The 96,681-nt window shown below is 73.2% G+C and carries 75 protein-coding genes, 3 tRNA genes and 1 pseudogene; 46 read left to right on the top strand and 33 right to left on the bottom strand.

The window, feature by feature from the left end; all coding sequences use genetic code 11:
• Positions 1 to 129 precede the first annotated feature (129 nt).
• The 3 genes from ACIQ8B_RS12280 to ACIQ8B_RS12270 form a co-directional block, all read right to left on the bottom strand.
• Complete coding sequence (locus ACIQ8B_RS12280) at positions 130 to 1,104, bottom strand: alpha/beta fold hydrolase (protein WP_290009707.1); 975 nt, start codon at positions 1,102 to 1,104, stop codon at positions 130 to 132.
• Between the two features lie 388 nt (positions 1,105 to 1,492).
• Complete coding sequence (locus ACIQ8B_RS12275; RefSeq protein WP_403546625.1) at positions 1,493 to 2,281, bottom strand: hypothetical protein; 789 nt, start codon at positions 2,279 to 2,281, stop codon at positions 1,493 to 1,495.
• Positions 2,282 to 2,500: 219 nt separating this feature from the next.
• Positions 2,501 to 2,573, bottom strand: a tRNA-Arg gene (locus tag ACIQ8B_RS12270).
• Positions 2,574 to 2,894: 321 nt separating this feature from the next.
• Here ACIQ8B_RS12270 and ACIQ8B_RS12265 point away from each other — a divergent pair.
• From ACIQ8B_RS12265 to ACIQ8B_RS12235, 7 genes are all read left to right on the top strand, one after another.
• On the top strand, positions 2,895 to 4,505 hold the full coding sequence (locus ACIQ8B_RS12265; protein WP_403546624.1) for a dynamin family protein: 1,611 nt from the start codon (positions 2,895 to 2,897) through the stop codon (positions 4,503 to 4,505).
• Positions 4,506 to 4,508: 3 nt separating this feature from the next.
• Positions 4,509 to 6,329: a YfjP family GTPase gene (locus tag ACIQ8B_RS12260; protein WP_403546623.1), complete on the top strand. Its 1,821-nt coding sequence runs from the start codon at positions 4,509 to 4,511 to the stop codon at positions 6,327 to 6,329.
• A gap of 291 nt (positions 6,330 to 6,620) precedes the next feature.
• Positions 6,621 to 7,127, top strand: a complete 507-nt coding sequence (locus ACIQ8B_RS12255) for a single-stranded DNA-binding protein (RefSeq protein WP_403546622.1) — start codon at positions 6,621 to 6,623, stop codon at positions 7,125 to 7,127.
• A 279-nt stretch (positions 7,128 to 7,406) separates the two neighbouring features.
• A complete protein-coding gene (locus ACIQ8B_RS12250) occupies positions 7,407 to 8,828 on the top strand; it encodes a Cys-Gln thioester bond-forming surface protein (RefSeq protein WP_403546621.1) in 1,422 nt (473 codons plus the stop codon).
• Between the two features lie 261 nt (positions 8,829 to 9,089).
• The gene (gene ettA / locus ACIQ8B_RS12245) at positions 9,090 to 10,754 is read left to right on the top strand and encodes an energy-dependent translational throttle protein EttA (RefSeq protein WP_106414181.1); all 1,665 of its coding nucleotides are present in this window, start codon (positions 9,090 to 9,092) and stop codon (positions 10,752 to 10,754) included.
• Between the two features lie 4 nt (positions 10,755 to 10,758).
• A complete protein-coding gene (locus ACIQ8B_RS12240) occupies positions 10,759 to 11,184 on the top strand; it encodes a thioesterase family protein (protein WP_106414182.1) in 426 nt (141 codons plus the stop codon).
• Positions 11,181 to 11,846 (top strand): hypothetical protein, encoded by a 666-nt coding sequence (locus ACIQ8B_RS12235; RefSeq protein WP_403546620.1) that lies wholly within the window; start codon positions 11,181 to 11,183, stop codon positions 11,844 to 11,846. The genes ACIQ8B_RS12240 and ACIQ8B_RS12235 overlap by 4 nt, the downstream gene beginning before the upstream one ends.
• Positions 11,847 to 11,927: 81 nt before the next feature.
• On the opposite strand, the gene ACIQ8B_RS12230 is transcribed toward ACIQ8B_RS12235, so the two are convergent.
• Positions 11,928 to 12,341 carry a globin gene (locus ACIQ8B_RS12230; RefSeq protein WP_403546776.1) on the bottom strand — a complete coding sequence of 138 codons (414 nt, stop codon included), beginning with the start codon at positions 12,339 to 12,341 and terminating at the stop codon, positions 11,928 to 11,930.
• 65 nt (positions 12,342 to 12,406) lie between these two features.
• Here ACIQ8B_RS12230 and ACIQ8B_RS12225 point away from each other — a divergent pair, with 65 nt between their 5' ends.
• Positions 12,407 to 13,405: a methyltransferase domain-containing protein gene (locus tag ACIQ8B_RS12225; RefSeq protein ID WP_290009694.1), complete on the top strand. Its 999-nt coding sequence runs from the start codon at positions 12,407 to 12,409 to the stop codon at positions 13,403 to 13,405.
• On the opposite strand, the gene ACIQ8B_RS12220 is transcribed toward ACIQ8B_RS12225, so the two are convergent.
• The 11 genes from ACIQ8B_RS12220 to ACIQ8B_RS12170 form a co-directional block, all read right to left on the bottom strand.
• Positions 13,386 to 14,900, bottom strand: coding sequence for an FHA domain-containing protein (locus tag ACIQ8B_RS12220; protein WP_403546619.1), 1,515 nt, complete (start codon positions 14,898 to 14,900; stop codon positions 13,386 to 13,388). The two genes, ACIQ8B_RS12225 and ACIQ8B_RS12220, sit on opposite strands and share 20 nt — an antisense overlap.
• Positions 14,901 to 14,983: 83 nt before the next feature.
• On the bottom strand, positions 14,984 to 16,366 hold the full coding sequence (locus tag ACIQ8B_RS12215; RefSeq protein WP_403546618.1) for a VWA domain-containing protein: 1,383 nt from the start codon (positions 16,364 to 16,366) through the stop codon (positions 14,984 to 14,986).
• 162 nt (positions 16,367 to 16,528) lie between these two features.
• Complete coding sequence (locus tag ACIQ8B_RS12210; protein WP_403546617.1) at positions 16,529 to 18,235, bottom strand: protein phosphatase 2C domain-containing protein; 1,707 nt, start codon at positions 18,233 to 18,235, stop codon at positions 16,529 to 16,531.
• A gap of 3 nt (positions 18,236 to 18,238) precedes the next feature.
• Positions 18,239 to 20,890, bottom strand: coding sequence for a tetratricopeptide repeat protein (locus ACIQ8B_RS12205; RefSeq protein ID WP_403546616.1), 2,652 nt, complete (start codon positions 20,888 to 20,890; stop codon positions 18,239 to 18,241).
• A gap of 25 nt (positions 20,891 to 20,915) precedes the next feature.
• The gene (locus ACIQ8B_RS12200; RefSeq protein ID WP_403546615.1) at positions 20,916 to 22,250 is read right to left on the bottom strand and encodes a hypothetical protein; all 1,335 of its coding nucleotides are present in this window, start codon (positions 22,248 to 22,250) and stop codon (positions 20,916 to 20,918) included.
• 96 nt (positions 22,251 to 22,346) lie between these two features.
• The gene (locus ACIQ8B_RS12195; protein WP_403546614.1) at positions 22,347 to 23,402 is read right to left on the bottom strand and encodes a glutamate ABC transporter substrate-binding protein; all 1,056 of its coding nucleotides are present in this window, start codon (positions 23,400 to 23,402) and stop codon (positions 22,347 to 22,349) included.
• 38 nt (positions 23,403 to 23,440) lie between these two features.
• On the bottom strand, positions 23,441 to 24,886 hold the full coding sequence (locus ACIQ8B_RS12190) for a hypothetical protein (protein WP_403546613.1): 1,446 nt from the start codon (positions 24,884 to 24,886) through the stop codon (positions 23,441 to 23,443).
• Positions 24,887 to 25,117: 231 nt separating this feature from the next.
• On the bottom strand, positions 25,118 to 26,086 hold the full coding sequence (locus tag ACIQ8B_RS12185) for an N-acetylglucosamine kinase (RefSeq protein WP_403546612.1): 969 nt from the start codon (positions 26,084 to 26,086) through the stop codon (positions 25,118 to 25,120).
• A complete protein-coding gene (locus ACIQ8B_RS12180; protein ID WP_403546611.1) occupies positions 26,077 to 27,333 on the bottom strand; it encodes a 6-phospho-beta-glucosidase in 1,257 nt (418 codons plus the stop codon). The genes ACIQ8B_RS12185 and ACIQ8B_RS12180 overlap by 10 nt, the downstream gene beginning before the upstream one ends.
• A 49-nt stretch (positions 27,334 to 27,382) precedes the next feature.
• The gene (locus ACIQ8B_RS12175; protein WP_403546610.1) at positions 27,383 to 28,597 is read right to left on the bottom strand and encodes an ROK family protein; all 1,215 of its coding nucleotides are present in this window, start codon (positions 28,595 to 28,597) and stop codon (positions 27,383 to 27,385) included.
• 223 nt (positions 28,598 to 28,820) lie between these two features.
• Positions 28,821 to 29,906 carry a mechanosensitive ion channel family protein gene (locus tag ACIQ8B_RS12170; protein ID WP_403546609.1) on the bottom strand — a complete coding sequence of 362 codons (1,086 nt, stop codon included), beginning with the start codon at positions 29,904 to 29,906 and terminating at the stop codon, positions 28,821 to 28,823.
• A gap of 314 nt (positions 29,907 to 30,220) precedes the next feature.
• On the opposite strand from ACIQ8B_RS12170, the gene ACIQ8B_RS12165 reads away from it, so the two are divergent.
• Complete coding sequence (locus ACIQ8B_RS12165) at positions 30,221 to 30,757, top strand: HNH endonuclease (RefSeq protein WP_106414194.1); 537 nt, start codon at positions 30,221 to 30,223, stop codon at positions 30,755 to 30,757.
• A 181-nt stretch (positions 30,758 to 30,938) separates the two neighbouring features.
• On the opposite strand, the gene ACIQ8B_RS12160 is transcribed toward ACIQ8B_RS12165, so the two are convergent.
• A complete protein-coding gene (locus tag ACIQ8B_RS12160) occupies positions 30,939 to 33,815 on the bottom strand; it encodes a beta-N-acetylglucosaminidase domain-containing protein (RefSeq protein WP_403546608.1) in 2,877 nt (958 codons plus the stop codon).
• Between the two features lie 265 nt (positions 33,816 to 34,080).
• Here ACIQ8B_RS12160 and ACIQ8B_RS12155 point away from each other — a divergent pair, with 265 nt between their 5' ends.
• The 3 genes from ACIQ8B_RS12155 to ACIQ8B_RS12145 all read left to right on the top strand — a co-directional run bounded on the left by ACIQ8B_RS12155 (position 34,081) and on the right by ACIQ8B_RS12145 (position 36,831).
• Positions 34,081 to 34,356 carry a hypothetical protein gene (locus tag ACIQ8B_RS12155; RefSeq protein ID WP_290009673.1) on the top strand — a complete coding sequence of 92 codons (276 nt, stop codon included), beginning with the start codon at positions 34,081 to 34,083 and terminating at the stop codon, positions 34,354 to 34,356.
• 1 nt (position 34,357) lies between these two features.
• Positions 34,358 to 36,487, top strand: a complete 2,130-nt coding sequence (gene malQ / locus ACIQ8B_RS12150; protein WP_403546607.1) for a 4-alpha-glucanotransferase — start codon at positions 34,358 to 34,360, stop codon at positions 36,485 to 36,487.
• 68 nt (positions 36,488 to 36,555) lie between these two features.
• Complete coding sequence (locus tag ACIQ8B_RS12145; protein WP_106414198.1) at positions 36,556 to 36,831, top strand: hypothetical protein; 276 nt, start codon at positions 36,556 to 36,558, stop codon at positions 36,829 to 36,831.
• Between the two features lie 168 nt (positions 36,832 to 36,999).
• On the opposite strand, the gene ACIQ8B_RS12140 is transcribed toward ACIQ8B_RS12145, so the two are convergent.
• The 3 genes from ACIQ8B_RS12140 to ACIQ8B_RS12130 are packed head-to-tail and all read right to left on the bottom strand — an operon-like array spanning position 37,000 to position 39,807.
• Positions 37,000 to 37,692 carry a response regulator gene (locus ACIQ8B_RS12140; protein ID WP_391663845.1) on the bottom strand — a complete coding sequence of 231 codons (693 nt, stop codon included), beginning with the start codon at positions 37,690 to 37,692 and terminating at the stop codon, positions 37,000 to 37,002.
• Positions 37,693 to 37,696: 4 nt separating this feature from the next.
• Entirely contained in the window at positions 37,697 to 38,917 is a 1,221-nt protein-coding gene (locus ACIQ8B_RS12135; RefSeq protein ID WP_403546606.1) for a sensor histidine kinase, read from the bottom strand.
• A 26-nt stretch (positions 38,918 to 38,943) separates the two neighbouring features.
• Positions 38,944 to 39,807, bottom strand: a complete 864-nt coding sequence (locus ACIQ8B_RS12130; RefSeq protein WP_403546605.1) for a lysostaphin resistance A-like protein — start codon at positions 39,805 to 39,807, stop codon at positions 38,944 to 38,946.
• A 422-nt stretch (positions 39,808 to 40,229) separates the two neighbouring features.
• Between ACIQ8B_RS12130 and ACIQ8B_RS12125 the strand changes: the two genes are divergently transcribed.
• The gene (locus ACIQ8B_RS12125; RefSeq protein WP_157951285.1) at positions 40,230 to 40,565 is read left to right on the top strand and encodes a beta/gamma crystallin domain-containing protein; all 336 of its coding nucleotides are present in this window, start codon (positions 40,230 to 40,232) and stop codon (positions 40,563 to 40,565) included.
• A gap of 119 nt (positions 40,566 to 40,684) precedes the next feature.
• Here the strand turns inward: ACIQ8B_RS12125 and ACIQ8B_RS12120 are convergent, their stop codons facing one another.
• The gene (locus tag ACIQ8B_RS12120) at positions 40,685 to 40,822 is read right to left on the bottom strand and encodes a hypothetical protein (RefSeq protein ID WP_403546604.1); all 138 of its coding nucleotides are present in this window, start codon (positions 40,820 to 40,822) and stop codon (positions 40,685 to 40,687) included.
• A gap of 297 nt (positions 40,823 to 41,119) precedes the next feature.
• Between ACIQ8B_RS12120 and ACIQ8B_RS12115 the strand changes: the two genes are divergently transcribed.
• Positions 41,120 to 41,227: a DUF397 domain-containing protein gene (locus ACIQ8B_RS12115; RefSeq protein ID WP_391663844.1), complete on the top strand. Its 108-nt coding sequence runs from the start codon at positions 41,120 to 41,122 to the stop codon at positions 41,225 to 41,227.
• A 43-nt stretch (positions 41,228 to 41,270) separates the two neighbouring features.
• On the opposite strand, the gene ACIQ8B_RS12110 is transcribed toward ACIQ8B_RS12115, so the two are convergent.
• Positions 41,271 to 42,164: an NADP-dependent oxidoreductase gene (locus tag ACIQ8B_RS12110; RefSeq protein ID WP_403546603.1), complete on the bottom strand. Its 894-nt coding sequence runs from the start codon at positions 42,162 to 42,164 to the stop codon at positions 41,271 to 41,273.
• A 71-nt stretch (positions 42,165 to 42,235) separates the two neighbouring features.
• On the opposite strand from ACIQ8B_RS12110, the gene ACIQ8B_RS12105 reads away from it, so the two are divergent.
• Complete coding sequence (locus tag ACIQ8B_RS12105; protein ID WP_106414207.1) at positions 42,236 to 42,841, top strand: TetR/AcrR family transcriptional regulator; 606 nt, start codon at positions 42,236 to 42,238, stop codon at positions 42,839 to 42,841.
• Positions 42,842 to 42,889: 48 nt separating this feature from the next.
• On the opposite strand, the gene pepN (ACIQ8B_RS12100) is transcribed toward ACIQ8B_RS12105, so the two are convergent.
• Entirely contained in the window at positions 42,890 to 45,505 is a 2,616-nt protein-coding gene (gene pepN / locus ACIQ8B_RS12100) for an aminopeptidase N (protein WP_403546602.1), read from the bottom strand.
• A 174-nt stretch (positions 45,506 to 45,679) separates the two neighbouring features.
• On the opposite strand from pepN (ACIQ8B_RS12100), the gene ACIQ8B_RS12095 reads away from it, so the two are divergent.
• Positions 45,680 to 46,162, top strand: coding sequence for a DUF1203 domain-containing protein (locus tag ACIQ8B_RS12095; protein ID WP_403546601.1), 483 nt, complete (start codon positions 45,680 to 45,682; stop codon positions 46,160 to 46,162).
• 81 nt (positions 46,163 to 46,243) lie between these two features.
• On the opposite strand, the gene ACIQ8B_RS12090 is transcribed toward ACIQ8B_RS12095, so the two are convergent.
• Positions 46,244 to 47,260, bottom strand: a complete 1,017-nt coding sequence (locus tag ACIQ8B_RS12090) for an aspartate-semialdehyde dehydrogenase (protein WP_403546600.1) — start codon at positions 47,258 to 47,260, stop codon at positions 46,244 to 46,246.
• Between the two features lie 334 nt (positions 47,261 to 47,594).
• Between ACIQ8B_RS12090 and ACIQ8B_RS12085 the strand changes: the two genes are divergently transcribed.
• Both ACIQ8B_RS12085 and ACIQ8B_RS12080 read left to right on the top strand, forming a co-directional pair.
• Positions 47,595 to 48,128: an RNA polymerase sigma factor gene (locus ACIQ8B_RS12085; RefSeq protein ID WP_403546599.1), complete on the top strand. Its 534-nt coding sequence runs from the start codon at positions 47,595 to 47,597 to the stop codon at positions 48,126 to 48,128.
• A 1-nt stretch (position 48,129) separates the two neighbouring features.
• On the top strand, positions 48,130 to 48,951 hold the full coding sequence (locus ACIQ8B_RS12080; protein ID WP_403546598.1) for a hypothetical protein: 822 nt from the start codon (positions 48,130 to 48,132) through the stop codon (positions 48,949 to 48,951).
• 72 nt (positions 48,952 to 49,023) lie between these two features.
• On the opposite strand, the gene ACIQ8B_RS12075 is transcribed toward ACIQ8B_RS12080, so the two are convergent.
• A complete protein-coding gene (locus ACIQ8B_RS12075; protein WP_403546597.1) occupies positions 49,024 to 52,338 on the bottom strand; it encodes a S8 family serine peptidase in 3,315 nt (1,104 codons plus the stop codon).
• Positions 52,339 to 52,651: 313 nt separating this feature from the next.
• On the opposite strand from ACIQ8B_RS12075, the gene ACIQ8B_RS12070 reads away from it, so the two are divergent.
• Both ACIQ8B_RS12070 and ACIQ8B_RS12065 read left to right on the top strand, forming a co-directional pair.
• Positions 52,652 to 53,092, top strand: a complete 441-nt coding sequence (locus ACIQ8B_RS12070; protein ID WP_403546775.1) for an NUDIX hydrolase — start codon at positions 52,652 to 52,654, stop codon at positions 53,090 to 53,092.
• A gap of 121 nt (positions 53,093 to 53,213) precedes the next feature.
• Positions 53,214 to 54,371, top strand: coding sequence for a serine hydrolase domain-containing protein (locus ACIQ8B_RS12065; RefSeq protein ID WP_403546596.1), 1,158 nt, complete (start codon positions 53,214 to 53,216; stop codon positions 54,369 to 54,371).
• A 77-nt stretch (positions 54,372 to 54,448) separates the two neighbouring features.
• Here the strand turns inward: ACIQ8B_RS12065 and ACIQ8B_RS12060 are convergent, their stop codons facing one another.
• Together ACIQ8B_RS12060 and pepN (ACIQ8B_RS12055) are read right to left on the bottom strand one after the other, a co-directional pair.
• On the bottom strand, positions 54,449 to 55,501 hold the full coding sequence (locus ACIQ8B_RS12060; RefSeq protein WP_290009641.1) for a hypothetical protein: 1,053 nt from the start codon (positions 55,499 to 55,501) through the stop codon (positions 54,449 to 54,451).
• A gap of 265 nt (positions 55,502 to 55,766) precedes the next feature.
• Positions 55,767 to 58,343, bottom strand: coding sequence for an aminopeptidase N (gene pepN, locus ACIQ8B_RS12055; RefSeq protein ID WP_403546595.1), 2,577 nt, complete (start codon positions 58,341 to 58,343; stop codon positions 55,767 to 55,769).
• Positions 58,344 to 58,480: 137 nt separating this feature from the next.
• On the opposite strand from pepN (ACIQ8B_RS12055), the gene ACIQ8B_RS12050 reads away from it, so the two are divergent.
• A complete protein-coding gene (locus ACIQ8B_RS12050; protein ID WP_403546594.1) occupies positions 58,481 to 59,137 on the top strand; it encodes a DsbA family protein in 657 nt (218 codons plus the stop codon).
• A 234-nt stretch (positions 59,138 to 59,371) separates the two neighbouring features.
• Here the strand turns inward: ACIQ8B_RS12050 and ACIQ8B_RS12045 are convergent, their stop codons facing one another.
• A complete protein-coding gene (locus ACIQ8B_RS12045) occupies positions 59,372 to 60,751 on the bottom strand; it encodes an amino acid permease (protein WP_403546593.1) in 1,380 nt (459 codons plus the stop codon).
• A gap of 458 nt (positions 60,752 to 61,209) precedes the next feature.
• Between ACIQ8B_RS12045 and ACIQ8B_RS12040 the strand changes: the two genes are divergently transcribed.
• From ACIQ8B_RS12040 to ACIQ8B_RS12030, 3 genes are all read left to right on the top strand, one after another.
• Complete coding sequence (locus ACIQ8B_RS12040; RefSeq protein WP_290009633.1) at positions 61,210 to 61,794, top strand: biotin transporter BioY; 585 nt, start codon at positions 61,210 to 61,212, stop codon at positions 61,792 to 61,794.
• A gap of 195 nt (positions 61,795 to 61,989) precedes the next feature.
• The gene (locus tag ACIQ8B_RS12035; RefSeq protein WP_290009631.1) at positions 61,990 to 62,475 is read left to right on the top strand and encodes a ribose-5-phosphate isomerase; all 486 of its coding nucleotides are present in this window, start codon (positions 61,990 to 61,992) and stop codon (positions 62,473 to 62,475) included.
• A gap of 37 nt (positions 62,476 to 62,512) precedes the next feature.
• Positions 62,513 to 63,334: an Fpg/Nei family DNA glycosylase gene (locus ACIQ8B_RS12030; protein WP_403546592.1), complete on the top strand. Its 822-nt coding sequence runs from the start codon at positions 62,513 to 62,515 to the stop codon at positions 63,332 to 63,334.
• A gap of 11 nt (positions 63,335 to 63,345) precedes the next feature.
• On the opposite strand, the gene ACIQ8B_RS12025 is transcribed toward ACIQ8B_RS12030, so the two are convergent.
• Positions 63,346 to 64,596, bottom strand: coding sequence for a GNAT family N-acetyltransferase (locus ACIQ8B_RS12025; protein ID WP_403546591.1), 1,251 nt, complete (start codon positions 64,594 to 64,596; stop codon positions 63,346 to 63,348).
• A gap of 164 nt (positions 64,597 to 64,760) precedes the next feature.
• On the opposite strand from ACIQ8B_RS12025, the gene ACIQ8B_RS12020 reads away from it, so the two are divergent.
• Together ACIQ8B_RS12020 and ACIQ8B_RS12015 are read left to right on the top strand one after the other, a co-directional pair.
• Positions 64,761 to 65,939: a PP2C family protein-serine/threonine phosphatase gene (locus tag ACIQ8B_RS12020; protein ID WP_403546590.1), complete on the top strand. Its 1,179-nt coding sequence runs from the start codon at positions 64,761 to 64,763 to the stop codon at positions 65,937 to 65,939.
• A gap of 41 nt (positions 65,940 to 65,980) precedes the next feature.
• Positions 65,981 to 66,415 (top strand): HD domain-containing protein, encoded by a 435-nt coding sequence (locus ACIQ8B_RS12015; RefSeq protein WP_403546774.1) that lies wholly within the window; start codon positions 65,981 to 65,983, stop codon positions 66,413 to 66,415.
• Here ACIQ8B_RS12015 and ACIQ8B_RS12010 read toward each other — a convergent pair.
• Positions 66,412 to 67,569, bottom strand: coding sequence for an acyltransferase family protein (locus ACIQ8B_RS12010; RefSeq protein ID WP_403546589.1), 1,158 nt, complete (start codon positions 67,567 to 67,569; stop codon positions 66,412 to 66,414). The genes ACIQ8B_RS12015 and ACIQ8B_RS12010 overlap by 4 nt on opposite strands.
• Positions 67,570 to 68,215: 646 nt before the next feature.
• Between ACIQ8B_RS12010 and ACIQ8B_RS12005 the strand changes: the two genes are divergently transcribed.
• Positions 68,216 to 68,410 carry a hypothetical protein gene (locus ACIQ8B_RS12005; protein WP_290009621.1) on the top strand — a complete coding sequence of 65 codons (195 nt, stop codon included), beginning with the start codon at positions 68,216 to 68,218 and terminating at the stop codon, positions 68,408 to 68,410.
• Between the two features lie 657 nt (positions 68,411 to 69,067).
• Here ACIQ8B_RS12005 and ACIQ8B_RS12000 read toward each other — a convergent pair.
• Positions 69,068 to 69,138, bottom strand: a tRNA-Gly gene (locus ACIQ8B_RS12000).
• Positions 69,139 to 69,302: 164 nt separating this feature from the next.
• On the opposite strand from ACIQ8B_RS12000, the gene ACIQ8B_RS11995 reads away from it, so the two are divergent.
• The 5 genes from ACIQ8B_RS11995 to clpX all read left to right on the top strand — a co-directional run bounded on the left by ACIQ8B_RS11995 (position 69,303) and on the right by clpX (position 74,189).
• A tRNA-Pro gene (locus ACIQ8B_RS11995) sits at positions 69,303 to 69,379 on the top strand.
• A 166-nt stretch (positions 69,380 to 69,545) separates the two neighbouring features.
• On the top strand, positions 69,546 to 70,952 hold the full coding sequence (gene tig / locus ACIQ8B_RS11990) for a trigger factor (protein WP_403546588.1): 1,407 nt from the start codon (positions 69,546 to 69,548) through the stop codon (positions 70,950 to 70,952).
• 345 nt (positions 70,953 to 71,297) lie between these two features.
• Positions 71,298 to 71,903 (top strand): ATP-dependent Clp protease proteolytic subunit, encoded by a 606-nt coding sequence (locus ACIQ8B_RS11985; protein WP_030858107.1) that lies wholly within the window; start codon positions 71,298 to 71,300, stop codon positions 71,901 to 71,903.
• A 111-nt stretch (positions 71,904 to 72,014) separates the two neighbouring features.
• Complete coding sequence (locus ACIQ8B_RS11980) at positions 72,015 to 72,719, top strand: ATP-dependent Clp protease proteolytic subunit (RefSeq protein ID WP_106414228.1); 705 nt, start codon at positions 72,015 to 72,017, stop codon at positions 72,717 to 72,719.
• 183 nt (positions 72,720 to 72,902) lie between these two features.
• Positions 72,903 to 74,189, top strand: a complete 1,287-nt coding sequence (clpX, locus tag ACIQ8B_RS11975) for an ATP-dependent Clp protease ATP-binding subunit ClpX (protein ID WP_019527658.1) — start codon at positions 72,903 to 72,905, stop codon at positions 74,187 to 74,189.
• 87 nt (positions 74,190 to 74,276) lie between these two features.
• Here the strand turns inward: clpX and ACIQ8B_RS11970 are convergent, their stop codons facing one another.
• Both ACIQ8B_RS11970 and ACIQ8B_RS11965 read right to left on the bottom strand, forming a co-directional pair.
• Positions 74,277 to 75,230 carry a hypothetical protein gene (locus tag ACIQ8B_RS11970; RefSeq protein ID WP_403546587.1) on the bottom strand — a complete coding sequence of 318 codons (954 nt, stop codon included), beginning with the start codon at positions 75,228 to 75,230 and terminating at the stop codon, positions 74,277 to 74,279.
• 37 nt (positions 75,231 to 75,267) lie between these two features.
• Positions 75,268 to 76,233 carry a hypothetical protein gene (locus ACIQ8B_RS11965; protein WP_403546586.1) on the bottom strand — a complete coding sequence of 322 codons (966 nt, stop codon included), beginning with the start codon at positions 76,231 to 76,233 and terminating at the stop codon, positions 75,268 to 75,270.
• 136 nt (positions 76,234 to 76,369) lie between these two features.
• Here ACIQ8B_RS11965 and ACIQ8B_RS11960 point away from each other — a divergent pair, with 136 nt between their 5' ends.
• The 12 genes from ACIQ8B_RS11960 (at position 76,370) to ACIQ8B_RS11905 (ending at position 93,239) form a co-directional block, all read left to right on the top strand.
• Complete coding sequence (locus ACIQ8B_RS11960; RefSeq protein WP_403546585.1) at positions 76,370 to 78,994, top strand: valine--tRNA ligase; 2,625 nt, start codon at positions 76,370 to 76,372, stop codon at positions 78,992 to 78,994.
• 165 nt (positions 78,995 to 79,159) lie between these two features.
• Positions 79,160 to 80,200 (top strand): acyltransferase, encoded by a 1,041-nt coding sequence (locus ACIQ8B_RS11955; RefSeq protein ID WP_290009610.1) that lies wholly within the window; start codon positions 79,160 to 79,162, stop codon positions 80,198 to 80,200.
• Positions 80,201 to 80,254: 54 nt separating this feature from the next.
• On the top strand, positions 80,255 to 81,775 hold the full coding sequence (locus tag ACIQ8B_RS11950; protein WP_106414233.1) for a folylpolyglutamate synthase/dihydrofolate synthase family protein: 1,521 nt from the start codon (positions 80,255 to 80,257) through the stop codon (positions 81,773 to 81,775).
• A 6-nt stretch (positions 81,776 to 81,781) separates the two neighbouring features.
• Positions 81,782 to 82,132 (top strand): DUF4233 domain-containing protein, encoded by a 351-nt coding sequence (locus ACIQ8B_RS11945; protein WP_106414234.1) that lies wholly within the window; start codon positions 81,782 to 81,784, stop codon positions 82,130 to 82,132.
• Positions 82,133 to 82,196: 64 nt separating this feature from the next.
• A complete protein-coding gene (ndk, locus tag ACIQ8B_RS11940) occupies positions 82,197 to 82,610 on the top strand; it encodes a nucleoside-diphosphate kinase (protein ID WP_106414235.1) in 414 nt (137 codons plus the stop codon).
• Between the two features lie 433 nt (positions 82,611 to 83,043).
• Positions 83,044 to 84,063 (top strand): rod shape-determining protein, encoded by a 1,020-nt coding sequence (locus ACIQ8B_RS11935; RefSeq protein WP_290009711.1) that lies wholly within the window; start codon positions 83,044 to 83,046, stop codon positions 84,061 to 84,063.
• 161 nt (positions 84,064 to 84,224) lie between these two features.
• Complete coding sequence (gene mreC, locus ACIQ8B_RS11930) at positions 84,225 to 85,166, top strand: rod shape-determining protein MreC (protein ID WP_290009602.1); 942 nt, start codon at positions 84,225 to 84,227, stop codon at positions 85,164 to 85,166.
• A gap of 13 nt (positions 85,167 to 85,179) precedes the next feature.
• On the top strand, positions 85,180 to 85,848 hold the full coding sequence (mreD, locus tag ACIQ8B_RS11925; protein ID WP_106414237.1) for a rod shape-determining protein MreD: 669 nt from the start codon (positions 85,180 to 85,182) through the stop codon (positions 85,846 to 85,848).
• A 114-nt stretch (positions 85,849 to 85,962) separates the two neighbouring features.
• Positions 85,963 to 88,296, top strand: coding sequence for a penicillin-binding protein 2 (gene mrdA / locus ACIQ8B_RS11920; protein WP_403546584.1), 2,334 nt, complete (start codon positions 85,963 to 85,965; stop codon positions 88,294 to 88,296).
• Entirely contained in the window at positions 88,293 to 89,495 is a 1,203-nt protein-coding gene (rodA, locus tag ACIQ8B_RS11915) for a rod shape-determining protein RodA (RefSeq protein WP_290009597.1), read from the top strand. The genes mrdA and rodA overlap by 4 nt, the downstream gene beginning before the upstream one ends.
• A 105-nt stretch (positions 89,496 to 89,600) precedes the next feature.
• Positions 89,601 to 91,172: a CHAD domain-containing protein gene (locus ACIQ8B_RS11910; protein WP_403546583.1), complete on the top strand. Its 1,572-nt coding sequence runs from the start codon at positions 89,601 to 89,603 to the stop codon at positions 91,170 to 91,172.
• 102 nt (positions 91,173 to 91,274) lie between these two features.
• A complete protein-coding gene (locus tag ACIQ8B_RS11905; protein WP_106414242.1) occupies positions 91,275 to 93,239 on the top strand; it encodes a TIGR03960 family B12-binding radical SAM protein in 1,965 nt (654 codons plus the stop codon).
• Between the two features lie 102 nt (positions 93,240 to 93,341).
• Here ACIQ8B_RS11905 and ACIQ8B_RS11900 read toward each other — a convergent pair whose 3' ends face one another.
• Entirely contained in the window at positions 93,342 to 94,127 is a 786-nt protein-coding gene (locus tag ACIQ8B_RS11900; RefSeq protein ID WP_290009593.1) for a DUF2637 domain-containing protein, read from the bottom strand.
• 720 nt (positions 94,128 to 94,847) lie between these two features.
• Here ACIQ8B_RS11900 and ACIQ8B_RS11895 point away from each other — a divergent pair.
• Positions 94,848 to 95,636 (top strand): TIGR03936 family radical SAM-associated protein, encoded by a 789-nt coding sequence (locus ACIQ8B_RS11895; RefSeq protein ID WP_290009591.1) that lies wholly within the window; start codon positions 94,848 to 94,850, stop codon positions 95,634 to 95,636.
• Between the two features lie 262 nt (positions 95,637 to 95,898).
• A pseudogene (locus ACIQ8B_RS11890) lies at positions 95,899 to 96,681 on the top strand (ribonuclease E/G); the annotation flags it as partial.

The raw sequence follows: 96,681 nt of genomic DNA, 5'->3' as shown, positions 1-96,681 counted from the left end.
CGGTCCGCCCCGCGGGGGTTACCCGCGCCCCTTGCTGATGAGTGCCGGGCTCAGTTGACGCCGGGCGCCGGGGCTGCGCGACGCGGCCGCAACCCCTTGTCGGGTTGCGGCCCTTCCGCATGACCGGCGTCAGACCGGGGCGGGTCTGGATCCGGCGCACGGGGTCTCGACGGGTGTGCAGTACGGCAGGCCGCCGATGGGCCGGTCGGTGCAGAACCGGGCGATCAGATCGGCGGATTCCTGCCTCCGCTCGACCGTGACGAGGTGGTCCGCCTCCTTCACGGTCGTGAACAGCGCCCCCGGCATCGTCGCGGCGAGTTCCCGCCCCATCTCCGGGGTGCACAGGGTGTCGTACTCCCCGGTGAACACCAGGGCCGGCACACGCGGCACCGGCAGTGGTCGGTAGGGGCCGTGCGTCATCAGCCTGATGTTGTGCTCGACTGCCTTGCGGATGTCGTCCGGCGTCTGGTTCGTGAACTGGTGCTGGAGCAGCCGGGCCACAGCCGCATGCCTGCGGACCTTGCCGGCATCCGGGTTCGACATGAACAGCCGTACCAGCCCGTCGGCGGCCTGCGCGATGTCGCCCCGTTCGAGAGCCTGCGACAGCCGCGGCACGGCCTCGCGGTAGAGCTCGGGCAACCGGATGGCTGCGGCCGCGAAGATGATGCGCCGGACCGACTCCGGGTGACGCTGCGCGAAGCGCAGCCCCACGACCTCACCGAAGCAGCCGCCGAACAGGTTCACCTCGGGCACGCCGATCTCGGTGAGCATGTGCTGAACCGCGTCACCGAGGAAGTCGATGTCGTAGCGGGCGGGAAGGAAGTCCGAACTGCCGTACCCGGGAAGGTCCACCGTGATCAGCGTGCACAGCGGTGCCAGCCACTTCTCGTGGCCCTGCCAGGAGTACCGGTTCTGCGAGGACCCTCCGAGCAGCAGCAACGGGGCGGTCCGCGGGGCGTTCTGGCGGACGATCCGGCAGGTGTACGCGAAACCCCGGAACTCCAGCTCTCGCTCCTCCGCCTGTCCCGGTGGCGAGGCCGGGGGGAAGGGCTCGGAGCGCCCTGTCCGGGGCGGGTCCTGGGCGGCGATGACGGCAGTGCGCATGAGCGGCTCCGGGAAAGGCGGAACGGTGACGAACCATTCCATCCTTACCAGTGAACTTACCATTCGGGCGTAACCACCCAATGGTGGGCGATCCCGAATAAGTTGCTACGGTGGCGCGGTGGTTCACCGCCGGGGGCCGGCAGGAATGAGGCCGCGTGGGGGAGCGCACGCGCTCACGCGCGCCCTGACGCGAGCGCGATGCCCGGCAGGGGCTGTGGGTGTTGACACCGCTCCGCCGCCGCCCGTCCGTCGCCTGCGCGCCCTTTCGCCACCTGTCTCCCTCGCGGCGCAACGTGCCCCGTGCCGTGCGAATGGCCCGAGGGGGAGCCGTGTCCGACGGCTCCCCCTCCCGCGGAGGGCGCCGGTCCCCAGTCAGGAGTCGGTACGCCTAGCGGACGGCCACGTAGTCCCCGGCCGACGCCTTCGCGCCGGAGGTGGTGTTGCCGTGGTAGACCCAGCGCCAGGTGCCGGAGCGGGTGGCCTTCAGCGTGGTCCTGAGGGTTCCGGTGCTGTTCGACTTCACCTTCCGCACCGTGGTGTAGGCCTTGGCGCCCGCCGCCTTGAACTGCAGGCTCACGGTGCGGCCCGCGTACCCCCGGTACTTGTGCGTGTCCCAGTCGGCCCGGGTGACCTTCCCGGTCACGGTGAGCGTCCCGCCCTTCCGGACCGGCTCCGGGGAGGCGTTGACGGTGACGCGGGTGGCCCGCTTGACCTGGAGCGGCACCTTCACGTCGTCGATGTCGTGCTTGTCACCGGCGAGCCAGACGCGGCCGGCGGTCTTCCACGCGCCCGCGTCCTCGTTGCCGAAGTCGTAATGGCGCGGGTCGATGTACAGCCACTCCTCGTAGTCGCAGATGCCCTTCGCCCGGTTCACCACCCTGCAGTCGGAGCTGTCGATCGCGTGCCACAGCTGGTCGCCGGACTCGAGCCCGCCGCGGTAGGGGAACACGGCCGCCCCCGGGTCGTGCCTGAGCCTGGTCGTCATCCGGAAGGTCGCGTGCACCACGACCTCCTCCTTGACCCCGATCACGATCGGCTTCCCGCCGTTCACCTTCACCCTGCTGAAGGAGACCCCTCCCTCCGCGGCCCCCGCCGGCACCGCGGAGACCGCCGTGAACGCGAACGCGGCCCCACCGGCCACCAACGCGCTCCACACGGTCCTTCTCGTCGTCCTCACGTGTCCCTCCCCTTCACCTGCGGCCCGCTCGTCATCAGCGGCTGACTAGGGGACGGGCGAGCCCGGCGGGTGGTTGCGGACGCCGCGGCAACGATTCGATCACTCCGGGGCAGGTCGCCGGGGCCGTACGGCCGGTGCGGAAAGGCGCTTGCTCTCCCGCCGTATGCGCCGGGCCACAAAAGGAAGCGACCAGCGTTTCCGCTGGTCAGGAGTGGTGAGCGCCCCCGGCAGGACTCGAACCTGCGGCCAAGCGCTTAGAAGGCGCCTGCTCTATCCACTGAGCTACGGGGGCCGGTGTGTGGCCTGTCGTCGTGGTGCCCTGGTGGGGGCCTGTCCGTGACGCTGCCGGGGACAAGGATAGGGCTCCCGCATCCTCGTCCCTGTCGCCTCGCCTCCGTGGCTCGATGTGGAGGTTCGGTGAAGCGGTCCTGATAATCGCAGGCAGGTGCGAATCGTGCACTCGTTTTGGCCTCTGACGCATCGGGTGTTGTGCACTCGTTATGCCTCGGCCGTGCCCGCGTCGCAGACATCCCTTCCATCCGGTTGTGTCCTGTCGGCGCGCAGACGTGGCCATATGCTTCAGAATTACCCTGAAATTGGGCATTCTTCGCATGTGGTGACCTTGGACGTACGGCCTCAGCTGCTCGACGCACTCTCCGCCCTGCGCGACCGTGTCGCCGCCGCACGCTTCCCGCTGCCTCTCGCGGGGGCCGCCCGCGCGCGTGCCGACCGCGACGAACTGCTCGCCCAGCTGGACGACTACCTGGTGCCGCGGCTGAGGGACCCCGGGGCGCCCCTGCTGGCCGTCGTCGGGGGTTCCACCGGAGCCGGGAAGTCCACGCTGGTGAACTCGCTCGTGGGGCGGCGCGTCAGCGAGGCGGGGGTGCTGCGGCCGACGACACGGACGCCGGTGCTCGTCTGCCATCCGGAGGATCACCACTGGTTCAGCGGTATGCGGGTGCTGCCCGACCTCACCCGTGTCTGGGTGCCGCACCACCAGGACCCGGCCGACGACCTGCTGCTGCCCGGCGAGGACCCCGCGCGCGTGCTGCGCGTCGAGACCGCCGACACCCTGCCGCCCGGCCTCGCCCTCCTCGACGCGCCCGACATCGACTCCCTGGTCTCCGACAACCGGGTCCTCGCCGCCGAACTGATCAACGCCGCCGACATCTGGATCATGGTCACCACCGCCGCCCGCTACGCCGACGCCATCCCCTGGCACATGCTGCGCACCGCCAAGGAGTACGACGTCAGCCTGGTCACGGTGCTGGACCGGGTGCCGCACCAGGTGGTCTCCGAGGTGTCCCGGCAGTACGGCGCACTCCTCACCAAGGCCGGGCTCGGCGACGTACCCCGCTTCACCGTGCCCGAGCTGCCCGAGTCCGCCTGGGGCGGCGGGCTGCTGCCCGGCACCGCCGTGGCCGGGCTGCGCACCTGGCTCGTCCACCAGACGCTCGACCCGGCCGCCCGGCAGCACGTGATGGCCCGTACCGCGTACGGCGTCCTCGACTCCCTCAACTTCCGGCTGCCGGAGCTGGCCGGCGCCGCCGCCGCCCAGTACGCCGCCGCGCTGCGCCTCACCTCCACCGTGGAGACCGCGTACGACAGCGAGCACGCGCGGGTGCGGGGGCGGCTGCAGGCCGGGGCCGTGCTCGCCGGGGACGCGCTCAAGCGGTGGCGCGCCTTCCCCCTCGACTGCACCCCGGGCGAGCTGCTCGACACGCTCGTGGAGAGCCTCAGCGCGCTCCTGCTGTGCGCCGTCGCCGCCGCCGACGAACGCGTCGACGAGGCCTGGCGGCGCGAGCCCGCAGCCGGCGCCCCCGAGCTGGCCGCCCCCGACAGCGCCCCGGAGAGCGTCGAGCACCGCATCGGCCTCGCCGTGCGGCGCTGGCGGCGCGAACTGGAGGAACTCGCCGAGGAGGAGGTGCGCGAGCTGGAGCGCGCCGTCGCGCCCGAACCCGAGACGGTCGCCGCCCTCGTCGCCACGGTCCTGCTGGGCGGCCGCCGCGCCCGGACCGCCGGGGAGACGCTCGCCGAGCGGATCGGCGCCCACGGCGCGCTGCGCCTGCGTGACCGCGGGGGGCGGCTCCTCGTCGCCCACGTCGACCGGATCATGCACGCCGAACGGGAACGCCGGCTCGCCCCGATCGACACGCTCGAGGTGCACGCGGAGCCCCAGCCGGAACTCATCGCCGCGTTGTCCGTACTGCAGAAGGAGAGGTGACCGGTGACCGCCGTCACTGACCAGGACCACACCGAGCACCCCAAGCCCCCCAAGCGCAGCGAGCGTTCGGAGGGCTCCGAGCGCTCCGAGCACTCCGGGCGTGGTGACACCCCCGGCGCCTGGGACGACGGACTGATCGCGCGCCGGGTGAACGGCAGCGCGGCGAAGGAGCAGCCCTCCGTGGCGGAACCCCGCGCCTCCGCACCGCAGAAGGTGCCCCCCCTGTCGTACGACCCGCGGCTCGCCTCGCGGCTGGACGCGCTGCGCGAGCTGGTCGGGCTCTCCCGCGCCCGCCTCGACAACCGCACCCTGTCCGAGGCGGGACGCGTGCTCGACGAGGCCGCCGCGCGGCGCCGGCTCTCCGGCCGGCACACCGTCGTCGCCATCGCGGGCGCGACCGGCAGCGGCAAGTCGCAGCTGTTCAACACGCTGGCCGGGGTGCCGATCTCCGAGACCGGCGTACGGCGGCCCACCACCGCCGCCCCCATCGCGTGCAGCTGGAGCGACGGCGCGGCGAGCCTCATCGAGCGCCTCGGTATCCCGCCCCGGCTGCGCCGCCGTCCCCTGCAGGCCATGACGGACGCCGACGAGCGGTTGCGCGGACTCATCCTCGTCGACCTGCCCGACCACGACTCGGCGGCGGTGGAGCACCGCGAGCAGGTGGACCGCATGCTGGGGCTGGTCGACGCGGTGATCTGGGTCGTCGACCCGGAGAAGTACGCCGACGCCATGCTGCACGAGCGCTATCTGCGCCCCATGGCGGCCCACGCGGAGGTCATGTTCGTCGTCCTCAACCAGATCGACCGGCTGCCCGGCGACGCCGCCGAACAGGTCCTGGACGACCTGCGGCGGCTCCTCGACGAGGACGGCATCGTGCTGGGGGAGTACGGCGAACCCGGTACGACCGTGCTCGCCCTGTCGGCGCTCACCGGGGACGGGGTGGGCGACCTGCGCGAGGCGCTCGCCCGGTTCGTGGCCGAGCGCGGGGCCCCCGCCCGCCGGATCTCCGCCGACGTCGACATCGCCGCCGCCCGCCTGTGGCCCGTGTACGCCACGCGCCGGCGCACCGGGCTGAGCGAGGAGGCCAGGGAGGAGTTCTCCGACCGGCTGGCGAACGCCGTGGGCGCCACGGCGGCGGGCGAGGCGGCCGAACGCGCCTGGCTGCGCAACGCCAACCGCGCCTGCGGCACCCCCTGGCTGCGGCTGTGGCGCTGGTGCCGGGCGCGGCGCGAGCCGACCACCGGCCGGGTCCCGCTGGGCGGCCAGCCCGACGAGGAGGTCACCGCACGGCAGCGGGTGGAGCAGGCGGTGCGCACGGTCGCCGACCGGGCCTCCGCCGGGCTGCCCGCGCCGTGGGCCCAGGCGGTGCGCGAGGCGGCGGTGCGCGGGTCGCAGGGGCTGCCGGAGGCGCTCGACGAACTGGCCGTACGGGCGGGACTGCCGCCGGGGCGGCCGCCGCGGCCGGGGTGGTGGCCGGTGGCCGTGCTCGCCCAGGCGGCCATGACGATCGTGCAGTTCGTGGGCGGGCTGTGGCTGCTCGGGCAGATCATCGGCGTCATGGCGCCGAACCTGGGCGTGCCGGTGCTGCTGATGGTCATCGGGATCGTGGGCGGACCGTTCATCGAGTGGAGCTGCCGGATGGCCGCCCGGGGGCCGGCGCGGAGGTACGGGCTGGAGGCGGAGAGGCGGCTGCGGGAGGCGGCGGCGGGCTGCGGGAGGGCCCGGGTGCTGGACCCGGTGGCGGCGGAGCTGCTGCGGTACCGGGAGGTGCGGGAGCAGTACGGGCGTGTGGTGGGGGTGGGAGCGGGCGGCGGAGGGCGCTGAGGCGCGCTTCGGTTCCGGCTGTGGAGCGGCACGTCCGGCTGCGGACCCGCACGTCCGGCTGTGGGCCGGCGAGCCACTCGTTCGGGTGGCGGAGTTTTCCCCAGGGCGGGGGTGGTCCACAGCGCTCGGCGGGGCCCGGCCCGGCGGCGGCAGTCTGACGGCGCGGTGACCACGGATCGCGAGGCGGTCCGCGGCCACCGCGCCAGACGGCAGCCGTACGGGACGGGCCCGTACGCGTGTCCCGGCGCCGGTGCGAGAGCCGGCGGGGGCCGGACCAGGGAGGGAAACGCGATGAACGAGACGGTGGTGTGCGTGGTGGGCAACGTGGCGACGCGGCCGGTGTACCGGGAGACGGTCTCCGGGCCGTCGGCGAGGTTCAGGATCGCGGTCACCGCGCGCTACTGGGACCGGGAGAAGAGCGCCTGGGCCGACGGACACACCAACTTCTTCACGGTGTGGGCCAGCCGGCAGCTCGCCGCCAACGCCGCGGCGTCCCTGTCGGTGGGCGAACCGGTGGTCGTGCAGGGCCGGCTGAAGGTGCGTACGGAGACACGGGAGGGGCAGCCCGACTGGATGTCGGCGGACATCGACGCGGTGTCCATCGGGCACGACCTCGCCCGCGGAACCACCGCCTTCCGCCGCGCGCCCCGCCCGGAGACCACCCCCGCACCGGACCGCCCTGAGCCCGCCTGGGAGACGGACCCGGCGTCGTCACCACCGGCCGACGGGACGACCGGAGCCGATGCGGAGAGCGGCGACGCGCCACAACTACGGCCGCAGGCCGTCGTGATGACGTGAGCTCAGGGGTGGCGGTCTCCGGTACGGCGGCTGTCCGAACCGGGGCTTATCGGCGGGTGCGCACCGAACCGTCCCGCGTGGATTTGTCGACAAGTTCTCTTCGACGTCGCTCCGGCGATAACGATTCCGATTCGGATCATCGCTCCGGCGCGATCACCGGCAAGCGCTGTCCGACGGCTCCTTAGGATGCCGGGCATGGCTCCGGGGGTCCCCGGAGCCGGAGATTCTGCTGGTGGGACCGCCCCCCACGTCAACGGGTCCTGCTCGGAAGGGAATTCGGTGTCTGTTTCGTTCTCCGCGCGGCGTCTGCGCGGACGTGGGTCGGCCCGCCTCGCAGCGGGGACGCTGGTGACGGGACTCGTCGCCACCACCGTGCTCGCCGGTGCGGGGACGGCCACCGCAGGTGACACCGGGACGATGCCGCAGCACAACGGAGCGGCCGCCACCATCGACGGACTCAAGACGTACGGCGCCGCCGTCATACACGGGCCCGCCGGCGACACCCAGGTCTCGGCGGGGCTGTTCGAGCTGTCCGTCGAGGGCGGCGGCATGCTGCACACCTACTGCGTCGACATCCACACCCCCACCCAGCAGGACGCCAAGTACCACGAGACCTCCTGGAGCGGCACCTCCCTCGGCGCCAACGAGGACGCCGGCCGGATCCTCTGGATCCTCGAGCACTCCTACCCGCAGGTGAACGACCTGGCGGCGCTCGCGAAGAAGGCGGGCGTGCGGGGTCAGCTCACCGAGCAGGACGCGGCGGCCGGCACCCAGGTGGCGATATGGCGCCACTCCGACGACGTGGACGTCGAGGCGCTCGACCCGCAGGCCGAGCAGCTCGCCGACTACCTCGAGAAGAAGGCGCGGAACGTGGCGGAGCCCCAGGCGTCGCTGACCCTGGACCCGCCGGTCGTCGCCGGCCGTCCGGGCGAGAGGCTCGGCCCGGTCACGGTCCGCACCGACGCGGCCGGCGTGACGGTCTCCCCGCCGGCCGACGCCGCGACCTCCGGCATACGGATCGTGGACGCCGACGGTGAGCCGGTCACCACCGCCCGCAACGGCGGCAAGCTGTTCGTCGAGGTCCCTCAGGACGCGGAGGCGGGCACCGCCCAGCTGACCGTGCAGGCGACGACGAGCGTGCCGGTGGGCCGTGCCTTCGTCTCCGAGAGCCGCAGCCAGACGCAGATCCTGGCCGGGTCCAGCGAGTCGACCGTCTCGGCGACGGCCGGCGCGAGCTGGACGGAGGAAGGCGCGATACCGGCGGTCTCGGCCCGCGAGAACTGCGCCAAGGGCGGTGTGGACGTCACCGTCGCCAACCGGGGTGACGCCCCGCTGACGTTCGAGCTGGCGGGCTCGGAGCACACCGTCGCGGCCGGCGCCTCCGACACGGTGACGGTGCCGCTGAACGAGGACCAGCCGTACGACTTCACCGTCGAGGGACCGGACGGGTTCCAGCAGCGTTTCACCGGGATGCTCGACTGCCGCACCCGGGCCGCCGAGGTGGGCACGACGACCCAGACCCTCACGGGTCCGACGCCGACCCCGCTGGCCGCCCCGGTCACCGAGACCAACCTCGCCGCGACCGGCGCCTCCAGCGCCACTCCGTGGATCGCCGGTACCGCGATAGCCCTGGTCGTCCTCGGCGGAGCGGGCCTGGTCATCACTCGCCAGCGGCAGGACGCCTCCGGCCGCAACGGCTGACGGACGCGGGCGGGTACGGGCTCGACCGCGGAGGACGGCGGTGAGCCCGCCGGCGCTGGCGGACATGCCGAAGTGGCGCGACGCACCTCGGAGCCGAGGTGCGCCCGCGGTTGCGGAGCGTGTCGGTGTCCTGACGCGGCGGCCGGACGAAACAGCAGGTCAGAGGGGTCCGGCGGAACGGGTTTCCCCCCAGGGGTGGCGGTCGGGCAAGATGGGGTGTATCTGCCCACTGCCAGATTTCAAGTTGCCGGACGGTTTCTCTTGGCTGAGTTCATTTACACCATGCGCAAGGCGCGCAAAGCGCACGGCGACAAGGTGATCCTCGACGACGTCACCCTGAGCTTCTACCCCGGGGCGAAGATCGGTGTCGTCGGCCCGAACGGTGCCGGTAAGTCGACCGTTCTGAAGATCATGGCGGGGCTGGAGCAGCCCTCGAACGGCGACGCGTTCCTGACGCCCGGCTACAGCGTCGGCATCCTGCTCCAGGAGCCGCCGCTGGACGAGTCGAAGACCGTCCTGGAGAACGTGCAGGACGGCGTCGCCGAGGTCAAGGGCAAGCTCGACCGGTTCAACGAGATCGCCGAGCAGATGGCCACCGACTACTCCGACGCGCTGCTCGAAGAGATGGGCAAGCTGCAGGAGGAGCTGGACCACGCGAACGCCTGGGACCTCGACGCCCAGCTCGAGCAGGCCATGGACGCCCTCGGCTGCCCGCCCGGCGACTGGCCCGTCACCAACCTCTCCGGTGGTGAGAAGCGCCGCGTCGCGCTGTGCAAGCTGCTGCTGGAGCAGCCCGACCTGCTGCTGCTCGACGAGCCCACCAACCACCTCGACGCCGAGTCGGTGAACTGGCTGGAGCAGCACCTCGCCAAGTACGAGGGCACCGTCGTGGCCGTCACCCACGACCGGTACTTCCTCGACAACGTCGCCGGGTGGATCTGCGAGGTCGACCGCGGCCGGCTGCACGGCTACGAGGGCAACTACTCCAAGTACCTCGAGACCAAGGCCGCCCGCCTCAAGGTCGAGGGGCAGAAGGACGCCAAGCGGCAGAAGCGCCTCAAGGAAGAGCTGGAGTGGGTCCGCTCCAACGCCAAGGGACGGCAGGCCAAGTCCAAGGCCCGTCTCGCGCGGTACGAGGAGATGGCCGCCGAGGCCGACAAGATGCGGAAGCTGGACTTCGAGGAGATCCAGATCCCGCCGGGTCCGCGTCTGGGCAACGTCGTCGTGGAGGTCAGCAACCTCACCAAGGGCTTCGGCGACAAGCTCCTCATCGACGACCTCAGCTTCACCCTCCCGCGCAACGGCATCGTCGGCGTCATCGGCCCGAACGGCGCCGGCAAGACCACGCTGTTCAAGATGATCCAGGGCATCGAGCAGCCCGACTCCGGCACGATCAAGGTCGGCGACACGGTCAAGATCTCGTACGTCGACCAGAGCCGCGAGAACATCGACGCGAAGAAGACGCTGTGGGAGGTCGTCTCCGACGGCCTCGACTACATCAACGTCGGCCAGGTCGAGATGCCGAGCCGGGCGTACGTGTCCGCGTTCGGCTTCAAGGGCCCGGACCAGCAGAAGCCGGCCGGTGTGCTCTCCGGCGGTGAGCGCAACCGCCTCAACCTCGCGCTCACCCTCAAGCAGGGCGGCAACCTGCTGCTCCTCGACGAGCCGACCAACGACCTCGACGTCGAGACGCTCTCCTCCCTGGAGAACGCGCTGCTGGAGTTCCCCGGCTGCGCCGTGGTCGTCTCCCACGACCGGTGGTTCCTCGACCGCGTGGCCACGCACATCCTGGCCTACGAGGGCGACTCCAAGTGGTTCTGGTTCGAGGGCAACTTCGAGTCGTACGAGAAGAACAAGGTCGAGCGGCTCGGCCCGGACGCCGCGCGTCCGCACCGCGCCACCTACAAGAAGCTGACCCGGGGCTGATCTCTTGCGGCACATCTACCGCTGCCCGCTGCGCTGGGCGGACATGGACGCGTACGGCCACGTCAACAACGTGGTGTTCCTCCGCTACCTGGAGGAGGCGCGCATCGACTTCCTGTTCCGCCCGGAGAAGGACTTCCAGCAGGGGTCCGTGGTGGCGCGCCACGAGATCGACTACAAGCGGCAGCTCGTGCACCGGCACCACCCGGTCGACATCGAGCTGTGGGTCACGGAGATCAGGGCGGCGTCCTTCACCCTCACCTACGAGGTGAAGGACGACGACCTGGTCTACGTCCGCGCGTCGACGGTGATCGTGCCGTTCGACTTCGAGGCACAGCGTCCCCGGCGGCTCACCGCGGAGGAGCGGGCGTTCCTCGAGGAGTACACGGACGACGCCACCGCCGGTGACAAGGAGGAGGCCGTCGCCGCATGACGGTGCTCCACCTCGCCGACGAGGGGGAGGCCGCGGATCTCGCGGCCTTCCTGTCCCGGCTGCTGCACTACGACCGCGGCGCCGCCGTCCGTCTCCAGGCGGCCGGGACGGCGCTCGCGGTGTTCGGCCGGCCCCCCTCGTTCGAGGTGCTGGCGATCCGCGCCGTGCGGCTGGCCAAGCCGTACGAGAACGGGCTCGACGCCGTGCTGGACGTGACCGTCTCCGCCGGTGAGCTGCTGGAGTCGGTGGACGAGTCCGCCGCCACCGCCGCCGTGCCGGGCGCGGTCACCGGGCCGCCGTGGGCCGGGGTGCTCCCGCCGCGCGGCGGCTGGCGCGCCGAGCCCGGTCTGCCGGACCCCGCGCGGCTGCGCGGGGTCGTCGCCGCGTCGGTCGCCGAGTTCCGCGCCCGCACCGAGGGGCTGGCGCCCGAGCAGCGCACCCGGGCCGAGCTCGACCGGATCGGGCGGGAGATATGGTCGCGCGCGGTCGCGGACACCGCTCTGCCCGTGCGCGCCGTGCACGCGGCGCAGTCACTCGGGTTCCTGCGGGGCGAGGACCAGGCGCTGTTCTCGTCCGGGGCGTGGCTGCGGCTGCGGACGCCGTACGGGTCGGTCGCGGTGCGGCGGGCGGGCGTGGGCGCCCTCGGACTCAGCGTCCGCTGACGCCCGCACCCTTCCGCTCCCGCCCGCTGCCGTCCGGGCGGACCGCGATGCGGTGCGGCGCCCCCTGAGGGGCGTGGCCGCTCAGCCCGGGGAGTTGACCATGGAGGCGGCCGCGTAGGTCAGGTACTTCCACAGGGTCTGCTCGTGCTCCTCGGACAGCCCCAGCTCGTCCACGGCGTCCCGCATGTGCTTCAGCCACGCGTCGTGCGCCGCCCGGTCGACCTTGAACGGGGCGTGCCGCATCCGCAGCCGCGGATGGCCCCGGTTCTCGCTGTAGGTGGTCGGACCGCCCCAGTACTGCATGAGGAACAGCGCCAGCCGCTCCTCGGCCGGACCCAGGTCCTCCTCCGGGTACATGGGCCGCAGCAGCGGATCCTCCGCCACTCCCCGGTAGAAACGGTGGACGAGCCGGCGGAAGATCTCCTCCCCGCCGACCTGCTCGTAAAAGGTCTGCTCCTGAAGCGTGCCGCGCCGAATCTCTGTCACGCCGTCCATGGTCTCAGACGCCACGGCATAGGACTCAAGGCCTAGGACCCCGCCCGCCGGCCTACGGTGGAGAGGTGGACGGGCACCCGGAGAGCGGTGAGGACCTCGCCCGCGCGGCGCGGGCGGCGCTGGTGCGGGAGATCGAGGCGAGCGGCGCCTTCGAGGCGGACCCGGTGTGGCGGGAGGCGTTCGCCGCCGTGCCGCGCCATCTGTTCGTGCCGTACTACTACGTGGGCGTCGCCGGCGGGTACGAGCGCCGCTGGCGCGAGCACCCCGATCCGGCCGCGCGCGAGCGGTGGCTGCGCGGTGCGTACGAGGACGCCCCGCTGGCGATCCGGATGCGCGACGGCGACCTGCTCTCCTCCAGCAGCCAGCCCTCCCTCATGGCGCTGATGCTGGCCGGGCTGCGCGTCGGGGACGGCCACCGGGTGCTGGAGATCGGCACCGGCAGCGGGTACAACGCCGCCCTGCTCTGCCACCGGCTCGGCGACGACGGTCTGGTCACCACGGTCGACGTGGACCCGGAGATCACCGAGGCGGCCCGCCGCCACCTCCAGGCCGCCGGACACCGTCCGGCCGTCGTCACCGGCGACGGGGCGCGCGGGGTTCCGGCACGCGCGCCCTACGACCGGATCATCGCCACCTGCGCGCTGCCGTCCGTGCCGCGCGCCTGGCTCGCCCAGTGCCGTCCCGGCGGGGTGGTCCTCGGCCCGTACGCCACCGGGCTGATCGCACTGACCGTGCGCGACGCGGACCACGCCGAGGGGGGCTTCCTGCGCACGCCCGCCTACTTCGTGCCGCTGCGGGGCGCGGGCCCGCCCCCGCCGGAGCCGCCGGTCCCGGAGGGACTGCCGTCCGCGGCCCGCAGGAGCGACCTGTTCCGGTTCCTGCTGGAGCTGACCGCCGGGGTGCTCGGCCCGCGCGAGGCGTACGAGCTGTGGGAGCGCGAGGGCAGGCCGCAGCGTGAACGCTACGGCCTGACCGTCGACGCCGAGGGCGGCCGGGCCTGGCTGGACGACCCCGGCGGGAGGTACGTCTGGCCGTTGCCGGCGCTCAGCCCCGGCGGATGGTGATCGTCGTCCAGGCGCCCACGTGGACCCGGTCGCCGTCCTGCAGCGGGACCGGGACGAACGGCTGGATCGGCTCCTCGGAACCGTTGACCGTCGTGCCGTTCGTCGAGTTCTGGTCGACGACCGCCCAGCTGCCGTCCGGCTGCTGCACCAGCACCGCGTGCTGGTGCGAGACGCCCGGGTCCTCCGGCGGAGTGGACAGATCGATGTCGGGGGTGTCGCCGGTGGAGTGCCGGCGGCGGCCGATGGTGATCTGGTTGCCGGTGAGCGTGCGCTGCTGCTCGGGCGAGTACGCGGGCAGGTTCAGGCCCGCGGCCTCGGGGCCGGAGCGCTGCATCATCGCCATGAAGTACTCGCGGTCCGGGCCGATGGTGGCGGTCCAGGTGACCGGGCCCTGCTGCTGCCGCGGCTGCTGCGGGAAGCCGCCGGGGCCGGGCGGGGCCTGGGTGCCGCCGGGCTGCGGGTAGCCGTAACCGCCGTGCCCGCCGGGGCCGTGCGGACCGCCAGGGCCACCGGGGCCGCCAGGGCCACCGGGGCCGCCAGGGCCACCGGGGCCGCCCTGGCCGCCGGTCGGCGGGGGGATCATCCAGTCGTCCTCACCGCCGCCGTACGACGGGCCGCCGCCCTGCGGCGGGCGGCCGGTCTCCTGCGGGAAACCGGGAGGGGCCGGGGGACCGGAGTGGAACGCCTGCGGGGCACCGGGGCCGTGCGGACCACCAGGGCCGCCGTGACCGCCCGGGTTGCCGTGACCGCCCGGGTTGCCGTGACCGCCGTGACCGCCAGGACCGCCCGGGTTGCCGTGACCGCCGTGACCGCCGGGACCGCCCGGGTTGCCGTGACCGCCGGGGCCGGGCGGGGGCGGGACCGGGCGCGAGGGCTCGCCGCCGAAGCCGGGCGGGCCCGGCGGGATCGGCTCGGCGGGCCGGTTCACCTGCGAGGGACGCGAACCCTGGTAGTCGAACCCGTCACGGCCGCCGTACGACGGACCGGGCGGCTGCTGCCCGTAGGGGCCGCCGGGGCCACCGGGGCCGCCAGGACCACCGTGGCCGCCGGGGCCGGCGTGACCGCCCGGACCACCGGGGCCGCCCGGGCCGGGGGCCGGCGGGCGAGGGGCGGCCGGGGTGTACGAGGTCGCCGTGTTGGTGAGGAAGTTCCACCGGCACTCCTCGCAGAACGGCGCCCCGCCCTCACGCGGCGTGCGGCACTGCGGGCACAGCTCCGGCTGCGTGCCGGGGCCGCCCGGGCCACCCGGACCCCCGTAGCCGCCGCCGGGACCCCCCGGACCGCCGCCCGGGCCACCGAAGCCGCCACCGGGACCGCCCTGGCCACCGGGACCGCCCTGGCCGCCGGGGCCACCGGGAGGCGGGAAGCCGTAGCCGCCGCCACCGGGCGCCGGCGGCGGGGGAGGAGGTGGAGGCACGGCACCCGCCATGCGGTGACCGCACACCTCGCACCAGTCGTCGGAACCCGACTGGTGTCCGCTCGGGCAGGTCGGCATGTCGGCGCTTCCCCCTCTCCTTTTCCGGTCGTTTCCGACCGGGTTTCTCCAACCCCTGAGGGTCGGGCTCGTTTACTTGCAGATCATCTCTTCACACGAACAGTCTTGGTCGACCGTGTCTCGAGTGTCATCTCGTCGGCCTCCTCGACCTTCGCCTTCAGTCGCACAGTACCGGTCGCGGCGTCCACGACGTCCACCACCTTCGAAAGCAGTTTCGCAGTATCCGCGTTGCCGGACGCACTCGCGAGCTGAACGGCACGGCCCAGTTTGGCCGTTGCCCCGTCCCTGTCTTCCGCTTTGCGCAGATCCATCCCTTCCTGGATGACTTCCGCCAGTTCGGCCTGGCCCGTGTAGTGGGCGACCTGGGGGTTGACCGACGTCGACGCGGCCAGGTCGTCCGTCCACACGGCGCGCACGAGGCCCTGCGCGCCGAGGTTCTGCACGCCCCCTCCTCCGCTCCCGGCTGCGCTCGAGCGGGAGGCGCCCCCAGGGCGCGGGATCACCAGCGAGACGCGGGCCGCCAGCATCTCCTGGCCCACGGCGGCGGGCGGTACCGCCACGCAGAGGTGGTAGTCACGGGACTCGTCACCCCAGGAACCGAGCGGGTAGTCGCCCGTGCGGGGGCCCGCCTCGGTGCGTCTCCCGGTCAGCTCCTCCACCGTCGGCGCGACCTGCTTGACGAACGTCACGGTGGCGCCGGCCGGGGTCCACAGGCGCAGCCAGACGTCCGCGACCTCCTTGCCCATCGCCGCCTCCATCATCCGCGTGAAATCGGCGGCGAGACCGGCCGGGTCGGCGACGATGTCGGCGGTGCCGAGGAGGGCCGAGGCGATGCCTGTGACTTCTTTCACTTCCCAGTCGGTGCCCACGCCGCGGGCGTCACAGGTGAACCGTCCCGCGCAGGCGTCCAGGGCCGCCTGCAGTTCCTCCGGCGACTCGTGCTCGTTGCGGCCGTCGGTGAGCAGGATGCCGTGCCGGATCGCCACGTCCGCCGACGCCAGCAGCCGGTCGGCGCGCCGCAGCCACGTCCCGATCGCCGTGCCGCCGCCCGCGCTCAGCTTCCGCAGCGCCTGCTTGGCCTGCTCCCGGCTCTCCGGTCCGGCCACCGCGAGCCGGCCGTCGCCCGGGAACACCTCGCGCGCCAGGTGGGTGCCGCCGACGACCGCGAAGCGCACGCCGTCGCGCAGGGTGTCGATCGCCGCGGCCGTGGCGTCCCGCGCGTTGCGCATCTTGGTCGGCGGGTAGTCCATCGAGCCCGAGCAGTCGACCATCAGGACCACCGCCGCCGACGGACCCTCGCCCGGCGCGTACAGGTGCGGCGCCGTCACCGCGCTGCCGACGGTGCCGCCACCGGTCGCGGTGACCGTCACCACCGCGTTGACCTCGCGGCCCCCCTCCGGCAGGTACTCGTTCTGGTACACGTCCACCGAGAACTGCGGCACGTTCGATTTCGAGAATCTGGCCATGCCTGGCTCGCTCCCCCTCCGGTGCCCCGACGGCGCGGGGCGACGACGTCCTCAACGGACCGGTCCCCTCCGGTCCGTTGAAGCTTCCCCGTACGAGGCTCCCCGTACGCGGCACGCGCATGCGGCGGGCGGATGCGGGCGCTCGGCGCGCGGTTCGCGGCCTCAGGCCGATCCTGCCCCCCGGGGGACGGCCGGGAACGGCACCAGCGCCACTGTTACGTTGTCGTGGCCCCCGCCGTCGAGGGCGTGACCGACCAGGACGCGGGCGGCGTGCAGGGGACGCGCGGCGGCGTCGGCGGGCACCACCTCGGCCATCTCGTCCGCGGACTCGGCGTAGTTCCACAGGCCGTCCGTGCAGACCACGACCACACCGGGGCGGTCCGGCTTGAACGCCGCGGTGTGCGGCTCCAGTTCGTACGCGTCCGCGCCGAGCCAGCCGGTGATCGCGTGCGCGCGGTGGTCGGCGTACGCCTCGGCCTCGCCCATCAGCCCCGCGGCGACCATCTGCGCGGCCCACGAGTCGTCCTCGGTCAGCCGCGCCGCCGGGCCGGAACGGTCCACCGGGACCCAGTACACCCGGCTGTCGCCGACCCAGCCGACGACCAGCAGACCCGCGGTCACCACCGCGCCGACGATCGTGCAGGCGGGCGCGTTCTGCTGCGGGGCGTGCTCGCGGGCCTCCGCGGGCTGCTCACCGGCCAGCGCGTCGACCGCCTCGGAGGCGGCGAGGATCGCGTCGTGCATCGCCTGCTGCGGGTGGGTGCCGCGCGGCAGGGCGTCCAGCAGGGACGCGTTCGCCGCGCGGGAGGCGGCGAGTGACGCCTCGTCGGGACGCGTCGCCGAGGAGACGCCGTCGCAGACGACCGCCACGGACACCGGGGAGCCGTCGGGCAGCGTGGTCGTGCCGACGGCGAAGGCGTCCTCGTTGCGGTGATGCCGCAGTCCGCGGTCGCTGACCGCGGCCACGGGGCCGCATTCCTGTTCCATGTGGTCCCGTTCGCGCGGTTGTGCGTGGCCGCAGTTCTCGCAGTAGCCGTCGTCGTCCACCCGGCCGGCCCGGCACGCCACACACACGGCGTGCGCCTCGACCGCCACGCGCGGATCGGGCGCCTGCAGGGGGTATTCGTCCGGTTGGGCCGGTTGACGGGCGGGTGCCGCGAGGTCCGTCCCGTCCGTCACGGAAGCCCCGCCGTCGGCCGCCTCCGCCGGGGCCCGCCGGCCGAGCCGGACACCGGGGGAGGGGGCGCCGGTCGCGGGCGCGCCCGGGACCGCGGCGTGCGGACCGGTTCCTGCACGGTGCGGGTCAGGTGCCGTCGGGTGCGCGGGATCGTCTGCCGTCGGGGCGCCCGCGGGCGCGGCGTGCGGACCGGTCCCCGCCGGGTACGGGCCGGCGGTCGGCGCGTACGGGCCGGCAGCCGCCGGGTTCGCGGCTGCGTCCGCCGTCGGGGCGCCGGGTGCCGATGTCCCCGGGGGCGCGGCGTGCGGGCCGGGTGCGGCAGGGCTCACGCCGGGCGTCGGTGCGCCCGGGGCCGCGTACGGGCCGGACGGCCCCCGGTACGCGGGCGCGTCCGCCGTCGGGGCGCCGCCGCCCGGTGCCGGACCTCGGACCTCGGGGGGACGGGGGGCCGGGGGGACCGTGCCCGGGGTGGGGGCGGGCCAGGCGGGCGGAGCGGGCGGGGGCGGCGGGGCGGGGCGCGCCGACTGTGGCGGCACCGCGCCGTTCATGGCGATCGTCGGTTCGTCCACCGGCCGCGCCGGGACGGCCGACAGGTCGTATCCGCACGCGCCGCAGAAACGATCACCCGACTCGAGGGGTTCCTCGCAGCTCGGGCATTTCGACAACGCGGCCTGCTGGGGCATCTGCGACATCAACTACACCCACGTCCGGGGGCGGTAACGATTGGCACGTTCCACCAGGTCGATCCTCTCCTCGCTGCTGCGCGCCAGCCGGGCCAGCGTGCGGTACGAGCGTTCCAGGCCGAAGCGCAGGCCACGCTCGTCCAGGCCGCTGCCGAGCAGCGTCCGCCCCCCGGCGGCGGGAGGAGCGGAACCCTGGCCCCCGGAGAGTACCCAGTCCAGTCCGCAACCGAGGACCTCCGCCGTCAACAGCTCGCGGCGCGCCGGATCCAGACCGTACGACTCCAGGGCCTCGACCTGTCCGGCGGCGGCGGTCAGGTCGTCCAGGAACGGCGCGTCGGCGGCGGTGGCCGTGCGCCCCCGCAGCCGCGCCCGGACCGCCGCCACGCGGGCGGCGGTGTAGTGGATGGAGGACTCCGGCACCGACTCCAGCGTCCGTACGGCGCCGTGCCGGTCGCCGGCCGCCAGCCGCACCCGGGCCAGCCCGAACGCGGCGCTGACGTGGCTCGGGTCGGTGACCCACACCAGGCGGTAGTACTCGACCGCGTTGTCCAGTTGGCCCAGCACCTCCGCGCACAGACCCAGCGCCAGCTTCGGCGCGATCTCGCCGGGGAAGGCGTCGTAGATCGCGTCGAAGGCGAGCGCCGCGCCCTCGTGGTCGCCGGTGACGAGCGCGGCCACGCCCCGGTACCAGACCACCCGCCAGTCGTCGGGGTCCTCGGCCTCCAGCGCGCCCAGCGCCTCCAGCGCGGCCGCCCACTCGCCCGTCTCCAGCCGGGCCCGCACCCCGCGCAGCCGCGTCTCGGTCGACGGGTCGGGCGCGGCGGCCAGCGCGTGGATCAGTTCGGCGGGCGCGGACGCCAGCAGACCGGCGAGGAAACCGGCGTCGGGGTCGGCCGGCTGGACGTGCGGGACGGGCAGCGCGAGGGCGGCCGCGGGGCAGTCCACGGGCCGGACGAGGGAGGCGGGGGCGCCGGGCGCCGTGCCGGGCGCGTGGGGCGCGGGAGCGAGGGCCGCCGGGGCCTGCGCGCCGGACACCAGGGCGGACGCGCCCCTACGGATGAGGGTCCGGGGACGCCGGGCGCCCAGCCGGGACACGTCACCGTCCAGTTCAGGGAACAACTCCGCGTCCGTCACCCGCGGTTCCGGCCCGAACAAGGTGGACAGCGCCGGGCGCGCCTGCCCCGACCGGAGCGAGACGACCTCCCGCAGCACCCCCGTCAGCTGTTCGGCCATCTCCTGCGCGGAGGCGAACCGGCGCGCCGGGTCCGGGTCCGTGGCACGCACCAGCAGCCGGTAGAAGGACTCGTACCGCCGGAACACCTCGATGGTGTCCGGGTCGGGCAGACAGTCCGCGTAGACGTTGGTGCAGCCCTGGAAGTCGAAGGTGAGGACGGCCAGCGTGCGGGCGACCGTGTACAGGTCGGACGCCACCGACGGGCCGGCCTCGGCGACCTCCGGCGCCTGGTAGCCGACCGTGCCGTAGACGGCCGACTCGTCGTCGTCCATGCGGCGCACCGCGCCCATGTCGATCAGCTTCAGCTGGTCCTCGGTCTGGAGGGCGTTGTCGGCCTTGAAGTCGCAGTACAGCAGGTTGCGGCTGTGCAGATGCCCGAGCGCCTCCAGTGCCTCGATGCCGTACGCGCACGCCTGCTCCACCGGCAGCGGGTCGCGCCGGCCCTCCGGCGTGCGGCGGGCGTTGGCGATCTCCTTCAGCGACTTGCCGCCGACGTACTCCATGACGATGTAGCCGTCGAGGGAGCCGGTGCGCTGGTCCAGGTGCTCGACGAAGTTGTAGATCCGCACGATGTTGGCGTGCTCGATCTCCGCGAGGAAGCGGCGCTCCGAGATGGCCGCCGCCATCGCGTCCTGGTCGCCCGTGTCGAGCAGGCCCTTGAGGACCACCCAGCGGTCGGACACGGCCCGGTCCACGGCCAGGTAGATCCAGCCGAGCCCGCCGTGCGCCAGACAGCCGGCCACCTCGTACTGGCCGTGCACCACGTCTCCGGGGCGCAGCTTCGGCACGAACGAGTACGGGTGGCCGCACTTGGTGCAGAAGCCCTCCGTGCGGCCCGGCCGGCCGCCGCGGGCCCGGCCCACCGGCGCCCCGCAGTCCGACCGCGAGCAGAACCGCTTCCGCTCCGGCACCTCCGGGGCGTCCAGCACCATCCGCCGCGGGTCGGGCCGCGGGACCGGCGGCACCTGCACCAGCCCCGCGCCGAGCCGGCCCCGGCCCGAACCGCCCGCGCCCGAGCTGCGCACCGACACCGAACGGCCCGCCGCCGTCCGGCCCGACGGCGAACGGGACAGGCGCCCGGACACCGAGCGGCGCGACTTCGACGACTGGGACGACCGGGACGACGTGGGGGAACTGCGGCCGCCGCGCCCGCTCCGGTGGCCGCCCGCGCGTGCGCTGCCCGAACGTGCGCTCCCCGAGCGTGCGCCGGCCGAGCCGTGCGCGTCGTGGCCGCCCGCCGTGATGCCCGTCGGGGGCGACGCCACCAGACCCGTCGGCGACACCACGGGCGCCAGACCGCACGTGTCGCAGTACAGCTCGCCCCCGCCGACGTCGTCGTACGCGCCGTCGCACTCGGGGCGCTGACAGGCGGACCGCTCCCGCGGGGGCGCCGCGGACGCCGCGGGCTCCTGGTTCTCCGGTTCGCTCACGCTCCGGCCGCCTCCCCCTCGTCCCTCACGCGCCCGGCCCCCTCCGCTCGTCCGGGCCGGCCCCCTGCCCCGGCACCCCGGGCGAGGCGCCCAGCAGCTCCGCCACCGCCTGCTGGTAGCGCAGGACCGCCTGCTCGGCCGCACGCAGGTCGCACGGCGCGCTCCACAGCATGCGGCGCGCCTTCTCGTACCGCTCCACCAGCAACGGGTCCTCGGCCAGCCCGTGCCGGGACACCTTCGCCCTGTAGGCGTCCAGCCGGCCGCGCAGCTCCGCCCGCACCGCGAGCGGCGCCGTGACCGCCGTCAACGACTCGCGGGCGCGCAGCAGTTCGTCCTCCGCCTGCTGCTCCAGCGACTCCAGCAGCGGGGACAGCCGGTGCCACTGGGCGTGCCTGCGGTACTCCGCCGCCGTCGCCACCTGCTCCTGCAGCGCCGTCGGCGGGCCGCTGACCACCGGCACCTCCGTCGCCGCGATCTTCGCCAGCACCTCGCCGCGCGCGGTACGCGCCTCGGCGAGCGTGCGGTCGGCGCGCGACAGCACGTCCCGCAGCCGGACGATGCGCTGCTCCGCGTCCTGCCGGACCGCCAGCACCGCGTCGATCTCGCGGCGCACGTCCTCCAGGGCGCGGGCCTCACGGTCGTACACCGTCGTGTCGGGCTTCCCGCCGCCCGGCGCCGAACTGCCCTCCGCCGGCGTCCAGAACGCCAGCGGGTCCGACACCACCTGCTCGCGCAGCCTGGTCAGCGTGCGGGTGATCCGCGCCAGGTCGTCGCCCGCCGGGTGCTCGCCCGGGCGTACCCCGACCGAGTGCGCCAGCCTGCTCGTGCGCCGCAGCTCCGCCGACAGCAGATCGATCCGGGCGGGCAGCGCCGACCACACCGCGTCCGCGGCCACCACCATGTCCAGCGAGGACGCGTACAGCTCGTTCATGCGGTCGACGAGGGCGGCGAGGGAGTAGCGCTCGCTGAGCACGCCCGGACCGGCCTGACCGCCGTGCGGGGCCGCCGCCGCGGCGCTGCCGGCCACCGTCACCGGCTCGCCGCGCAGCAGCTCCGTCAGCTCCACCAGGTCCTCGCGGCTGGACCAGCGGCGGCGGGCGCGGATGTCCCGTGCGGTGCGCAACACGTCCGTGTACGCGTCGAAGTAGGTCCACAGCAGCGTGATCGCCGCCTCCGTGGACGCCCACCGCTCGGCGGTGACGCCGGTGAGCCGGGCGCCCTCCAGCAACCGTCGGCCCGCGTGGTCCTGCAGGGCGAGGAGCGAGGTCTCGATCGCCTCGTGCTCCGCGCCGAGCCGCGCCAGCGCACGGTCCACCTCGTCCCGGTCCAGCACCGGCCCGGCGGAATCCGTGTCGGCCATCGATCACCTTTCGCTGCGGGGGAATTCAAGGGGAGTTCAAAGGGCTCGGGTCGGGGTCGAAGTCGGGGTCGGGGTCGAAGTCGGGGTCGGGCGTGGTCAGCCGCGGCGCCGGTACTCCGGGGCCGGGGGCCTCGACGCGGACGGGTCGTCGTCCAGCGTGGCGGAGAGCCACCTCGTGTACGAGGCCTGCCAGCCGGCCGCGGTGTCCTGCCGGAAGTCCACCAGGATCTGGTTGACCCGGCGGACCAGGTCGTCCGCGTCCTTCTTCATCGCCACGCCGTAGTACTCGGTCGTGAACGCCTCGCCCTTGAGCTCCACCGTCGGATCCTGTGCGGCCTGGCTCGCCGCGAGGGCGCCGTCGTTGACGACCGCGTCCACCTCGCCGAGCTGGAGCCGCACCAGGCAGTCCAGTTGGTTGGGCACGGTGGTGGAGATGTCCGTGGACGCGGGCAGGACGCCGCTCTTCTTGTCCTCCTCCAGCTTCGCGTGGGCCGTCGAGCCCTTCGCCGTGCAGATCCTCCGGTCCGCGAGCGTCTCGTCGTACCCCTCGACCGGGGACGACTTGGGCGCCAGCACCTGCTGGCCCGTCTTGAAGTACGGGGCGGAGAACGCCACGTCCTCCAGGCGCGAGCAGGTGATCGTCATCGTGCGGACGACCAGGTCCACCCGGCCGTCCTGGATCGCCGGGATGCGCTGGTCCGTGGGGATCGCCTTGAACTGGACGGCGTCCGGGTCGCCGAGGACGTCCTTGGCGATGCGGTGCACCAGGTCGATGTCGAAGCCCTCGAGGCGGCCGCTCTCGCCGCTGTTCGGGTCGCGGTAGCCCCAGCGGTAGCTGTTCTGGTCCACGCCGACGACCAGCTTGCGCTTCTCGCCGGGGCGGGCCTTGATCGCCGCGATGGCGGGGCCGTCGGCGCGGGACGGCGGCAGGGTCTGCTTCTCGGGGGCCTCGCAGTCGTCGGCCGCGCGGGCGTCGGCGGTCAGGGCCCGGGTGGTGCGGTCGCCCGCCCGGTGGGATGCGTCCGCCCGCGAGGCGGCCGAGCCCGTGCAGGTCAGGACGAGCGCCAGGACGAGTGCGACGACGCAGGCCGCCGCCATCGCGCCCACTCCGCCCCAGCCCTTCAGACGGGCCCGCAGGTGTCGTACGCGCATGGTCATGGCCCCCTCCGGCTTCGTCGTCCGCCGCTCCCTCATCGGTACTCCGACAGCCTGCGGCCGATGCCCAGCACCGCGCCCGCCGCGCCCAGCACGCCGAGGACCGCCGCCCCCGTCGGCAGACCCGTCAGCGCGTCCCGGCCGGCGCCGGCCGCCGCCGCGAACTCGGCCTCCTCGTGCTCCAGCGCCCGCGCCAGGCTCTCGTCGACGGCGTCGAAGCATTCGCCCGTCGTGCCCTTCGCGCCGATCACCATGTCCAGCGCCTGCTGGTAGTTGCCGTTCTCGTCCTGCGCGCGGGCCGCCGCGTGACGCTTCCGCCACTCCGTCATGCCGCCCAGCGCGGCGGTCACCGGCTGCGCGCCGGTGTCGTCGTCCGCGAGACGCCGGGCGTGGGCCAGGCCCTCGGCGAGGGCGTCCATGTCGCGGGTGAAGTCGTGGTCGTAGGCGTCGAGGGTCTCGTCACCGACCTTCCTCGTCTCCGCGCCGCGGGCGACCAGGGTGAGGTTCTCGTTGCCGCGGGCCTTGAGGGAGGCGATGCGGGCGTCGTGCAGGACGTCGAGGGACCGGACGCCGTGGTCGTACGACGCGTCGAGGTGCGAGCGGGCGAGGACGTGACCGGCGGTCAGCCAGAGGAGGACGACGCCCGCTGCCGCCGTCGCCGCCACCAGGCCGGGGTTGAGCACGCGGTGGGTGCGGAGGTAGGTGCGGCGCTGGGCCCAGGCGAGGGCGGCGAGGGTGGCCAGGCCGAGGACGATCGCCGGCCAGGGGGGAGGGGTGGCGTCCGCGTAGTCCGAGCGGAGGCGCCGGTTCTCCTTGGTGTAGAGGTCCTGCGCGGCCGGCAGCATCTCCTGCTGCATCTTCTCGTTCGCGTAGCGCAGGTAGGCGCCGCCCACGGGATATCCCTGACGGTTGTAGGTGCGGGCGCGCTCGACCAGGCCCTTGTACTCGGGGAGCAGGCGGTTGAGCTCGGTGATCGTCTCCGTGGAGGGGGAGCCGGGGGCCGCGTCGGCCGCGGCGTTGACGAGTTTCGCGGCGGCGGTCGCGATGTCGCGTTCGTAGCGCTCGCGGGTGGCCGCGGACTCCTGGCCTCCCGCGAGGAAGCCGCTGCTCGCCGCGGTGTTGGCGTCCGCGAGGGAGCGGTAGATGTCCGCGGCGTCCGAAGTGAGGGGCTGGCTGCTGGTGAGGACGGCGTCGGCGGCCGCGGCCCTGTCCGTCGTCTGCCAGGCGGTGACCGCGCCGAACGCGACGACGAGGGAGGCCAGGAACGCGCCGATGACGCGGAGCCGGCCGGGTTCCGTGGTGGCGGCGTGGCGGAGCTGGTCGACGCCCTCGGCGAAGGCGGTGCGGCGGCGTGCGGGGGGCGGTGCCGGCGGGGTGGCGCGGCCGGGTGCGGTGGGGACGGCGGATGCCGCGGGGGCCGGCGGCTGCGACGGGATCGCGGGCAGCGTCGGTGGTGCGCCCGTGTGCGGTGTGTGTGTCATCTGACCTCCCCCAGGGTCATCCTCCGCGGCAAGTATCGCCGTCGGGCGCGACATCCGCACCGGCCTTGGCACGATCTTGGTGCCCTTGCGGCGTGACGGCCGGACGTTCCGGCCGCCGCACCCCACCCTGCCCAGGAAGACGTCCGGGAAATCCGTTCGGTTTCGGGAGGTCGCGGCTGCCGGCGGGGTGCCCGCCCCGTCCCCTTCCCGCCGTACGCGGCGGCAGCCCGTCTACGGGAAGTGCGCCCGCAGGCGTTCGTGCGCCTCCGGGGGAGCCGCCACGTCGTCCAGGCCGAGGAGGGCCGCCCCCAGGACGGGGCTCGCCGTGACCACGTGGGGTACGGCCTTGGGGGCCGCGGTCGCCAGTCGGGTGCGGATGCCCTCCATGAGGAGGGGGTGCCGGGCTGCCAGGACGCTGCCTCCCAGGACGACCGGGGTCTCCTCGTCCAGGAGGTCCAGGCGGGTGAGGGCCACTGTCGCCATCGTGACGATCTCGCCGGCCTGGCGGTCGACGACGGCGCGGGACACGGGGTCGCCCTGGGCCGCCGTCGCGAAGAGGACGGGGGCTGCCTCGTGGCGGCGGTGGGGCGGGATGCGGTGGAGGTGCAGGGCCTCGATCAGGGCGGGCATGCCGGGGACGCCGTAGTGGGCGGGGAGAGCGGTGGTCAGGGCTGTCGCTTCGCCTCTGCCGTCGTCCGCGCGGGCCGCGTGCCACAGGGCCTCCTCGGCCAGGGCCCAGCCGCCGCCCCAGTCGCCCGAGATGCGGCCGAGCGCCGGGAAGCGTGCCGTACGGCCGTCGGGGCGCAGGCCCACGCAGTTGATGCCCGCGCCGCAGACCACGGCCACGCCCCGGGGTTCCGGAACTCCCGCGCGCAGGACGGCGAAGGTGTCGTTGCGGACCGTGACCGTGTCCGACCAGGCACGGGATGCGACGGCTTCGGTGAGTTCCTTCTCCTCGACGGGGAGGTCCGCGTTGGCCAGGCAGGCTGAGACGTGGGCCGCTCGGGGGACGCCTGCCGTCTCCAGGGCCTCGGTGACCGTGGCGGAGAGGGCGGTCATGGCCCCCTCCAGGCCGTCCGCGGGCGGGCGGAAGCCCCCTCCCCGGGCCGTGGACAGCACCGTGCCGTCGGGGGCGATCACCGCCACGTCCGTCTTGCTGTTGCCCGCGTCGACGGCGAGGACGGCCGCGGTCAGGCCCACGTGAGGTGCTCCCGGTTGTGCGCGATCAGCTCGTCGGTCAGGCGGTCGGCGTACGCGTACTGGCCGATCAGGGGGTGGGCGAGGAGGGCGCGGAGGACCCGGTCGCGGCCGCCGTGCAGGGCCGCCTCCAGGGCGAGGTTCTCGTAGGCCGTGACGTTCGCCACCAGGCCCGCGAAGAGGGGGTCGAGCGGAGCCACGGGGAGGGGCTCCGCCCCCTTGGTGGTGACCGTCGCGGGGACCTCCACGACCGCGTCGTCGGGGAGGAAGGGGAGGGCGCCGTTGTTGACCGTGTTGACGACCTGGCGCTTCGGGCCCGCGTCGCGCAGGAGGGCCGCCGCCAGGTCGACGGCCGCCTCCGAGTAGTACGCGCCGCCCCGCTCGGCCAGCAGGGCCGGCTTCTCGTCGAGGGCGGGGTCCGCGTAGAGGGCGAGCAGTTCCCTTTCCACGCGGGCCACTTCGGCTGCCCGGGAGGGCTTGGTGCGCATCTCTCGCACGACGTCGTCGTGCGCGTAGAAGTAGCGGAGGTAGTAGGAGGGGATCACGCCCAGGCGGTTCAGGAGGGGGAGGGGGAGGCGGAGGTCCGCGGCGATGGTGTCGCCGTGGTCGGCCAGCAGGCGGGGGAGGACGTTCTCGCCGTCGACGTGGACCGCCGTTTCCCAGGTGAGGTGGTTGAGCCCCACGTGGTCGAGGCGGACCTCCGCGGGGGCGACGTCCAGGAGGGCGGCGAACTTGCGCTGGAGGCCGATCGCCACGTTGCACAGGCCCAGGGCCTTGTGGCCGGCCTGGAGCAGGGCGCGGGTGACGATGCCGACGGGGTTGGTGAAGTCGATGATCCACGCGTCGGGGGCGGTGCGGCGGACCCGTTCCGCGATGTCCAGGACGACCGGGACCGTGCGCAGCGCCTTGGCCAGGCCGCCCGCGCCGGTGGTCTCCTGGCCGACGCAGCCGCACTCCAGGGGCCATGTCTCGTCCTGGAGGCGGGCCGCCTGGCCGCCCACCCGGAGCTGGAGGAGGACCGCGTCGGCGCCGTCCACCGCCGCGTCCAGGTCGGCGGTCGTCACGATGCGGCCGGGGTGGCCCAGGCGGGCGAAGATGCGGCGGGACAGCGGGCCGATCAGGTCGAGGCGGTCCGTCGCCGGGTCGGTCAGGACCAGCTCGGTGACGGGCAGGACGTCCCTCAGCCGCGCGAAGCCGTCGATGAGTTCGGGGGTGTAGGTCGAGCCTCCGCCGACCACGGTGAGTTTCATGTGCTCTCCCTTGCCTCCGGTGCGGGTGACGCCCTCGGACGGGGCGGGGTCAGCGCGAGGTGTCGAAGACCTCGTCGCGGGTGGCTGCGAGCGCGCTCTCCAGTGCGCCGCGCAGCACGGGGTGTTCACGGACGCCGGCCGTCACGAGCCGCGGCCGGGAGGCGGCCAGTTCCGCCAGCTCGCCCCGGACCAGGTCGCGCAGCGGCTCGCCGCCGGCGGTGAGGGCGGTGCCGCTCAGCACGACGAGTCCGGGGTCGAGGACGGCGACCAGGGAGGCCAGGCCGGTCGCCAGCCGGGTGGCGTAGGTGCGCAGCAGCGCGCGGTGCGGTTCCTCGCCGGGGCGGGACGCGGCACGCTCCAGCAGGGCCGCCGCCACCTCGGGGTACGGGCCCTCCGGGACGTCCTCGACGCCCAGCTCGCGGGCGAGCCGGGGCACCGTCTGGGCGCCGGCCAGCTCCTGGAAGCCGCCGCTGTTGGCCTGGGTGACCTGGCGGACCAGCGGGGTGCCGGGCACCGGCAGGAAGCCGACCTCGCCGGCGCCGCCGGTGAAGCCCCGGTGCAGCCGGCCGCCCAGCACCAGGGCGGCGCCCAGGCCCTCCTGGCTCCACAGCAGGACGAAGTCGCCGTGGCCGCGGGCCGCGCCCAGCCGCCGCTCGGCGAGGGCGACGAGATTGACGTCGTTCTCGTACGCGACCGGCATCGGCAGGGCGGCCGCCAGCTCCTCCAGCAGCGTGGGGGAGTGCCAGCCGGGCAGGTGGGAGGCGTACCGCAGGCGGCCGGTGTTCGGGTCGAACGCGCCGGGTGTGCCGATCACCGTGCGGTGGACGTCCGCGCGGGTCAGCCCGGCCGCCTTCACCGCGCCGTCCAGGGCGTCCAAGACCTGCTGGACGACCGGCACGGCGGGGCGGCGGCCGGGGGTGGGCAGTTCGTGGTGGCCGACGGTGCGGCCGGTGATGTCGGCGACGGCCGCGCGGATCCGGTGCGGGCTCACGTCCAGCCCGGCGGCGTACGCGGCGGCCGGGTTCACGGCGTAGAGCTGGGCGCCCGGGCCCGGGCGGCCCTCGGTGGTGCCGGTGGCGAGGACCAGTCCGGCGGCCTCCAGACGGGCCAGGAGCTGGGAGGCGGTCGGCTTGGACAGGCCGGTGAGCTCGCCCGTCCGGGTGCGTGAGAGCGGGCCGTGCTCCAGCAGGAGGTCCAGGGCGGCACGGTCGTTCATGGCGCGCAGGACGCGGGGGGTGCCCGGCGTGCCGGCTGTTCCTGCCACGGGGTGCGCCACCTGCCCTTCGTCGACCGCACAGCTTCTCGGCGGGCCGCCCGGGACGTCCGTCCCGAGGGGGCCTCCGGTGACTGTCAGGAATGTTTCCTGTCGGACGGGGGGAAGGTAAGCCCGCCGGGGAGCGGCCGTCAAGAGCGGGCGCCCGGACGTGCGCGGGGGCGGCGCCCGGGACCTCCCGGGCGCCGCCCCCGCGCACGCGTGGGGCCCGCGGCTACTTGGCGGTGTTCGGCCCCGGCAGCGGGGACGCGGCCATCGACTGCGGCGACACCGAGCTGGCGTACGCGGACGGCGCGGCCATCCCGGCCGTCGGGTCGGCGGCCGGGGCGTCCTCCGCGGCCGTGGCGCCGCCGACGATGCGGATGCCGTTCGCGTCGAAGGCGCGCTTGATGCGCCAGCGCAGCTCCCGCTCCACGGTCAGCGACTTGCCCGGCATGGTCTTCGCGGAGACCCGGACCACCATCGAGTCCAGCAGCACCGAGTCCAGGCCCAGCACCTCGACCGGGCTCCACAGGAGCTCGTTCCAGGGCTCCTCCTTGCTCGTCCGCTCGGCGACCTCGCTGAGGACGGCCTTCACCCGGTCCAGGTCCTCGTCGGAGCGGACCGTGACGTCCACGTTGGCGGTCGCCCAGCCCTGCGACAGGTTCCCTATGCGCTTGACCTCGCCGTTGCGGACGTACCAGATCTCGCCGTCGGCGCCGCGCAGCTTCGTCACCCGCAGCCCCACCTCGATCACCTCGCCGGTGGCCACGCCCGCGTCGACCGTGTCGCCGACGCCGTACTGGTCCTCCAGGATCATGAAGACGCCGGAGAGGAAGTCCGTGACCAGGTTGCGGGCGCCGAAACCGATCGCCACACCGGCCACACCGGCCGACGCGAGCAGTGGCGCCAGGTTGATCTGGAAGGTGCCGAGCACCATCAGCGCGGCCGTGCCCATGATCAGGAACGAGGCCACCGAGCGCAGCACCGAGCCGATCGCCTGCGACCGCTGGCGGCGGCGCTCCGCGTTGACCAGCAGGCCCCCGAGGCCGCCGCCCTCCAGGGACTGGCCGGTGCGGGACATGCGGTCCACCAGCTGGGTGATGGCCCGCCGGACGAGCACGCGCAGGACCACCGCGATCACCGCGATGAGCAGCACCCGCAGCCCGATCGCGAGCCACGTCGACCAGTTCTCCTCGACCCAGCCGGCCGCGTTCGTGGCGCTCTCCTGGGCGTCCTTGAGCGAGGGGACTCCTGGCGTCTCCGACTCCGAGGGGGTCGGCGAGGGGTCGGCGGCCGACAGGACGGCGGACAAGGACACGGCGGGTACCTCCAGGTGCACGACCCGTCCCCGGTGCGGACGTCAAGGTCGGGGAGATCACGAACAGGTCACCGGTGGGGACGGAACCCCCACACTAACGGGGCATTGTCAGCGGACCGGCGGAATGTGTGAAGAAGAGACCGCGCTCACCCGCGCGTGAACAGGCCGTGATCCCGGGGAGGCGCCGGGTGTGGTCGAAAACACTCCCAGCCCGTTACCGGGACATGGTGGCGCGTTCACCAGGCATGAGGGGAGACTGACTACGGATCGTCCCGGCGCGAGCCACGCGCCGCCGGCGTACAAGGAGGCCGTCCGTGCCGCATGCCCTGGTCCTCAACGCGTCGTACGAGCCGCTCGGCGTCGTACCGCTCCGCCGCGCGCTCGTGCTCGTCCTCGAGAACAAGGCAGTCTGCCTCGAGGAGACCGGCGCCCATCTGCACAGCACGACCGTCACCGTCCCCGCACCCAGCGTGGTCCGGCTCAAGCGTTTCGTGCGGGTTCCCTACCGGGGGCCCGTCCCGCTCACCCGCAGGGCGCTGTTCGCCCGTGACGGGGGCCGGTGCGTGTACTGCGGTGGCGTCGCCACCAGCGTCGACCACGTCGTCCCGCGCAGCCGCGGCGGCAAGCACGTCTGGGACAACGTGGTGGCGTCCTGCCGCCGCTGCAACCACGTGAAGGCCGACCGCCACCTGTTCGAACTGGGCTGGCGCCTGCGCCACAAGCCGGCCCCGCCGACCGGCCTGGCCTGGCGCATCATCGGCACGGGTCACCGGGACCCCCGCTGGCTGCCCTACCTCCAGCCGTACGGGGCGGAGGACGCCTTGGCGCGGATCGACGGCATCTCGGCGTGACGGAGGCCGTCCGCGCGGTGCCCCGGGCCGTCCACGCGGTCCCGGGCGCCGTGGGCCGGGCGGCCACGCCGTCGCCGCGGGGCAGGGCCGTGCGGGCCGCCTCGGCGGCGCGCCCCTCCAGGGAGCCGGGCCGGGAACCGTCTCGCTGAGTGACGCTCCGGGGCAGTGCGGCTTCGAACGATCACTCCGCGACCGCGTACGCCTCCACCGACCACAGCGAGTACCCGTACCGGGTGGCGCGCTGTTCGCCCCGGACGCGGATGTGGCGGACGCCCGGCTCGTCCATGCGGACCGTCTCGTGGCCGCCGCGGCTGTCGCGGACCTCCGCCGCCGTGCGCCAGGACCGGCCGTCCCCGGACACCTCGACGCGGTACGCCGAGGCGTGCGCGTCCTGCCAGCGCAGGCCGACCTTCCCCAGCCGCACCGGACGGTCCAGCTCCACCTGCCACCACGCGTCGTCCTCGGCCGGCGACGACCACCGCGTGCCGGGATCGCCGTCGTTGGCCGCGGAGGCCGGGAAGTCGGGCGTCTCGTCGGCCGAGGACTCCGCCCGGCCGGTGCGGGCCAGGTCGGGGCCCCCGACGGGCGGCACGGCGTCCACGGTGAGCGTCCGGGCCGCGCCGCCGAAGCCGATCCGGACGTCGTAGGACCGCGTGGGCGTGCCCGGCTCCACGGTCACCTCGACCGGCACCCGCAGCGGCGTGCCGCGCGGCACGGACAGCGGCTCCTCCGGCACGCGCACGTCGACGCCCTCCGGCGCGTCCACGGTCAGCCGGTCCCGTACGTCCTCGGGGCGGGCCGAGCCGAGGGTGACGGTCACCGTGCGGGTGCGGCCGATGTCGGCGTCCGCGCGGTCGCCGGGCAGCTCCACCACGGCGTCCGGCACGTCGGCGAACCACGGCACCACGTGCCGCACCCGCTCCGGGTCCGCGTCCGCCACCCGGACCGCGTCCACCGGCCGTCCGCCGGCGCGCAGTTCGGTGGCGCCCTCCGCGGCCAGCGCGCCGATCCGCCGCCAGGTCCCGCCGGCCGTCCGTACCTCCACGGAGCCCATGGTGCCCGGGTCGGTCAGCACCGTCACCGTGTCCAGCACCCGGGCGCGCTCCAGCCGCAGCGCGCCGCCGTCGCCGCCGCTCCCGGACGGCGCGTGCGCGATGCCCGCCCAGCTCTCGTACGCCGTGCGCGCCCGGTTCAGGAAGGGGTCCAGTACGCCCTCGGCGACGGTCACCCGCGCCGGCTCCAGCTCCGTGCGCGCGGTCTCCAGCCGCCGGTACGCGGCCCAGGCGTCGCCCGCGTCGCCCGTCTGCTGGGCGCGCAGCATGTCCAGCGCCGCCGTGCCGGCCTCGCCGTACCGGGCGAGGCGCCCGGTCCAGGGGGTGATCTCGTCGGCGAGGGAGGTGCCGGACAGCCGGCCGGGCAGCTCGCGCAGGTCGGTGAAGGCGGCGCGCAGCCGCCCGGCCGCCGCCGTGCCGCCGGCGCCGCGCGCGGTGGGCCGGGTGCGCCAGAACTCCTCGATCAGCGGCCGCAGGTACGCCGACTCCGTGCCGCCGAGCACCGAGGAGGCGGTGTTGCGGGCGAGGGCGGTCAGCGCCTTCTCGCGCCGGGCGTCGCCGCCGGCCAGGTCGGCGATCGCGGCCCGCCAGGACTCCCGGGGGCGGTACGCGCGCGGGTTCCAGGCGAAGTCGGCGGCCGTGAAGAGGGGGATGCGCGACGCCTCGGGCTGTTCCATCGCGTTGGCGAGCAGCGCGGCCGAACCGGCGGCCACGGCGGGCTCCCGGCCCTGGTAAGGGCCGAGGAAGAGCCGCCCGGGGGCGTAGTCGTTGACCGGGTAGTTGTCCATCGTCACCAGCGGGTGCGCGAACACCTCGCGCGCCTCGGCCAGTTGACGGCCCGTGATGGTGCGGGGCACCACGCCGACGCCGGTCCACGCCACCTCGACGCCGTCGTCCAGCTCCCGCGCCAGCTCCCGCCGGTACGCGGTCGAGCCGTCCTCGTAGTACTCGGTGGGCATCAGGGACAGCGCCGGCGCGCTCGGGTGCCGCCGGTCCAGGTGCCGGGCGACCGCGTTCGCCACGTGCGCCTGGGCGCGGGCGGCCGCCTCGGGCCCGGAGCCGAACCGCTCGGCGTCCGCCCCGCAGTGCCACTCGCTGTAGCTGACGTCCTGGAACTGCACCTGGAAGGCCCGGAAGCCCAGCGCCCACATCGCGTCCAGTTTGCGGGTCAGCGCCCGCAGGTCGTCGTCCGAGGAGAAGCACATCGCCTGTCCCGGCGCCACGGCCCAGCCGAGGGTGACGTGGTTGCGGGCGGCCCGTTCGGCCAGCTCCCGGAACTCCGCGCGCCGCTCGGCCGGGTACGGCTCGCGCCAGCGGGCCTGCCGGTGCGGGTCGTCGCCGGGCGCGTACAGGTACCGGTTCAGCTTGGCGCGGCCCATGAAGTCGAGCTGGGCGAGCCGCTGCCGGTGCGTCCACGGGGTGCCGTAGAAGCCCTCGGTGATCCCGCGCACGGCGGTGCCCGGCCAGTCCCGTACGACGGCGGCGGTGATCGTGCCGTCCGGGCGGACCAGGCGGCGCAGGGTCTGCACGGCGTGGAAGAGGCCGTCGCCGTCCGCCCCGGCCAGGGTCACGGAGCCGTCGCCCGCGGTGAGGGTGTAGCCGCCCGCCGGGAGGGCGCGACGGGGGGCGGCGGAGGCGCGTTCGCTGCCGGCGCGCACCACGAGCGCTCCCTCGGGCACCGGTGCGCCGGAGTCGGTGAACCGGCGCGCGCCGGCCTCCCGCAGGACGTCCTTCAGCGCCTCCAGGGCGTACGGGTCCGCTCCCCGCTCCGCGGTCAGGGCGACCTCCTCGGTCACCCGGACCGGGGCGCCGTTCGCGCGCAGGGAGTGCGGACGCGGCCACACCGGCGGGACGTCCGCGGCGGCCGGGTCGGCGGCGGGCGACCGGGTCGGACCGGGCGCGGGCACGGCCGTCGCGGCGGGGGCGACGCCCAGGGATCCGGCGAGCACGGCGAGTGCCAGTGCGGCCCTCCGCGCGGTCGTCGTTCTGCCACGCCACAACTGCACGAGGCCCCTCCTGATCCCCGGGACCGGCCGGCCTACGACCGGCGGCCGTGTCCATTCCGTTACCGAGACGCCCCGACCCCACCACTCCCGGAGTGAACGTGTCAATCAGAGGGGGTGTTGTGATGCGTTTGTCCCCCTGTGGAGTGACGGTGGAGGGGAAGAATGTGACCAGGTTCACGTTGAACGACTTTGTGCGTCTGCGCTCGCGTCCACTGGGTAGGGCTGCGAGATGACCCGCACGCCCGGCTCGACGAGGAGGCCCTTGGTGGCTGCAGCGGCATACGTCTTCCCCCCGGTCCTGTCCAAACCCGTGGCGGAGCACTCCGCCCGCGACCCCTACGACTGCGTCGTCGGCGCCGAGGGCACCGGCGCCGAGGCCCCCCTGACCAGCGAACCCCCGCTCCCCGACGCGGAGCCCCTGACCAGCGAGCCGCCGCTCGCCGACGCCACCCCGCTGACCAGCGAGTCCGACGCCTTCTCCGACCCCTCGGACCCCGCGGGACTCGACTCCTTCCCGGCCCAGTACCACCCGGAGCCCTAGGGTGACCGCGCCACGGCCGGACGGGACCCCCACCGAGGCGCTGTCCCGGCTCGCCGCCCTGCACGGCGTCGCCACCTCCTACAGCCCCTCCCCGGACACGACCGTCCCGGCCTCGACGACCGCCGTCACGCTCGCGCTGGCCGCCCTCGGCGTCGACGCGTCCACCGAGGAGGCCGTCCGCGCCGCCCTGGCCGCGCGCGAGCAGGAGATCGGCGAGCGGCTGCTGCCCCCCACCCTCGTCGGCTGGGGCGCCCGCCCGCCCGGCGCGCTCGCCGCGCTGCCCGAGGGCACCCGGCTGGAGATCCGCACCGAGGACGGCGGCACGCGCCCGTCCGCCGAGGGCCTCCCGCCCGGCGTGCACCTGCTGACCGCCACCGCCCCCGACGGTCGCACCGCACGCGCCCGCCTGATCGTCGCGCCGCCCCGGCTGCCCGCCCCCGAGGGACGCTCGTACGGACTGCTGGTGCAGCTCTACTCCCTGCTCTCCCGGCGCTCCTGGGGCATGGGCGACCTCGCCGACCTGGGTGAGCTCGCCGGGTGGGCCGGACGCGCGCTGGGCGCCGGGTTCGTGCAGGTGAACCCGCTGCACGCGGCCGTCCCCGGCCCCCCGACCGACCCCTCGCCGTACCGCCCCTCCTCGCGCCGCTTCCCCGACCCCGTGCACCTGCGGGTCGAGGCCGTGCCCGAGTTCGCGCACGTCGAGGACCGCGAGCGGCTGCACACCCTGCTGGCGCGAGGCACCCGGCTGCGGGAGGCGGTGCTCGCCAAGGGGGAGCTGATCGACCGGGACGCGGTCTGGGAGGCCAAGCGGGAAGCCCTCGAACTGGTGCGGAAGGTCCCGCTCGGCCCCGGCCGCACCGCCGCCCTGCACGCCTTCCGCGCCGAGCAGGGGCAGGCCCTGGAGGACCACGCCACCTGGTACGCGCTCGCCGAGGCGCACGGCCCCGACTGGCGCCGCTGGCCCGCCCCGCTGCGCGACCCCCGCTCGGCGGGGACCGCCCGCGCCCGCGAGGAACTGCGGGACCGCGTCGACTTCCACACCTGGCTCGTCTGGCTCACCGACGCCCAGCTCACCGCCGCCCAGCGGACCGCACGGGAGGCCGGGATGCCGGTGGGGATCGTGCACGACCTGGCCGTCGGTGTGCATCCCACCGGCGCGGACGCCTGGGCGCAGCAGGACCACTTCGCGCCCGGCATGTCGGTCGGCGCGCCCCCGGACGCCTTCAACGCGCGCGGCCAGGACTGGGGGCTGCCGCCCTGGCGCCCCGACCGCCTCGCCGAGAGCGGGTACGCCCCCTTCCGCGACCTGCTGCGGGGCCTGTTCCGGTACGCGGGCGCCCTGCGCATCGACCATGTGATGGGCCTGTTCCGGCTCTGGTGGGTGCCCGAGGGCCGCCCGCCCACCGAGGGGACGTACGTCCGCTACGACGCCGAGGCCATGCTCGCCGTGCTCGTCCTGGAGGCGTCCCGCGCCGGGGCGCCGGTGATCGGCGAGGACCTCGGGACGGTCGAGCCCGGGGTGCGCGAGGCGCTGCGCGACCGCGGGGTGTACGGCACGTCGGTGCTGTGGTTCGAGCGGGACTGGGAGGGCGACCGCCGGCCGCTGCCGCCGGAGAGCTGGCGCGCCGACTGCCTGGCCACGGCCACCACCCACGACCTCCCGTCCACCGCCGCCCGCCTCACCGGCGAGCACGTGGAACTGCGCGACCGCCTGGGCCTGCTCGCCCGGCCCCTCGCCGAGGAGCGGGCGGAGGCCGCGGCGGACGTGCGGGAGTGGCTGGAGCTGCTGGAGCGGCTCGGCCTGCTGCCCGGCCCGGACGGCGGGACGGCCGGCGGCCCGGACGGCGGGACGGCCGGCGGCGCGGACGCCTCCCGGGAGGAGGCCGGCGTCCAGGCGGTCCACCGCTACCTGCTGCGCACCCCGGCCCGCATGGTCGGGGTGTGGCTGCCGGACGGCGTCGGCGACCGGCGCCCGCAGAACCTGCCCGGCACCTCGGACGAGTACCCGAACTGGCGGCTGCCCGTCGCCGACGCGGAGGGGCGCCCGGTGACGCTGGAGGACCTGACGGCGTCCCCCCGGCTGCGGGCGCTGGCCGACGTGCTGCGCGCCGGCGCCGCGCCCGGTGGCTGAGCGGGGCCGCGCGCCCGTACGGCACCCCGGGCGCGCGGCCCCCGACCGCGTTCGATACTTTGGGGACCGTGGACAAGAAGAACGCCCTGCGCGCCGGCGCCCTGGCAGCCGGTACGACGCTGATGATGCTGCTCATGTCGTCCCCCGCGCTCGCCCTCACCCGCGACGACGGCGACGACCCCGGCCCGGGCCTGAGCGTCATCGAGACGCTGGGCCTCTACGTCCTGGCCCCGATCGGGCTCTTCGTGGTGATCGCCGGTCTGGTGATGGCCCTGGACAAGTCCCACCAGAAGAAGGACCCGACGAGCTCCAACATCCGGACCAAGGCCGACGCCAAGGCCTGACCCCGGGGCACGCCCGCCTCCGCCCGGGCGGTCCGCACCCGCTTTCCCGAAGGACGCCGGCATCCGCCGGCGTCCTTCGGCGTGTCCGCACCGCCCGCACCGCCCGCACCGCTCGGGCGGCGGCGGCCGGACGCACGCCCGCGCGGCGTCACGGCCGCGCCGGCTGGTTCACGGCGTGCCGGACGCCAGCCCGACCCGGTAGGCGAGGACGACGGCCTGGACGCGGTCGCGCAGGCCGAGCTTGGCCAGGATCCGTGACACGTAGGTCTTGACGGTCTCCGGCGTGATGAACATCGCCGCGGCGATCTCCGCGTTCGACAGCCCCTCGGCGATCAGCCGGAACACCTCCAGCTCGCGGGGGGTCAGCGCGCGCACGACGTCCTGCCTGCCGGGCACGGAGGTGTCGGCCGGCCGCAGGTGCTGGGCGAAGTGGCCGATCAGGCGGCGGGTGACGGCGGCCGCCAGCAGCGTCTCGCCCCGGGCGACGGTCCGGATGCCGTTGACCAGCTCCGCGGGGGGCGCGTCCTTGAGGAGGAAGCCGCTCGCCCCGGCGCGCAGCGCGTCGTAGACGTGGGCGTCGACGTTGAACGTGGTGACGACCAGGACCTTCGGCGCGTCCTCGGCGTCGGGACCGGCCAGTCGCCGCGTCGCCTCGATGCCGTCGAGCAGGGGCATCCGCACGTCCATCACGACCACGTCGGGACGCAGCCGCCGTGCGGCCAGGACCGCCTCGTGGCCGTTCTCCGCCTCTCCGACGACCTCCATGTCGGGCTGTGCGGAGAAGATGGTGACGTAACCGGTGCGCACCAGCGCCTGGTCGTCGCAGACGAGCACACGGATCGGTGGCGGCGCATCGGTCACGGGGTCACTCCTGAACGGGCTCGGACGGGATCGTGGCGCGGACCTCGAACCCGCCCTCGGGCCGGGGACCGGCCTCCAGTTCACCATCGAGCATCCGCACCCGTGCACGCAGCCCGGCCAGTCCCCGCCCGCCCGCGGGGCCCGGCGCGCGCGTGACCGGTCCGGCGACCGGCCCGTCGGTGGTCACCTGTATCCCGATGTGCTGGTCGCCGTGGCGGAGCAGCACCCGTGTCGGCCTTCCGGCCGCGTACTTCATGGCGTTGGTGAGCGCCTCCTGCACCACCCGGTACGCGGCCAGCTCCACGTCCACGCTCCGTGGCCGCCGCTCGCCCTCCTCGCCGAACTCGACCGGCTGTCCCGATCTGCGCGCCTGCTCGACCAGGTCCCCCACCCGCCCCGGGGCGGGCGCCCGGTCCGCACGCGCCAGGTCCGCGGACGCCGACTCGCCGGTCGCCTCCAGCACACCGAGCAGGTACCGCAGTTCCGTCAGCGCCCGGCGGCCGGTGTCGCTGACGGCCGTCAGGCTCTCGCCGGCGCGGTCCGGCGCGGACGTGAGCAGGAACTGCGCCGCGTCGGCCTGGACCACCATGGCCGTCACGTGGTGGGTGACCACGTCGTGCAGCTCGCGGGCGATCCGCGCCCGCTCGGCGGCCGCGGCCGCCTCGGCGGCCAGCCGCCGCCGCTCCGCCTCCTCCGTCCGCCGCCCGCGCACCGTGCTCCCCACCGTCCGGACCGCGGCCAGCACCAGCCAGAACGCGAGGTAGTCCGGCAGTGACTGCGGTGAGCCGAGGCGGTCCAGGACGACGGCCAGCGCGGCGTAGCCCGCACTCGCCACGGCGGCCAGACCACGGCGGAAGCGCACCTGGTGGGCCCCGGCGGAGTACAGCGCCAGATACAGCCCCATACTCGCGAACGTGGTCGCGAAGCCCAGCGCCTGGTGCGCGGCGAACGCGCCCGCGACGACGGCCAGAGCGGCCGCCGGCCATCTGCGGCGGACCGCCAGCGGCAGGGTCTGGGCCAGGACCAGCCCGGCGCCCAGCGCGTCCGCCGGGCGCTCGGGCAGATCACCGATCTGCGCGCCGACGGCCGACAGGGTCGGCACGAAGGACAGCAGGGTGAGCGTCAGGGCGAGGACGCCGTCCTTGAGGAGGGCGTCCCGCTCGCGCCACCGATCGAGCGGCGCCCGGAGCAGGGGGAGGCTCCAGGGCGCCCGACGGGCCGTCATGTCCGTTCTCCTCCGGTCGGGCTGTGTCAGCGGCTCGTGCGCCGGCGGGTGGTGATCCGGCCGCTGCGGCGGGCGAGGACGAGCATCGGGGCGGCGAGGGCCACACCGATGAGGACGGGCACGACCGACCCCTCCAGGCCGAAGGCGCCGCCGGTCAGGAGCTCGGAGCCGTGGACGTCGACGGTGAACAGGCCTTCGGAGGCGTGCCCGGAGACCGGGATGCCGAGCAACTGCACCGTGGTGTTCCAGGCGAAGTGCAGCCCCACGACGAACCAGATGCTACGCCGCCACAGGAACGCGGCTCCCAGCAGGACGCCCGCCTCCACGGCGATCGCGAGTCCGCTCCACAGGTTCGCGCCCTCGGCGCCCAGGTGGGCGACACCGAAGAACAGCGAGGTGACGACCAGGGCGGCCCGGCTGCCCCACAGCTGCTCCAGGGACTGCAGGGCGAGACCGCGGAACATCAGCTCCTCGGTCACCGCGGCGCCGGCCTGCACCGCGACCGCGGTCCCCACGACCGACAGGAGGCCGTCGTCCGCCCAGGAGAACGAATAGCCCCCGAACGCCGTGATCAGCAGGGCGGAGACGAGGACGAAGCCCAGACCGATGCCGCCGCCCAGCAGCGCCTCCCGGCCGGCCCCGGACCGGGCGATCTCCGGGGTGGAGCGCCGTGCCACCCGGCGCATGACCAGCCAGTACACGCCGACCGCGGCGGCCGCGCCCAGCACCGGAACCGGTCCGGGCCCGGTCGCCGTCAGGCCCGAGACCAGGCCGATGCCGGCCATGCCCGTCAGCATCCAGCCGAGCGGGGAGCGCGTGATCCGGCGGAGCCGGCCGCCCCCGCCGTCGCGGTCCTCGTCCGGGCCGGAGCCCGCTGCGTGCTGTGTCACGGATGTCGTCCCCATGGTGGCCTTCCCGATCGTGGTCGCACCTGCCGCGACCTGACGACCACGCTAGAAATCGGCCCCGGTCCGCGAATCACCCGCGCAGGGACAACTCCTGTAGCTCTCGCGGGGGATGCGCCGTCCGTCCCCGCCCGTCCCGCACGGGACGCGGCCGTGGCGCGCACCGGACCGGAGCTGTCCCCGCTGACGGCGGTGGTGGTGGGCTGGGCGGCGCTCGACGGAGGGCTGACGCGTCTCCAACGGGCCGACACGGCTCCGGCGTTCAGCGCGACAGCGGCGAGCGGACGGGGAACGCGCCTCTTGTCCGACATGGCGTCAACCCTGCGGTGCGAGGTCGCGTCTGATCATGCGGGACGGGACTCACCCCCGGCTCAGATCCTGAACACATGCACCACTGGAGCACATCCATGAAGCGCTCGCTCAAGCGAGTCATCGTCGGCGCCCTCGCGACGGGAGCCCTGACGGCCGCCCTGCCGGCCGGTTCGGCAGCAGCCATCAACGGCACGCCGTGCGGCGATCGCACCGACCTGGTCAAGGTCACGTACTTCGAGGGACTGGCCATGACCTGTTTCGCCAACGCCGGCGTGATGGACCTGACCCTGCCGTACGTCACGCAGGTCTCCTCCGGCAACAACAACATCCGGTTCGTGTCCGACGGCGAGACGATCAGCATGGGCAAGTGGCAGAAGAAGAGCATCGTCGACGGCACCCCGAAGACCATCACGCGGCTGCGCATCCTCTGACACCTGGACGAAGTGACCGTCGCACAGCGGGACGTTCCCACGTTCCGCCTCGGTCCGTGACCTGACGGAAGGGGTGCCCGGCCGCGAAGCCGGGCGCCCCTTCCCGGCGGGAGCCGGCGTTACGCCGACGTCGCCGCCGCGTCCGCTGCCTGCGCGCAGGCCGCGTTCCACGCCCGCGCGGTGGCCGCGTGCCGCTCGCCCGCCGCCGTCCCGTCCCGCTCGCACTCGGCGGCGATCTCCGCGGGCACGGTGCTCACGAGAAAGGGGGCTGCCCCGAGGGCGTCGGTCTCCTCGCGCTCACCGGCCGGCAGTTGACCGCGGGCGGCCTGCTGCCCCCCGCTCGTGCTCCTCGCCGGGGGCGCTCCGCCCACCTTGGACGCCGGCGACTCGGCTGCGCGTCCGGAGTCAGCCGCCGGGGTCGACGTCGGGGTGCGTGAACCGCACGGGCCTGCCCAGCGACCGGGCGTAGGCGACCTCCGCCCGGGTGCTGTCCCCGCTGCTCCGGGGGTGGTGACGGCAACGCCTGCGTGGAGGTGGCGTCGCGCCGTGCGCGGATGGCCGTCCGTGACTCCAAGGCGCCGTCCCGCGGCATCCTCACCGTGCCCGCCCCGGCCTTCGCCGTGTTCGTGGACGCGCTGAAGCGGCCGGGCGGGCTGTCGTAGGGGGCTGACGGTACTCAACGGGCCGCCGGCCCCGCCACGCGCGTCAGATCGCGATCACCCGCCGCCCCCTCGTGTGCCCCGCACGGCTGTCGGTGTGGGCGGAAGCCGCCTCCGTGAGGGAGTAGGCCTTCTCCACCGGGATGTGGAGCTTGCCCTGTTCGAGGAGGCGGACCGTTTCCGTCAGGGCGTCCGGTACGCTGCCCGCCACGTTGGAGAAGCGGACGCCCAGGTCCGGGGCGGTGGGATCGGCGATGGAGACCACCTTGGCCGGGTCCCCGACCAGCTCCACGAGATCGCGGACGACGCCCGCGCCGGCCAGGTCGAGAGCCGCGTCCACCGGGCGGAACGCCCGCACCCGCTCCGGCCAGCCGTCCACGTACGTCGTGGCGTGCGCGCCCAGGCTGCGCAGGTACTCCAGGTTCGCCGCCCCGGCCGTGCCGATCACCGTGATGCCGCGGTCGCGGGCGATCTGCAGCACCGCCGAGCCGACCCCGCCGGACGCGCCGCTGACCAGCAGCGTCTGTCCGGGACGGACACCGCACTCGCCCAGGACGCGCAGGGCCGTCTCCATGACGGACGGATAGCCGGCCGCCTCCTCGAAGGAGAGGCCCTCGGGCATCCGGGCCCAGGCGTGCAGCACGGCGAACTCGGCGTAGGTGTCGGCGCCTTCGCCGAACACGCGGTCACCGATCGCCACCCCTTCGACGCCCTCGCCGACCTCGTCCACCACTCCGGCCGCGTCCTGTCCGACCCCTGCGGGCAGTGCGGCCGGGAGGGTGGGGCGCATCTGGCCCTCGCGGATTCTCCAGTCGACGGGGTTCACCCCGGCCGCTCGCACGGCGATGCGTATCTCTCCCGGGCCCGCGTGGGGCTTTTCGGCGTCGATGAGACGGAGGACGTCGGGACCGCCGAACTCGGCGTAGCTCACTTTCTTCATGCCGCCGACCGTAACGCTAACGGTTAGTTGATCGAAACTGTTAGGGTTTTGGATCTGGTAGCGTCCTGGTCATGCCCGAGCAACCGTCGTCCGGACGTCGAGAGCGCAAGAAGGCCGCCACCCGGCAGAAGATCGCCGACACCGCCCTGCGGCTCTTCCTGGAGCGCGGGTACGAGGCGGTGGGCATCCGGGACGTGGCCGCCGAGGCCGACGTGGCCGTCACCACCGTCTTCTCCCACTTCGCCTCCAAAGAGGCCCTGGTGTTCGAGCGGGACGCGGACTTCGAGCAGCGTCTCGCCCGCGCGGTGACCGACCGCGCGCCCGGCGAACCGCTCGTCCCCGCGCTGCGCCGCGAGATCCACGCCCTGGTGCGCCACTGCCTCGCCGACGAGGCCGCGCCCGTCTGGCGGATGATCGACGCCTCGCCCGCCCTGCGGGAGTACGAGGGCTCCATGCGGCTGCGGCACGCGGAGACCCTGGCGGCCGCCCTCGCCGCCGAACCGGGCGCGCCGCGCAGCGGCACCGCCTGCCGGGCGGTCGCCCGGTTCGTGGTGGACGCCTTCGCGCTGGCCCGGGAGGCGGACGACCCGGAGACCGCGGTGGACGAGATCTTCCGGATGGTCGAGGCGGCCTGGGGGGCCGCCGTCGCGGGCGTCCCCGCCCGGCCCGCGACATGACGGAAGGGGCGCCCGGAAGCCGGGCGCCCCTTCTCGACGGAGTCGGCGTTACGCCGACGTCGCCGCCGCGTCCGCCGCCTGCGCGCGCAGGGCGCGTTCCACGCCCGCGCGGGACTCCGAGACCAGGCGGCGCAGGGCCGCGTTCGGCTCGGCGGAGGCCAGCCAGGCGTCCGTCTTGTCGAGGGTCTCGCCGGAGACCTGGATGCCCGGGTAGAGACCCACCGCGATCTGCTGGGCCATCTCGTGCGAACGGGACGCCCACACGTCCGCCAGCGCCTCGAAGTACCGGTCCGTGTACGGCGCCAGCAGCTCCCGCTGATCGGTCTGCACGAAGCCGGCGATGACCGCCTCCTGCACCGCGTTGGGCAGCTTGTCGGACTCGACGACCGACGCCCACGCCTCCGCCTTGGCCTCCTCCGTCGGGCGGGCCGCCCGCGCGGTGGCCGCGTGCCGCTCGCCCGCCGCCGTCCTGTCCCGCTCGTACTCGGCGGCGATCTCCGCCTCGTCGAAGCGGCCCACCGCCGCCAGCCGCTGCACGAACGCCCAGCGCAGCTCGGTGTCGACGGCCAGGCCCTCCACGGTCTGCGTGCCGGCGAGCAGCCCCTCCAGCAGGTCCAGCTGCTCCGGCGTGCGGGCGGTCGCCGCGAAGGCGCGCGCCCACGCCAGCTGGTGGTCGCTGCCCGGCTCGGCGGACCGCAGGTGCGCCAGCGTGGCGTCGGTCCAGCGGGCCAGCAGGGTCTCGCGGGCGGCCGGGTCGGTGTACAGGTCGAGCGCGAGCTTCACCTGGCGGTGCAGCGACTGCACGACACCGATGTCGGACTCCTTGCCGATCCCCGACAGCACCAGCGACAGGTAGTCGCGGGCGGGCAGCTCCGCGTCCCGGGTCATGTCCCAGGCGGAGGCCCAGCACAGCGCCCGCGGGAGCGAGGACGCGAAGTCGCCCAGGTGCTCGGTGACGACGGCGAGGGACTGCTCGTCCAGGCGCACCTTGGCGTAGGAGAGGTCGTCGTCGTTGAGCAGGATCACCGCCGGACGGCGCTTGCCCGCGAGCTGCGGCACGGAGGTCAGCTCGCCGTCGACGTCCAGCTCCACCCTGTCCCCGCGGACCAGCTTGCCGGTCGCCTCGTCCAGGTCGTACAGGCCGATCGCGATGCGGTGCGGGCGCAGGGTCGGCTCGCCCTTCGCGCCGGCCGGGAGCGCCGGGGCCTCCTGGCGGACGGCGAAGGAGGTGATGACGCCGGCCTCGTCCGTCTCGATCTCCGGGCGCAGGACGTTGATGCCGGCCGTCTCCAGCCACTTCTTCGACCAGGCGCTCAGATCGCGGCCGGAGGTCTCCTCCAGGGCGCCCAGCAGGTCGGTCAGGCGCGTGTTGCCGTACGCGTGGCGCTTGAAGTACGCCTGCACGCCCCGGAAGAACGCGTCCTCGCCGACGTAGGCGACAAGCTGCTTCAGCACGGAGGCGCCCTTGGCGTACGTGATGCCGTCGAAGTTGACGAGGACGTCGTCCAGGTCGCGGATGTCCGCCATGATCGGGTGCGTGGACGGGAGCTGGTCCTGGCGGTAGGCCCAGGTCTTCATCTGGTTCGCGAACGTCGTCCACGAGTGCGGCCACTTCGAGCCGGGCGCGTCGGCCTGGCAGGCCGTCTCGGCGAAGGTGGCGAACGACTCGTTCAGCCACAGGTCGTTCCACCACTCCATGGTGACCAGGTCGCCGAACCACATGTGGGCCAGCTCGTGCAGGATCGTGGCGGCCCGGCCCTCGTACGCGGCGTCCGTCACCTTCGACCGGAACACGTACTGGTCGCGGATGGTCACCGCGCCCGCGTTCTCCATCGCGCCCGCGTTGAACTCCGGCACGAAGAGCTGGTCGTACTTCTCGAACGGGTAGGCGTAGTCGAACTTCTCCTGGAACCAGTCGAAGCCCTGGCGGGTCACCTCGAAGATGGCGTCCGCGTCGAGGTACTCGGCGAGCGAGGGCCGGCAGTAGATGCCGAGCGGCACCGACCGGCCGTCCTTCTCGTACACGCTGTGCACCGAGTGGTACGGGCCGACGATCAGCGCCGTGACGTACGTGGAGATGCGCGGGGTCGGCGCGAACGCCCACACGTTGTCCTTCGGCTCCGGCGTCGGGGAGTTGGAGACGACGGTCCAGCCCTCCGGGGCCTTCACGGTGAACTGGAACGTCGCCTTGAGGTCCGGCTGCTCGAAGCTGGCGAACACCCGGCGGGCGTCCGGCACCTCGAACTGCGTGTACAGGTACGCCTGCTCGTCCACCGGGTCGACGAAGCGGTGCAGGCCCTCGCCCGTGTTGGTGTACGCGCAGTCGGCGCTCACCCGCAGCACGTTGCGCCCCTTGAGCAGGCCGGGCAGGGCGATGCGCGAGTCCGCGAAGACCTCGGCGGGGTCCAGCGCGTCACCGTTCAGGGTGACCTCGTGGACGGTGGGGGCCACCAGGTCGATGAAGGACTCCGCGCCGTCCTCGGCGACGTCGAAGCGCACCGTGGTCACGGACCGGTAGGTGCCTCCCCCGCTCTCGGCCTCGCCCGAGCGGGAGGCGCCCCCGCCCTGCGCGCCGGAGAGATCGAGTTCGATCTCGTACGAGTCAACGGTCAGCAGCCTCGCGCGCTGCTGCGCCTCTTCGCGGGTCAGGTTTGTGCCAGGCACGCGGTCATCTCCTCGATATGTGTGGGTTGCGCCATCCTTCCACGCGGGATCGGGATCACGCGACGACGAAACAGCAGGCATGGGGATACCCCTGTGTCGGGTGCGGGGAGAGGGGGGCGCCTCGACGTCCGGATACCGCCGGCCGCGGGCGGCGGCGCGGGGGAGTCTGGGGCCATGACGACCACGACGTCCACCGCACGGCCCGTTCCCCCGCAGGTCGTGAAGGAACTGCTGACCCTCGACGACGCGGGCCGCCCGGCCGTTCCCCTCACCGACGACGAGGGCGGCGCCCCGCTGCGCTGCTGCCTGCGCCACAGCCGCCCGGGCGAGCGGATCGCCCTGGTGTCCTACGCGCCCCTGCGCCGCTGGGCGGCGGAGACGGGCGTGGACCCGGGGGCGTACGACGAGCGGGGGCCCGTCTTCGTCCACGCGCAGGAGTGCGCGGGCCCGGAGGGCGGGGGCCTCCCCTTCACCCGGGCCCACCGGGTCCTGCGCCGCTACTCCGCCGACGGCCGGATCCTCGGCGGGCGGCTGGTGGAGGCGCCGGAGGACTTCGGACCCGCCCTCGGCGAGGCGTTCGCCGACCCGGCCGTCGCGCTCGTGCACGTACGGGCCGTGGAGTACGGCTGCTTCCTCTACGAGGTCCGGCGGGGCTGACCGCAGCTCACCCGTACGGCGGAACGACGCGAGGCGGGCGCCCCCTCGGGGACGCCCGCCTCCTCGCGTACCGGTGCGCGGTCAGGCGCTCAGCTCCTGTGCCACCAGCTCCGCGATCTGCACGGCGTTCAGCGCCGCGCCCTTGCGCAGGTTGTCGTTGGAGACGAACAGCGCCAGGCCGTTCTCCACCGTCTCGTCGGCGCGGATGCGGCCGACGTACGACGGGTCCTGGCCGGCGGCCTGCAGCGGGGTCGGGATGTCGGTGAGGACCACACCGGGCGCCTCGGCCAGCAGCTCGGCCGCGCGCTCCGGGCTGATCGGGCGGGCGAACCGGGCGTTGATCTGCAGGGAGTGGCCGGAGAAGACCGGGACGCGCACGCAGGTGCCCGAGACCTTCAGCTCGGGGATGTCCAGGATCTTGCGCGACTCGTTGCGCAGCTTCTGCTCCTCGTCGGTCTCGCCCAGACCGTCGTCGACGAGGTTGCCCGCGAAGGGCAGCACGTTGAAGGCGATGGGGCGCTTGTAGACGTCGGGCTCGGGGAAGTCGGCCGCCGCGCCGTCGTGCGTCAGCTTGTCGGCCTCGTCGACCACCTTCCGCGTCTGGCCGTGCAGCTCCGCGACGCCCGCGAGACCGGAACCGGACACCGCCTGGTACGTGGCGACGACCAGCGCCTGGAGGCCCGCCTCCGCGTGCAGCGGACGCAGCACCGGCATCGCGGCCATCGTCGTGCAGTTCGGGTTGGCGATGATGCCCTTGGGGCGGTTCGCGATCGCGCGCGGGTTGACCTCGGAGACGACGAGGGGGACCTCGGGGTCCTTGCGCCAGGCGGAGGAGTTGTCGATCACCACGGCGCCCTGCGAGGCGACCTTCTCGGCCAGCGCCCTGGAGGTCGCGCCGCCCGCGGAGAACAGCACGATGTCCAGGCCGGTGTAGTCGGCGGCGGACGCGTCCTCCACCGTCACGCCGTCCAGCTCCGTGCCCGCCGAACGGGCCGAGGCGAACAGGCGCAGCTCCGTGACCGGGAAGTTCCGCTCCTTGAGGATCCTGCGCATGACCGTGCCCACCTGACCGGTGGCTCCGACGATTCCGACCCTCACGGCGACTCCCTACTGCGTCTCTCGCGTACCTGATGTGCCTGGCCGAGGCCGCTTCCATCATGCGGCCGACCACGGCCCGGCTGTCCAGTTCTTTGCCGCCCTGCCCGCCCACTGGGACGGCGGGACAGCACGCGCAGGTTGCGGACCTTCGGCCCGCACCTCGCTGACCAGGAGAAATTCGGTCACCGGGGGGTGTGGGCCGCAAGGTTCCCTGCCCGGTTCGCCCTCCCTCACACGGAGGTGTGACATACGCCTCTGCCCGGCCCGGAGAACCCGCGCGAACGTTCCCGGCCCGCGTGGCGTCGTAGGAGGAACAGCGTGAAGGGGGTGGCCGGTGCTGCGCGGAAGGATCCGGCGTGGCCGGGAGGCGTACGTCGCCGACGACGACCCGCTGGACGCGGCGCAGGAGCGCCGGGTGCGGGCGGTGCTCGCACTGGGCGGGGTACCGCAGGCGGACCTGCCGGACGGGGTGCAGCAGGTCCGCCTGCGGCTGCTGGAACGCGCCGCGAGCGGGCAGGAGGCACCGCGGGACGTCTCGGCGTGGGCGGCGGTCGTCGCCTCCAACCTCGCCATGGACTGGCACCGGGCCAAGCGCCGCCAGGAGCGGCTCGGGGAGCGGCTGGCCGCGCTCCGGCCCGCGGAGGCGCCCTCGGAGGAGGAGAACAGCGTGCTCTCGCTGGCCGTCGCGCGCGGCCTGGACGGCCTGCCCGACGCGCAGCGCCAGGTGGTCGTGCTGCGCTTCTACGCCGACCTGCCGGTGCGGACCGTCGCCGAGCAGCTCGGCGTCCCGGAGGGCACGGTCAAGAGCAGGCTGCACGCCGCCGTACGGGCGCTCCGCGCCCGTCTGCACGAGGACGAGGTGGTGTGACATGACCGCCCACGACAACAGCGGGGACCGGGACCCGTCCCGGGCGGACACCGGCCGCGAGGACCTGCCGTACGACCCCGCGGACGCCCTCGCGGTCGCCCTGTTCGGGGAGGAGCCGCCCGACGGGACGCGGGGGGACGCCGCGTTCCGCGCGGAGCGGGACGCCGCCCTCGCGGACATCGCGGTGCTGGGCGAGCAGCTCACGCTGATCGGTGACGCGCTGGCGGGGCGAGCGACGGCCGCTCCGTCCGGGGAGCGGCCGGACCCCGGGACGGCGCGGGACGACACGGGGACGCGCCCCGCGCGGGCCGTGCCCGCCGCACTGAACCGGCGGCCGCGTCCCCGGTACCGGCCGGTGCGGCTCGTGCTCGGCGGGCTCGCCGCCGCTGCCGCGGCCGGCCTGGTCCTCGCCCTGGGCTGGCTCACGGCCCAGGGCGGCCCGACGGCCGGCTCGACGGACCGCGGGGCCGCCTCGGACGCCAAGGAGGAAACCGGCGACGCCTTCGGCACCCCCCGCTACCTGGCGTGCGCACGCCTCGTCGCCGAGGGCCGGGTGACGGCGCTGGAGGAGGTGCCGGGCACCGGCGGCGTACAGCGGGTCACGCTGCGGGCGAACCGGTACTACAAGGGGGACGGACCGGTGACCTTCCTCCGGGACGACGCCGGGGACGTCCCGCTGCGCCCGGGCGACCAGGTGCTGGTCGGCCTGCCCGCCGGCCTCGCCCACCCGGACCGGATGGTCGTCGGCGAGGCGGACATCGCCCCCGTCCGGGCCGGCATCGTCGCCGCGCTGCCCGCGTCACGGGGCGTGAGCTGCGGCTGAGCACGGCGAGGGGCGGGCGCCCGTACGGACGCCCGCCCCCTGTTCACGGCCTTGTTCATGGCCTCCGGCCGGTTACGGGACGACCTTCTCGATCGCCACGTTGCCGACGCCCGCGACCGTGCCGCGCTCGTTCACCAGCTGCACGCGGCCGAAGAACGCGCGTCCCTCAGGAGCCGCCGCGGCGACGGTGACCTCGCCGGAGACGGTGGCCTCGGCGCCCGTGCCCAGCTTCACCGGCGCGGAACCGTCGACGGTGACGGTGCCGAGCGTGGCGGAGAAGAACACGTCCAGGTAGTCGTACTCCGTCGTGCCGGCCGGGACCGAGTAGCCGTCCACCTCGATGGTGTACGTGCCGGCCTTCGGGGAGGCGAGGGAGACCGACTCGTCCGAGTCGCCGTCCGCGGACTGCGCGACCCGCTTGCCGGCCTCGTCGTACACGGCCAGGTCCAGGTCGGCGGCGGTGTCGGAGACGTTGCCGATGGACACGTCCAGCGACGACGCGCCCTCGGGCACCTCGACCGTGGTGGTGTGGACGTCACCCGTGCCGATCGACGGGCGGGCGGTCCTGGAGGAGCCGAGCGGCCCGCCGGCCAGCGTGCCGTCGATCGCGGCGGCCTCGTTGGTCACCGTCCAGGAGACGGCGGACGGCGTGCCGATCTTCGCCTCGGGGACGGTCACGGTCTCCGGGTCGAAGGCCGCGCCGAGCACCGCGACGTCCAGCTTGTACGGGTTGTCGAGCAGCGGCGAGGTGCGGCGCGACTCGACCTCGATCTCCCAGACGCCCGGCTGCGGGTTCGCGTACGACCGCACGTCGGGGCGGCAGGTGTTGGCCGGGTTGCTGTAGTTCGGGTAGCAGTTGACGGTCGACGTCGGGTCGGCCGGCACACCGTACGGGTGGATGGAGATGAACCGGGTCTGGCTCGTCGCCTTCAGCCCGCTCAGCGCGACCTCCAGCGTCTTCGCGCCCTCGGGCACGGTGACGAAGTAGGAGGTGGTGCTGTTGCGCTGGGCCGTGCCCTTCGCCGAGTAGGTGTACTGCAGCGGCGTGGAGACCACCACGGTGGTGAGGATCTGCCGGTCCACGCCCTCGGTGCGCGGGTCGTCGACCTCGAGGATCGCGCTCTTGAGGCCCGCCGAGCGGGACTGGGCCTGGACCTTGACGGTCACCGGCTCGTTCAGCGGCAGCGAGACCCGGCGGTCGCCGACGATGCGGAAGGTGCGGTCCGCGTTGTTCGCCAGGTCCAGCTCGTGGCGGACGGCGCGGTCCGGGCCGGACGTACGGGTGATCGTGATGTCGTACGTCTTCTTCTGGCCGGCCTTCAGGCCGCCCTCACGGTCGTACAGGCCCGTGCCGAAGCCCGGGGTCTTCAGGAACTGGTCGATCGCGGTGTCGACCGGCGCCTTCACCGTGTACTCGTGCGCGCCGGCGCCGTCGCGGATGGCGTCCCAGGCGTCCACGACGTCGATGAGGCCGGCGCCCTGCTCGTAGGCCTGCACGTCCTTGATGGGCCGGGCGGTGGAGGTGAGGGCGGTGCGCAGCGTCGCCGGGGTGAGCTCGATGCGCTTCTGCTTCGCGGCGGAGAGCAGCAGCGCGGAAGCGCCGGCGGCCTGCGGGGAGGCCATCGAGGTGCCCTGCAGCATGCCGTAGCCGGCCGGGAGGGCGTAGCCCGCCTCGGCGACCGGGGCGCCCGGCAGCCAGGTCTGGATGGTGTTGACCGCCGCGCCGGGGGCGACCAGGGTCGGCGTGAAGCCGCCGTCCTCACGCGGGCCGCGCGAGGAGAACGGCATCATCGCGTACTTCGTCCTCACCTCGGAGCCGTAGTTGGCGGCCCAGGTCTCCTTGGAGACGGACGCGCCGACCGAGATGACCTTGTCGGCCAGGGCGGGGTCGCCGATGGTGTTGGCGCCGGGGCCGGAGTTGCCCGCGGAGATCACGAGCTGGACGCCGTACTCGTCGATCAGCCGGTTGTACAGCTCGGCGCGGGCGTTGTTGCCGTCGTTCAGCGCCGGCAGACCGCCGATGGACATGTTGACGATGTCGACGCCCCGCTCGGTGACGAGGTCGATCATGCCCTCGGTCAGGGCGACGTTGGTGCAGCCGCCGGACCAGGTGCAGGCGCGGGAGGAGACGAGCTTGGCGCCGGGCGCGGCGCCGTTCATCCTGCCGCCGAACAGGCCGTTGGCGGCGGTGATGCCGGCCACGTGCGAGCCGTGCGAGCCCTCGATGACGCCGATGTTGACGAAGTCGGCCTTCTGGCCGATCCAGTCGCCGCCGTAGGGGTCCATCGGGACGTCCTCGCGGATCTCCACCACGAACGGCTGGCGCTCGACGACGTCGGTCTTCGGGTCGTCGGTGCCGAAGTACCCGATCTGGAAGCCGTCCTTGTACGGCTTCATCGGGGTGTCGTCGGAGAAGTCCTGGTTGTTGTTCAGGTCGACGCGCACCGTGCCCGCGGCCGGGTCGTACAGCACGCCCCAGACGTCGGTGGTGTCGCCGTCGCGGTTGGCGTCGCCGGCCGCGTCGCCGCCCGCGGTGTACGACTCCCGGAAGAGGTTGACCTGGTAACTGCCCTGCGGGGCCTTCCAGGTGGCGCCGCCGTAGGTGAAGACCGGGCCGGAGACCGTGGTGACCATGGGACGCCAGGTCTGGTCGCCGTCCACGACCGGGTCGGTCGCCGTCACCCAGTCGACGATCTTGCGCTCGCCGGTGGTGGTCCTCTGCAGCGCGGGGTGGCCGAGGTCCACGCCCGAGTCGAGGATGCCGATGGTGACGCCGCGGCCGTCCGCCTTCGGGTTCTTCTTCACGAAGTCCACGGCGCCCGTCTCGAAGGACGGGTTGTACGGGTTCTTCGCCGGCGTCTTCCTGTCCGGGGCGGGGTAGCTCTTGCTCTTGCCCTTGCCCTGGGCGGCCTTGGTGGTGTCGCCGGCCGGGGTCGGGTCGTCGAGGGGGATCTCGTCGCGCAGGTCGACGCCGTGCACGGAGGAGAGCTTGGTGGCGGCGGCGATGGCCGCGTCCGCCTTGCCGGTGGGCACGGTGGCGCGGACGTAGCCGAGCCTGTCGTCGGAGCGGCCGACCGAGGCGCCCTTGACCGCCTCGATCTTCTCGGTGACCTGAGCGGTCTTCCCGGGGGCCGTCGCGATCATCATCGTGACGTGCTCGGCGCCCTCGGCCTTGGCCTCGGCCAGCAGTTCCGCGTCGTGCGAACCGAGCTTGTCGTGCGCGGACTTGACGCCCGCGTCGGCCGGCGCGGCGGCCGGGCTGCCGGCGGCGAGGGCCAGCGGGACCGGCCCGGCCGCGGAGAGCGCGGCGACGAGACCGGCGGCGACGGCGATGCGGGCCGCGCGTCTGGTGCCCGATATGGGAGAGCGCTGCGGGGAGTTGGTCATCGGCATCCCTTGCAAGGAGCGAACGATCGGGAGCGGCCAGGGGTGATCGTTCCTGGTCGCGGAGGTCCGGAAGTGCACTACCGGATGATCGATGAGCTTCGCGTAAAGGGTCGATGTTTGGCGAGGGTCGGCCGGAAGGCCGTCGGAGGTGTGGGGAAAACCCCCGGTGCCCGTATGGGGAGATCGCGCCCGAAGCGGACAAGTCCCTCATGCTCATGCAGGGTGGGTGTCCACAGTGCGGACCCGCCCGAATACTCCCCTGCGCGGTCCGGGCGGTCCGGGTTACCGTCCGGCGATGCGACGGACGTTGAGGGTGGCGGCCTACGCCGTGGTGGTGCGCGACGGACAGATCCTGCTCGCCCGGTCGCCCGGCCCGGACGGCGTCCCCGAGTGGGTGCTGCCGGGCGGCGGCATGGAGCACGGCGAGGACCCCTACGACACCGTGCGGCGCGAGCTGGAGGAGGAGACCGGCTACCTCGTGGAGGTCACCGGGTTCCTCGGCATCGACTCCAGCCGCCGCACCCTGCCCGGCCGTCTCCGCCGCCCGGTCGACCACCAGGGCCTGCGACTGGTCTACGAGGGCCGCGTCGCGGGCGGGGAGCTGCGCCACGAGATCGGCGGCTCCACCGAACTCGCCGCCTGGCAGCCCCTGGACGCCGTACCCGGCCTGGTCCGCGTCGGCCTGGTCGACACCGCCCTGCGGCTGTGGCGGGAGCGGCCTGCGACGGGACACCTGGAGCCCGGCCGGGGGTAGGTCCCACGCGTCCGCGCGGAACGGCCGAAAGCCGGTCAACCACCGCGACCGGTGGCAACCGTGACGCCCCCGACGCGGTCCCTCCCCGCGACCACGCATGACGAACAGGGGAGGCACGAACATGCGGAAGCGGATGCGGACGACGGCGGCGGCAGTGGTGGCGGCGGCCCTCTCGGCGGCCCTGGCGGCCCCCGCGGTGGCGGCGGGTCCCGGCGCGGACCGCTCGGGGGACACCGGCGACCACCGTGCGACCGCCCGGGCCGTGCGGGCCGAGGTCAGGAGCGGGGTGCCCGGCGTGACGCTGCGGGCGGAGGACCGGCGGGGCGCCTGGACGACCACCGCCGGGGTGGGGGACCTGCGCACGGAACGCCCGCGCTCCCCGCACGACCGCTACCGGGTCGGCAGCATCACCAAGACCTTCGTGGCGACGGTGCTGCTGCAGCTGGAGGCCGAGGGGAAGCTGTCGCTGGACGACACCGTCGACGCCTGGCTGCCCGGCCTGGTCACCGGCAACGGCCACGACGGCACCCGGATCACCCTCCGGCAGCTGCTGAACCACACCAGCGGCGTCTACAACTACACGGCCGACGAGGACTTCGGCCGCACCTACTTCCTCAAGGAGGGCTTCCTCGAGCACCGTTACGACACCCTGGCCCCCGAGGAGCTGGTGCGCATCGCGATGACCCACGAGCCGGACTTCGCGCCCGGCGGCGGGTGGAACTACTCCAACACCAACTACGTGCTGGCCGGCATGGTGATCGAGGAGGCCACCGGCCGCCCCTACGGCGAGGAGGTCCGCCGGCGCGTCCTCGCGCCGCTGCGCCTGACCGCCACCTCGGTCCCCGGCACCCGCACCGGCGTGCCCGGACCCCACAGCCGGGCCTACGGCAAGCTGACGCGGGACGGCAGCGGGCCCGTCCACGACGTCACCCGTCTCAACCCGTCCATCGCCACCTCGGCGGGCGAGATGATCTCCGACTCCAAGGACCTCAACCGCTTCTACCGCGCCCTGCTCGGCGGGCGGCTGCTGCCCGAGGCGCAGCTGGACAAGATGACCGACACGGTGCCCGTGGACGAGACGCGCGGCTACGGGCTGGGCCTGATGAGCACCGAGCTGAGCTGCGGGGTGACCGTCTGGGGCCACGGCGGCGGCATCCACGGCTCCGTGGCCGAGGCCGTCACCACACGGAACGGCCGCCACTCACTCGCGTTCAACTACAACGGCGACTGGGACGGGAACCCCGAGGCGGTGATCGACGCGGAGTACTGCGGCGACTGACGTGAGGCGGGGCCGCCGGGGCATGGTCCCGTCCCCGGCGGCCCCGCCGCCCTCGCCCGGCGCGCCGTGCCGCCGCACTACCGGGGCAGCACGACGACGTACGCCGCCGGATCGCGGTCCGCCGACGCCATCAGGGCCGTGCGGACCACCGTCGCCTGCTGCTCCGCCGCGTCCCGCAGTTTGCGCGGCGTGATGTGGACGACCGTGATGCCCAGGCGCTCCAGGTGCTCGCGCTTGCGGGCGTGCTCCGCCCACTCGGCGTCGTCCTCGGGCCGCCCGCCCGGCCGGGGCGCGCGGGCGTCCAGCTCCACCGCCACCGCATGCTCCGGCCAGTACGCGTCCACGCCGCCCAGATGCGGGCCGCCGGGCAGCCGCAGGTCCACGTTCCAGCACGGGTCCGGCAGGCCGTACTCGTGGACCATCCGGTACAGGCGTGCCTCCGCGAGCGCCCGCCCCTCGGCCAGCAGCGAGTCCACCGCGTCCACCACGTGCGGCCGGTTCAGCAGCTTCGCCGCGGTCAGCTCCCGCACCACCGCCGCCGGTTCGCAGTGCCTGCCGCGCACCGCCTCCGTCAGCAGCCGGCGCACCACGGCCGCGTCCTTCAGGTCCGCCACCGCGTCGGCCAGCGCCCGCGGGACCGGGGCCACCGGCAGGCCCGTCACCTGTTCCGGGACCGGCAGCGCGGCGGCGCGCACGATCCGGGCGCAGCCCGTCGACCGCAGCCGGCGCAGCCGCGGCACCAGCACGTCGAGGGTCTCCTGGGCCGGCAGCGGGGGAGCGGACGTGAAGCCGTGCAGGGTCAGCGCGGCCAGCCCGGTGATCATCGCTTCGCCGTAGGGGGAGGCGGGCGGCTCGGCCCCGCCCGGCTGCGCGGGCACGCTCACGGTCCGCTCCCGCACCGCGTACAGCAGCACCGCGTGCAGCCGCTCCTCGCTGGTCGGCGGCCCGGGGTGCAGCAGGACGACGCCGGGCAGCAGCTGCTGCCAGGGACCGCCCGGACGGCACTGCTCACCGGCCTCCGCGGCGGAGACCCCGTGCGCCCTGAGCTGCGTGTGGGTCAGCACGCGGCGTCCGGTGCCGGTGGCGAGGTGGTGCAGGGGGCGCGGGGAGAGGGGGGTGTTGTGGTTCATGACCGGCAATTTCCCGCCTCCGGACGCCCCCCGAACCCTTGTTACAGGCTCGTCGACGAATCCGGACAAGCCCGCACTAAAGGACGCCTGTTCGGATACCGAAACCCCCTGGTCCGTTCGGGTGAGCGTGCTGGGTTACGGGCTGAATGCCCGCGTTCGGTAACGGCGGTTGCGCGGGGCCCCCGGGAAACCCGGGGGCTTCCCGGAGGGGGCCGAGGGTCCCGGGACCGGATGGTCCCGGGACCCTCGGCGGAAGGCGCGGCTGTCAGCCCGCCGCCGCGTCGCACGCCTGGCCGCGCAGGGCGCGGGCCAGGTCGTCGCGGGCCTCCAGGACCAGGCGGCGCAGGGCCGGGGCCGCGTTCTCGTGGGCGGTGAGCCAGGCGTCCGTCGCGTCCAGGGTGGCCCGGGAGTCCTCGTAGGACGGGAACAGGCCGCGGACCACGTCCATGCCGATCTGGATGGACCGCTCCGTCCAGACCCGCTCGATCACCGCGAAGTACTTCTCCGCGTACGGCGCGAGCAGCTTCCGCTGGGACGGCCGGGCGAAGCCCGCGATCGTCGCCTCCACCAGCGCGTTGGACAACGCGTCCGACTCCACGACCTGCGCCCAGCAGTGCGCCTTGACCGCCTCCGACGGGCGGGCCGCCAGACAGCGGACGTGGTGACGCCGGCCGGAGGCGGTGTCGTCCCGGGCCAGCTCCTCGTCCAGCCGCTTCTCGTCGGCCGCCCCGTGCGCGGCCAGCGGCTCCAGGAACGCCCAGCGCAGCTCCTGGTCCACCTCCAGGCCGGGCAGCGTCACCGTGCCGTCCAGCAGCGAGGTCAGCAGCTCGAAGTCGGCGGGAGCGCACGCCACGTGGGCGAAGAACCGCGCCCACGCCAGCTGCTGCCCGCTGCCCTCGCCGGCCGCCCGGAGCTGCTCCGCCGCGCCCTCGGCGAGCCGCCGTCCGGCCTGCTCGCGCCGCTCGGGCGCGGTGTAGTGCACGACCGCCGACTCCGCCCAGGCGTGCAGCATCTGCAGCACGCCGATGTCGGTCTCCCGGCCCGCGAACCGCAGCACCAGATCGATGAAGTCCCGGGCCGGCAGCAGCGCGTCGCGCGTCATGTTCCACAGCGCCGACCAGCACAGCGCGCGGGCCAGCGGGTCGGTGAGGTCGCCCAGGGCCTCCCGCAGCGTGGCCAGCGAGGTGTCGTCGAAGCGGGTCTTGCAGTACGTCAGGTCGTCGTCGTTGACCAGCACCAGCTCCGGGGCGTCCGCGCCCGCCAGCTCCGCCACGACCGTGCGCGGCCCCTCGACGTCCGTCTCGGCCTGCGCGTACCGCTCCAGGGCGCCCGTCCCCGTGCGCCGGTACAGGCCCACCGCGACCCGGTGCGGGCGCAGTTCGGGATGCGACTCGGCGGCCTCCTGCACGACGGCCAGCTCGTCGACCGTGCCGTCCGCACGCAACAGCACCTGCGGGGTGAGGGAGTTGACCCCGGCGGTCTCCAGCCACGCCCGCGACCACGCGGCCATGTCCCGCCCGCTGGTCTCCTCCAGCACCGACAGCAGGTCGCCGAGCCGGGTGTTGCCGTAGGCGTGCCGCTTGAAGTAGCGCCGGGCGCCCTCGAGGAACGCGTCCTGGCCGGCGTACGCCACGAGCTGCTTGAGCACGGAGGCGCCCTTGGCGTAGGTGATGCCGTCGAAGTTGAGCTTGGCGTCCTGCAGGTCGCGGATGTCCGCGGTGACGGGGTGCGTGGAGGGCAGCTGGTCCGCGCGGTACGCCCATGCCTTGCGGCGGTTGGCGAAGGTGATCCAGCCGTCGGTGAAGCGGGTCGCGCCGACGAGTGAGAAGGCGCCCATGAAGTCGGCGAAGGACTCCTTCAGCCACAGGTCGTCCCACCACTCCATGGTGACCAGGTCGCCGAACCACATGTGGGCCATCTCGTGCAGGATCACGTTGGCCCGGCCCTCGTAGGAGGCCTGCGTCACCTTGCCGCGGAAGATGAACTCCTCGCGGAAGGTCACCATCCCCGGGTTCTCCATCGCGCCCAGGTTGTACTCCGGCACGAACGCCTGGTCGTACTTGCCGAACGGGTACGGGTAGTCGAAGTGGTCGTGGAAGAAGTCCAGGCCCTGCTTGGTGACCAGGAAGACGTTGTCGGCGTCGAAGTGCGGGGCGAGCCCCTTGCGGCACATCGCGCCGAGCGGGATCTCCAGCCGGGTGCCGTCCTCGAAGACCCGCTCGTAGCGGTCGGTCACGTAGTGGTACGGACCCGCGACGACACACGTGATGTACGTCGAGATCGGCTTGGTCTCCGCGAACCGCCAGACCCCGTCGGCCAGTTCGCCCGCGCCGTTGCTCCACACCGTCCACCCCTCGGGCGCCCGCACCTCGAAGCGGTACGGCGCCTTGAGGTCGGGCTGCTCGAAGTTGGCGAAGACCCGGCGGGCGTCGGCCGGCTCGTACTGGGTGTAGAGGTACACCTCGCCGTCCTCGGGGTCGACGAAGCGGTGCATGCCCTCACCGGTGCGGGAGTAGGCGCACCGCGCGTCCACGACCAGCTCGTTGTCGGCGGCCAGGTCCTCCAGCAGGATCCGGCTGCCGTCGAAGACCTGGCCGGGGTCGAGGTCCCGCCCGTTCAGGGACACCGCCGTCACGCTCGGCGCGACCAGGTCGGCGAAGCTGCTCGCCCCCGGCTCGGCGCACCGGAACCGCACGGTGGTGACCGACCGGAAGGTGCGCGGGCCGTCGCCGCTGTGCGCGCCGACCGCGGACCGCAGGTCCAGGGACACCTCGTACCCGTCGACGGACAGCAGCGCTGCCCGCTCCCGGGCCTCGTCACGGGTCAGGTTCTCACCGGGCACGGGCGGACTCCTCATGCGTCGTCGACACGGATGGACAGCACCGATCCTGCCATGCGCCCCTGACGCGGGGCAGCCGGGAATGGCCGGGGTGAGCCCCGGCGTTGCCACGGGGGAACACTGCCTTCACGAGGAGCGACATGTCGGACAAGTCTCCCGTCACGCCCGTCACGCCCGTCGACTTCTGGTTCGACCCGCTGTGCCCCTGGGCCTGGATGACCTCCCGGTGGGTGCTGGAGGTGCAGAAGCAGCGGGACCTGGACGTCCGCTGGCACCTGATGAGCCTCGCCGTCCTCAACGAGGACAAGCTGGACGAGCTGCCCGCCGAGTACCGCGAGATGCTCGAGGTCAAGGCCTGGGGCCCGGTGCGGGTGGTCATCGCGGCGCAGGAGGAGCACGGCCCGCAGGTGCTCGGCGACCTCTACACCGCGCTCGGCACCCGCATCCACAACCAGGGCGAGGGACCGGGCAAGGAGACGGTCGCCGCGGCGCTGAAGGACGTCGGCCTGCCCGACTCGCTCATGGAGCACTGGGACGGCACCCCGTACGAGCCGCAGCTGCGCGCCTCCCACAAGGAGGGCATCGACAAGGTGGGCCAGGAGGTCGGCACCCCGGTGATCGCGGTCCCCGGCCCCGACGGCGAGGAGATCGCCTTCTTCGGCCCGGTCGTCACGCCCGCCCCGCAGGGCGAGGAGGCCGTCCGGCTGTGGGACGGCACCCTGGCGGTGGCCTCGGTCCCGGGCTTCTACGAGATCAAGCGCACCCGCACGAAGGGGCCGGACTTCAGCAACCTGTGACCGCCGGTCGCGCCGCACCGGAAAAGCGCACGGAAGCCCCCGCGAGTCCTGTCCTCGCGGGGGCTTCCGCGTGCGCGCCCGCCGGGTGAGAGGTGAGAAGACGGTCACGGGGCGAACGCTTGTTGCGACTCTTTTGCAACTGCACGCTACCAGCGGAAAGCGGTCTCCGTGAGCTGGAGGGCGCACAGGGAACGGCTCCCGCGTGTCCACGCGGGGGCCGTCGGGAGGAGCGCGTCAGCGGCGCCCGCGCGTCCGCTGCCAGGCGTATCCGATCGCCGCGAGCACCAGCGTCATCGCGCCCGTCGAGTACAGCTGCACCCGCGTGTCCGGCTCCCGGGCCATGAGCACGAAGACCGTCGCCATGCCGGCCAGCGCCACCCAGGTCAGCCACGGGAACGCCCACATCCGCACGGTCAGCCGCTCCGGCGCCTCACGCTCCAGCCTGCGGCGCAGCCGCAGCTGGGAGACGGCGATGAAGATCCAGACGACCAGGATCACCGCGCCGATCATGTTCAGCAGCCAGGCGAAGACGTCGTCCGGCCGCCAGTAGCTCAGCAGCACGCACAGGAAACCGAAGACCGAGGAGGCCAGCACGGCGACGCGCGGCACCCCGCCCGACACGCGGCCCAGCAGCTTCGGGCCCTGGCCGCGCTCCACCAGCGAGTAGCCGATGCGGGAGGCGCCGTAGATGTTGGCGTTCATCGCGGACAGCAGCGCCACCAGCACGACCACGTCCATCAGCCGGCCGGCGCCGGGGATGCCGAGCCGGTCGAGGGCGGCGACGTAGGGGCCGTCCTCCACCACCTCGGGGGAGTCCCAGGGGACGAGGGCGACGATGACGGCCATCGAGCCGACGTAGAAGAGGGCGATCCGCCACATCGCGGTGCGCACCGCGCGCGCCACGCCCCGGACCGGGTCCTGCGACTCGGCGGCCGCGATGGTCACGGTTTCCAGGCCGCCGTACGCGAAGACGGACGCGAGCAGGCCGATGACCAGGCCCTCGGCGCCGTTGGGCAGCAGCTCGGTGAGGTGGGAGCCGCCCGGCGAGTCGGTGCCGGGCAGCACACCGGCGAGCGCCAGCACGCCGAGGACGAGGAACAGGGTGATCGCGCCGACCTTGAGGGCGGCGAACCAGAACTCGAACTCGCCGAAGTTCTTCACCGCGGCGAGGTTGGTCCCGCAGAACACCACCATGAACAGCGCCACCCAGGCCCACTCGGGCGTGCCCGGCAGCCAGCCGCTGACGATCTGCGCGGCGCCGATGCCCTCCAGGCCGACCGCGGTGCACAGCAGCACCCAGAACGCCCAGCCCGCGGTGAACCCGGCCCAGGGCCCGATGGCCCGCTCGGCGTGGGAGGAGAAGGACCCGGAGGAGGGGTACGCGGCCGACATCTCGCCCAGCATCCGCATCACCAGCATGACCAGCAGGCCGGAGAGGGCGTAGGCGATCACGATGGAGGGGCCGGCGGCGGCGATGCCCGCGCCGGAACCGACGAACAGTCCCGCGCCGATCACCCCGCCGAGGGCGATCATCGACAGGTGGCGCTGCTTGAGGCCGTGCGAGAGGGAGGCGCCCTCGGCGTCCGGGGGCGTCTGGACCGTGGTGGGGGGCATGGGTGCGGCTCGTCCAAGGGGGAGACGACAAAAACGCCCCCAGTCTGGGCGGCCGTCCGGCGATCACGGGGCGGCCGCCCAGCATATGGACGGCAATCAAGCGGAGGGTCACGGTCCGATCACTGCGGGGTGGCCGTCACGCGACGCCGGGCGTCCGGCCCACGCGGCCGGACCACGGCGCGGACCGCTGCCCGGACCGTGACCGGCGGACGGGACGGCACCCCCGGACACCGCCGCCCGCGTTGGCGGATCCCTACAGCCGCCGCCGCGCCGGGCCGTGTCGGCGACACCACGTCACCTCAGTGACCGGTGTCACCTCCCGCGAGGTGTGGCCCCCGTCCTTTGTCCGGAGCCCACCAACTCCCTGTTCGCGCCTTTGTCGAGCGCTGCTGGTGATCGGCGCGGGGGCGCCGGTATAGCGTCGCCGTGTTCCCCTTGCCCTCACTCCGGGAGTCCCCATGAGCACCGCCACCGTCACCACCGCCCGGCCCGGACAGGTCCTCGCCGACCTCGTCCCCGCCTCCCGCGTCCGGGACGCGGCCCTCGTGCTCGGCGGCGCCGCCCTCACCGGTCTCGCCGCCCAGATCGCGGTGCCCGTGCCCGGCTCCCCGGTGCCGGTGACCGGCCAGACCTTCGCGGCGCTGCTCGTCGGCACCACCCTCGGCGCCCGCCGCGGCTTCGCCTCCCTCGCCGTGTACGCGCTGGTGGGCATGGCGGGCGTGCCGTGGTTCGCGGAGGGCAGGTCCGGGATGGGCATGCCGTCCTTCGGCTACGTCCTCGGCATGCTGCTGGCGTCCGTCGTCGTGGGCGCCCTCGCCCGCCGCGGCGCCGACCGCTCCGCCTGGCGCACGGCCGGCACCATGCTGCTCGGCTCGGCGGTCATCTACGCCGTCGGCGTGCCGTACCTGGCCCTGGCCACCGGGATGTCCGCCTCCGCCGCGATCGCGGCCGGCCTGACCCCGTTCCTCATCGGTGACGCGCTCAAGGCGGCGCTCGCGATGGGCCTGCTGCCCACCGCATGGAAGCTCGTCGACAAGCACTGACGACTCCCTCGCACGCCGAAGGGCCCGGCGGGCGCCTCCACAGGCGCCCGCCGGGCCCTCCCGTCGCTTCAGGGGCGGGGCCGGCCCGCCCGCGCCCGTCCCGGTCCGGGACGGCGGCCCGCCGTCCGCGGCTCACGCTTTTCGCGCGCCCCACCCCGCGCCGCTTCCCCGCACCGGCCGTGTCACACTCGACGCATGCGCGTGTATCTCGGCTCCGACCATGCGGGCTACGAACTGAAGAACCACCTCGTCGAGTGGCTCAAGGAGGCGGGACACGAGCCCGTCGACTGCGGCCCGCACCTCTACGACGCCCAGGACGACTACCCGCCGTTCTGCCTCCGCGCCGCGGAGCGGACCGCCGCGGACCCCGGCTCCCTCGGCATCGTGATCGGCGGCTCCGGCAACGGCGAGCAGATCGCCGCCAACAAGGTCAAGGGTGTACGGGCCGCCCTCGCGTGGAGCGAGCAGACCGCCGCCCTGGGCCGCGAGCACAACGACGCCAACGTGGTCGCCGTGGGCGCGCGCATGCACACCCAGGAAGAGGCGACCAGGTTCGTCGAGATCTTCCTCAACACCCCGTTCTCGGGCGACGAGCGCCACATCCGCCGGATCGACATGCTCTCCTCCTACGAGACCACCGGCGACCTCCCCCCGATCCCGGCGCACCACCCGCAGCAGTAAGGACCGCGAGCAGGCAGCGAAGCGAGCGAGGGGGACCGTGCCCGAGGGACACACCATCCACCGGCTGGCCGAGGACTACGCCAAGGCCTTCCCGGCGGACTCGCCCCTGCGCGTCACCAGCCCCCAGGGCAAGTTCAGCGACGCCGCGGCCCTCCTCGACCGCACCCCGCTGCGCACCACCGACGCCCACGGCAAGCACCTCTTCCTGGGCTTCGGCGACCCCGGGCGCCCCGGGTGGGTGCACATCCACCTCGGCCTCTTCGGCAAGGTCACCTTCGGCCCTGCCCCGGCGCCGCCGCCCACCGACACCGTGCGGCTGCGCCTGGCCGGCGACGGCGCGTACGTCGACCTGCGCGGACCCACCACCTGCGCCCTGATCACGGAACCCGAGAAGCGGGCGGTACACGACCGGCTCGGCCCGGACCCGCTCCGGCCCGACGCCGACCCCGAGCGCGCGTACCGCAGGATCAGCCGCAGCCGCACCACGATCGCCGCGCTCCTCATGGACCAGAAGGTCGTCGCCGGCGTGGGCAACGTCTACCGCGCCGAGGTGCTCTTCCGGCACGGCATCGACCCCTACCGGGCCGGCAAGGACATCACCCGGGAGCAATGGGACGCGATCTGGGACGACCTGGTCGCGCTGATGCGGGAGGGCGTCCGCACCAACCGCATCGACACCGTCCGCCCCGAGCACACCCCCGAGGCCATGGGCCGCCCGCCGCGCGTCGACGACCACGGCGGCGAGGTGTACGTCTACCGCCGGGCGAACCGGCCCTGCCACCTCTGTGGCGGCGAGATCCGCACCGCCGATCTCGCCGCCCGCAACCTCTTCTGGTGCCCGGGCTGCCAGCGCCCCTGACCCGCCCCGGGTCAGAAGCCGTGCGGCAGCCACGGCGCCGGGTCGCTGCCGAAGGCGAGGGACGCCTCGGCCAGCGCGCCGCCCCGCAGCTCGCGCACCCGTCCGGCCGCCGCCAGCGCGGTCAGGCTCACCCCGCCCAGGTAGGCGGCGCCCAGGTCCCGCACGGACAGGGCGAGTTCGGCCGCGTCCCGGGTGCGCTCGCAGGACGCCCCCTTGGCGTCCCCGCTCAGCCGCCAGCGCCCCGCGTTCCACGGGCAGAAGGCGTCCTCCACCTCCAGCACCACGTCCACGGGGGTCCGGTACGTGCGCGCCGCCAGCGCCGCTGCGACCTCCACCGGCCGCACGTAGAGCGCGTCCCGGCGGGCCGGACTGCAGCGCCGTATGTCCGACACCAGGTACTGCCAGCCCTCGTCGACCGGCCGCCCCCGGGCCACCAGCGACGACGTCAGGTCGATCTCGAACAGGAACCGCCACAGCGCCGCATCCGCCGCCGGGTCCAGCGCCTCCAGGGCGCTCAGCACCACCTGGCCCTCGGGCCCGCCCGGATCCCAGGACGGCTTCACCCGGAACCGCGCGTACCCGACGCTCTCCCCGTCGCGCTCGGCGACCACGCACTGCAGCGGCGACGCACCGCCCCGCTCGCTCGCCGGGTCCAGCAGTCCGACCCGCTCCCAGCCGGGCCGCCGCGCCAGCATCCCGGGCCGGCCGGGCACCAGCCGGGCGTAGATCCCCTCGCAGACGTCCAGCACCTCGGCGGGCTCCGCGTACCGCACGTGTACGTCATCCGTGCCGTCCGGCACCGTCAGACCCGCGCGCACGGTGTCGATCTCCGCGTCCAGCTGGAAGGTGGCCGCTCCGTAGCCGAACCGGCCGTAGATCGCCGGCTCCGACGCCGTGAGCACCGCCAGCGGCTCACCCCAGGAGCGGACGTCGTCCAGCTGCCGCCGCATCATCGACGTCAGCACCCCGCGCCGCCGGTGCGTGGCCGCCACGCTCACCATGGTGACGCCCGCGGCCGGCACCGAGGCCCCGCCGGGCACCGTCAGCCGGAACGAGAAGGCGCCCGCGGTCCCCACGCACCGGTCACCGTCCCAGACGGCCAGCGAACGCTCGAACTCGGTCAGGGAGCGCCACAGTTCCCGCTCCTCGTCCGACTCCGGGATGCCGCCGAAGGCACGGACGAGGTTCCCGTACATCATGTCCCACTCGTCCGGCCGCAGGGCCCGCAGCTCGGGCGCGCGGCCCGTCCGATCGTTCGTCATGAGGCATGCCTACCAGGGCTCCGCGATCCGGGCGAGGCAATTTCCGCCGCCCCGGTCCCAGGACGCCCCCGCGTGAAGTTCACTGTGAGTCAGGTCCCCGTCCGAGGGGACAAGCTGGACCTCCCGTGCCAAGCGGCCGGTTGGATGGATAGGGTCCCGAACTGATGGCAGCAGGACGAGAGCGGCGCGCGGCGGCCGAGACGTTCACGGCCCGGGTGAAGAAGCAGTGGCACCGGGGCCGCGTCGGCGTGCGCCGGGCCGCCGTCGACTGGTTCCGCGGCGACGGCTCCGACTGGATCGCGCTCGTCGGGCTGCTCCTCACCGTCCCGCTGATCACCGCCGGCACCCTCGCCAACTCCGTGTGGTGCGCGCCGGCCGCCCTGTGCGTACCGATCGTCGCGGGCGGCCTGCTGCTGCGCCCGGCCAGCCTGCTCGGACTGTACGCGGCGGCGGCCACCGCGCTGATCGTGGAAGCCGTCCAACTCGGCCCGTACACCGAGGGCGTGGCCCGGGTCACCCCCGGCGTGGTCCTGGTCGTCGCGGCCTGCGGCTTCTTCGGCCTGCTCGTCGCGCAGTTCCGCAGCCGGGTCGGCGTGCCCTGGCGGCGCGGCGGCACCATGCTGTTCGACCTGCGCGAACGCATCCGGGTGCAGAGCAAACTGCCCAAACTGCCCTCGGGCTGGCACCGGGAGATGGCGCTGCGCCCGGCGGGCGGCCAGTCCTTCTCCGGCGACTTCGTGGTCGCGGCCCGCACCAACGGCGGACGCACCCTGGAGGTCGTCCTCACCGACGTCTCCGGCAAAGGCATGGACGCCGGATCGCGCGCCCTGCTGCTGTCCGGCGCCTTCGGCGGGCTGCTCGGCAGCCTGCCCCCGCACGACTTCCTGCCCGCCGCCAACGGCTATCTCCTCCGCCAGGACTGGGACGAGGGGTTCGCCACCTCCATCCACCTCGTCCTCGACCTGGACTCCGGCGACTACGAGCTCTACTCCGCGGGACACCCGCCGGGCCTCCAGCTCAGCGCGGGCAGCGGCCGCTGGGAGGAGAAGGCGGCCGACGGCCCCCTGCTGGGCGTGTACGACGGCGCCCAGTTCGACCCGGTGAAGGGCTCGCTGCGCCCCGGTGACGTGCTGATGCTCTTCACGGACGGCCTGGTGGAGACCTCCGACCGGGACATGGTCGAGGGCATCGACCGGCTCACCGGCGAGGCCGACCGCTATGTCGCCGGAGGCTTCCACGGCGCCGCCTGGCACCTCATCGAGGCCGTCGCCAAGGACGTCAACGACGACCGGGCGCTGCTGCTGATCTGCCGCGAGGGCCCCACCGCGGCCGCCGCCCGCTGAGCGGCGCCGGGCACACTGGAGACGTGGACCGGACACCGATCATGGACCTGGCCGAGGTCGAGGCCGCCGCCCGCGCCGCGCACGCCGGCCAGACCGACAAGGCGGGCCGCCCCTACGCCGAACACCTTCAGGCGGTCGCCGAGGGCGTACGGCGGCGCGGCGGCGACGACGAGCAGATCGCGGCGGCCTGGCTGCACGACGCCGTGGAGGACGACAGGCTCAGCCACGCGTGGCTGGAGGAGGCGGCGCTCACCCGGCGCACCAAGGACATCGTGCGCGCCGTGACCAAGCGGTCCGGCGAGCCGCCCGGGGACTACGCGGCCCGCGTCCTGGCCACCCCGGGCGCGCTGCTGGTGAAGGAGGCGGACCTGGCGCACAACGCCGACCCGGCCCGCCTCGCCGTCCTCGACGACGCCACCCGCACCCGGCTGACGGCCAAGTACGCGCGGATGCGCGCCCTCCTCGGCCTGGCCTAGACGGAGACCTTCTCGCCGGGCGCGCGCACCTCGGCGGGCCGGGGCCGCTCACGGACCCGGGCCGCTCCGCCCGCGTCCTGCCGGAACGCCCAGTCCATGCGCGGCTCCACCACGCACCGCAGCGCCCGCTGCACCGGCCGGGTGCACATCAGCGTCACCGCGGCGGCCGCGAAGAAGGTGAGGCCCAGCACACCGAGCGGCTCGCGCAGCGCGGGCTGGTCGTAGAAGTCCGTGTAGTTGCCCGCCCGCACCAGGAAGGCGTGCAGCAGATAGCCGTAGATCGTGCCCGCGCCGAGGGCCGTGAACCACATGCGGCGGCGCGGCACCCAGGCGAAGAAGCAGACGGTCGTCACCAGCGAGCAGCCGAGCGTGGCGGCCACCACGAGCGGCCCGGCCCACCAGGCGGCGCCCAGCTCCTGGGCGGCGTCGCTGTGGTACAGCCAGCCGAGCCGCAGGTGCGGGATCGTCCACCAGGCCGCGACCGTCACCGCGACGAACACCGGCACGGACAGCAGGCGCACCGAGCGGCGCTTGACCATCCGGAAGTGCTCGGGCCGCAGGGTCAGGCCCAGCACGAAGAAGGGGAGGAACTGCAGCACCCGCTGCAGCTCCAGGTCGTCGCCGATCTGCGGGGACACCGAGCCCAGCGCGGCGAGGACCAGCGAGACCGGCAGCGGGTGCCGGATCGTCTTCCACACCGGTGTGGTCAGCCGCCACACGAACAGCGCGCACAGGAACCACAGGTGGTAGGTGGGGTCCAGCAGCGTGATGCCGCGCTCCGGCTCGTCGTTGCCGTAGCGCGCGAAGAGGGAGTACGCGGTCTCGAAGACCACGTAGGGGACGACGACTCCGGTGACCAGCCGCTGGATGTGCCGAGGGCGCAGGTCGAAGCTGCGGGAGAAGTAGCCGGAGATGAGGATGAACGCCGGCATGTGGAACGTGTACACGACCCGGTAGGCGGTCTCGACCGCCCCGTCGTCCAGGATCTGTCCCCAGGCGTGGCCGACGGCCACCAGCACGATCGCCAGGTACTTGGCGTTGTCGAAGAAGGCGTCGCGCCGTCTGCCGCCCGGTGCGGACCGGGAGTCCTCCGGGGTCTGCGCCGGAGGGAGCGGCGTCCTGCTGTTGCCGTACGGTCGCTGCGAGTTCGTCACCGGCCCTCCCGGCGGGGACGCGGGGAGGCGATCGGGGAGCTCGCTGCGCTTGCGGGGGACGAAGCAGCGTGGAACATCTCAGGCACCCTAGCGTTGTCCTCGGGAATCCGTAAAACGCCCGACGTCATTCCTGGTTATCGCGTTCGAGTACCCCTGGTTCGGCAATGCGCGCATGCCGTCGGCGTGAGGGGCGACACAAGAGAGGGTGTGCCGCTTTGACTCCCGTTCCGGCCCTTTTTGTCAGGATGGTCCCGGACCAATCCGGTCATCGGGGCGTGGGGCGACTGCGATGACATGTCGCCTTGTCCGGGCGGAATACGGGTCATTCGAATCATCTGCGAACACGGGGTGAGGGTGTGGAGAGGGAGACGTCCGCAAGTCGCGCATAAGCGCTCAGGGGATCGCCCAATTCCCCGCTCCGGTGTTCTCTCGAATTGCCGTGCGGCAAACAGATGTTGCATTCGAAAGGCCCATGAGCCGCCGCGGTCCGTCCGTCGCGCCGGCGACGACGGCACGGCTGTGGGACGGATGATGTGTCAGCCTCCGCATGACCCGGTCGTGTTGGTGGCACGATGGTCCTGGCGGGGTGCGCGGGGATGCGTCGCCCGGGCCGGCGAAGCCGAACCGACCAAGGGTGTGATCAGTTGTGGCCATTTCACTGTCAGTGGTGCTGCTGTTGGCGATCATCCTGGTGGTGCTGATGAGAGGGGGCTCCCTCAAGCCCGGGCCGGCGATCGTCGCCATCCTCTTCGGCTTCTTCCTCGCCTCGACGGGCATGGCCGACGACATCCAGCGGTTCCTGGACTCGATAGCCGACATGATCAACTCGATCAGCTTCTGACCCCGCCCCCGTTCCCCACGCGGCAGCGGTCCGCACACTGACACGGCTCGGGGCCGGTCCGGACACGCCCGGACCGGCCCCGAGCCGTGTCAGGAGGGCGACGGGAACGGGCAAGCGCCCCGGAAGGCCGTCCCGGCCGCGCCGATCAGCCTCGCGCGCCGCACGCGCCGCTCCCGCCCCACCCCCTCTGCGGCCGAAGGGGTGCGGCAACGCCATGACCGACGGCCGGATCGCGGATCGGCCGCCGGCGCGGTGTCCGCAGCGAGGTCCTGGAGCCGGGGGAGACGGTGCTCGGCGCCTGCACCGTCCGGCCCCCCCACAGGGGGCACACCCCGCCGGCCGCCCATGAGGGTCCGCGGTACCCGATCCGCCTGACCACGCGGAGCATGGAGAGGGGGAGCGCGACGCCCCGCTGTGGCGGCATCCGCTGCCGGAGCTGCGCCTGATCACCGAGGGGCCGCGGCTGCGCGTCCACCACGACGGGCGCGAGGCCGGGACGATGGTGCTGGAGCGGCCGGAGGCCGCACAGGGGATACGCGGCGTCGCCGGGCGGCACGGGGCCGCCCGACCGGGCGCGAAGGACCGGGGCGGCCTGGGGACGACGAAGACCCAGGGGAGTGGGTGCACACCCTCTCCCCTGGGCCTTCGGCCTTCCGGAGCGGGCGACGGGAATCGAACCCGCGTAGCCAGTTTGGAAGACTGGGGCTCTACCATTGAGCTACGCCCGCACGGTGCGCGCCGCGCGTCTGCGACCGCGGCACCGACAGGCATCGTAGCGGGTCGCACGCCCTCGACGCACACCCCGTGTCCGGCCGGCCGCCGGGTGCCGCACCGCGAAGGCGAAGGCGGCGGCCCTTTCGCCCGCGTGCATGTACCCTACGGATCGACCAGACGGGGTGTGGCGCAGCTTGGTAGCGCGTCCGCTTTGGGAGCGGAAGGCCGTGGGTTCAAATCCCGCCACCCCGACCAGCCATCTCCTCACCATCGGTGATCGCAGCCTTTTGGGTGCCGCAGTCGCTGCCGTTACTATGCAAGCTGCACGCCCGTGTGTCTCTGAAGTCCTCCGGGCGGCGAATCGGCCGGACCGTTCTGGTCCCGGCAGAACCCGAGAAGTCAGCCACAAGGAGACCGAACCGTGAAGAGCGCCGTGGAGACCCTGAACCCGACCCGGGTTCGGCTCACTGTCGAGGTGCCCTTCGAGGAGCTCAAGGACAGCCTCGACGCGGCGTACAAGAAGATCAACCAGCAGGTCACGGTGAAGGGCTTCCGCAAGGGCAAGGTCCCGGCCCGGGTCATCGACCAGCGCTTCGGCCGTGGTGCGGTCCTGGAGGAGGCGGTCAACGACGCCCTCCCGAAGTTCTACACCGACGCCGTGAACGAGGCGGAGCTGAGCCCGCTGGGCCAGCCCGAGGTCGACATCACGGAGCTGAAGGACGGCGAGACGCTGAACTTCACCGCCGAGGTCGACGTCCGCCCGGCCATCGAGATCCCGGACTACTCCGGCATCGAGGTCGAGGTCGACGCCGTCGAGGTCACCGACGAGGACGTGGAGAAGTCGGTCGAGGAGCTCCGTGAGCGCTTCGCCTCCACCTCCCCGGTCGAGCGGGCCGCCGAGGACGGCGACGTGGTCACCATCGACCTGGAGGCCAAGGTCGAGGGCGAGGTCCTCGAGGACGGCGTCGCCAACGGCGTCTCCTACACGATCGGCTCCGGTGAGCTGCTGGACGGCATCGACGACGCCGTGAAGGGCCTGGAGGCCGGTGGCGAGGCCACCTTCACCTCCGAGCTGAAGGGCGGCTCGGCGGCCGGCAAGGAGGCCGAGGTCACCGTCAAGGTCACCCAGGTCGCCAAGCGCGAGCTGCCCGAGCTGGACGACGAGTTCGCGCAGCTCGCCTCCGAGTTCGACACCCTCGAGGAGCTGAAGGCGGACAGCCGCAAGCGCCTGGAGAACATGAAGCAGTACGACCAGGCCACGCAGGCGCAGGAGCGCGTCCTGGACAAGCTGCTCGAGCTGGTCGAGGTCCCCGTCCCCGAGAAGCTGCTCGAGGACGAGATCAACACCCGCAAGCACAACCTCGAGCACCACCAGCTGGGCCAGATGGGCCTGGACCTCGCGAAGTACCTGGAGATCCAGGGCAAGACCGAGGAGGAGTTCGAGAACGAGACCCGCGAGGCCGCGATCAAGGGCATCAAGACCCAGTTCGTGCTCGACGAGCTCGTGAAGCAGGAGAAGCTCAACGTCAACCAGGAGGAGCTCACCGAGCACCTCATGCGGCGTGCGGCCTCCTCCGGCATGTCCCCCGACCAGTTCGCGCAGGCCGTCGTCGAGCAGGGCCAGGTCCCGCTGCTCGTCGGTGAGGTCGCCCGCGGCAAGGCCCTGGCCGTCGTGGTCGAGAAGGCCACGGTCAAGGACACCAACGGCGAGATCGTCGACCTCCACGACGAGGAGGACGAGGCCGCCGAGGCCCCCGAGGCCGAGGCCGCGGAGACCTCCGCCGACGAGAAGGCCGACGAGAAGGCCGAGGAGAAGACCGAGGGCTGAGCCCCGGCACGGTGATCGACTGAGAAGGCCCCGGGGTGAGACCCCGGGGCCTTCTCACCACCCGGAACGGCCGATACCTCCAGGGGCGCGGGGAACCGCGCGATCAGCCACGACGCGCCCGCAGCCGGGCACCGGCCGCACGCCTCACGGCGAGAGCCCGCACGGCCCCGCCGACTACGCCCCCGGCGAACACCCCCATCTCCGGGATTCCCCGAAGGGACCCGCGCGTTAGGGTCCATGAATACCAGGGCAGTGGAGTCTCCGATACGGCTCCCGCCCCGCAGGGAACACGTGAGACGGCCCGGCGCCGTCGTAAGACGAGCAGGTGGATACGTGACGAATCTGATGCCTTCAGCCGCCGGCGAGCCTTCCATCGGTGGTGGCCTCGGCGACCAGGTCTACAACCGGCTGCTCGGCGAGCGGATCATCTTCCTCGGCCAGCCGGTCGACGACGACATCGCGAACAAGATCACCGCACAGCTGCTGCTCCTTGCCTCGGACCCCGACAAGGACATCTACCTCTACATCAACAGCCCCGGCGGTTCGATCACGGCCGGCATGGCGATCTACGACACCATGCAGTACATCAAGAACGACGTGGTGACGATCGCCATGGGTCTCGCGGCGTCCATGGGGCAGTTCCTGCTCAGCGCCGGCACCCCCGGCAAGCGCTTCGCGCTGCCCAACGCCGAGATCCTGATCCACCAGCCCTCCGCAGGCCTCGCCGGCTCCGCCTCGGACATCAAGATCCACGCCGAGCGGCTGCTGCACACCAAGAAGCGCATGGCCGAGCTCACCGCCCAGCACACGGGCCAGACGGTCGAGCAGATCACCCGTGACTCGGACCGCGACCGCTGGTTCGACGCCTTCGAGGCCAAGGAGTACGGCCTCATCGACGACGTGATCGCCACGGCCGCCGGCATGCCGGGCGGCGGCGGCACCGGGGCCTGAGCGGTCCCCGCGAGGCTCCACGAGCCCCGTGGGACCCCGACCCGGGCCCGTGAGAGCCCCGGGGGCCCCAGCAGCCCCAGCCGACCGCCTCAGCCCCTTTCAGGAGACACCGTGAACGCATTCCCCGGCAGCGGGATCCACGACCGTACGCAGGCCGCGCAGGACACCGGCTCGCAGGGCCGCTACACCGGTCCGCGGGCCGAGTCCCGTTACGTCATTCCGCGCTTCGTCGAGCGCACCTCCCAGGGCATCCGCGAGTACGACCCGTACGCGAAGCTCTTCGAGGAGCGCGTGATCTTCCTCGGCGTGCAGATCGACGACGCCTCCGCCAACGACGTCATGGCGCAGCTGCTGTGCCTGGAGTCGATGGACCCCGACCGGGACATCTCGGTCTACATCAACAGCCCCGGCGGCTCCTTCACCGCGCTCACCGCGATCTACGACACGATGCAGTACGTGAAGCCGGACATCCAGACGGTGTGCATGGGCCAGGCCGCCTCCGCCGCCGCGGTCCTGCTCGCCGCCGGCACGCCCGGCAAGCGCATGGCGCTGCCGAACGCCCGGGTGCTGATCCACCAGCCGTACAGCGAGACCGGCCGCGGTCAGGTCTCCGACCTGGAGATCGCCGCCAACGAGATCCTCCGCATGCGCACGCAGCTGGAGGACATGCTGGCCAAGCACTCCACCCGCCCGATCGAGAAGATCCGCGAGGACATCGAGCGCGACAAGATCCTCACGGCCGAGGACGCGCTGGAGTACGGCCTGATCGACCAGATCATCACCACCCGGAAGATGGACAACTCCAGCCTGCGCTGAGGCGGGGCTGGGGTGTAACGTCTGCCGCCCCTTGGCACGGTTTGGCACGGTCCACGTCAAAGTGAACCGTGCCGAGGGGGGCCCGTACGGGGGGCCAGGCAAGGTACCGTCGGACATAAGGCAGCACCAGGAGCCGCCGGACACGGACGTCCGGTCGTCTCCCAGGCGAAGGGGAAGCACACCGTGGCACGCATCGGTGACGGCGGCGATCTGCTCAAGTGCTCGTTCTGCGGCAAGAGCCAGAAGCAGGTCAAGAAGCTCATCGCAGGGCCCGGTGTGTACATCTGCGACGAGTGCATCGACCTCTGCAACGAGATCATCGAGGAGGAGCTCGCCGAGACCAGCGAGGTCCGCTGGGAGGAGCTCCCCAAGCCCCGCGAGATCTACGAGTTCCTCGAGGGGTACGTGGTGGGCCAGGAGGCGGCCAAGAAGGCCCTCTCCGTCGCGGTGTACAACCACTACAAGCGCGTCCAGGCCGGGGAGAACGGCGGCGCCCAGGGCCGTGACGACGCCATCGAGCTGGCGAAGTCCAACATCCTGCTGCTGGGCCCCACGGGCTCCGGCAAGACGCTGCTGGCGCAGACCCTCGCCCGCATGCTGAACGTCCCGTTCGCGATCGCCGACGCCACGGCGCTCACCGAGGCCGGCTACGTCGGCGAGGACGTCGAGAACATCCTGCTCAAGCTGATCCAGGCCGCCGACTACGACGTCAAGAAGGCCGAGACCGGGATCATCTACATCGACGAGATCGACAAGGTCGCCCGAAAGAGCGAAAACCCGTCGATCACCCGGGACGTCAGCGGCGAAGGCGTGCAGCAGGCCCTGCTGAAGATCCTCGAGGGCACCACCGCCTCCGTGCCGCCGCAGGGCGGACGCAAGCACCCGCACCAGGAGTTCATCCAGATCGACACGACGAACGTGCTGTTCATCGTGGGCGGCGCCTTCGCCGGTCTGGAGAAGATCATCGAGGGCCGGGCGGGCGCCAAGGGCATCGGCTTCGGCGCGACGATCCGCTCCAAGCGGGAGATGGAGTCCAAGGACCAGTTCGAGGAGGTCATGCCGGAGGACCTGGTCAAGTTCGGCATGATCCCCGAGTTCATCGGCCGGCTCCCCGTCATCACCAGCGTGCACAACCTCGACCGCGAGGCGCTGCTGCAGATCCTCGTCGAGCCGCGCAACGCGCTGGTGAAGCAGTACCAGCGTCTCTTCGAACTCGACGGCGTGGAGCTGGACTTCGAGCGCGAGGCGCTGGAGGCCATCGCCGACCAGGCGATCCTGCGCCAGACCGGCGCCCGCGGCCTGCGCGCCATCATGGAGGAGGTCCTCCAGGGCGTGATGTACGAGGTGCCGTCCCGCAAGGACGTGGCCCGCGTGGTCATCACCGCCGACGTGGTGCTCTCCAACGTCAACCCGACCCTCATCCCGCGCGACTCGCGCGGCCGGGGCTCGGGCGAGCAGAAGACGGCGTAGTCCGCACGCCTCCCGGGCGTTCGGGCACAGGACGACGAAAGGGCGTCCGGCGCACCGCGCCGGACGCCCTTCTCCTGTGTCCGGGGCCTACTGGGCGACCCGGACCTCCTCGCGCACGTCGGCGGCCAGCTCCGCGGACTCGTCGAGCGAGTACGTCTTGCCGGCGGCGGTCGGCTCGACCACGGCGACCGTGCTGTAGTCGGCCCACACGCACATGAACGTCGTCTGGTCCTTCTCGGTGACCGGGTGCTGGGTCTCGGCCTCCTGGCACTTCATCACGGCGCCGTCCAGCCCGCCGGGGGACACCGACTTGGGCTCGCCGACCAGGTTGACCTTCTCGTCGTCGGTGTTCTTGTGCATCTGCGTGAACATCACGTCGAGCGCCTTCTCCGGGTCCTCGACCTTGCCGTAGACGCCGAAGTAGGTGATGTTCTCCGCCGACTCCAGCTTCGTCACGTCGGCCGAGTCCTCGGGGTCGAGCTGCGTGAGGTCGATGGTGGAGTAGACGGCGCCGACCGAGGTCGCGTCGCTCACGCCGGCCGTCGCCAGGTCCTTGGCGTCGCTGGAGCTGGCCTCCTTCTCCTGCGCCGGGCCCTGACGGTCGTACTTGTTCGAGAGGACCGACGAGGGCGCGGTCAGCTTGTGCGGGCCGTCGTCCTCCAGGCCGCCGGCGCCCCCGCCGCCGCCGATCAGGAAGTACGCGCCCACACCGACGGCCGCGACGACCGCGACCGCGCCGACGACGATCGCGGCCACCTTGCCGCCGCCTCCGCCGGAGGCCGGGGGCTGGGGCGGCATGCCGTACTGCGGCTGGCCGTACGGGGGCTGACCGTACTGCGGCTGCTGCGGCGGAACTCCCGGGTGGCCGGGCTGCTGCGGGTGGCCGTAACCGGGCTGGGCGGGCGGGGGCGTCTGCTGGGGGTAGCCGTAGCCGGGCTGGCCGGGCGGGGTCTGCGGCGGCTGGCCGTACGGTCCCGGCTGGCCGTAGGGGCCGGGCTGCTGGGGCTGCCCGCCGTACGGGCCCGGCTGGTTGAAGCTCATGACTGGGTTCCCCCTCGTGTTCGCTGCTGCGGTGCCGTCAGACCTTGACGCGGATCTGCTCACGGAGCCGGGTGGTGAGGTCGACCGCCGTGTCCTTGTCGACCCCCGTGCCGGCGTTGTCGCCGGGCGAGACCATGCCGACCGTGCTGTGGTCGGCCCAGGCGCAGAACCAGTCCGTCGACTCCTTCTCGGTGAGCGCGTTGGTGCTCTTCGTCGACTGGCACTTCGCCACCGTACCGGCGATCTCGACCTCCTCGGGCTCGCCGACCAGCTCGGCGTTCTGCATGCCGCCCGAGGAGCCGGAGGACGCCTTCTCGACCTGCTCCTGGATGTGGGAGAAGAACTTGTCCAGCGTCTTCTCCGGGTCGGCGATCTCGCCGTAACCGCCCACCATGGTGACGCCCTTGGCGGTCAGCAGTTCGGAACGGTCGGGAAAGTCGCCCGCGGTGCCGGGGTCGGCCGGGTCGTAGTCGCCGAAGTCGGCGGTGGACCACTGGCCGAGGACGGCGGTGCCGTTCTCGACCCCGCTGCTCTCCATGTCCTTCGCGGTGTCGGAGCCGCTCTCCTCGGCGCCGTCGCCGAACCGGTCGTACTCGCCCAGCACGGTCTCCGGCGTGGTCAGCTTGTGCGGGCCGTCGTCCGTCAGTCCGGCCGCGCTGCCGCCGTCGCCGCCGAGGAGGAAGTAGGCGCCCACGCCGATGGCCGTGACGACCGCGACGGCGCCGACGACGATCGCGGCCACCTTGCCGCCGCCTTTGCCGCCGGAGGCGGGGGGCTGGGGCGGCATGCCGTACGGGGGCTGACCGTACTGCGGCGGCTGGCCGTAGGGCGTCTGCTGCGGGTGGCCGTAGCCGGGCTGGGCGGGCGGGGGCGTCTGCTGGGGGTAGCCGTAGCCGGGCTGGCCGGGCGGGGTCTGCGGCGGCTGGCCGTACGGTCCCGGCTGCCCGTACGGACCGGGCTGCTGCGGCTGCCCGCCGTACGGGCCCGGCTGGTCGTGACTCATGACGGGGTTCCCCTCCGGACGCTTACCTGGTGCTGACATCCTGGCTCAGAGTCGGCGACTCCAGACCGGCGGGGGTCGCACCGTTACAAAGGAATCGCGTTTCGGGACAGCACCGTGACGGCTCTAAACTGAGCGCGTGACCGACAACGCTCAGCAGCAGCCACCAGCGCCCACGACCGAACTGCCGACCCAGTACGCGCCGGCCGACGTAGAGGGGCCGCTGTACGAGCGCTGGGTGGAGCGGGGTTACTTCGAGGCGGACGCGAAGAGCGACAAGCCGCCGTACGCCGTCGTCATCCCCCCGCCGAACGTCACCGGCAGCCTGCATCTCGGCCACGCCTTCGAGCACACGCTGATCGACGCCCTCACCCGCCGCAAGCGCATGCAGGGCTACGAGACGCTGTGGCAGCCCGGCATGGACCACGCCGGCATCGCCACGCAGAACGTGGTCGAGCGGGAGCTCGCCAAGGAGGGCAAGTCCCGCCACGACCTGGGCCGCGAGGCGTTCGTCGAGCGGGTCTGGAAGTGGAAGGCCGAGTCCGGCGGCCAGATCAGCGGCCAGATGCGCCGCCTCGGCGACGGCGTCGCCTGGACGCGTGAGCGCTTCACCATGGACGAGGGACTGTCCAAGGCCGTCCAGACGATCTTCAAGCGGCTCTACGACGACGAGCTGATCTACCGCGCCGAGCGCATCATCAACTGGTGCCCGCGCTGCCTGACCGCGATCTCCGACATCGAGGTCAACTACCAGGAGGACGACGGCGAGCTCGTCTCCATGAAGTACGGGGAGGGGGACGACACCATCGTCGTGGCCACGACCCGCGCGGAGACGATGCTCGGCGACACGGCCGTCGCCGTCCACCCCGAGGACGAGCGCTACCGGCACCTCGTCGGCAAGCTCGTCAAGCTGCCGCTGACCGACCGCTCCATCCCGGTCGTCGCCGACGAGCACGTCGACCCCGAGTTCGGCACCGGCGCCGTCAAGGTGACCCCGGCCCACGACCCGAACGACTTCGAGATCGGCCAGCGCCACGGCCTGCCGTCCATCACCGTGATGGACGAGCACGCCGTCATCACCGCGCACGGCCCCTTCCTCGGCCTGGACCGCCTGGAGGCCCGCTCCGCCATCGTCGCCGCGCTGCGCGCCGAGGGCCGGATCGTCGCCGAGAAGCGCCCCTACGTCCACTCCGTCGGCCACTGCTCGCGGTGCAGGACCACCATCGAGCCGCGGCTGTCCATGCAGTGGTGGGTCAAGGTCGGCCCGCTCGCCAAGGCGGCCGGCGACGCGGTCCGCGACGGCCGGGTCACGATCCACCCGCAGGAGATGGAGAAGCGCTACTTCGACTGGGTCGACAACCTCCACGACTGGTGCATCTCGCGGCAGTTGTGGTGGGGCCACCGCATCCCCGTCTGGTACGGCCCGGACGGCGAGGTCGTCTGCGTCGGACCGGACGAGGAGCCGCCGAGCGGCGAGGGCTGGCACCAGGACTCCGACGTCCTCGACACCTGGTTCTCCTCCGGCCTGTGGCCCTTCTCCACCCTGGGCTGGCCCGAGCGGACCGAGTCGCTCGCGAAGTTCTACCCGAACTCCGTCCTGGTCACCGGCTACGACATCCTCTTCTTCTGGGTCGCCCGGATGATGATGTTCGGCCTCTACGCCATGGACGGCACCCCGCCGTTCCACACCATCGCCCTGCACGGCATGGTCCGTGACCAGAACGGCAAGAAGATGTCCAAGTCCTTCGGGAACGTGGTCAACCCGCTGGACTGGATGGACAAGTACGGCTCCGACGCGCTCCGCTTCACCCTGGCGCGCGGCGCCAACCCCGGCGTCGACGTGCCGATCGGCGAGGACTGGGTCCAGGGCTCGCGGAACTTCGCCAACAAAATCTGGAACGCCACGCGCTTCGCGCTGATGAACGGCGCCACGGTCGAGGGCCCGCTGCCGGACGCGTCGGCGATGTCGCCCACCGACCGCTGGATCCTGTCCCGGCTGAACTCGGTCGTCGCCGAGGTCGACGCGTACTACGACGACTACCAGTTCGCCAAGCTGTCGGACGCGCTGTTCCACTTCGCCTGGGACGAGGTCTTCGACTGGTACGTCGAGCTGTCCAAGACGACGTTCCAGGCGGGCGGCGAGGCGGCCGAGGTCAGCAAGCGCGTCCTCGGCGAGGTCCTCGACGTCACGCTGCGGCTGCTGCACCCGGTGGTCCCGTTCGTCACCGAGACCCTGTGGACGACGCTGACCGGCGGCGAGTCCCTGGTCATCGCCGACTGGCCGGCCGACAGCGGCTTCCGCGACGAGGCCGCCGAGCGGGAGATCGCCATGCTCCAGTCGGTGATCACCGAGGTCCGCCGGTTCCGCGCCGACCAGGGGCTGCAGCCCGGCCAGCGGGTCCCGGCCCGCCTCACGCTGGAGGGCACCGCCCTCGCCGCGCACGAGCCGGCCGTCCGCCAGCTGCTGCGGCTCCAGCCGGAGGGAGAGGCCTTCACGGCCACGGCGACCCTGCCCGTCGCCGGTGTCGAGGTTGCGCTGGACCTGTCCGGCGTGATCGACGTCGCCGCCGAGCGCAAGCGGCTCGCCAAGGACCTCGCCGCCGCCGAGAAGGAGAAGGCCCAGGCGACGGCGAAGCTCGGCAACGAGGCGTTCCTGGCCAAGGCCCCGGACCAGGTGGTCGACAAGATCCGCACGCGGCTCGCCAAGGCGGAGGAGGACATCGTCCGCATCCGCACCCAGCTCGAGCGGCTGCCCCAGGCCTGACCCCAGGCCCGCGGCCCCGACGGCCCCCGACCGGGTACCTTCCGGCCGGGGGCCGTTCACGTCGCGGTGGGGCCCCGGTAACCCGGGAGAGGGAACCTGCGGGCTCCGCCCCGCCGGCCCGGCCCCCGTGCGCCGGCCGGCCCCGCCGCCAGGAGCCCCCCGCCGATGTCCTCACCCGTGTCCCCCGCCGCCGCGCCGGAAGCACCGGACCGCACCGCCGACCGGGAGCGGCGCCACGACATCGACCTGCTGCGCGTGCTGTGCACCGCCGCCGTGGTGCTGGTGCACGCCTCCGCCGAGTTCATCGACGCGGGCCACCGCACCACCGGGATCCTCGGCGACACGGCCGGACGGTTCGCGGTGCCGGTGTTCTTCGCGATGGCCGGCTGGGCCGCGCTGGCCGGCGCGCCCGTGGGCGACGAGGCCCGGCTGCTCGCCCGGCTCGGCCGGATCCTGCGCCCGATGGCCGTGTGGACCGCGCTCTACCTGCTGGGCGCGTACCTGACCGGCGTGTCCGGCGCCGGCACGGGCGAGGAGGCGGTGCGGGCGCTCTTCGGGTCCGTCGAGGCCTCCTTCCACCTCTGGTACCTGTACGCCTACGTCCCCCTGATCCTGCTGCTCGGCGTCGTGGTGCTGGTGGTGCGGCGGCGTGCCCTGCCCCGCCGGTCCCTGGCACTGCTCGCCGTCCTCGCGGTCACCCCCGCGCTCGTCGGCGACGTGCGGGAGATCACCGGCTGGGCGCCGCCCGACTGGGGGTGGTCGGTGTCGCTGTCCACGGTGGTGTACGCGGTGGCCGGCGCCGCCCTGCTCGCCGCCCCGCGCCTCGGGCCGCGCGCGCTGTGGGCCGCGGGTGCCGGGGTCGCGTTCGCCGTCCTCGCCGTGTACCAGCTCACGGTGCGCCACCCCGCCGCCTACGGCAGCGTGGCGGTGGCCGCCGTGACCCTCGCGGTGCTCGGCACGGTGGCCCGGGTGCGGGTGCCGGAGCGGGTCCGGCCGCTGGTGGCGCGGCTGTCGGACGCGTCGTTCGGGACGTACCTGGTGCATCTGCTGTGGGTGCGGCTGCTGGCCGGGCCGGTCGCCGGGCGGCTGCCGGACGGGCCCTGGGCGCCGGTCGCGCTGGCCGTGACGGCGGTGGCGGCGGCCGCGCTGTCCTTCGCCGTGAGCGTGCTGTGGGGACGGCCCGGGTGGCGGAAGTGGCTCGGCTGACCGCGCGCCGGGGTGCGCGGGGGAGAACCCGCGCCGCTCCGTAGACTGGGGACCGTGAGCGAGCGCCCAGATTCAGCAGGTCCCGACCCGGACGACACCTTCGACGAGTTCGCGGAGCTCGTGGAGGAGGAGACCCGCCGCGACCCCGACCTCGCGGTGATCGAGGCCGGCAGCCGTACGCTGCGCACCCAGGGCGGCCCGCCGCAGGCGGACGTCCCCGCGCGCCCCGCCGACCCCGAGGTCGACAAGGCCCTGCGCGAGGTGGAGGCGGAGCTCGCCACCCGCTGGGGCGAGACCAAGCTCGAGCCTTCGGTGGACCGCATCTCCGCGCTGATGGACGTCCTGGGCGAGCCGCAGCGCTCGTATCCGTCGATCCACATCACCGGCACCAACGGCAAGACCTCCACCGCCCGCATGATCGAGGCCCTCCTCGGCGCCTTCGACCTGCGCACCGGCCGCTACACCTCCCCGCACGTCCAGTCCGTCACCGAGCGGATCAGCCTCGACGGGGCGCCCGTCTCCGCCGAGCGGTTCATCGAGACGTACCAGGACGTCAAGCCGTACGTGGAGATGGTCGACGCCGCCCAGGAGTACCGGCTGTCCTTCTTCGAGGTGCTGACCGGCATGGCGTACGCGGCCTTCGCCGACGCGCCCGTGGACGTGGCGGTCGTCGAGGTCGGCATGGGCGGCGCCTGGGACGCGACGAACGTCATCGACGCCGGCGTCGCCGTGGTGACGCCGATCGACCTGGACCACACCGACCGGCTCGGCGGCACGCCCGCGGAGATCGCCGGGGAGAAGGCCGGCGTGATCAAGCCGGACGCGACGGTGGTCATGGCGCAGCAGCCGGTGGACGCCGCCCAGGTGCTGCTGAAGAAGGCCGTCGAGGTGGGCGCCACCGTGGCCCGCGAGGGCCTGGAGTTCGGCGTCCTCGACCGGCAGGTCGCCGTCGGCGGCCAGCTGATGACGCTGCGCGGGCTGGGCGGCGAGTACACCGAGGTGTACCTGCCGCTGCACGGCGCCCACCAGGCGCACAACGCGGCGGTGGCCCTCGCGGCCGTCGAGGCGTTCTTCGGCGTCGGCGCCCAGCGCGCCGGATCGCTCGACATCGACACCGTGCGCAAGGCGTTCGCCTCCGTCGCCTCGCCGGGCCGGCTGGAGGTGGTGCGCCGGTCGCCGACCGTCGTGCTGGACGCCGCGCACAACCCGGCGGGTGCGCGGGCGGCGGCCGCCGCGATCGGGGAGGCCTTCCAGTTCAGCCGCCTGATCGGCGTGGTCGGCGCGAGCGGCGACAAGAACGTGCGTGAGCTGCTGGAGGCGTTCGAGCCGGTGTTCGCCGAGATCGTCGTCACCCAGAACTCCAGTCACCGCGCGATGGACGCCGACGCGCTGGCCGCGGTCGCCGTGGAGGTGTTCGGCGAGGAGCGCGTGCAGGTCGAGCCGCGGCTGCCGGACGCCCTGGAGGCCGCGATCACGCTGGCCGAGGAGGAGGGCGAGTTCGCGGGCGGCGGTGTGTTCGTCACCGGTTCCGTCATCACGGTCGGCGAGGCCCGGCTGCTCCTGGGGAAGGGCTGAGATCCCGTGCGTACGCTCTGTTCTTCGACGCTGATCGGCGAGTTCTTCATCATCGGGTTCGCCGGTCTGGTCGCGATGAAGCAGCCCGACCTGTCGACCGGCACGGTGTGGACGGTCTGCGGCATCGCCATGTTCCTGTCCGTCGCGCTGTGCGGGATGGTCAGCCGGCCGGGCGGGGTCGCCCTGGGCTGGGCGCTGCAGATCGCGCTCGTCGCCTCCGGCGTGTTCGTCCCGATGATGTTCTTCCTGGGCGGGGTGTTCGCGCTGCTGTGGTGGGCGTCGGTGCACTTCGGGCGAAAGGTGGACGAGGCAAAGGCCCGTTTCGCCGCACAGGCGGAGCAGCCCGACACTGCGTGACGGACCGTCCGACACGCCCGGTAACCTCTTTGCCCCGCACCATTTGACGCACAAGGAGCCCGCAGTGACCCAGCGCACCCTCGTCCTCCTCAAGCCCGACGCCGTCCGTCGTGGCCTGACCGGCGAGATCATCAGCCGCATCGAGCGCAAGGCCGGCTGGAGGATCACCGCGCTGGAGCTGCGCACGCTGGACCAGGACACGCTGGAGCAGCACTACGGGGAGCACCGGGGCAAGCCCTTCTACGAGCCGCTCGTGGAGTTCATGGCGTCCGGTCCGGTCGTCGCGATGATCGTCGAGGGCGAGCGGGTCATCGAGGGCGTGCGCCGGCTCGCCGGCCCCACCGACCCCATCGCCGCCGCCCCGGGCTCGATCCGCGGTGACTACGGCGTGATCGTGCGGGAGAACCTGATCCACGCGTCCGACTCGGAGGAGTCGTCCGACCGGGAGATCAAGATCTTCTTCCCGGGTCACGCCTGAGGCCGTTCCGAGGCGCGCCGGTCGCAGCCGTGACCGGCGCGCCTCGTCGTGGGCGGATCCGGCGGTGACCCGGTGCGGCCGGACGGACACGGTAGGGTGTCGTCGCGCGCGGGACGCGGAACCGCGACGAAATCCGCGCATAACGATCACGTCGCGGCCGCGGCCTGGGTATTTGTCGTGCCTCGGAGGGTCTGGGAGCTTTGCCCCGGACCGTTTTGGCATATGCACGGCGTTCGGGGGAACGGATGCCCCCGTTGGCCCGTCTCCACAGGCAGGGCGACGCGCCGTCTGATGACAATGGCGAAGACCCTCGCACAGTGTTCGCGGAGGCACGTCTACCATGGACGCCATCGCGTCACCGCACCCACCTCGCCGACCTGAGAAGCCCTCAAAAGCTCGCGGGAAGGCCAGACGAATCCTGATGGGGAACTCAATGTCGTTCATCGGCCGTGACATGGCTGTCGACCTCGGGACCGCCAACACGCTGGTGTACGTCAGGGGTCGCGGAATCGTACTCAACGAGCCGTCCGTCGTCGCGATCAACACCAACACCGGTGGCATCCTCGCGGTCGGTGCCGAAGCGAAGAAGATGATCGGACGCACGCCGGGCAACATCGTCGCCGTGCGTCCGCTGAAGGACGGCGTCATCGCCGACTTCGAGATCACCGAGCGGATGCTCCGCTACTTCATCCTGAAGATCCACAAGCGGCGGTATCTGGCTCGTCCGCGGGTCGTCGTCTGCGTGCCCTCCGGCATCACGGGCGTCGAGCGCCGCGCCGTCATCGAGGCGTCGTCCCAGGCCGGCGCCCGGCAGGTGCACATCATCGAGGAGCCCATGGCGGCCGCCATCGGCTCCGGCCTGCCGGTCCACGAGGCCACCGGCAACATGGTGGTGGACATCGGCGGCGGCACGACGGAGGTCGCGGTCATCTCCCTCGGCGGCATCGTCACCGCCCAGTCCATCCGGGTCGCGGGTGACGAGCTGGACAACGCCATCATCCAGCACATCAAGAAGGAGTACTCGCTCCTGCTGGGTGAGCGGTCGGCGGAACAGATCAAGATCACGATCGGTTCGGCGTACGACCTCGACACCGACGAGCACACCGAAGTCCGTGGCCGGGACCTCGTCTCCGGGCTGCCGAAGACCGTGGTGATCTCCGCCGCCGAAGTGCGCAAGGCGATCGAGGAACCGGTCAACGCCATCGTGGACGCGGTCAAGACGACCCTCGACAAGTGCCCGCCCGAGCTGTCCGGCGACATCATGGACCGGGGCATCGTGCTGACCGGCGGCGGCGCCCTGCTGCGCGGACTCGACGAGCGGCTGCGCCGGGAGACCGGCATGCCGATCCACATCGCCGAGGACCCCCTGGACAGCGTGGCGCTCGGCTCCGGCAAGTGCGTCGAGGAGTTCGAGGCCCTCCAGCAGGTGCTGGACGCCCAGCCCCGCAGATGACACACCGCCACGACTCCGCCGTACGAGACGTCGCCTCTCGTGCGGCGGAGCGCTGGTATCGAGGGACGGCCCGGGCGGTGACGCCCCGAAGAGCCCGCACCACAACCTGAACAGACCCCACCTCATACCCGTTCTCGACGAGGAAGGCACGGCCGCCGCACGTGAGGGACACGAAAGAGAGCCGGCTGCTCCTGGTGCTGCTGATCGCCATCGCGTTCGCGCTGATCACGGTGGACATCCGCGGTGGGGAGGACTCACCGGTGGACGGTGCCCGGCAGGCGGCGGCGTCGGTCTTCGGCCCGATCGAGAACGGCGTGTCCGGCGCGGTCGACCCGATCGGCAACGCGGTCACCGCCGTCCGCGAGTCCGGCGACCGCCACGACCGGCTCGCCCGGCTGGAGCGGGAGAACGCGGCGCTCAAGGCCGAACTCGGCAGCGACGACCGCAGCCGCAGCCGCCTCAAGCAGCTCGACAAGCTGCTCGGCGTCGCCGGCAAGGGCCAGTACGGCATCAAGGGCGCCCAGGTCATCGCCATAGGAGCGGCCCAGGGCTTCTCCTGGACCATCACCATCGACGCCGGCGCCGACGACGGCATCGAGCGCGACATGACCGTCCTCAACGGCGACGGCCTGGTCGGCCGCGTCACCACCGTCGGTCCGAGCACCGCCACCGTGCTGCTCGCCAGCGACCCCGACTTCACCGTCGGCACCCGCATGGAGTCCACCGACGAACTCGGCTTCGCCTCCGGCCAGGGTGACCGCCCGCTGCGCGTCGAACTGCTCAACGGCAAGGCCGAGATCAAGAAGGGCGACCGGCTGGTCACCTTCGGCTCGCAGGCCGACAAGCCGTTCGTGCCCGGCGTCCCGGTCGGCGTCGTCTCCCGCGTCGACCCCTCCGGCGGCGACCTGACCCGCACCCTGTACGTCACGCCGTTCGTCAACTTCAGCAAGCTCGACGTGGTCGGCGTCGTCGTCCAGGCGCCGAAGAAGGACCCGCGCGACACGGTGCTGCCCAGGAAGCCCGAGCCGACCCCCACGCCGACCGTGACCGTGACCGTCACGCCCTCGGCGCCCGCCGACGGTCCCGACCAGCCAGAGCAGTAGGAGCTGTCACCCCATGCGCGTCAACCGGATCCTGCTCTCCAGCTCGCTGATCGTCGTCGCCCTCGTCGTCCAGGTGAGCGTCCTCGCCCGCCTCCACCTCCCGGGCGCCGTCCCCGACCTGCTGCTGCTCGTCGTCCTCGGACTCGCCCTGGTCTACGGGCACGTCGGCGGCGCCCTGGTCGGCTTCGCCGCCGGCCTCCTCGCCGACCTCGCGCCGCCCGCCGACCACGCGGCCGGGCGCTACGCCCTCGTGCTGTGCGTCATCGGCTACCTCGCCGGACTCGTCAAACCCGAGAACGGGCAGGTGAGGACGGCGGCCGGACCGATGCTCGTGGTGGTCGCCGCCGCCGTCGGCTCCACCCTGCTCTACGCCGGCGTCGGCGCCCTCGTCGGGGACACCGCGGCCCGTCATGTCGGCCTCGGTGGCCTGCTGTTCACCGCCGCCCTGTACGACCTGCTGCTCGCCCCCTTCGTGGTGCCCGGCGTGATGGCACTGGCCCGGCGCGCCGAGAACGACCCCCTCGCCGAGACGAACTCCCCCAAGGCCGGGGACCTCTCCTCGGGCTGGCTCTCCGGCGGCACCGGCCTGCGCATCGGCGGCCAGCGCAACGGCCTGCGGGTCAAGGCGGCCCGCGCCCGCTCGGCCCGCGCCGGACGCATCAAGGGGGTCAAGCGCCTGTGACCTCCCCAAACTTCACCAGCACGAGTGAACGCGGCGGGAACGCGCGTCCACCGGCCGGCCGTTCACCACTCGTCAGCTCACACCCGCACGCGCTCTGAGAGGGGAGGAAGCCGCGTGACCAACATCCCCGAGACCGGCCGCAGCCCACGGGTCCAGATCCGGCTCGTCGTCATCCAGGTCCTCGTCATCTCCCTGCTCGGCACCCTCGGCGGGCGCCTGTGGTACCTCCAGATCCGCGAAGGCGACCAGTACGCCAAGGAGGCCTCCGGCAACCACGTGCAGCAGGTCGTCCAGCCCGCCGTGCGCGGCTCCATCCTGGACGCCCGCGGCGTGGCCCTCGCGGACAACGAGACGCGGCTGGTCGTCTCCGCCTCCCGCACCGACCTCATGAAGATGCCGGACGACGGCAAGGCGGTCCTCACCAAGCTCGCCGGCGTCCTCGGCATGAAGCCCCAGGACGTCATGATGAAGGTCCGGCTGTGCAACGCCGAGACCCCCCAGCCCTGCTGGAACGGCTCGCCGTACCAGCCGATCCCCATCACCGACGAGGCCACGCCCAAGCAGGCCCTGCAGATCCGGGAGCGCGCCGAGGACTTCCCCGGCATCACCGCCGAGCCGCAGGCGCTGCGCCGCTACCCGAGCCCCGGCAAGGCCAACACCGCCCAGGTCCTCGGCTACCTCTCGCCCGTCACCGACGAGGAGATCCAGCAGGCCCAGGACACCGACTCGCCCTACCTGCGCTCGGACATGGTCGGCCGCTCCGGCCTGGAGCGGCAGTACGACAAGCAGCTGCGCGGCAAGGCCGGCGTCACCCGCTACGAGGTCGACAAGCTCGGCCGCGTCCTCGGCCAGGCCCAGTCCGACCCGGCCGAGCCCGGCGCCAACCTCGTCACCAGCATCGACTCCCGCGTGCAGCGCATCGCCGAGTACGAGCTCAACGAGGCGATGAAGGAGGCCCGCAAGCAGCACGACCGCAACACCAACCGGAACTACGAGGCCGACTCCGGCGCCGTCGTCGTCATGGAGGCCAAGACCGGCCGCGTCGTCGCCATGGCCTCCAACCCGACCTACGACCCCAACTCCTGGGTCGGCGGCATCTCCGCCAAGGACTACGCCGAGCTCACCGGCGAGAAGTCCAACTACCCGCTGCTGAACCGCGCCATCCAGGGCCTGTCGGCGCCCGGCTCCATCTTCAAGGTGATCCCGACGGCCGCCGCCGTCAAGGCCGGCTACTCCTTCGAGGGCCCCTACAACTGCTCCAGCTCGTACTCCATCGGCGGCCAGGTCTTCAAGAACTTCGAGTCGCAGAACCACGGTGCGATCAGCCTGGGCCGGGCGCTCGAGGTCTCCTGCGACACCGTCTTCTACGCCCTCTCCCACGAGGAGTGGAAGCGCGACGGCGGCAACAAGCCGAAGAAGAACGCCAACGACTGGTTCTACAAGGTCGCCCACCAGTTCGGCCTCGGCAAGGAGACCGGCATCGACCTGCCCAACGAGGTCACCGGCCGCGTCCCCGACCGCCAGTGGAAGGCCGACTACTGGAAGGCCAACAAGGACGCCTGGTGCAAGTACGGCAAGAAGGGCGGCAGCTACGCCGAGCAGATCGCCTACGAGAACTGCCTCGAAGGCAACCGGCTGCGCGCCGGTGACTCGGTGAACTACTCCATCGGACAGGGCGACACGCTCGTCACCCCGATCCAGATGGCCACCATCTACGCGGCCCTCTCCAACGGCGGCACCCTGTACACCCCCACCGTCGGCAAGGCCGTCATCAGCCCCGACGGCAAGACCGTCACGGAGATCGAGCCCAAGGCGCACGGCAAGCTGCCGACCTCGAAGAAGACGCTCGAGCAGATAGACGAAGCCCTCGAGGGAGTCGCCACCCGCGGTACGGCCGCGTGGCGGTTCGAGGGCTGGCCGCAGGACGAGATCCCGATGCACGCCAAGACCGGTACGGCCGAGGTGTACGGCAAGCAGACCACCTCGTGGTTCGCCACCTACACCGAGGACTACGCGATCGTCATGACGATCGCGCAGGGCGGCACCGGTTCCGGCGCCTCGGGCCCCGCCGTGCGCAACATCTACAACGCCCTCTACGGCGTGTCCGAGGACGGCGAGATCGACGACAAGAAGGCGCTGTTGCCCAAGCCGCAGAAGGCCCTGCCCAAGGTCCGCACGGACGGCACGATCACCTCGCCGAAGGTCGCCAAGGACTTCGCCGAGGAGTTCCGGGCCACACCGTCGCCGGACGCCGGGGCCACGGCCCCGCAGCAGGACGACGACCCGGCCGACCCGCAGCAGGCCGGCACGGTCCCGTCGCCCGAGAACACCAACCGCGACACCCGCCGCAGACGACGGCGGGGCGGCGGCCCCGGCCGCGGCGGGGGACACCCGCGCGGCCGCGGCCCCCGGCCGCGCGCGGCACGCCCGGAGAGGACGGCGTCATGACCGGCGGCGTCAACAGCTTCCAGGTCTCCGGGTACGGACCCGAGCGGGCCGGCTGGACACGGGTGTTCGCCCGCGACGGCCTGGCCCGCCGGCTGGACTGGCCGATACTGCTCTCGGCGCTCGCCCTGTCCCTGCTCGGCTCCCTGCTGGTCTACTCGGCCACCCGCAACCGCACCGAGCTGAACCAGGGCGACCCGTACTACTTCCTGGTCCGGCACTGGCTGAACACCGGCATCGGCGTCGCCCTGATGATCGGCGCCGTCTGGCTCGGCCACCGCGGGCTGCGCACGGCCGTACCGCTGCTGTACGGCGCCTCGGTCTTCCTCATCCTGCTGGTGCTCACCCCGCTGGGCTCCACGATCAACGGCGCCCACTCCTGGATCAAGCTGCCCGGCGGCTTCTCCCTCCAGCCCTCGGAGTTCGTGAAGATCACGATCATCCTCGGCATGGCCATGCTGCTGGCGGCGCGCGTCGACGCGGGCGACAAGCCCTACCCCGACCACCGCACGGTGCTCCAGGCGCTCGGCCTCGCCGTCGTGCCGATGCTGATCGTGATGCTCATGCCCGACCTCGGGTCGGTCATGGTGATGGTCGTCATCGTGCTCGGCGTGCTGCTCGCCTCCGGGGCCTCCAACCGGTGGGTCTTCGGCCTGATCGGCGCGGGCGCGGCCGGCGCGATCACCGTCTGGCAGCTCGGCGTCCTCGACGAGTACCAGATCAACCGCTTCGCCGCCTTCGCCAACCCGGAACTCGACCCGGCCGGCGTCGGCTACAACACCAACCAGGCCCGCATCGCCATCGGCTCCGGCGGACTGACCGGCTCCGGCCTCTTCCAGGGCTCGCAGACCACCGGCCAGTTCGTGCCCGAGCAGCAGACCGACTTCGTCTTCACGGTCGCCGGCGAGGAACTGGGCTTCGTCGGTGGCGCACTGATCATCGCCCTGCTCGGGGTCATCCTCTGGCGCGCCTGCCGCATCGCCCGCGACACCACCGACCTGTACGGGACGATCGTCGCGGCGGGCATCGTCGCCTGGTTCGCCTTCCAGAGCTTCGAGAACATCGGCATGACCCTGGGCATCATGCCGGTCACCGGCCTGCCCCTGCCCTTCGTGTCGTACGGCGGTTCCTCGATGTTCGCGGTATGGCTGGCGGTGGGCCTGCTGCAGTCGATCCGGATGCAACGCCCCATGTCCGCCTGACCGCCCGCCTCCGACCGGGTCCCACCCGGCCCCGCCCACTCCCGCGCGCCACCGGTGCGGAGCGGCCCACTGCCGCTCCGCACCCACGGCGACTAGATTCGGTGCATGGCGGACACCAAACGCGAGATCGAGCGCAAGTACGAGTCCCACGACGCAGCTCTGCCCGACCTGACCCGCGTCCCCGGCGTCGCGTCCGTGCGGGAGCGGGGCGTCACCCACCTCGACGCCACCTACCACGACACCGCCGACCAACGCCTTTCCGCGGCCTCCATCACCCTGCGCCGCCGCACCGGCGGCTCCGACGCCGGCTGGCACCTCAAGTTCCCCGTCGCCCCCGGCGTGCGCGACGAGATCCGCGCCCCCCTCTCCGACACCCTCCCGGACGAACTCGCCGCCCTCGTCCGCTCCCGCGTCCGCGACCGGGAACTGCGGCCCGTGGTCCGCCTGCGTTCCGACCGCGACGTCCGGCACCTCCTCGACGACCAGGGCCGGCTGCTCGCCGAGGTCAGCGTCGACACCGTGCACGCCGAACGCCTCACCGGCGCGGGCGGCACCGCGCGGTGGACCGAGATCGAGGTGGAACTCGCCGACGACGGCGACCCGGACGTCCTCGACAAGGTGGAGAAACGGCTGAGGAAGGCAGGCGTGCGGCCGTCGGCATCGTCCTCGAAACTGGCCCGCGCCCTCGCCGAGACCGCGCCGGACGCCGAAACCGGCGGAACCGCCGGAGGCGACGGCACACCCCCCGCCACGGCCCCCGAGGCCGCCCCCCGGCACAAGCACCGCCCCCGCCCGCACGGCACGCCCGTCACCGCCGGCGACCACGTCCTCGCCTACGTCCGCGCCCAGCGCGACGCCCTCGTCGAGCTGGACCCCGCCGTGCGGCAGGACGTCCCCGACGCCGTCCACCGCATGCGGGTCGCCACCCGCCGGCTGCGCAGCACCTTCCGCAGCTTCCGCCCTGTCCTCGACCGCGCCGCCACCGACCCGGTCGCCGCCGACCTGAAATGGCTGGCCGCCCAGCTGGGCGCGGACCGCGACCAGGAGGTCCTCGCCGAACGACTCACCCAGGCCCTCTCCCGGCTGCCCGACGACCAGATCACCGGCCCGGTCGCCGACCGCCTCGCCGCCTGGTCCGAGGCCCGCCACAAGGGAGCCCACCACCAGCTCGTCGCCGTCCTCGACTCCCGCCGCCACCTCACCCTGCTCGACACCCTGGACGCCCTGCTCGCCGACCCGCCCCTGCGCAAGAAGGCCGGCGCCGGCCCGGACAAGGTGCTCGCCAAGGCCGTGCGCAAGGACTTCGCCAAGCTGGCCGGGCTCGTCGAGCACGCCCTGGAGCTGGCGCCCGGTCCGGAACGCGACACCGCGCTGCACGAGGCACGCAAGAAGACCAAGCGCACCCGGTACGCCGCCGAGGCCGCCGCCCCCGCGCTGGGCGAGCCCGCCGAGAATGCGGTCAGGGACATGAAGTCGCTGCAGGGCCTGCTCGGCGACCACCAGGACAGCGTCATGGCCCGCCGCACCCTGCGCGAGCTGGCCGCCGTGGCGCACGCGGCGGGGGAGAGCGACTTCACCTACGGCGTCCTGCATGCCGGTGAGGCACACCGCGCCCGCAGCGACGAGGAGGCGCTTCCCGAGGCGTGGAGCTCGATCAGCCGGACGTTCCCGTTCTGAACGCCGTGCGGGAGACCCCCCCGGGCGGGTTAGGCTGGATGGTCACCCGCCCCTGAGGCACCGGCCCGGGGGACCCGCAGTCACCACACGAAGGTTCGCGAGATGCCTGCCGAAGCCGCCGAGTCTGTGTTCCCGCAGCTCGAAGCTCTGCTCCCGCATGTGCAGAAGCCGATCCAGTACGTCGGCGGAGAGCTCAACTCCACGGTCAAGGACTGGGACGCCTGCGACGTCCGCTGGGCACTCATGTACCCCGACGCGTACGAGGTCGGACTGCCCAACCAGGGCGTCATGATCCTCTACGAGGTCCTCAACGAACAGGACGGCGTCCTGGCCGAGCGCACCTACAGCGTCTGGCCGGACCTCGAGGCGCTGATGCGCGAGCACCGTGTGCCGCAGTTCACCGTCGACAGCCACCGTCCGGTGCGGGCCTTCGACGTGTTCGGCCTGAGCTTCTCCACGGAGCTGGGCTACACCAACATGCTCGCCGCGCTGGACCTGGCCGGCATCCCGCTGGAGTCCCGGGACCGCACGGAGGACGACCCGATCGTCATGGCCGGCGGTCACGCGGCCTTCAACCCGGAGCCGATCGCCGACTTCATCGACTGCGCGGTCATCGGCGACGGCGAGCAGGCCGTGCTCGAGGTCACGCGGATCATCCGCGCCTGGAAGGAGGAGGGCCGCCCCGGCGGCCGCGAGGAACTCCTCCTGCGCCTGGCCAGGACCGGCGGGGTCTACGTCCCCGGCTTCTACGACGTCGAGTACCTCCCCGACGGCCGCATCGCCCGTGTCGTGCCGAACCGCTCCGGCGTGCCGTGGCGCGTGTCCAAGCACACGGTCATGGACCTCGACGAGTGGCCCTACCCGAAGCAGCCCCTCGTGCCGCTCGCCGAGACGGTCCACGAGCGCATGTCGGTGGAGATCTTCCGCGGCTGCACCCGCGGCTGCCGCTTCTGCCAGGCCGGCATGATCACGCGCCCGGTGCGCGAGCGGTCCATCACCGGCATCGGCGAGATGGTCGACAAGGGCCTGAAGGCGACCGGCTTCGAAGAGGTCGGCCTGCTGTCCCTCTCCTCCGCCGACCACTCGGAGATCGGCGACATCGCCCAGGGCCTCGCGGACCGCTACGAGGAAGACAAGATCGGCCTCTCGCTGCCCTCGACCCGCGTCGACGCCTTCAACATCGACCTGGCGAACGAACTGACCCGCAACGGCCGCCGGTCCGGCCTCACCTTCGCGCCCGAGGGCGGCTCGGAGCGCATCCGCAAGGTCATCAACAAGATGGTCTCGGAGGAAGACCTGATCCGCACCGTCGCCACGGCCTACGGCAACGGCTGGCGCCAGGTGAAGCTGTACTTCATGTGCGGGCTGCCCACCGAGACCGACGACGACGTGCTGCAGATCGCCGACATGGCCACGCGCGTCATCCAGAAGGGCCGCGAGGTCTCCGGCTCCAACGACATCCGCTGCACGGTGTCCATCGGCGGTTTCGTGCCCAAGCCGCACACGCCGTTCCAGTGGGCCCCGCAGCTGTCCGCCGAGGAGACCGACGAGCGCCTGGCCAAGCTGCGCGACAAGATCCGCGGCGACAAGAAGTACGGCCGCTCCATCGGCTTCCGCTACCACGACGGCAAGCCCGGCATCGTCGAGGGCCTGCTCTCCCGCGGCGACCGCCGCATCGGCGCGGTCATCCGCGCGGTCTACGACGACGGCGGCCGCTTCGACGGCTGGCGCGAGCACTTCTCCTACGACCGCTGGATGCAGTGCGCGGAGAAGGCGCTGGCCCCGTACGGGGTGGACGTCGACTGGTACACCACCCGCGAGCGCACCTACGAGGAGGTCCTGCCCTGGGACCACCTCGACTCGGGCCTGGACAAGGACTGGCTCTGGGAGGACTGGCAGGACGCCCTCGACGAGACCGAGGTCGAGGACTGCCGCTGGACCCCGTGCTTCGACTGCGGCGTCTGTCCGCAGATGGACACGAGCATCCAGATCGGCCCGACGGGCAAGAAGCTCCTGCCCCTGACGGTCAAGAACGCGGGCCCGGTGCCGAGCGGCCACGCGCACTGAGCGCGGCCCGGACGGCCGGGCGGCGGCACGCGAACACGAGAAACGGAGCAGCGGCCTCTTCGGCGGGGGGCCGCTGCTCCGTTGTCGTGCGGGGGTGTGCCGTCACGGCATCTGGCGGCCGTCGTACGGGCGGACGCGGTGGCGGGGGCTGACCGTGCGGCGGGGCGGGCGGGTGAGGGTGATCTGGCGGACCAGCTGCTGGAAGCAGGCCAGGGCGGCGACGCCCGGCAGGGCCGCGGCCGCCGTGTCGGTGACGGTGCGGGGCGCCTGGGCCACGCACAGCAGGACCGCGACGGAGGAGAAGAGCAGGACGACGAACCAGGAGTGCAGGGCGCGCCGTTGGTGCAGGGCCGCGCGGAGGATGGAGAGGGAGCCGGCCAGCCAGGGGCCGTACACCAGGATGGGCCACCAGGACGAGGAGTCGCCGCTGCTGTGCGCCGTGGTGACGAGGAGCAGGGGTTCGTAGGTGACCACGCCGCTGAAGACGCTCACCATCGACACGGTGACGGCCGCCATGGCGGCGATGGCGTAGCTGGCGACGCGCAGGGCGTCGGGGCGCGGTCGCGGGGGTTTGCGGTGGCCTCGCGGTGCGGAGCGCAGGGGCGGCAGTTCGGCCGTGATCTCCTGCAGGTTGTCCAGGGGGCTGCCGGCCGGGGGAGCGGTGACCGGAATCTCCTCCCGCGGCGGCGGCACGGTGGGGGCGTATTCCTCGCCGCGGGCCTCCTGGAGGAGGTAGGCCAGTTCCTCGGCCGGGTCCCAGGGGGGCACGGCGGGTTCGACGGGTTCCGCGTAGACGGCTCCGGCCCGGTGCCGGCCGGTTCCCGCTTCGTTGAACGGGTCCGGTGCTTCGGTGTTGTACCAGAGCGGGTCGTAGCGTTCATCATTCATGTCAGGATTGATTCATCGGGCCGGTGAGCGCGCTCAACAGCGGGCGTGTGCAGTGCAGTTGGAGCGGACCTGACCTGCTTGCCTTCATACAGCGACTAACGGCGGCACATTCACTTGGATGCGCGGCGAATGAGTGAACACCCGTCGGGACAATGGGTTTGTCGAAGGCTCCGAGTTTCCTTTTTTTCGATGGGCTTTTCAGCGTATGAAGCACCCGGAATCGGGTCGTGCGGCCGTTCGTGGCGCTGTGGCGGTGGAGGGCTCACCCCGGTCGGACGTGCCGTCCGTGACGCGGTTTCGGCCCGCTGCTCATCGCGGGCGACGAGCCCGCCGCGGACACCCCCGGCCTCCCCGTGGGCGGACCCGCCGGAGCCTCGCGCCCCACGGCCGCCTCCGGGACGTACGCCTCCTCGGCGCCCCCGCCGGCCCGCGCGGGGACGGCATGCCCGGGGCCGCCTGGGGTACCGGAGCGCAGGGAGACCGTCCCGCCGGCTGGTGGCCGCCGTACGGCGGCGGCCACAAGGGCGGGCACCGGGGAACCGGGGTGCCTGCTTGCACGTACCCTGAAAGGGACCACGGCCCTGGTGCCCGGCCGGCACAGCCGGGGCCGTCGTCGTACGGCCGTACCCTGGAAGGGGAGGCGCGCCCCGCGCCCCCTTGCGACAAGGAGAAGATCCACTGGGCAAGCGACAGCCCGAAGGCCCGCCGCCCGCACCCGCGGTGCAGCGCATCCGACTGCGCTACACCAAGCGCGGCCGCCTCCGGTTCACCAGCCACCGTGACTTCCAGCGTGCCTTCGAGCGCGCGTTGCGCCGCGCCGAGGTGCCCATGGCGTACTCGGCCGGTTTCACGCCGCACCCGAAGGTGTCGTACGCCAATGCCGCACCCACCGGCACCGGCAGCGAGGCCGAGTACCTGGAGATCGCGCTCACCGAGCCGCGGGACCCCGAGCGGCTGAGGGCCCTGCTCGACGAGTCGCTGCCCGCCGGGCTCGACGTCGTCGACGCGGTCGAGGCCCGCACCTCCGGGCTCGCCGACCGGCTCACGGCCTCCGTCTGGGAGCTGCGGCTGGACGGCGTCGCCCCCGAGGACGCCCGCCGTGCGGTGGACGCCTTCGAGGCGGCCGAGACCGTCGAGGTCCAGCGCCGCACCAAGAACGGCATCCGTACCTTCGACGCCCGTTCCGCGGTCGTCGCCCTCGACACCGTCGAGGAAGGCGCCGGGACGGATCCCTCGCCGGCTGATAGGCCGACCGACCGGCCCTGTGCGATACTGCGGCTGGTTGTTCGGCACGTGACGCCTGCCGTACGACCCGACGACGTCCTGTCCGGTCTCCGCGCCGTGGCCGACCTGGCGCCGCCGGTCCCCGTAGCGGTGACCAGGCTGGCGCAGGGGCTGTTCGATGAAGAGACCGGCACGGTGACCGACCCGCTCGCGCCCGACCGCGAGGCAGCAGCGACCGAGCCGCACACGGCCGCCGCCACTGCCGCCGCGACGGCGCCGGCGTAAGGAAGGTCCCGCGTAGGGACGGACGTCGTAAGCGCCGCCCTCGAACTCGGGAGCCACCTGGGTCGGGCAGCGCACCGACCAGAAGACTTTCGCCAGGCCGTGCGCATTCGGCGTACGGAACCGGCGAGACAGGACTACAGAGAGCTTCCGAGCGGCGCCCGCGCCCCGGACGGCGGCCACCGCGCACCGCGCGGGCCGCGGACGTCACCGGCATCGCCGGACCAGGCGCGGCGCCCGGGAGCCTGACGGGAGAACCGCCCGCATGCTCGAACCGACCGAGTCCACCGAGGGCTCCGAACCGAAGACCCCCAGCGACACCCTGCCGCCCCGCCGGCGACGCAGGGCCGCGTCCCGGCCGGCGGGCCCGCCCGCCACCGCCGACGGCAGCGCCGCGGAGACCGTCACGCCGGCCATACCGGCCACCGAGGCGCCCGCCGAGGCGGCGAAGACGCCCGAGCCCGCCGAGGGCACGACCGACACCCAGCAGGAGACCGGGGCCCCCGCGCCCCGGCGTCGCCGTGTGGTCCGCCGCGCGGCCGCGCCCGCCGGTGCGGCGGCGTCCGCGGAGGCCGCCGAGACCGTCGTACCGGCGGCACCGGCCGCGTCCGAGTCGGCCGCGGAAGAGGCCGCTCCGGCCGGCGGCACGACGGAGGACGCCGCTCCCCGTCGTACTCGTCGGCGTGCGACGCGCACCGTGACCTCTCCTGTGGCGACCGCGGAGACGCCGGCCGCCGAGGAGACTGCCGTGGCCGCCGCTCCTGAGGCCCAGGCCGAGTCGGCCGGCGGCACGACGGAGGACGCCGCTCCGCGTCGTACTCGTCGGCGTGCGACGCGCACCGTGACCTCTCCTGCGGCTGAGGCTTCCGTCGAGGCCGCCGCGGAAGAGGCCGCTCCGGCCGCCGGGCCCGCGGAGGAGCCCGCCGCCGACGCCACCGAGGACGCCGTCCCGCGTCGTACTCGTCGGCGTGCGACGCGCACCGTGACCTCTCCTGTGGCGACCGCGGAGACGCCGGCCGCCGAGGAGACTGCCGTGGCCGCCGCTCCT

The organism is Streptomyces sp. NPDC096105, assembly GCF_044763335.1.
Classification (GTDB): Bacteria; Actinomycetota; Actinomycetes; order Streptomycetales; family Streptomycetaceae; genus Streptomyces.
Note: the sequence above shows the minus strand (reverse complement) of the source record. Positions and strands in the feature narration are given on the sequence as shown.

Excerpts from the sequence above, each read along its gene's own strand:
- ACIQ8B_RS12080 (WP_403546598.1), top strand. The coding sequence starts at position 48,130 with ATGACCGCCCACGACAACAGCGGGGACCGGGACCCGTCCCGGGCGGAC.
- ACIQ8B_RS12095 (WP_403546601.1), top strand. The coding sequence starts at position 45,680 with ATGACGACCACGACGTCCACCGCACGGCCCGTTCCCCCGCAGGTCGTG.
- ACIQ8B_RS11900 (WP_290009593.1), bottom strand. The coding sequence starts at position 94,127 with ATGAATGATGAACGCTACGACCCGCTCTGGTACAACACCGAAGCACCG.
- ACIQ8B_RS12020 (WP_403546590.1), top strand. The coding sequence starts at position 64,761 with ATGGCAGCAGGACGAGAGCGGCGCGCGGCGGCCGAGACGTTCACGGCC.
- ACIQ8B_RS12180 (WP_403546611.1), bottom strand. The coding sequence starts at position 27,333 with ATGAAACTCACCGTGGTCGGCGGAGGCTCGACCTACACCCCCGAACTC.
- ACIQ8B_RS12280 (WP_290009707.1), bottom strand. The coding sequence starts at position 1,104 with ATGCGCACTGCCGTCATCGCCGCCCAGGACCCGCCCCGGACAGGGCGC.
- ACIQ8B_RS11985 (WP_030858107.1), top strand. The coding sequence starts at position 71,298 with ATGCCTTCAGCCGCCGGCGAGCCTTCCATCGGTGGTGGCCTCGGCGAC.
- ACIQ8B_RS12065 (WP_403546596.1), top strand. The coding sequence starts at position 53,214 with ATGCGGAAGCGGATGCGGACGACGGCGGCGGCAGTGGTGGCGGCGGCC.
- ACIQ8B_RS12110 (WP_403546603.1), bottom strand. The coding sequence starts at position 42,164 with ATGAAGAAAGTGAGCTACGCCGAGTTCGGCGGTCCCGACGTCCTCCGT.
- ACIQ8B_RS12025 (WP_403546591.1), bottom strand. The coding sequence starts at position 64,596 with ATGACGAACGATCGGACGGGCCGCGCGCCCGAGCTGCGGGCCCTGCGG.
- ACIQ8B_RS11910 (WP_403546583.1), top strand. The coding sequence starts at position 89,601 with ATGGCGGACACCAAACGCGAGATCGAGCGCAAGTACGAGTCCCACGAC.
- ACIQ8B_RS12195 (WP_403546614.1), bottom strand. The coding sequence starts at position 23,402 with ATGCGCGTACGACACCTGCGGGCCCGTCTGAAGGGCTGGGGCGGAGTG.
- ACIQ8B_RS12105 (WP_106414207.1), top strand. The coding sequence starts at position 42,236 with ATGCCCGAGCAACCGTCGTCCGGACGTCGAGAGCGCAAGAAGGCCGCC.
- ACIQ8B_RS12200 (WP_403546615.1), bottom strand. The coding sequence starts at position 22,250 with ATGGCCGACACGGATTCCGCCGGGCCGGTGCTGGACCGGGACGAGGTG.
- ACIQ8B_RS12190 (WP_403546613.1), bottom strand. The coding sequence starts at position 24,886 with ATGACACACACACCGCACACGGGCGCACCACCGACGCTGCCCGCGATC.
- ACIQ8B_RS12255 (WP_403546622.1), top strand. The coding sequence starts at position 6,621 with ATGAACGAGACGGTGGTGTGCGTGGTGGGCAACGTGGCGACGCGGCCG.
- ACIQ8B_RS12135 (WP_403546606.1), bottom strand. The coding sequence starts at position 38,917 with ATGACGGCCCGTCGGGCGCCCTGGAGCCTCCCCCTGCTCCGGGCGCCG.
- ACIQ8B_RS11955 (WP_290009610.1), top strand. The coding sequence starts at position 79,160 with ATGTCCTCACCCGTGTCCCCCGCCGCCGCGCCGGAAGCACCGGACCGC.
- ACIQ8B_RS12235 (WP_403546620.1), top strand. The coding sequence starts at position 11,181 with ATGACGGTGCTCCACCTCGCCGACGAGGGGGAGGCCGCGGATCTCGCG.
- ACIQ8B_RS12075 (WP_403546597.1), bottom strand. The coding sequence starts at position 52,338 with ATGACCAACTCCCCGCAGCGCTCTCCCATATCGGGCACCAGACGCGCG.
- mreD (WP_106414237.1), top strand. The coding sequence starts at position 85,180 with ATGCGCGTCAACCGGATCCTGCTCTCCAGCTCGCTGATCGTCGTCGCC.
- ACIQ8B_RS12060 (WP_290009641.1), bottom strand. The coding sequence starts at position 55,501 with ATGAACCACAACACCCCCCTCTCCCCGCGCCCCCTGCACCACCTCGCC.
- ACIQ8B_RS12115 (WP_391663844.1), top strand. The coding sequence starts at position 41,120 with ATGGCCGTCCGTGACTCCAAGGCGCCGTCCCGCGGCATCCTCACCGTG.
- ACIQ8B_RS12045 (WP_403546593.1), bottom strand. The coding sequence starts at position 60,751 with ATGCCCCCCACCACGGTCCAGACGCCCCCGGACGCCGAGGGCGCCTCC.
- ACIQ8B_RS11905 (WP_106414242.1), top strand. The coding sequence starts at position 91,275 with ATGCCTGCCGAAGCCGCCGAGTCTGTGTTCCCGCAGCTCGAAGCTCTG.
- ACIQ8B_RS12015 (WP_403546774.1), top strand. The coding sequence starts at position 65,981 with ATGGACCTGGCCGAGGTCGAGGCCGCCGCCCGCGCCGCGCACGCCGGC.
- ACIQ8B_RS12215 (WP_403546618.1), bottom strand. The coding sequence starts at position 16,366 with ATGGCCAGATTCTCGAAATCGAACGTGCCGCAGTTCTCGGTGGACGTG.
- ACIQ8B_RS11965 (WP_403546586.1), bottom strand. The coding sequence starts at position 76,233 with ATGAGTCACGACCAGCCGGGCCCGTACGGCGGGCAGCCGCAGCAGCCC.
- ACIQ8B_RS12220 (WP_403546619.1), bottom strand. The coding sequence starts at position 14,900 with ATGCCGACCTGCCCGAGCGGACACCAGTCGGGTTCCGACGACTGGTGC.
- ACIQ8B_RS11970 (WP_403546587.1), bottom strand. The coding sequence starts at position 75,230 with ATGAGCTTCAACCAGCCGGGCCCGTACGGCGGGCAGCCCCAGCAGCCC.
- ACIQ8B_RS12050 (WP_403546594.1), top strand. The coding sequence starts at position 58,481 with ATGTCGGACAAGTCTCCCGTCACGCCCGTCACGCCCGTCGACTTCTGG.
- ACIQ8B_RS12035 (WP_290009631.1), top strand. The coding sequence starts at position 61,990 with ATGCGCGTGTATCTCGGCTCCGACCATGCGGGCTACGAACTGAAGAAC.
- ACIQ8B_RS11935 (WP_290009711.1), top strand. The coding sequence starts at position 83,044 with ATGTCGTTCATCGGCCGTGACATGGCTGTCGACCTCGGGACCGCCAAC.
- ACIQ8B_RS12125 (WP_157951285.1), top strand. The coding sequence starts at position 40,230 with ATGAAGCGCTCGCTCAAGCGAGTCATCGTCGGCGCCCTCGCGACGGGA.
- rodA (WP_290009597.1), top strand. The coding sequence starts at position 88,293 with ATGACCGGCGGCGTCAACAGCTTCCAGGTCTCCGGGTACGGACCCGAG.
- ACIQ8B_RS12040 (WP_290009633.1), top strand. The coding sequence starts at position 61,210 with ATGAGCACCGCCACCGTCACCACCGCCCGGCCCGGACAGGTCCTCGCC.
- ACIQ8B_RS12230 (WP_403546776.1), bottom strand. The coding sequence starts at position 12,341 with ATGGACGGCGTGACAGAGATTCGGCGCGGCACGCTTCAGGAGCAGACC.
- ACIQ8B_RS12210 (WP_403546617.1), bottom strand. The coding sequence starts at position 18,235 with ATGTCGCAGATGCCCCAGCAGGCCGCGTTGTCGAAATGCCCGAGCTGC.